General features: G+C 66.6%; 99 protein-coding genes, 2 tRNA genes, 1 other RNA gene and 2 pseudogenes (1 of these 104 only partly in view). 46 read left to right on the plus strand and 58 right to left on the minus strand.

Features of this window, described 5'->3' with window-relative positions; translation table 11 throughout:
* On the minus strand, positions 1 to 772 hold a 772-nt coding region (locus WAQ08_RS05955; protein WP_422189957.1), incomplete at its 3' end, for a DNA gyrase subunit A.
* A 283-nt stretch (positions 773 to 1,055) separates the two neighbouring features.
* On the opposite strand from WAQ08_RS05955, the gene ompA reads away from it, so the two are divergent.
* A complete protein-coding gene (gene ompA / locus WAQ08_RS05960) occupies positions 1,056 to 1,694 on the plus strand; it encodes an outer membrane protein OmpA (protein WP_422189959.1) in 639 nt (212 codons plus the stop codon).
* 227 nt (positions 1,695 to 1,921) lie between these two features.
* Positions 1,922 to 2,827, plus strand: a complete 906-nt coding sequence (locus WAQ08_RS05965; RefSeq protein ID WP_422189961.1) for a hypothetical protein — start codon at positions 1,922 to 1,924, stop codon at positions 2,825 to 2,827.
* On the opposite strand, the gene WAQ08_RS05970 is transcribed toward WAQ08_RS05965, so the two are convergent.
* On the minus strand, positions 2,782 to 4,395 hold the full coding sequence (locus tag WAQ08_RS05970; RefSeq protein WP_422189963.1) for a GMC family oxidoreductase N-terminal domain-containing protein: 1,614 nt from the start codon (positions 4,393 to 4,395) through the stop codon (positions 2,782 to 2,784). The genes WAQ08_RS05965 and WAQ08_RS05970 overlap by 46 nt on opposite strands.
* Positions 4,392 to 4,934, minus strand: coding sequence for a hypothetical protein (locus tag WAQ08_RS05975; RefSeq protein WP_422189965.1), 543 nt, complete (start codon positions 4,932 to 4,934; stop codon positions 4,392 to 4,394). The genes WAQ08_RS05970 and WAQ08_RS05975 overlap by 4 nt, the downstream gene beginning before the upstream one ends.
* Before the next feature lie 241 nt (positions 4,935 to 5,175).
* On the opposite strand from WAQ08_RS05975, the gene WAQ08_RS05980 reads away from it, so the two are divergent.
* A complete protein-coding gene (locus tag WAQ08_RS05980; protein WP_422189967.1) occupies positions 5,176 to 6,879 on the plus strand; it encodes a long-chain-fatty-acid--CoA ligase in 1,704 nt (567 codons plus the stop codon).
* A gap of 220 nt (positions 6,880 to 7,099) precedes the next feature.
* Here the strand turns inward: WAQ08_RS05980 and WAQ08_RS05985 are convergent.
* The 14 genes and pseudogenes from WAQ08_RS05985 to WAQ08_RS06050 form a co-directional block, all read right to left on the minus strand.
* A pseudogene (locus tag WAQ08_RS05985) lies at positions 7,100 to 7,330 on the minus strand (transposase); the annotation flags it as partial.
* A gap of 184 nt (positions 7,331 to 7,514) precedes the next feature.
* Positions 7,515 to 7,682 (minus strand): DUF6538 domain-containing protein, encoded by a 168-nt coding sequence (locus WAQ08_RS05990; protein WP_422189969.1) that lies wholly within the window; start codon positions 7,680 to 7,682, stop codon positions 7,515 to 7,517.
* 86 nt (positions 7,683 to 7,768) lie between these two features.
* Positions 7,769 to 7,845: transfer RNA gene (locus WAQ08_RS05995), tRNA-Arg, on the minus strand.
* A gap of 87 nt (positions 7,846 to 7,932) precedes the next feature.
* Positions 7,933 to 9,186: a heme biosynthesis HemY N-terminal domain-containing protein gene (locus tag WAQ08_RS06000; RefSeq protein WP_422189971.1), complete on the minus strand. Its 1,254-nt coding sequence runs from the start codon at positions 9,184 to 9,186 to the stop codon at positions 7,933 to 7,935.
* A gap of 27 nt (positions 9,187 to 9,213) precedes the next feature.
* Complete coding sequence (locus WAQ08_RS06005) at positions 9,214 to 10,353, minus strand: uroporphyrinogen-III C-methyltransferase (RefSeq protein WP_422189973.1); 1,140 nt, start codon at positions 10,351 to 10,353, stop codon at positions 9,214 to 9,216.
* A 48-nt stretch (positions 10,354 to 10,401) separates the two neighbouring features.
* A complete protein-coding gene (locus tag WAQ08_RS06010; RefSeq protein ID WP_422189975.1) occupies positions 10,402 to 11,202 on the minus strand; it encodes a uroporphyrinogen-III synthase in 801 nt (266 codons plus the stop codon).
* The gene (gene hemC / locus WAQ08_RS06015) at positions 11,199 to 12,137 is read right to left on the minus strand and encodes a hydroxymethylbilane synthase (RefSeq protein WP_422189977.1); all 939 of its coding nucleotides are present in this window, start codon (positions 12,135 to 12,137) and stop codon (positions 11,199 to 11,201) included. The genes WAQ08_RS06010 and hemC overlap by 4 nt, the downstream gene beginning before the upstream one ends.
* 45 nt (positions 12,138 to 12,182) lie before the next feature.
* Positions 12,183 to 12,932 carry a flagellar brake protein gene (locus WAQ08_RS06020; protein WP_422189979.1) on the minus strand — a complete coding sequence of 250 codons (750 nt, stop codon included), beginning with the start codon at positions 12,930 to 12,932 and terminating at the stop codon, positions 12,183 to 12,185.
* Between the two features lie 33 nt (positions 12,933 to 12,965).
* Positions 12,966 to 13,313, minus strand: a complete 348-nt coding sequence (locus tag WAQ08_RS06025) for a flagellar protein FliT (RefSeq protein WP_422189981.1) — start codon at positions 13,311 to 13,313, stop codon at positions 12,966 to 12,968.
* Entirely contained in the window at positions 13,310 to 13,795 is a 486-nt protein-coding gene (gene fliS, locus WAQ08_RS06030; protein WP_422189983.1) for a flagellar export chaperone FliS, read from the minus strand. The genes WAQ08_RS06025 and fliS overlap by 4 nt, the downstream gene beginning before the upstream one ends.
* Positions 13,796 to 13,893: 98 nt before the next feature.
* Positions 13,894 to 15,363, minus strand: coding sequence for a flagellar filament capping protein FliD (gene fliD / locus WAQ08_RS06035; protein WP_422189985.1), 1,470 nt, complete (start codon positions 15,361 to 15,363; stop codon positions 13,894 to 13,896).
* 129 nt (positions 15,364 to 15,492) lie between these two features.
* Positions 15,493 to 16,461 carry a flagellin gene (locus WAQ08_RS06040; protein ID WP_422189987.1) on the minus strand — a complete coding sequence of 323 codons (969 nt, stop codon included), beginning with the start codon at positions 16,459 to 16,461 and terminating at the stop codon, positions 15,493 to 15,495.
* Positions 16,462 to 16,750: 289 nt separating this feature from the next.
* The gene (locus WAQ08_RS06045; protein WP_422189989.1) at positions 16,751 to 17,752 is read right to left on the minus strand and encodes a flagellin; all 1,002 of its coding nucleotides are present in this window, start codon (positions 17,750 to 17,752) and stop codon (positions 16,751 to 16,753) included.
* 324 nt (positions 17,753 to 18,076) lie between these two features.
* Complete coding sequence (locus WAQ08_RS06050) at positions 18,077 to 19,165, minus strand: glycosyltransferase (RefSeq protein WP_422189991.1); 1,089 nt, start codon at positions 19,163 to 19,165, stop codon at positions 18,077 to 18,079.
* 111 nt (positions 19,166 to 19,276) lie between these two features.
* Between WAQ08_RS06050 and WAQ08_RS06055 the strand changes: the two genes are divergently transcribed.
* On the plus strand, positions 19,277 to 20,773 hold the full coding sequence (locus WAQ08_RS06055) for a glycosyltransferase (RefSeq protein WP_422189994.1): 1,497 nt from the start codon (positions 19,277 to 19,279) through the stop codon (positions 20,771 to 20,773).
* 4 nt (positions 20,774 to 20,777) lie between these two features.
* Here the strand turns inward: WAQ08_RS06055 and WAQ08_RS06060 are convergent, their stop codons facing one another.
* The 6 genes from WAQ08_RS06060 to WAQ08_RS06085 form a co-directional block, all read right to left on the minus strand.
* Complete coding sequence (locus tag WAQ08_RS06060) at positions 20,778 to 21,905, minus strand: deoxyguanosinetriphosphate triphosphohydrolase (RefSeq protein WP_422189996.1); 1,128 nt, start codon at positions 21,903 to 21,905, stop codon at positions 20,778 to 20,780.
* A gap of 19 nt (positions 21,906 to 21,924) precedes the next feature.
* Positions 21,925 to 23,046: a 3-dehydroquinate synthase gene (gene aroB, locus WAQ08_RS06065; protein WP_422189998.1), complete on the minus strand. Its 1,122-nt coding sequence runs from the start codon at positions 23,044 to 23,046 to the stop codon at positions 21,925 to 21,927.
* A gap of 111 nt (positions 23,047 to 23,157) precedes the next feature.
* Positions 23,158 to 23,256: signal recognition particle sRNA small type (gene ffs / locus WAQ08_RS06070), an RNA gene on the minus strand.
* 131 nt (positions 23,257 to 23,387) lie between these two features.
* A complete protein-coding gene (locus WAQ08_RS06075; RefSeq protein WP_422190000.1) occupies positions 23,388 to 23,972 on the minus strand; it encodes a chalcone isomerase family protein in 585 nt (194 codons plus the stop codon).
* Positions 23,973 to 24,160: 188 nt separating this feature from the next.
* The gene (locus WAQ08_RS06080; protein ID WP_422190002.1) at positions 24,161 to 25,780 is read right to left on the minus strand and encodes a methyl-accepting chemotaxis protein; all 1,620 of its coding nucleotides are present in this window, start codon (positions 25,778 to 25,780) and stop codon (positions 24,161 to 24,163) included.
* 265 nt (positions 25,781 to 26,045) lie between these two features.
* Complete coding sequence (locus tag WAQ08_RS06085; protein WP_422190004.1) at positions 26,046 to 27,170, minus strand: AIR synthase related protein; 1,125 nt, start codon at positions 27,168 to 27,170, stop codon at positions 26,046 to 26,048.
* A gap of 111 nt (positions 27,171 to 27,281) precedes the next feature.
* Between WAQ08_RS06085 and WAQ08_RS06090 the strand changes: the two genes are divergently transcribed.
* Positions 27,282 to 27,647, plus strand: a complete 366-nt coding sequence (locus tag WAQ08_RS06090) for a DMT family protein (protein WP_422190006.1) — start codon at positions 27,282 to 27,284, stop codon at positions 27,645 to 27,647.
* Positions 27,648 to 27,681: 34 nt separating this feature from the next.
* On the opposite strand, the gene WAQ08_RS06095 is transcribed toward WAQ08_RS06090, so the two are convergent.
* Positions 27,682 to 28,200 (minus strand): hypothetical protein, encoded by a 519-nt coding sequence (locus WAQ08_RS06095; protein ID WP_422190008.1) that lies wholly within the window; start codon positions 28,198 to 28,200, stop codon positions 27,682 to 27,684.
* Between the two features lie 251 nt (positions 28,201 to 28,451).
* On the opposite strand from WAQ08_RS06095, the gene rpsP reads away from it, so the two are divergent.
* From rpsP to WAQ08_RS06125, 6 genes are all read left to right on the plus strand, one after another.
* Positions 28,452 to 28,718 (plus strand): 30S ribosomal protein S16, encoded by a 267-nt coding sequence (gene rpsP / locus WAQ08_RS06100; protein WP_422190010.1) that lies wholly within the window; start codon positions 28,452 to 28,454, stop codon positions 28,716 to 28,718.
* Positions 28,719 to 28,734: 16 nt separating this feature from the next.
* Positions 28,735 to 29,448 carry a ribosome maturation factor RimM gene (gene rimM, locus WAQ08_RS06105; RefSeq protein WP_422190012.1) on the plus strand — a complete coding sequence of 238 codons (714 nt, stop codon included), beginning with the start codon at positions 28,735 to 28,737 and terminating at the stop codon, positions 29,446 to 29,448.
* Positions 29,449 to 29,464: 16 nt separating this feature from the next.
* The gene (trmD, locus tag WAQ08_RS06110) at positions 29,465 to 30,244 is read left to right on the plus strand and encodes a tRNA (guanosine(37)-N1)-methyltransferase TrmD (RefSeq protein WP_422190014.1); all 780 of its coding nucleotides are present in this window, start codon (positions 29,465 to 29,467) and stop codon (positions 30,242 to 30,244) included.
* A gap of 75 nt (positions 30,245 to 30,319) precedes the next feature.
* Positions 30,320 to 30,673, plus strand: a complete 354-nt coding sequence (gene rplS / locus WAQ08_RS06115) for a 50S ribosomal protein L19 (RefSeq protein ID WP_422190016.1) — start codon at positions 30,320 to 30,322, stop codon at positions 30,671 to 30,673.
* A gap of 173 nt (positions 30,674 to 30,846) precedes the next feature.
* On the plus strand, positions 30,847 to 31,566 hold the full coding sequence (locus WAQ08_RS06120) for a CoA pyrophosphatase (protein WP_422190018.1): 720 nt from the start codon (positions 30,847 to 30,849) through the stop codon (positions 31,564 to 31,566).
* A gap of 34 nt (positions 31,567 to 31,600) precedes the next feature.
* A complete protein-coding gene (locus WAQ08_RS06125; RefSeq protein ID WP_422190020.1) occupies positions 31,601 to 32,590 on the plus strand; it encodes a CobD/CbiB family protein in 990 nt (329 codons plus the stop codon).
* Between the two features lie 10 nt (positions 32,591 to 32,600).
* On the opposite strand, the pseudogene WAQ08_RS06130 reads toward WAQ08_RS06125, so the two are convergent.
* Together WAQ08_RS06130 and WAQ08_RS06135 are read right to left on the minus strand one after the other, a co-directional pair.
* Positions 32,601 to 33,014: pseudogene (locus tag WAQ08_RS06130) on the minus strand (PaaI family thioesterase).
* Between the two features lie 38 nt (positions 33,015 to 33,052).
* Positions 33,053 to 33,493, minus strand: coding sequence for a hotdog fold domain-containing protein (locus tag WAQ08_RS06135; RefSeq protein ID WP_422190022.1), 441 nt, complete (start codon positions 33,491 to 33,493; stop codon positions 33,053 to 33,055).
* Positions 33,494 to 33,613: 120 nt separating this feature from the next.
* On the opposite strand from WAQ08_RS06135, the gene WAQ08_RS06140 reads away from it, so the two are divergent.
* Positions 33,614 to 34,243 (plus strand): TetR/AcrR family transcriptional regulator, encoded by a 630-nt coding sequence (locus WAQ08_RS06140; protein WP_422190287.1) that lies wholly within the window; start codon positions 33,614 to 33,616, stop codon positions 34,241 to 34,243.
* Positions 34,244 to 34,247: 4 nt separating this feature from the next.
* Here WAQ08_RS06140 and WAQ08_RS06145 read toward each other — a convergent pair whose 3' ends face one another.
* From WAQ08_RS06145 to WAQ08_RS06160, 4 genes are read right to left on the minus strand one after another with little or no spacing between them, the layout of a single operon-like run.
* On the minus strand, positions 34,248 to 34,520 hold the full coding sequence (locus tag WAQ08_RS06145; protein ID WP_422190024.1) for a hypothetical protein: 273 nt from the start codon (positions 34,518 to 34,520) through the stop codon (positions 34,248 to 34,250).
* A gap of 49 nt (positions 34,521 to 34,569) precedes the next feature.
* On the minus strand, positions 34,570 to 35,535 hold the full coding sequence (gene rsgA / locus WAQ08_RS06150; protein WP_422190026.1) for a ribosome small subunit-dependent GTPase A: 966 nt from the start codon (positions 35,533 to 35,535) through the stop codon (positions 34,570 to 34,572).
* Positions 35,532 to 35,855, minus strand: coding sequence for a 4a-hydroxytetrahydrobiopterin dehydratase (locus tag WAQ08_RS06155; RefSeq protein ID WP_422190028.1), 324 nt, complete (start codon positions 35,853 to 35,855; stop codon positions 35,532 to 35,534). The genes rsgA and WAQ08_RS06155 overlap by 4 nt, the downstream gene beginning before the upstream one ends.
* Before the next feature lie 46 nt (positions 35,856 to 35,901).
* The gene (locus WAQ08_RS06160; protein ID WP_422190030.1) at positions 35,902 to 37,197 is read right to left on the minus strand and encodes a M48 family metallopeptidase; all 1,296 of its coding nucleotides are present in this window, start codon (positions 37,195 to 37,197) and stop codon (positions 35,902 to 35,904) included.
* A 74-nt stretch (positions 37,198 to 37,271) separates the two neighbouring features.
* Here WAQ08_RS06160 and orn point away from each other — a divergent pair, with 74 nt between their 5' ends.
* A complete protein-coding gene (gene orn, locus WAQ08_RS06165; protein ID WP_422190032.1) occupies positions 37,272 to 37,844 on the plus strand; it encodes an oligoribonuclease in 573 nt (190 codons plus the stop codon).
* 50 nt (positions 37,845 to 37,894) lie between these two features.
* Here the strand turns inward: orn and WAQ08_RS06170 are convergent, their stop codons facing one another.
* Both WAQ08_RS06170 and WAQ08_RS06175 read right to left on the minus strand, forming a co-directional pair.
* Positions 37,895 to 39,295 carry a HAMP domain-containing sensor histidine kinase gene (locus tag WAQ08_RS06170; protein ID WP_422190034.1) on the minus strand — a complete coding sequence of 467 codons (1,401 nt, stop codon included), beginning with the start codon at positions 39,293 to 39,295 and terminating at the stop codon, positions 37,895 to 37,897.
* On the minus strand, positions 39,267 to 40,016 hold the full coding sequence (locus WAQ08_RS06175; protein WP_422190036.1) for a response regulator transcription factor: 750 nt from the start codon (positions 40,014 to 40,016) through the stop codon (positions 39,267 to 39,269). The genes WAQ08_RS06170 and WAQ08_RS06175 overlap by 29 nt, the downstream gene beginning before the upstream one ends.
* Before the next feature lie 117 nt (positions 40,017 to 40,133).
* Between WAQ08_RS06175 and WAQ08_RS06180 the strand changes: the two genes are divergently transcribed.
* Entirely contained in the window at positions 40,134 to 40,559 is a 426-nt protein-coding gene (locus WAQ08_RS06180; protein WP_422190038.1) for a cupin domain-containing protein, read from the plus strand.
* Positions 40,560 to 40,640: 81 nt separating this feature from the next.
* Here WAQ08_RS06180 and gluQRS read toward each other — a convergent pair whose 3' ends face one another.
* Together gluQRS and WAQ08_RS06190 are read right to left on the minus strand one after the other, a co-directional pair.
* Positions 40,641 to 41,615, minus strand: a complete 975-nt coding sequence (gluQRS, locus tag WAQ08_RS06185; protein WP_422190040.1) for a tRNA glutamyl-Q(34) synthetase GluQRS — start codon at positions 41,613 to 41,615, stop codon at positions 40,641 to 40,643.
* Positions 41,616 to 41,626: 11 nt separating this feature from the next.
* Positions 41,627 to 42,565 carry a LysR family transcriptional regulator gene (locus WAQ08_RS06190; protein WP_422190042.1) on the minus strand — a complete coding sequence of 313 codons (939 nt, stop codon included), beginning with the start codon at positions 42,563 to 42,565 and terminating at the stop codon, positions 41,627 to 41,629.
* Positions 42,566 to 42,705: 140 nt separating this feature from the next.
* Here WAQ08_RS06190 and WAQ08_RS06195 point away from each other — a divergent pair, with 140 nt between their 5' ends.
* Entirely contained in the window at positions 42,706 to 43,431 is a 726-nt protein-coding gene (locus WAQ08_RS06195) for a pirin family protein (protein WP_422190044.1), read from the plus strand.
* Positions 43,432 to 43,440: 9 nt separating this feature from the next.
* Here WAQ08_RS06195 and WAQ08_RS06200 read toward each other — a convergent pair whose 3' ends face one another.
* The gene (locus tag WAQ08_RS06200) at positions 43,441 to 44,295 is read right to left on the minus strand and encodes a 23S rRNA (adenine(2030)-N(6))-methyltransferase RlmJ (RefSeq protein ID WP_422190046.1); all 855 of its coding nucleotides are present in this window, start codon (positions 44,293 to 44,295) and stop codon (positions 43,441 to 43,443) included.
* Between the two features lie 115 nt (positions 44,296 to 44,410).
* Here WAQ08_RS06200 and WAQ08_RS06205 point away from each other — a divergent pair, with 115 nt between their 5' ends.
* Positions 44,411 to 45,022 (plus strand): NADPH-dependent FMN reductase, encoded by a 612-nt coding sequence (locus tag WAQ08_RS06205; protein WP_422190048.1) that lies wholly within the window; start codon positions 44,411 to 44,413, stop codon positions 45,020 to 45,022.
* Positions 45,023 to 45,065: 43 nt separating this feature from the next.
* Here the strand turns inward: WAQ08_RS06205 and WAQ08_RS06210 are convergent, their stop codons facing one another.
* The 5 genes from WAQ08_RS06210 to WAQ08_RS06230 are packed head-to-tail and all read right to left on the minus strand — an operon-like array spanning position 45,066 to position 50,249.
* Entirely contained in the window at positions 45,066 to 45,878 is an 813-nt protein-coding gene (locus WAQ08_RS06210; protein ID WP_422190050.1) for a 4'-phosphopantetheinyl transferase family protein, read from the minus strand.
* Positions 45,875 to 46,822: an alpha/beta fold hydrolase gene (locus tag WAQ08_RS06215; RefSeq protein WP_422190052.1), complete on the minus strand. Its 948-nt coding sequence runs from the start codon at positions 46,820 to 46,822 to the stop codon at positions 45,875 to 45,877. The genes WAQ08_RS06210 and WAQ08_RS06215 overlap by 4 nt, the downstream gene beginning before the upstream one ends.
* A gap of 56 nt (positions 46,823 to 46,878) precedes the next feature.
* On the minus strand, positions 46,879 to 47,754 hold the full coding sequence (locus WAQ08_RS06220; RefSeq protein ID WP_422190054.1) for an SDR family NAD(P)-dependent oxidoreductase: 876 nt from the start codon (positions 47,752 to 47,754) through the stop codon (positions 46,879 to 46,881).
* Between the two features lie 60 nt (positions 47,755 to 47,814).
* A complete protein-coding gene (locus WAQ08_RS06225; RefSeq protein ID WP_422190056.1) occupies positions 47,815 to 48,741 on the minus strand; it encodes an alpha/beta hydrolase in 927 nt (308 codons plus the stop codon).
* Positions 48,738 to 50,249: a flavin-containing monooxygenase gene (locus WAQ08_RS06230; RefSeq protein WP_422190058.1), complete on the minus strand. Its 1,512-nt coding sequence runs from the start codon at positions 50,247 to 50,249 to the stop codon at positions 48,738 to 48,740. Before WAQ08_RS06230 ends, WAQ08_RS06225 begins: the two co-directional genes overlap by 4 nt.
* A 103-nt stretch (positions 50,250 to 50,352) precedes the next feature.
* Here WAQ08_RS06230 and WAQ08_RS06235 point away from each other — a divergent pair, with 103 nt between their 5' ends.
* Positions 50,353 to 51,009 (plus strand): TetR/AcrR family transcriptional regulator, encoded by a 657-nt coding sequence (locus tag WAQ08_RS06235; RefSeq protein ID WP_422190060.1) that lies wholly within the window; start codon positions 50,353 to 50,355, stop codon positions 51,007 to 51,009.
* Positions 51,010 to 51,030: 21 nt separating this feature from the next.
* Here the strand turns inward: WAQ08_RS06235 and WAQ08_RS06240 are convergent, their stop codons facing one another.
* Complete coding sequence (locus WAQ08_RS06240) at positions 51,031 to 51,795, minus strand: sulfurtransferase (RefSeq protein WP_422190062.1); 765 nt, start codon at positions 51,793 to 51,795, stop codon at positions 51,031 to 51,033.
* Between the two features lie 185 nt (positions 51,796 to 51,980).
* Between WAQ08_RS06240 and WAQ08_RS06245 the strand changes: the two genes are divergently transcribed.
* Genes WAQ08_RS06245 through dnaE form a run of 3 tightly spaced genes read left to right on the plus strand, consistent with a single transcriptional unit; the run spans position 51,981 to position 58,949 of the window.
* On the plus strand, positions 51,981 to 53,987 hold the full coding sequence (locus WAQ08_RS06245) for a DUF1800 domain-containing protein (RefSeq protein WP_422190064.1): 2,007 nt from the start codon (positions 51,981 to 51,983) through the stop codon (positions 53,985 to 53,987).
* A gap of 11 nt (positions 53,988 to 53,998) precedes the next feature.
* Positions 53,999 to 55,354 (plus strand): DUF1501 domain-containing protein, encoded by a 1,356-nt coding sequence (locus WAQ08_RS06250; protein WP_422190066.1) that lies wholly within the window; start codon positions 53,999 to 54,001, stop codon positions 55,352 to 55,354.
* Positions 55,355 to 55,406: 52 nt separating this feature from the next.
* The gene (gene dnaE / locus WAQ08_RS06255; protein ID WP_422190068.1) at positions 55,407 to 58,949 is read left to right on the plus strand and encodes a DNA polymerase III subunit alpha; all 3,543 of its coding nucleotides are present in this window, start codon (positions 55,407 to 55,409) and stop codon (positions 58,947 to 58,949) included.
* Between the two features lie 273 nt (positions 58,950 to 59,222).
* On the opposite strand, the gene WAQ08_RS06260 is transcribed toward dnaE, so the two are convergent.
* Both WAQ08_RS06260 and WAQ08_RS06265 read right to left on the minus strand, forming a co-directional pair.
* Positions 59,223 to 67,988 (minus strand): cadherin domain-containing protein, encoded by an 8,766-nt coding sequence (locus WAQ08_RS06260; protein ID WP_422190070.1) that lies wholly within the window; start codon positions 67,986 to 67,988, stop codon positions 59,223 to 59,225.
* A gap of 228 nt (positions 67,989 to 68,216) precedes the next feature.
* Positions 68,217 to 68,927, minus strand: coding sequence for a glycine zipper 2TM domain-containing protein (locus WAQ08_RS06265; RefSeq protein WP_422190072.1), 711 nt, complete (start codon positions 68,925 to 68,927; stop codon positions 68,217 to 68,219).
* Positions 68,928 to 69,114: 187 nt separating this feature from the next.
* Between WAQ08_RS06265 and WAQ08_RS06270 the strand changes: the two genes are divergently transcribed.
* Together WAQ08_RS06270 and WAQ08_RS06275 are read left to right on the plus strand one after the other, a co-directional pair.
* Positions 69,115 to 70,599, plus strand: a complete 1,485-nt coding sequence (locus WAQ08_RS06270; protein ID WP_422190074.1) for an argininosuccinate synthase — start codon at positions 69,115 to 69,117, stop codon at positions 70,597 to 70,599.
* Positions 70,600 to 70,648: 49 nt separating this feature from the next.
* On the plus strand, positions 70,649 to 70,975 hold the full coding sequence (locus WAQ08_RS06275; protein ID WP_422190076.1) for a pyrimidine/purine nucleoside phosphorylase: 327 nt from the start codon (positions 70,649 to 70,651) through the stop codon (positions 70,973 to 70,975).
* A 225-nt stretch (positions 70,976 to 71,200) separates the two neighbouring features.
* Here WAQ08_RS06275 and WAQ08_RS06280 read toward each other — a convergent pair whose 3' ends face one another.
* Both WAQ08_RS06280 and murB read right to left on the minus strand, forming a co-directional pair.
* Positions 71,201 to 71,344: a hypothetical protein gene (locus WAQ08_RS06280; RefSeq protein ID WP_422190078.1), complete on the minus strand. Its 144-nt coding sequence runs from the start codon at positions 71,342 to 71,344 to the stop codon at positions 71,201 to 71,203.
* Positions 71,345 to 71,498: 154 nt separating this feature from the next.
* Positions 71,499 to 72,527, minus strand: a complete 1,029-nt coding sequence (murB, locus tag WAQ08_RS06285; RefSeq protein ID WP_422190080.1) for a UDP-N-acetylmuramate dehydrogenase — start codon at positions 72,525 to 72,527, stop codon at positions 71,499 to 71,501.
* 32 nt (positions 72,528 to 72,559) lie between these two features.
* Here murB and WAQ08_RS06290 point away from each other — a divergent pair, with 32 nt between their 5' ends.
* From WAQ08_RS06290 to WAQ08_RS06315, 6 genes are all read left to right on the plus strand, one after another.
* Positions 72,560 to 73,051, plus strand: coding sequence for a YajQ family cyclic di-GMP-binding protein (locus WAQ08_RS06290; RefSeq protein WP_422190082.1), 492 nt, complete (start codon positions 72,560 to 72,562; stop codon positions 73,049 to 73,051).
* Between the two features lie 77 nt (positions 73,052 to 73,128).
* The gene (locus tag WAQ08_RS06295; protein ID WP_422190084.1) at positions 73,129 to 73,851 is read left to right on the plus strand and encodes a retropepsin-like aspartic protease family protein; all 723 of its coding nucleotides are present in this window, start codon (positions 73,129 to 73,131) and stop codon (positions 73,849 to 73,851) included.
* Between the two features lie 217 nt (positions 73,852 to 74,068).
* Complete coding sequence (locus WAQ08_RS06300; RefSeq protein ID WP_422190086.1) at positions 74,069 to 75,271, plus strand: 3-oxoadipyl-CoA thiolase; 1,203 nt, start codon at positions 74,069 to 74,071, stop codon at positions 75,269 to 75,271.
* Between the two features lie 68 nt (positions 75,272 to 75,339).
* Complete coding sequence (locus WAQ08_RS06305; RefSeq protein WP_422190088.1) at positions 75,340 to 76,527, plus strand: acyl-CoA dehydrogenase; 1,188 nt, start codon at positions 75,340 to 75,342, stop codon at positions 76,525 to 76,527.
* Between the two features lie 52 nt (positions 76,528 to 76,579).
* Positions 76,580 to 77,776, plus strand: a complete 1,197-nt coding sequence (locus WAQ08_RS06310; RefSeq protein WP_422190090.1) for an acyl-CoA dehydrogenase family protein — start codon at positions 76,580 to 76,582, stop codon at positions 77,774 to 77,776.
* Positions 77,777 to 77,789: 13 nt separating this feature from the next.
* Complete coding sequence (locus WAQ08_RS06315) at positions 77,790 to 78,950, plus strand: acyl-CoA dehydrogenase family protein (protein ID WP_422190092.1); 1,161 nt, start codon at positions 77,790 to 77,792, stop codon at positions 78,948 to 78,950.
* A 107-nt stretch (positions 78,951 to 79,057) separates the two neighbouring features.
* On the opposite strand, the gene WAQ08_RS06320 is transcribed toward WAQ08_RS06315, so the two are convergent.
* On the minus strand, positions 79,058 to 79,903 hold the full coding sequence (locus WAQ08_RS06320; RefSeq protein ID WP_422190094.1) for an MBL fold metallo-hydrolase: 846 nt from the start codon (positions 79,901 to 79,903) through the stop codon (positions 79,058 to 79,060).
* A 78-nt stretch (positions 79,904 to 79,981) separates the two neighbouring features.
* Between WAQ08_RS06320 and WAQ08_RS06325 the strand changes: the two genes are divergently transcribed.
* Both WAQ08_RS06325 and WAQ08_RS06330 read left to right on the plus strand, forming a co-directional pair.
* On the plus strand, positions 79,982 to 80,719 hold the full coding sequence (locus WAQ08_RS06325) for a pseudouridine synthase (protein WP_422190096.1): 738 nt from the start codon (positions 79,982 to 79,984) through the stop codon (positions 80,717 to 80,719).
* Between the two features lie 179 nt (positions 80,720 to 80,898).
* Positions 80,899 to 82,518: a carboxylesterase/lipase family protein gene (locus WAQ08_RS06330; RefSeq protein WP_422190098.1), complete on the plus strand. Its 1,620-nt coding sequence runs from the start codon at positions 80,899 to 80,901 to the stop codon at positions 82,516 to 82,518.
* A 65-nt stretch (positions 82,519 to 82,583) separates the two neighbouring features.
* Here the strand turns inward: WAQ08_RS06330 and WAQ08_RS06335 are convergent, their stop codons facing one another.
* The 6 genes from WAQ08_RS06335 to WAQ08_RS06360 all read right to left on the minus strand — a co-directional run bounded on the left by WAQ08_RS06335 (position 82,584) and on the right by WAQ08_RS06360 (position 88,829).
* A complete protein-coding gene (locus WAQ08_RS06335) occupies positions 82,584 to 83,873 on the minus strand; it encodes a diguanylate cyclase domain-containing protein (protein ID WP_422190100.1) in 1,290 nt (429 codons plus the stop codon).
* The gene (locus WAQ08_RS06340) at positions 83,870 to 85,102 is read right to left on the minus strand and encodes a GGDEF domain-containing protein (RefSeq protein ID WP_422190102.1); all 1,233 of its coding nucleotides are present in this window, start codon (positions 85,100 to 85,102) and stop codon (positions 83,870 to 83,872) included. Before WAQ08_RS06340 ends, WAQ08_RS06335 begins: the two co-directional genes overlap by 4 nt.
* 190 nt (positions 85,103 to 85,292) lie before the next feature.
* Positions 85,293 to 86,357, minus strand: a complete 1,065-nt coding sequence (locus tag WAQ08_RS06345) for a lysylphosphatidylglycerol synthase transmembrane domain-containing protein (RefSeq protein WP_422190104.1) — start codon at positions 86,355 to 86,357, stop codon at positions 85,293 to 85,295.
* Positions 86,354 to 87,643, minus strand: coding sequence for a cardiolipin synthase ClsB (clsB, locus tag WAQ08_RS06350; protein WP_422190106.1), 1,290 nt, complete (start codon positions 87,641 to 87,643; stop codon positions 86,354 to 86,356). The genes WAQ08_RS06345 and clsB overlap by 4 nt, the downstream gene beginning before the upstream one ends.
* A 29-nt stretch (positions 87,644 to 87,672) precedes the next feature.
* On the minus strand, positions 87,673 to 88,413 hold the full coding sequence (locus WAQ08_RS06355; RefSeq protein WP_422190108.1) for an endonuclease/exonuclease/phosphatase family protein: 741 nt from the start codon (positions 88,411 to 88,413) through the stop codon (positions 87,673 to 87,675).
* A 71-nt stretch (positions 88,414 to 88,484) separates the two neighbouring features.
* On the minus strand, positions 88,485 to 88,829 hold the full coding sequence (locus WAQ08_RS06360; protein ID WP_422190109.1) for a hypothetical protein: 345 nt from the start codon (positions 88,827 to 88,829) through the stop codon (positions 88,485 to 88,487).
* 58 nt (positions 88,830 to 88,887) lie between these two features.
* On the opposite strand from WAQ08_RS06360, the gene WAQ08_RS06365 reads away from it, so the two are divergent.
* The 3 genes from WAQ08_RS06365 to WAQ08_RS06375 all read left to right on the plus strand — a co-directional run bounded on the left by WAQ08_RS06365 (position 88,888) and on the right by WAQ08_RS06375 (position 90,123).
* Positions 88,888 to 89,223, plus strand: coding sequence for an SMR family transporter (locus tag WAQ08_RS06365; protein WP_422190110.1), 336 nt, complete (start codon positions 88,888 to 88,890; stop codon positions 89,221 to 89,223).
* Between the two features lie 138 nt (positions 89,224 to 89,361).
* Positions 89,362 to 89,838 carry a hypothetical protein gene (locus WAQ08_RS06370; protein ID WP_422190111.1) on the plus strand — a complete coding sequence of 159 codons (477 nt, stop codon included), beginning with the start codon at positions 89,362 to 89,364 and terminating at the stop codon, positions 89,836 to 89,838.
* A 72-nt stretch (positions 89,839 to 89,910) separates the two neighbouring features.
* Complete coding sequence (locus WAQ08_RS06375; RefSeq protein WP_422190113.1) at positions 89,911 to 90,123, plus strand: hypothetical protein; 213 nt, start codon at positions 89,911 to 89,913, stop codon at positions 90,121 to 90,123.
* 138 nt (positions 90,124 to 90,261) lie between these two features.
* On the opposite strand, the gene WAQ08_RS06380 is transcribed toward WAQ08_RS06375, so the two are convergent.
* The 4 genes from WAQ08_RS06380 to WAQ08_RS06395 are packed head-to-tail and all read right to left on the minus strand — an operon-like array spanning position 90,262 to position 93,362.
* A complete protein-coding gene (locus WAQ08_RS06380; RefSeq protein WP_422190115.1) occupies positions 90,262 to 90,990 on the minus strand; it encodes an amino acid ABC transporter ATP-binding protein in 729 nt (242 codons plus the stop codon).
* 23 nt (positions 90,991 to 91,013) lie between these two features.
* Complete coding sequence (gltK, locus tag WAQ08_RS06385) at positions 91,014 to 91,694, minus strand: glutamate/aspartate ABC transporter permease GltK (protein ID WP_422190117.1); 681 nt, start codon at positions 91,692 to 91,694, stop codon at positions 91,014 to 91,016.
* Between the two features lie 9 nt (positions 91,695 to 91,703).
* Positions 91,704 to 92,438 (minus strand): amino acid ABC transporter permease, encoded by a 735-nt coding sequence (locus tag WAQ08_RS06390; protein ID WP_422190119.1) that lies wholly within the window; start codon positions 92,436 to 92,438, stop codon positions 91,704 to 91,706.
* A 24-nt stretch (positions 92,439 to 92,462) separates the two neighbouring features.
* Positions 92,463 to 93,362, minus strand: a complete 900-nt coding sequence (locus WAQ08_RS06395; RefSeq protein WP_422190289.1) for a glutamate/aspartate ABC transporter substrate-binding protein — start codon at positions 93,360 to 93,362, stop codon at positions 92,463 to 92,465.
* A 96-nt stretch (positions 93,363 to 93,458) separates the two neighbouring features.
* Here WAQ08_RS06395 and WAQ08_RS06400 point away from each other — a divergent pair, with 96 nt between their 5' ends.
* The 6 genes from WAQ08_RS06400 (at position 93,459) to WAQ08_RS06425 (ending at position 103,455) form a co-directional block, all read left to right on the plus strand.
* Positions 93,459 to 94,445, plus strand: coding sequence for a bifunctional riboflavin kinase/FAD synthetase (locus WAQ08_RS06400; RefSeq protein WP_422190121.1), 987 nt, complete (start codon positions 93,459 to 93,461; stop codon positions 94,443 to 94,445).
* Between the two features lie 158 nt (positions 94,446 to 94,603).
* Complete coding sequence (gene ileS, locus WAQ08_RS06405) at positions 94,604 to 97,483, plus strand: isoleucine--tRNA ligase (RefSeq protein WP_422190123.1); 2,880 nt, start codon at positions 94,604 to 94,606, stop codon at positions 97,481 to 97,483.
* Entirely contained in the window at positions 97,483 to 98,004 is a 522-nt protein-coding gene (gene lspA, locus WAQ08_RS06410; RefSeq protein ID WP_422190125.1) for a signal peptidase II, read from the plus strand. Before ileS ends, lspA begins: the two co-directional genes overlap by 1 nt.
* Before the next feature lie 114 nt (positions 98,005 to 98,118).
* Positions 98,119 to 99,252, plus strand: coding sequence for an efflux RND transporter periplasmic adaptor subunit (locus WAQ08_RS06415; RefSeq protein WP_422190127.1), 1,134 nt, complete (start codon positions 98,119 to 98,121; stop codon positions 99,250 to 99,252).
* A 9-nt stretch (positions 99,253 to 99,261) separates the two neighbouring features.
* Positions 99,262 to 102,396: a multidrug efflux RND transporter permease subunit gene (locus WAQ08_RS06420; protein ID WP_422190129.1), complete on the plus strand. Its 3,135-nt coding sequence runs from the start codon at positions 99,262 to 99,264 to the stop codon at positions 102,394 to 102,396.
* Between the two features lie 105 nt (positions 102,397 to 102,501).
* On the plus strand, positions 102,502 to 103,455 hold the full coding sequence (locus WAQ08_RS06425) for a DMT family transporter (RefSeq protein WP_422190131.1): 954 nt from the start codon (positions 102,502 to 102,504) through the stop codon (positions 103,453 to 103,455).
* Here WAQ08_RS06425 and WAQ08_RS06430 read toward each other — a convergent pair.
* Positions 103,438 to 104,055 (minus strand): rhomboid family intramembrane serine protease, encoded by a 618-nt coding sequence (locus tag WAQ08_RS06430; protein WP_422190133.1) that lies wholly within the window; start codon positions 104,053 to 104,055, stop codon positions 103,438 to 103,440. The genes WAQ08_RS06425 and WAQ08_RS06430 overlap by 18 nt on opposite strands.
* Positions 104,056 to 104,215: 160 nt before the next feature.
* On the opposite strand from WAQ08_RS06430, the gene upp reads away from it, so the two are divergent.
* From upp to WAQ08_RS06460, 6 genes are all read left to right on the plus strand, one after another.
* Positions 104,216 to 104,857 carry a uracil phosphoribosyltransferase gene (gene upp, locus WAQ08_RS06435; RefSeq protein WP_422190135.1) on the plus strand — a complete coding sequence of 214 codons (642 nt, stop codon included), beginning with the start codon at positions 104,216 to 104,218 and terminating at the stop codon, positions 104,855 to 104,857.
* 150 nt (positions 104,858 to 105,007) lie between these two features.
* Positions 105,008 to 106,792: a methyl-accepting chemotaxis protein gene (locus WAQ08_RS06440; protein WP_422190137.1), complete on the plus strand. Its 1,785-nt coding sequence runs from the start codon at positions 105,008 to 105,010 to the stop codon at positions 106,790 to 106,792.
* Positions 106,793 to 106,864: 72 nt separating this feature from the next.
* Positions 106,865 to 108,139: an amidohydrolase family protein gene (locus WAQ08_RS06445; protein WP_422190139.1), complete on the plus strand. Its 1,275-nt coding sequence runs from the start codon at positions 106,865 to 106,867 to the stop codon at positions 108,137 to 108,139.
* Between the two features lie 62 nt (positions 108,140 to 108,201).
* Positions 108,202 to 108,286 (plus strand) — tRNA-Leu (locus WAQ08_RS06450).
* Positions 108,287 to 108,434: 148 nt separating this feature from the next.
* A complete protein-coding gene (gene cysM / locus WAQ08_RS06455) occupies positions 108,435 to 109,340 on the plus strand; it encodes a cysteine synthase CysM (RefSeq protein ID WP_422190141.1) in 906 nt (301 codons plus the stop codon).
* A 50-nt stretch (positions 109,341 to 109,390) separates the two neighbouring features.
* Positions 109,391 to 109,630: a sulfurtransferase TusA family protein gene (locus WAQ08_RS06460; RefSeq protein WP_422190143.1), complete on the plus strand. Its 240-nt coding sequence runs from the start codon at positions 109,391 to 109,393 to the stop codon at positions 109,628 to 109,630.
* Between the two features lie 85 nt (positions 109,631 to 109,715).
* Here WAQ08_RS06460 and ruvB read toward each other — a convergent pair whose 3' ends face one another.
* The gene (gene ruvB, locus WAQ08_RS06465; protein WP_422190145.1) at positions 109,716 to 110,801 is read right to left on the minus strand and encodes a Holliday junction branch migration DNA helicase RuvB; all 1,086 of its coding nucleotides are present in this window, start codon (positions 110,799 to 110,801) and stop codon (positions 109,716 to 109,718) included.
* 289 nt (positions 110,802 to 111,090) lie between these two features.
* On the opposite strand from ruvB, the gene WAQ08_RS06470 reads away from it, so the two are divergent.
* Positions 111,091 to 111,873, plus strand: the 5' portion of a protein-coding gene (locus WAQ08_RS06470; protein WP_422190147.1) for a porin. Its footprint extends 273 nt past the window's final position; 783 of the gene's 1,056 nt are visible here — the first part of the coding sequence; it begins with the start codon at positions 111,091 to 111,093; its stop codon lies beyond the right edge, outside the window.

The raw sequence follows: 111,873 nt of genomic DNA on the forward strand, positions 1-111,873 counted from the left end.
CCTGGCGGTCGCCCTTGCCGATGTCTTCGAAGTGCACGCGGGCGCGCATGACCACGCGGCCACGGCCGGTGCGGTAGCCCTCGCGCACACCGCTCAGGCCGTAGATGATGCCGGCGGTGGGGAAGTCGGGCGCCGGGATGATCTCCATGAGTTCATCGACCGAGCAATCCGGGTTCTTCAGCGCGTGCAGGCAGGCATCCACCACCTCGTTGAGGTTGTGCGGCGGGATGTTGGTGGCCATGCCCACCGCGATACCGGCCGAGCCGTTGACCAGCAGGTTGGGCAGGCGCGTCGGCAGCACGTGCGGCTCTTTGTGGCTGCCGTCGTAGTTGGGCCCGAAGTCGACCGTGTCCTTGTCGATGTCGGCCAGCAGCTCGTGCGCGATCTTGTCCAGGCGGATTTCGGTGTACCGCATGGCGGCGGCGTTGTCGCCGTCGATCGAGCCGAAGTTGCCCTGGCCATCGATCAGCATGTGGCGCAGGCTGAAGGGCTGCGCCATGCGGACGATGGTGTCGTAGATGGCCGAGTCACCGTGTGGGTGGTACTTACCCATCGTTTCACCCACGGCCTGCGCGCTCTTGCGGTACTTGGCGTTGTAGGTGTTGCCCATCTCGTTCATCGCGTAGAGCACGCGACGATGGACGGGCTTGAGGCCGTCACGGGCATCGGGCAGGGCCCGGCCGACGATCACGCTCATCGCGTAATCGAGGTACGAACGCCGCATCTCCTCTTCGAGGCTGATGGGCAGGGTTTCCTTGGCGAATTGCGTCATGCGTGATGGTGGGATGCGCTGGGCAACCCCCGATTGTAGATCGCGCGCGCAGGGCGCTTTCCACTCGCTTTTCCAGACAGCCGGGCCTGCGCCTTGTCGCAACACAGCAACAAGTGAGGGCTGTAAGGACCTGTCTGAGGGACTTGACTTGAGCCTTCGTCCGCGTATGGCAGAATGGGTTGTGCGTTATTCGCTAGGGTATACCCCCGTTGGTTGCCCCGGCCAAAAGGGACCCCAGGCAGTTCGGCTGCCGTCAAACGTCGACCAACGTAAGGATTCACACATGAAAAAACTGAACAACATTGCCGCCCTGTTCGCTGTTGCTGCCCTGACCGCTGGCGCGGCCCAAGCCCAGGCGATCGACAACTGGCGCGGCTCCGACGGCACCGTGTGGAAGAACGGCACCAATGAACTGTGCTGGCGCGATGCCTTCTGGACCCCGGCCACCGGCGTTCAAGGTTGCGATGGCGTGCCCGCCCCGGCCGCTGCTCCCGTCCCGGCTGCTGCCCCCGCTCCGGCACCTGCTGCTGCCCCCGCCCCCGTGGTGGTGCCGCCCGCTCCTGCCAGCGAAAAGGTGAGCTTCGCCGCTGACGCCTTCTTCGACTTCGACAAGGCTGTGCTCAAGCCCGAGGGCAAGGCCAAGCTGGACGACCTGGCCGACAAGGTCAAGGACCTGAACCTGGAAGTCATCATCGCTGTGGGTCACACTGACTCCGTCGGCTCCGAGGCCTACAACCAGAAGCTGTCGGTGCGCCGCTCCGAAGCCGTCAAGTCTTACCTGACCGGCAAGGGCATCGAAGCCAACCGCGTCTACACCGAAGGCAAGGGCGAACTGCAACCCGTGGCTGACAACAAGTCTGCTGACGGCCGCGCCAAGAACCGCCGCGTCGAAATCGAAGTGGTCGGCACCCGCGCCAAGTAAGCTGCCTTCGCTGTTCCCCGCAGGCCTGTTAGGGCCTGCCCGGAAAGCAAGCAACGAGAACCCCGCCCCGGCGGGGTTTTTTCATGCCTGGACGGCACTGAGCAGCCCCTGGGCGCCAGCTGTAACGGCACTTGTTGCTTTGTTTCTAGGGGGTTAGCATTGAACGCTTCCCCGATCCTGCGGGAGGATCGCGCTGTCTGCCATGCCTGTCAGACCTGCCGTTCACCATGCCCCAACCTCCATCCATTGAACCTGCCCAGGTGTCTTCCGTGCTGTCACGGCGTTCCACCGTGGCGCTGGTGTTCGCGATGGCGCTGGCGGGAGCGGCCGGGCTGGTGGCCTGGGGGCCGGTGAGCCTGGTGCCACACATGCACCAGTTCGCTGATCAGCGCTCGCTGTGGAGCATGCCGTATGCCGTCAATGTGTGGTCGCACCTGCCGCTGTTGCCCATCGGGGTGTGGGGCATGTGGCGGGTCAGCCGCCTGCCCGGTGATGAGCCCTTGCGCTGGGTGTGGGGCTGGTTCTTTTGCTGCCAGATGCTGGCTACGGTGGGGGGCATGGTCTACCACTGGAAGCCCAGTGACGTGTCCTTCATCTGGGATCAGGTGCCGCGCTCGGCGGCCTGCTCACTGTTCGCGGCGGCCTTCCTGGCCGAACGCATCGACCGGCGCTTTGGTCTGGGCCCGGCCATAGCCACCGCGCTGATCGCCACCTTGCTGGGAGGCATCTGGTGGCTCTACAGCCTGCACGTGTGGGGCGTGGGTGATCTGCGCCCTCTGATCTGGCTGGAGTTGAGCCCCATCGCGCTGGTGGCCACGGGCGCCTGGACGCTGCACGGCCACCTGCTCTCACGCCAGGACTGGATGCGATCACAACTGAGCTTCGTGGTGGCGCAGACGGTGGACTGGGCTGACCGGCCCTTCTTCGATTGGACGGGCCAAGTCATCAGCGGCCACTCCATGCGCCACCTGGCGCTGGCGACCTGCGTGGGCTGGGTGGCCTGGCGGCTGGGCTCGGGCAGTGCGCGGCGTGTGCCGCACAACCAGCCCTTGCCTGCGGGCGTGATCCTGGGTGAGTCGGTGGTGGCTCAGACCAGCGCCACATCCTTCCCGGACAGCCGCTTGGCCAGCTGAGTGGCCAGGCGGTTGGTGGTGCCATAGATCGACAGCTGCGGATTGGCGCCCACGCTGGTCGGGAAGACCGAGCCATCGTGCACCGACAGGTTGGACACATGCCAGTGCACGCCATCGGGCTGCAGCACGCCACGTTGCTCGTCGCCGGCCATGGCGCAGCCGCCCATCACGTGCGCGCTGCCGGCACCGGTCAGGAAGGGGCGCATGTCGAACGCGTTGATGGCCTTCTGGGCCTCGGCCCAACTGGTGTAGTACTTGCCCTGCTGGTGGTAGGGCAGCACCTTCTGTGCGCCAGCGGCGAACTGGATCTCAGCCATGCTCAGCAGCGAGCGGCGGAAGCCGTCGAGCACATAGGGCGTGAGCTGGTAGTGCAGCAGCGGTGAGCCGTCCACGTTCAGGAACACGCTGCCGCCTTCGGATTCCGGGTGGAAGCCGTCGCGCATCAGCGAGAGCAGCATCTGCGTGTGCGGGTAGTGCTTGAGCCGCTCGGCCAGGTCACCGGCGATGCCGCCCAGCAGCACGGCCACCAGGCCCGGGTGGATGGGCGCGGCTTCGATCTTGTAGCCGATGGGGCCGTCGACCGGGCCGGTGTGCAGGAAGTGATCGGAGTAGATGGACTGCGGGGCGCCCGTCCAGCCCTCGATCTTGTCGGCGTAGACGGCCGACGAGAAGGACACCGGGTGCAGGAAGGTGCGCTTGCCGATCAGGCCGTGCGGATCGGGCGTGTCGGAGCGCTTGAGCAGGGCGGGCGAGTTGATGGCGCCACCGGCCACCACATAGTGCTTGGCCGTGATGGTCAGAACCTTGTCCGACACCTTGTCGCCGTTCTGGCGGATGCCCACGCACTTGAGCTGCTGGACCTGGCCATCCTTGATGGTGAAGGACTCGGCGCGGGTCTGGTAGTACAGGCGCGCGCCAGCCGTGAGGGCCGCCGGGATGGTGGTGACCAGCATCGACTGCTTGGCATTGGTCGGGCAGCCCATGCCGCACGAGCCGATGTTCCAGCAGCCGCGCACATTGCGCGGGATCACGTGCGAGGGCAGGTTCAGCTTGGTCGAGCCCGTGCGCAGCAACTCGTTGTTCGGGTTGGGCGGCACTTCCCAGGGGGCCACGCCCAGGCGGGTCTCGGCCTGCTGGAACCAGGGGGCCATGGACTCGACGGTGTAGTCCTTCAGGCCGAAGCGGTCCTGCCAGTACTTGAGGGTGTCGGGCGGCGTGCGGAAGGAACTCGTCCAGTTGATGACGGTGGTGCCGCCCACGCAGCGGCCCTGCAGGATGGCGACGCTGTTGTCGACGTTGGCCCGCGCGGCGCTCTCTTGATAAAGCGTGGTGTAGGCCTCGGTTTCCTTCTGGTTGAAGTCGCTGCTGGTCTTGAGCGGGCCTTCTTCCAGCAGGATCACATCCAGGCCGGCGCGGGTGAGCACCTCGGCCGTGATGCCGGCGCCAGCGCCGGTGCCGACGATCACGACATCGCAGCTCAGCTTCTCGGGCAGGCCTTGTTCACCATTGAAGATCTTCCAGCCATGCTGCTGCATGCCGTCGCGAAAAACATCGGGCTGTTTGCTCATATCGCCATCGGGCCGGGGTAGCCCACATGAGACCAGTAGTCGGGGATCGTGAAGTAGGCCATGCACGTCAGGGCGCGCGCGGCCGCGTAGGAAATGTTGGGCACCAGGGAGTCGGATGACTGCAACTCGCGCAGGGCATGGATCACCTGCTCGTCGCTGGCGTCGGCCCAGGAGGTCCACATGCCGGAGAGCATCCAGCGCGTGGGTGCGTTGGCCAGCATGCCGGCCAGCAGGGCGATCTCGTTGCGCTTGGCCTGGGGCAGGCTATTGATCAGGGCCTCGAGGTTGCCCAGATAGCGCTCCAGCATGGCCTTGCGCTCAGGCGTTTCTGCCGCGGGCAGCATCGGCCCCAGCACGCCACGGGCCACGGCCTTGAAGACCTCGCGGCCGTGCGGCGTGAGCGCCGTGCCTTCAAACCCCTGGCGGAACCAGATGCCGCCGCCAACGGCAGCACCGACGGCCACCACGGCCAGGGTCGTTTTGAGAAACCAGCGTCGCTTTGGCGATGCCGGTGCGGGGGAAGCGGGAGCAGTACTCATGGGCGGGCTCAGGGGGCTGCATGTGAGGCGTGTGACGTTTTTTGGGGACTCCACGCCAGCCGGGGGATCTTAAATGGAAACGTTTGATTTCAGATTGCTCTAAAGTACGGGAAGACCCCAGGGCTCCCCGCGTCTGAATGGCGCCTTAGGTGTGTGGAACTGTTGCAGAATGGCTGTAATTGTTTTGCGGACGCCCCCTGGGCGCTTTTTTTCGTTTCCATAGAGATAGAGGATGACAAGCATGGCAAGCGCGAAGCCCTGGCTGGCCCACTACCAACCTGGTGTGCCCGCCGAGATCGACCCGAGCATCTACAACTCGCTGGCGGACCTTCTGGATGAATCATTCAAGAAGTTCGCGCGGCGTGATTCGGCGGCTTTCATGGGCGGCCGCTGGACGTTCGAGCAGTTCGACGAGGCCTCGAAGGTGATGGCCGCGTGGCTGCAGTCGAAGGGCCTGAAGCAGGGTGCCCGCGTGGCGTTGATGATGCCCAACGTGCCCCAGTACATGGTCGCGATCGCGGCCGTGCTGCGTGCCGGCTATGTGGTCGTCAACGTGAACCCGCTGTACACCCCGCGCGAGCTGGAGCACCAGCTCAAGGATTCGGGCGCCGAAGCCATCGTCATCCTGGAGAACTTCGTTGTCACGCTGCAGGAAGTGATCGACCGCACGCCGGTCAAGCACGTGGTGCTGGCCGCCATGGGCGACATGCTGCCGTGGTTCAAGGGCAAGCTGGTGAACTTCGTGGTGCGCCACGTCAAGAAGATGGTGCCCGAGTTCTCGCTGCCCAACGGCAACGGCCGCCAGGTGATCCGCTTCAACGACATGATGGCGCAGGGCGCGAACGCCAAGTTCACGCGCCCGACAATCAAGTCGAGCGACGTGGCCTTCCTGCAGTACACGGGCGGCACCACCGGCGTGTCCAAGGGCGCGACGCTGCTGCACAGCAACATCGTGGCCAACATCCTGCAGGTCGAAGCCTGGTTCAAGCCCGAACTGGACAAGAATGGCAACGAGCAGTTGGTGGGCGTATGCGCACTGCCGCTGTACCACATCTTCGCGCTGACGGCCTGCTACATGGTGGGCGCGCGCATGGGCACGCTCAACATCCTGATCGCCAACCCGCGTGACATCCCCGGCTTTATCAAGACGCTGCAGAGCTTCAAGGTGAACCAGTTCCCGGCCGTGAACACGTTGTACAACGGCTTGGTCAACCACCCGGATTTCAGCAAGCTGGACTTCTCCGGCCTGCGCGTGTGCAACGGCGGCGGCATGGCAGTTCAGCAGGCCACGGCTGACAAGTGGAAGCAGGTCACGGGTTGCCCGATCGTGGAAGGCTATGGTCTGTCGGAGACCTCGCCGGTGGCCACCATCAACCGCCTGGACAACACCGCGTTCAACGCGGCCATCGGCCTGCCGGTGCCTTCGACCGAGATCGCCATTCTGGACGATGCTGGCAATGAGCTGGCCATCGGCGAGGCGGGTGAGATCGCGGTGCGTGGCCCGCAGGTGATGGCCGGCTACTGGAACCGCCCGGACGAGACCGCCAAGGTCATGACGGCCGACGGCTACTTCCGCACCGGCGACGTGGGCGTGATGGACGCCACCGGCCTGTGCAAGATCGTGGACCGCAAGAAGGACATGATCCTGGTATCGGGCTTCAACGTGTACCCCAACGAGGTGGAGCAGGTGGTGAACATGCACCCCGGCGTGGTCGAGTGTGCTGCTGTGGGCGTGCCGGATGCGAAGTCGGGCGAGGCAGTGAAGCTGTACGTGGTCAAGAAGGACCCGACGCTGGCCGAGGAAGACCTGGCGCGCTTCTGCAAGGAGCAGCTGACAGGCTACAAATGCCCGAAGTACATCGAGTTCCGTGATGACCTGCCCAAGACGAACGTGGGCAAGATTCTGCGGCGCGAGCTGCGTGATGAGCAGAAGAAGGCGGCTTGATCGCTTGCTGGCTTCTTGCTGATGAAAGGCCGCTGTTTTTGCAGCGGCTTTTTTCTTTGGGTCTTTGCTTTGCGTGCAGAGGGGGCGCTTTGTCGGGGTAGCGCGGGCGCGGGATGCGGGGGCTGGCCGGGCTTCAGTGTTGGCAGTCACGCCTTCGGCGTGACTGCTCTTCGGTGCTCGTGGATGTGTCAGATTTTTTGTGTTCGGGGCGGGAAGCTGCTCACGCAGCGGATTTGATAAAGCGCTCTTCGTAGAGGAGCGCAAATTGGTTCATCGCGCTCTTCCAGTCATGCGAGGCATGCCCCCAATCGGCGGTGATGTTGCGCAGCGCCAGCCAGATCAGCTTGGTGGCCGCATCATCGTTGGGGAAGTGGCCCCGGGTGTTGATGATCTTGCGCAACTGGGCGTTGATGCTCTCGATGGCGTTGGTCGTGTAGATCACCTTGCGGATGTCGCAGCTCGATCATCTCGGCCAGCGGCTGGCGGAAGAAGTCGGCGCTGTCGGGCTGGGGCATCGGCAAAACTCCCAGAAATCAAATCGTGATGCAACCGATTCTCGGGGGATCACGCACCCAGCGGTACCGGCGCAAACCCAGTGTTCATGCGGGTTGGCGGGGTTTTGCAGGGCCGACCAGCTAGCGTCGCCAGTTGGCTAAAAGTGCTGATGCTATGACACGCGCGACACTTTTGTCGGAGGTGCGTGTGGACTGAACAAACTCACGGCGACCTGCTGTGCCACGCAATCGCGCCGGCACCGCCAATCGAGCCCACCAGACGCTCCCGCGCTGGAAGAAACCATCCATGTCTTTCGCACTTTGTAGCAGTGCGATGTAGCAGGACGCCCAAAAGGTTAAAGCCCTGAGTCCTTTCGGACTCAGGGCTTACCTGTTGGTGCGGCTGGCAGGATTCGAACCCACGACCCCTTGGTTCGTAGCCAAGTACTCTATCCAACTGAGCTACAGCCGCTGAGAAGTGAAACTATAGCATGGTTTCAATGCATTCGTCCAGCCACCCAATTTTTTATGAATTTTCTTCGGGGCCGTTGCCAGCAGATTAGCGTTCACCGGCCATGGCGGCTGAGCGCCAGTAGCGGGCGGCTTCTTCGGTGCGCTGTTCCTGCTCGGCCAGACGTGCCAGGGTGATCCAGGCCTGACGGCGACGCGGGCCATCCAGGCGCGTGTCATTGGCCGCCGACAGCAGCAGCGTACGGGCCTTGCCCCACAGTTGGCGCTCGGCCAGGGCCAGCCCCACGGCCAGGGCCAGTGATGGTGTACGCAGCGCGGTGGTCGAGACCTTGTCCAGGCGCGGCAGCCATTCGGCCTCCAGGCCTGCCACGCTGTGGCTCAAGGCGTTGGCCATTGCATCGCAGGCTTCGGGTGTGCAGCGCGCGATGTCGTCCCACAGCGGGGCCAGCCAGCGGCGGGCCTCTTCAGGCGCACCCAGTTCGGCCATGCGGATGGAGGCGCGGCTGGCCACCAGCGGATCGGCGCGGTCCTGGGTGTCGAGCTGGCTCCACTGCTGGCGCAGTTGGTCCGCATCGCGGCTGGTGGACAAGGCTTCAGAGGCCAGGGTGCGCAGCAGGCCCTGTGCGGCCACGGGCGTGAAGCCCTGGTGCTTGGCCAGCAGGCGTGCTGTGCGCAGCGCTTCCATGGGCTGGCGGGCCAGGCGCGCGGCGTTGAGCTTGAGGCGCAATGCCTGCACGCGACGGGCCACGCCCGGGGGCAGCTCGGCCAGGTCCTTGAGGGCGCGTGGCGCATCGTGGTCGTCGATGGCGCACTCGGCGGCCAGCAGGCGGGCGCCTTCTTCGGTGGCGCGGGGCTTGCGGGTCAGGCGGCCGATGTCCAGGGCGCGCTGCAGGTGCTCATCGCGGCGGCTGCGGTCTTGCAGGCGGTGCAGGCTGCCGGCCGACAGCAGGTGGGCCAGCGCGGTGAACTCGGCATCGGGCTGCAGATCGGGCGTGTCGGCCTGGATGACCACGGCGCGCTGCGCGGCCTTGTGCGCGCGAGTGAAGCGGCCAGCCAGGTACAGGGCCAGGGCTTCACGCAGGGCCGATTGCGCGGCGCGGTCACGCTGGGTGGTGCGCCACAGGCGGGCACGCTCGGGCAGGTCCAGCAGGCCATCGAGGCCGCGGATCAGTGAGTACACGGCCAAGCAGATCACCACCATGGCCAGCAGGAACAGGTTGAGCGACAGATCGGTGCGCCAACCCAGCCAGTAGATGGTGACGACACCATCGTTGTTGCCCAGGCCGGTGGCAGTGACCACGGCCACCACGGCCAGCACCAGCATCCAGACGATCGTGCGCATCAGGACAGCCTTTCCCGGGAGCCGCGCTCAGCGGCCTCCGGACAGTGTGGCCAGCGCCGCGAGCGTGTCGTCGGGGCGGGGCAGTTGGGTCTGCGGGCTTTGCGCGGCGATGTCGGCCAGCAGGCTCTGCAGGCCCTGGGTGCGGCGCGATTGCACATCGAAGTAGCGCTTGATGGCTTGCTGGGCCGACTGGATGTCGGCGTTGGCCGTGGCCGTCTGGCGGCTGAGCAGGCCCAGGCGCGCATTGAGCAGGCGCAACTTGAGGTTCTCGCGCAGGAAGAAGGCCTGCTCCGGGGCGATGAGCATGCCCTCGGGCTGGGTGATGCGGGTCAGGCGCACCAGCGAGCGGGCTTCCTGCCACACGGTCTGGCCGGCCTTCTGGCTCCAGTCCAGCACGCGGTCGGACCATACGGGGTCGGCATCAGGCGACGACGCTGCCTGGCTGGCTGCGTGGGCGGCTTTGGCGGCCTTGCGTGCGTTCGCACGGGCGGGCGCCGACGCTGCGGCTGCCGCATCTGCCCTGTCGGATTGCTTGCCGGGCTCGCTCAGCAAGGGCAGGGCATCGACCATGCGCACGGCTTCATCCATGCGTACCGCCAGGATGGACAGGTCGGCCACGCGTGTGGACTTGAGGCGGTCCAGATCCTTGGCAATGGCGCGGCGCACGGGCTCCAACCTGGGCTGCTGGGCGCGCAGCAGGCGTTCATCAGCGTTCTGCAGGGCGGACACCAGGGGCTCGGCGCTGCCGGTGAGCGTGGCTTGGCGTACGGCCACGCGCAGGTTGGCCTCGACATCGACCAGCAAGGTCTCGTCGCGCGAACGGCTCATGGTCTTGACCAGGTCGTCGAGCTGGCCGCGCTGCAGTGTGACTTCGGCCAGGCGGGTTTCGAGCAGGGCCGACTTGGCCACGGCGTCGCGGGCGTTGTCCAGGGCCTGCTTGGCCAGCAGGCGGGCCTCCTTGGCCTCGTCCTGGCTCTGCTCCTGGCGCTTGACCAGTTCGGATTCGAGTTGTTGCAGGCGCTGCTGTGCGCTCCAGCCCAGCCAGGCGCCGCCTGCGGCCAGCAAGGCCACGGCGGCCACGATCCAGCGGGTCGCGGAGGAGCGCGCCGGCGGTGGTGCGGCGGGAGGCACAGCGGTGGTGGCAGGTACGGTCAGGGTATCGGTCACGAATCGATTGTATCGACCGGGGGCGCCCTGTGCCGGCAGGGGGGCGCTTCAGGCGGTCTCGGCGGCCCAGGTTCGTCGTGCTTGCGCCACTGCCTCAAGGGTAGGGCGGGTGTCGCGCACATGGGTGAAACCGGCCAGCTTGGCATTCTCGGCCACGCGCGGATGGGTGGCCAGGGCACGGGCGCCGGGGGGCAAGCCGCCTTGATCGGCCCAGGCCTGCCGCAGGTGGTCGATGGCTTCGGAGCTGCTGAGCAGCCAGACATGGCGCTCGGGTTGAGCGTGGGCCTGTGTGGCCAGTTGTTGCTGCGCGGTGCTCCAGCGGGCGGCCTGCCGCTGGTAGACCAGCGTGGCCGATACCTGGGCGCCTTGGGCCTGCAATTGCTGGGTGAGCCATTGGCGGCCCCGGGCCTCGCCCTGGTCGCCGCCGCTGGCGATCAGCACATGCTCATGCTGCCAGGGCAGGGGGGCCAGCAGGGGCCACAGGTGCTCGGAATCGAACTGATCGCTGTCCGGCGCGGGGCTGATGATCTGCGCGTCTTGCAGGCCGGCGTTGTGCAGGCACTGCCGCACGGTGTCGGCGGTGCCGGTGCCAGGCGCGGCGGCCAGCGTGGTGGCGGGCCAGGTGATGCCGGCAGGGCGCTGGCGGGCAAACCACAGCGCCGCATTGGGGCTGACGAACATCACCAGCCGGGTATGGGGCAGTTGGGCCCAGGCCGCGTGCACGGCCGTCGCATCGGGCGGCGGGCCGATCTCGATCAGGGGCAGGGCATCGGCGGGTTCACCGGCGGCCCGCAGTTGCTCAGCCCACTGAGAGGCCTGCGGCTCGGGCCGGGTGACCAGGATCTTCATGCCGGCATGCTGTCCAGCCAATCGCGTGCACCGGCCTCGATCAGCCGGTCGGTGGCCAGCAGGCCCAGCGCTTCGGCGCCTTCGGCCGTGGTGGGTTGGCCTTGCGTTTCAGCGCGCAGCAGGCCGGGACGCTCGGGGTGGCCCAGCAGCACATCCACGGTGAGGGTGTCGCCCGACCAGGTACCGTGCGCCGCCAGGGGCATGGAGCAACTGCCGCCCAGCGTGCGCGAGACGGCCCGCTCGGCCAGCGTGGCCCACAGCGTGGGCGCGTGGTTCAGCGCTTGCAGGGCCTGGTGCAGCTCGGTTTGGTCGGCGCGGATCTCCAGGCCCAGGGCGCCTTGCCCGGCGGCGGGCAGAATCTGCGTGGGTTCGATGACCTGGCGGATGCGGTCGGCCAGGCCCAGGCGCTTGAGGCCGGCGGCCGCCAGCACGATGGCGTCGTACTGGCCGTCGTCGAGCTTGCGCAGGCGGGTGTCGAGGTTGCCGCGCAGCGGCTCTATCCGCAGGTCGGGGCGCAGGGCGCGCAGTTGCACCAGGCGGCGCAGGCTGGAGGTGCCGACCACGGCCCCCTGCGGCAGGGCATCGAGCGTGGCGTGGTGGTTGGAGACCAGCGCATCGCGCGGGTCTTCGCGTTCCATCACGGCGGCCAGTACGAAGCCTTCGGGCAGTTCCATGGGCACATCCTTGAGCGAATGCACGGCCAGGTGGGCGCGGCCCTCTTCGAGCGCTACTTCGAGTTCCTTGACGAACAGGCCCTTGCCGCCGACCTTGGAGAGCGCGCGGTCCAGGATCTGGTCACCGCGGGTGGTCATGCCCAGCAGGTCGACCGAACGGCCGCTCAGCGGGCCCAGCAGGGCGCGCACGTGTTCGGCCTGCCACAGGGCGAGGCGGCTTTCGCGAGTGGCGATGATCCAGGAGGGGGCAGAGGCTTGCATGCGCTGAATGCTACCAGCGCCACCGACCCGGGCGGTCGGCGTGGATCAACCCACGGCCATCGCGTTGCGGCGCTTCTGGGTCTGGTTGATGTAGTTCTGCAGGGCCCGCTCCTCACTGCCGTGCAGGCCTTCGATCTCGCAGCCCAGGCGGGCGCCTTGCGATTCGTTGAGCACGGTCACGTGGTGGATGGACAGGCCGACATCGAGCTGCGTGTCGGCATCGAGCTCGAGCATGCAGCGCCGGATGTGTGTGCCGGCGCCTATGCTGGGGACGTCCTTGGGCACGGCCAGGGCCACGCCGCCGAGGCTCACGTCCAGGATGCGCAGCGACAGCTGCATGTCGGGCATGGCCGGATGGCGGAAGTGCGCGGTGGGCGTGTGGCTCAGCAGCGGCTTGACGCGAAAGCTCGAGCGCCGCTGGAAGCGGTACAGCTCACGCGGGAAATTGGCGTTCAGGGCGGTGTCACCGCCGCGTACCTGCACGGCGCCTTCCAGGTCGAACTGCACCTTGATGCTGTCCAGGTAGGCCACCGCCACGATCTCGTCGGATTCCAGCAGTTGCTGAAGGCGCGGATCGCCCGACTCGGCGCTGAAGCAGATGACGCCGCGGGACGTGTCCACGGCCCACAGCAGGGTGGTGTAGCTGGCGCCGCCCGGGCTGCTGAGGGTGACCATGGTGTGGGTCTCCAGCAACTGGCGCAGGATGGCCTGGATCTCCACGGCTGACACGATGCGGAAGTCGTCCAGGCTGTCATCCTCTCGCATCAGGCCCAGGGGGGCGGGTCGGGTTTCCATAGCGGGGACTGCGGCGTCAGCGTGGCTGGCGGTTCAGTGCAGACGTTCGCCGTCGGGGTGGCCGGTCATGCGGCTGAGCTCGTTGATCCAGGGCTCGGCCAGGTTGCGGATCTCTGCGTCGTTGCGCAGGATGCGCTGCATGATGCGGCCCTTGAGCGCGATCTCTTCGGCGGGCAGCGGGCTCACGCTGGCGGCGTGCTTGAGCTGGGCGATCAACACGGCGCAGGCGCCTTCAAGGCGGACCACGGTGTCCCAGTCGCCGGTGCGGGCGGCTTCCAGCATGTCCTGGCTGGCCTGCTCGATGGCTTCGTAGTAGCCCAGCAGGCTGTGGGTGCGCAGGTCGTCTTCCGCGCTGGCGGTGATGAGTTCGGGGGCGTTCATGCCACCACCTCCTTGTTGATCGGGGTCGTGTTGGCCTCGGAGGCGATGCCCTGCCAGGCGTCGCGGATCGGCGTCATCAGCTGCACGCACTCGTCGATGGCAGCCGTGTCGTTCTTCAGGTTCGCTTGCGTCAGGCGCAGCGAGATGTAGCCGTACAGCATGTTCAGGTTCTGCGCGACCTCGCCACCCATGGCGGTGTCCAGGCTGCACTTGAGGCCTTCTTCCACGATGCGGATGGCGCGGCTCAGGGCGCGTCCCTTGAGCTCGATGTTGCAGGCCGCCAGGGCGCCCTTGGCTTCGGTCAGGGCGTCGAAGTAACCGTTGATCAGGAGCCTGACCAGTTCATGGGGCGAGGCGCCCGAGACGCTGGTCTCGACGCCGACCTGGCGGTACACGCCGGAGAGTGAGCGCGAACCGGCAGAGGGAATGGGGCGGGAGAAGGGGCTGGCTGGTGCGTACATCTCGGATCTCGGCTTGGGCATGTTGGATATACCTGTTATCGGCCGTGGATGCAGGGGCTTGACCCATGGAGAGCGGAAAAAAGCCGCCCTGATTCAGCCAGTTGTGTCAACCCGTGTCTTCAGCTGTTGGTGAGCACGCTCAACTGCTGCGCGACGTAGGCCGACAGGCTGTTGAGCTTGGTCATGTTGTTGTCCAGCGCGGTGTACTGCGCGCGCAGGCGGGCTTCGACCAGCGTCAGGCGGTTGTCGATGTCGTCGATCTTCTTCTCGTTGCGCTTGATGGTGCTCTTGATGCCATCCTGGCGCGCGGCGATGCTGCCGTCGCTGCCCGCGATCTGGTTGGCCATCTTGTAGAAGCGCTGGCCCATGCCGGCGGCATTGGGGTCGGCGTCATTGGAGGTCGAGAAGAACTTGCGCACTTCGTCCAGGTTGTCCTTCAGCGCCTTGTCGAGCTTGGTGCCGTTGGTGGTGAAGGTGCCTTCCTTGCCCATCTGCAGGCCGATGTCCGACAGGCGGCTGTACATGGTGGACGCGGTGGTGCCGGTGCCGGCCATGGAACGCAGCTGGTTGAGCAGGCCCACGGCGGTGGAGTCGCCCTGCAGCGGGCCACCCGTCTTGCTCTCGGCGTCGTACATGGTCTGCGTGCGGATCAAGCCGATGGCGTCGTTGTAGGCCTTGGCGAAGGCATCGATGCCGGTACGGATGGCGGTCAGGTCCTGGTCGACGGTCAGCTCGATCGGCTTGCTCTCGGTGGCGGTGTCCGTCACCTTCTTGAGCGTGATGGTCAGGCCGTCGACCACGTCCTTGAGCGTGTTGGTGTTGGAGTTGACCTCGATGCCGTTGATGGTGGCCTTGGCATTGGCCGCCTTCTGCGACCGGTTCATGCTGGTGATGTCGGCCGACGGGTCGTAGGCCAGGGCGGACAGGCCGGTGCCGTCGCCATTGCCACCGTCGGCATCGGCCACGCTGATGCGAAAACCGTTTTCCTCACCCGAGCTCGAACCGCGCACGACCAGGCGTGCGCCGGAGGCGTCGGTGATCAGGGAGGCGGTCACGCCGGCGTTGGCGGCGTTGATCTTGTCGCGGATCTTCTCCAGCGTGTTGTCGCCAGGGCCGATCGAGATGTTGACGGCGCTGGCGGCGGCCTTGGCCGCGAAGGTGGCGGCGGGCGGTGCGGAGGGGTTGTCCGTGAAGGTGCCCAGTTCGATCGTGAGGGTGCCTTCACCCACGACGTCGGTCTTGGCGCTGTAGGCCTTGCTGGCGATGTACTGCGATTGGGCTAGCGATTGCACGGCCACGCTGTAGTTACCGGCGGTGGAACTGGTGCTGGAGGTGACGGACACGGCGGTGTCGTCGGCCGACTTGGCGGTCGTGGCCTTCCAGAAGTCGTCCTTGTTCAGGGCGTTGGCGGTGTCCCGTACGGAGGCGAAGGCGCTCTGGATCCGGCCCCAGGTGGACAGGTTCGTGCTGAGCGTGCTGTTTTCGGTCTGGACCTTGGTCTTCGGGGCACTCTCGACCGTGAGCAACTGCTTGATGATGGCTTCACCATCGATACCGGAGGCAGAGCCCAATGAACTAATAGCGGCCATGATGGAGTCCCTTCACAAATGCGCAACGGTCCAGGGGGTGTATTTACCCACCTGGACAATCTGTGAATCGGCGCATCGTCGTCAAACTTTAGCCAAATGATTCGTAAGGAAGTGCGTCTGATCCACTGATCAACGTTGGAGCAAACTGAGTACCTGCTGCGGCAACTGGTTGGCCTGGGCCACCATCGCCGTGCCGGCCTGCTGCAGGATCTGGGAACGCGACAGGTTGGCCGTTTCAGACGCGAAGTCGGCGTCCATGATCCGGCCGCGGGCGGCGGCCTGGTTCTCGACGTTGGTCTGCAGGTTCGAGATCACGGCTTCGAAGCGGTTCTGGGCGGCGCCGAAGGTGGCGCGCGTGTCGTTCACCCGGTTCAGGGCTTCGTCGATCACGTTGATGGCCGCGTCGATGTCGGTGCCGTCGATCGCGGTCACGCCGTCTTCCCGGAAACCGCCGATGGCGATGCCGTTGGCGCCGTTGGTCTGGTCGGCGAAGTTCAGGATCACGGTCTGCATCACGACGCTGTCGGCCAGCGCGGCACGCACGGTCGGGTCGGTGTCGGCGACGCTGGCCTTGTTGGCATCAGCCGCGCCGGTGCCGAACAGATCCACTTCCGTGATGGTGATCCGATCGTCGGTGGTGGTGCCGGCGCCCACCTGGAAGTCCAGGTCGCTGCCAGTGCCATTGAACAGTTTCTGGCCGTTGAAGGAGGTGCCATTGATCGTGCGGCTGATTTCAGACTGCACGGCCAGGAATTCCTTCTGCAGGTTGGCTCGGTCGCCTTCGCTGTTCGTGGCGTTGCGGGACTGAACCGCCAACTCACGCATGCGCTGCAGGTTGTCGCCGATCTTGCCCAGAGCACCTTCCGCCGTCTGCGACAGCGAGATCGCATCATTGGCGTTGCGGATGGCGACATTCATGCCGCGTACCTGGGAGTTCATCCGCTCGGCAATGGCCAGGCCGGCGGCGTCGTCTTTGGCGGAGTTCACCCGCAACCCGGAGGACAGGCGCTGCATGGACACCGCCAGCGACCCCTGCGAGGTGTTGAGATTTCTCTGCGCGTTCAACGACACGATGTTGGTGTTGATCGTCTGGGGCATGTTGCACTCCTAACCAAAAGAATCCAAGGATCTCGGCCCGTAAGCCGGCCTGCTGTGATTGCAGGCTAAGGATCCATTTCCAATCCTTTGACCTGTTGGACGGATTGTGGAAAGAACTTGAGTGCGTCAAACCCCGGATGTGCGCCACCGAAAGCGCCCAATTCAAAAGAACAAAGCCGCCCCCGGCCCGAAGGCTGGAGGCGGCTTGAAGACTCGGTTTTCGAAAGGGCGGGAACCTTCGCAATGCGGGATTCCCGGGGCGCGGCCCTTGCGGGGCCGCTGGGGTCGATCAGCGCAGCAGCGACAGCACTTGCTGGGGCAGCTGGTTGGCCTGGGCCACCATCGCGGTACCAGCCTGTTGCAGGATCTGCGAGCGGGACAGGTTGGCCGTTTCGGTGGCGAAGTCGGCGTCCATGATCCGGCCGCGGGCTGCGGACTGGTTCTCGATGCCGGTGTTCAGGTTGGCGATCACGGCTTCGAAGCGGTTCTGGGCGGCACCGAAGGAGGCGCGCTTGTCGTTGACGATGTCCAGGGCCTTGTCGATCACGTCGATGGCGGCGTCGATGCTGTCGCCGACGGCGGTCACATCCGTACCAGCGGAGTCGGTAGCGGCGATACCGACACCAGCAGCGGCAGTCCATTCGCCAGCCGTGGCACCCGTGCCCGAAGTGATCGTGGCCAGGATGTTGGTGGCGGCCGTGGTGCGGGCAGCGTCGTCAGCGGCGGTGTCGTAGGTGTCGGTCAGGGTCTTGGCCGTGGCCTTGTCGGTGGCGGCGGCGGCGGTACCACCGGTCAGCTCGGCGCCAGCCACGGTGATGCGGTCATCGGCGGAGGTGCCGGCGCCCACTTGGAACTCCAGGTCGCCACCGGCGCTGGTGAACAGGGCCTTGCCGTTGAACTTGGTGCTGGTCAGCGTGCGGTCGATTTCCTTCTGCAGCTCGACGAATTCCTTCTGCAGGTTGGCACGGTCGCCGGTGCTGTTGGTGGCGTTGCGGGACTGGACAGCCAGTTCACGCATACGTTGCAGGTTGTCACCCATCTTGCCCAGGGCGCCTTCGGCCGTCTGAGCCAGCGAGATGCCGTCGTTGGCGTTACGCACAGCGACGTTCATGCCGCGCATCTGGGCGCTCATGCGTTCGGCGATGGCCAGACCGGCGGCATCGTCCTTGGCAGAGTTCACACGCAGACCCGACGACAGACGCTGCATCGAGGTGGACAGGGTGCTCTGCGACGAGTTCAGATTGCGCTGAGCGTTCAGGGAAATGATGTTGGTGTTGACAGACTGCGACATGGTGCGCTCCTAATGGTCAAAATTAACTACCCGGCGAATAGCGCCGGCGAACACGTTGAAGTGGTTGCCCACTGCGGCGTTTGCCTGCCCGACGCTAGTCAACCGTGTTTGCCCAGGAGGGTTGTCCCACTTGAACAAGCTGGCCGGCTAACCGGACCCCGGCACCTTTGTCAAGTGCCGTTGCTCAGGTTATCGACCAAGCTGTGGGTCACTTGAGTGACTTTTTTGGCTTGACAGCGGGTTTCTGAAGTTTTCTGAAATCCGCTGACACCTGAGTGCAGTCCCAGTTATCGACGCCACCTGCAGCGACTTGAGGCCCCTGGATCAGTGTGATGAACCGGGTGTGTGAGCAGGTGTGACGACAGGGGGCTGTGTCGAGCGCGACCTGTAGGCATCGGCCTTCTCAGCCTGTCCCAGGCTGTCATAGAAGACCACGAGGTTGTGGGCCGCCAGGTGGCTGCCACGGCCATCCACGGCGCCTTCGAGATCAGGCGTGTCGCCCAGCTCAAGGCAACGCAGCCAGCATGATTCGATCAGCGGCAGCAGGGCTTCGGCCTCTGCTGGCTTGGCCAGGGCCTGGCTCAGCAGCACATCGCCCACGGTGAAGAAGAAGTCGGCTGAATGCGTCCAGTGGGGCAGCTCCGCCTCGGCCAGGGCCACGGCTTCATCGAGATGATCAGTCTGCTTGAGCACGAACAGCCAGCGGATCAGCAGGTCGTGGCGCCAGCCAGCATCCATGGGGCAATGCGGCCAGGCCTGGGCGTAGGCTTGGCAGGCCTCGTCGAAGCGGTCGTGCACCTCGTGGTCCTTGCCCCATTGGTAGCGCAGGTAGGCGTCGTCGGGCTGGGCCTGCAGCGCGGCCTGCAGCAGGCGGGCGTTGCGATCACCCTTGTCCTGCAGAGCCTGGGGGGCATAGCCGTCATGGCCGATCACCACGGGCAGGCGGTGCACAGGCAGCTTGTGGCGGGGCTGTTCGTGGATCAGGCCGGTGTAGTGCACACCGTGGGGCAGCACGCGTGAGATCCAGCTGGTGGCGTGTTGTGGTGCGTCGCTTGCTGAAAGATCGCTACCGAATTCGCTGCACACGGCCAGCGCCCCTACATGATCGGGCTGGCGTTCGCGCAGATCTGCCAGGGCCTGCCCGCCGGACTGCACCCATTCGTCCGCGTCCAGCACGATGTGCCAGTCGGCGTGGCTGTGAGCCAGGGCTGCATTGCGCGCGGCAGAGAAGTCATCGCACCAGGTGAAGTGGTGCACTTGCGCGCCCAGGCTGCGCGCGATCGCCACGGTGTCGTCGGTCGAGCCGGTGTCCAGCACGATCATCTCGTCCACCCAGGGCCTGGCGCTGGCCAGGCAGCGTCCGATGCGCCGCGCCTCGTTGCGCGCGATCATGACCAGGGCGGTGCGGTACATGCGGTGTATGCGGTACTGGCGGTGAAGTGCGGGCTCTGGGCGGGGCTTATCGGCATTTGCGTGCCGGGCTTCCCGCATTATGGTGGGCGGACTTTCCTGGAGTGATCCGAAATGGTGGACAAATCACTGGCTGTCCGAGGGCTGGTCTTCGTGTGCGCGCGCAATGCCGAGCCCTATGTCGCGCGCTGCCTGCAGAGCCTGGCCGCGCAGCGCAGCACGCAGTTCGACGTGCTCTTCATCGACGATGCCTCGACGGACCGCACAGCCAGCGTGGCGCGTGAACTGCTGCAGACGCACTTCCCGGATCGCCACACCCTGGTCGCCAGTGCCGAGCGCAAGGGCAAGGCCCGTCATGCCTTCGAGCAACTGCCAGGCCGCATGCAGGCCGATTTCATCGCCGTGCTCGATGGTGACGACGAACTGGTGGACCCGGACATCCTGGGCGAGCTGGCCCGCGCCTATGGCGATGGCTTCGATGTGGTCTGGACCAACTTCGTGACGGACACGGGGCTGGACGGCGGCAATGGCCCGCTGGACCCCTTCGATTCGCCGCGCGCGCAGGGCTGGCAGAGCAGCCACTTCTTCAGTTGTCGGCAAAGCCTGCTGGCGCGTGTGCCGGCCACCTATTACCAAGACGATCAAGGCCAGTGGTTCGATTGCGCCTGTGATTTCGCTATCGCCTACCCGGTGCTGGACCAGACGCGGCGCTACCTCTACCTGCCGCGCACCAGCTACCGCTACACCACGCTCAACCCCCAATCGCACCATCTGCAAGGCGCAGAGCCCTCGGGCGGCTTGAGTTCGCCACGCCAGCGTGCGGCGGCGGCCACGGTGCTGGCCAAGCCGCCCTTGCCGTGCTGGCGCCCTGCCCATGAGCACCAGCCGGCGATGAACCACGGCCTGGCCGTGAAGCTGCAGCAGGTGCATGTGGACGTGGCGCAGTGCTTCGCACGTGTCGAGTCGCTGGAAAAGCAATTGCACGAGGCACCCTTCGTGCAACTGGCCATGGAGCGGCTGGTGCGCCAGGAGGGCATCCTGCTGGGATGGCTGCGTGAGGCGGGGGCCTGGGCCCTGGATGTGGGCTTGCTGGACCACCTGGCCGACACCTTGAACGCCTACCAGCAACCCCGCGTGCTGGAGTTCGGCTCGGGCAGGGGCTCCAAGATGCTGGCGCGCCTGGTGGGCAACCGCGGTGGCCGGCTGGTTTGCGTCGAGCACGATCCGGCCTGGGCCGCACGCACGCAGGGCGAGTTCGACAGGCATGGCCTGAGCACGAATGCGCAGGTGGTCGCCAGGCCGCTGGTCGAGACCGAGTTCATGGGCCAGCCCGGCCTGTTCTACGACATGTCCTTCCTGACGGAGGCCGATGTGTTCGACGTGGTCATCGTCGATGGCCCGCCCGCGCGCACCTGCCACTTGGCCCGCCTGCCGGCCTTGCCGGCCGTGGCGGCGCACCTGTCGCCTACGGGCTTCCATGTCTACATGGATGACCACGAGCGCGATGAAGAGCAGGAGATCGTGCGCCGCTGGCTGGCAGCCGCGCCCGAGCTTCAGGCCCAGGCCCTGAGCTTTGGCAAGGGTGTCTGCGAGATCACGCCGAGGGCGTGAGCCCTCAGAACAGACGTTGCCCGGTCAGCCGTTCGTGCTCACGCAGCGCGAAGCGGTCGGTCATGCCGGCGATGTAGTCGGCCACGGCCTTGTGCAGGTCCTCGCGCTCGGCGAAGCCGGCCTGCATCTCGCGCGGCTGCGCCACATAGGCCGCGAACAGCTGGCTGATCACCTGCTTGGCACGCACCGTGGTTTCGTTGACCTGAGGATGCCGGTACAGCTCGCGGAACAGGAAGCGTTTGAGCTGGGTGCTGGCTTCGCGCATGCCAGGGCTGAAGCGCACCAGCGGTGGGCAGCGCCGGGCCTGGTCGGCATTGACGGGCATGTGCTCGGCGATGGCGGCGCGTGTGGCGTCGATCACGTCGTACACCTGCTGCGACAGCATCCGGCGGATCGTGTCGAACAGCAGACGCCGGCCGCGCACCTCGGGGTACTCGCGCAGGGTCTCGTCCCGGAAATGCACGAAAAGGGGCACCGCCTCGAACTGCTCCAGCGTGACCAGGCCCGATCGCACGCCATCGTCGATGTCATGCGCGTTGTAGGCGATCTCGTCGGCCAGATTGCACAGTTGGGCTTCCAGGCTGGGCTGCGTGCCTTCGATGAAGCGCCGGCCCACGCCGCCGGGCTCCTGCGCCTCCAGCAGCTCGGCGTTGCGGCGCGAGCAGTGCTTGAGCACGCCTTCGCGGGTTTCGAAGGTCAGGTTCAGGCCGTCGTAGGCGGGGTAGCGCTCTTCCAGGGCGTCGATCACGCGCAGCGACTGCAGGTTGTGCTCGAAGCCGCCGTGCCCGGCCATGCATTCGTTGAGCGTGTCCTGGCCCGCGTGGCCGAAAGGCGTGTGGCCCAGGTCATGCGCCAGCGCGATGGCCTCGACCAGGTCTTCGTTCAGGCCCAGCGAGCGCGCGATGGAGCGGCCCAACTGCGCCACCTCCAGCGAGTGCGTGAGGCGTGTGCGGAAGAGGTCACCCTCATGATTCAAGAAAACTTGGGTTTTGTACACAAGCCGGCGGAAGGCCGTGCTGTGCACGATGCGATCTCGATCACGCTGGAAATCGCTGCGCGTGGGCGCGGCCGGCTCAGGGTGGCGGCGGCCCCGCGTCCTGTCCGGATGACTGGCGTAGGGGGCGAGCCACATGGCGCTTGTCTGCCTCTGCTCAGGTGTGGGCGGCGATCACGTCGCGCACCACGCTGTCCGGCGCAGGCCGCATGCTGGCCTGGCCCAACGGGCCGATCACCACGAATCGGATCTCGCCGGCCTCGGCCTTCTTGTCGACCTGCATCAGTTCGATGTAGCGGTCGGCGCCCAGGGCCGGGCCGCGCACGGGCAGGCCGGTACGTTCGATCAGTACACGGATGCGCTGCGAGGTGGCTTCGTCGATCAGGCCCAGGCGGGCGGACAAGTCAGCCGCCATCACCATGCCGCAACCCACGGCCTCGCCATGCAGCCAGGCGCCGTAGCCCATGCCGGCCTCGATCGCGTGGCCGAAGGTGTGGCCGTAGTTCAGGATGGCGCGCAGGTTCGATTCCTTTTCGTCCTGGCCCACCACCCAGGCCTTGATCTCGCACGAGCGGCGAATGGCGTGGCGCAGGGCGGTGCGGTCGCGCGCCAGCAGCGCGTCCATGTTGGCTTCCAGCCAGGTCAGGAACTCGGCATCGGCGATGGGGCCGTACTTGATCACCTCGGCCAGGCCGGCCAGCAGTTCGGGCTGGGGCAGGGTGTCCAGCGTGACCAGGTCACAGACCACGCGCTGGGGCTGGTAGAAGGCCCCGATCATGTTCTTGCCGGCCGGGTGGTTGATGGCCGTCTTGCCGCCCACGCTGGAATCGACCTGGGCCAGCAAGGTGGTCGGCACCTGCACGAAGGGCACGCCGCGCATGTAGCAGGCGGCCGCGAAGCCGGTCATGTCGCCCACCACACCGCCGCCCAGGGCGTACAGCACGGTCTTGCGGTCAGCCGCTTGTTCGAGCAGTTCGGTGAAGATCTGGTTGAGTGCGGGCCAGTCCTTGTACTGCTCGCCATCGGGCAGCTCGGTGATCAGCACCTTCTTGTGGTGGCCGGCCAGGGCTTTTTGCAAGCGCGCAGCGTAGAGCGGCCCCACCGTGGTGTTGGTGACGATCAGCGCGGTGGAGGACTTGGGCAGGCCGGCGTAGGTGGCGGGCTCATCGAGCAGGCCCTCGCCGATCAGGATGTCGTAGCTGCGATCGCCCAGGTCGATGGGCACGGTGAGTGTGCCGGATCCGGAGGTGGGCGAAAGCTGCGCGGGGGTCGATGCCATGGAAACCTTGTGTGCCCGACCGCGCGCCTGGGGCGGTGCCCGGGCCGGTCAGACCCTGCGGTCCCTGGTGCCGCCACCCAGCGCGCGACGCGTGGGGCATCTGTTGAATAGGGTGACGAGCCTGAACCCCGGCACTGGTGGCTAACGGTTAGGGCTGCTTCGTTCCCGACCTGACCCGGTTGGCCGCGCCCCCATGCGGGGAGGCCCGTCACCCGTGATTGTAGGGCATGACGCAGGGCCCCGCAGAAAGCAGACGGCCCCGGCTGTCGTGAAACAGTCCGGGGCCGTGTGAAACCGCGCGCTGATGGCAGATGCAGGCAGCGCGCAGGCCTCAGGCGTGCTTACTTGGCTTCGCCCAGCAGTGCGGGCTTGAGCGTGGTGTCGGCGGGGCTGGCACCCAGCCAGATCTTCAGGATGGCGTTGTAGAAGGCCGGGTCGGGCAGGGCGCTGCCCACGGTCTTGCCGTTGACCTGGAACACGGTATTGCTGCCGTTCCAGTCGCCCAGGATGACGTCACCCTTCTTGAGGCCACCCACTTCCTGGAACAGATCGCCCAGCTTCACCAACTGGTTCACGAACTTGGCCTTCTCGTCCTTGTCCAGGTTCTTGTTGATGCCGGTCAGGAAGGCGTCGCCGAAGTCCTCGCCGCTCAGGTCGCGCAGCATCACGATCTTGAAGCGCTTGGGGCCTTGCAGCGCCAGGATGGCGTCGGTGGTGTTCTTCTTTTCGGGCAGGTACAGGCCCAGCACATAGACCTTGAAGATGGCCTTGACGCGGGTGCCGGCGCCGTTGAGCACCAGATTCTTGCCGGTGACCGTCATGCTGTCTTCCAGCTTGACGCCGTTGACCTCGACAGCCTGGGCGGGCAGGGCTGCGCCCAGGGCCAGGGCCGCAGCGGTCAGAACGGAAAGGGTGAAGTGCTTCATGGTTTGTCCTTGTCGTGTGTGGTCCGGGGAAACGGGCCATGCCTGGCCCGATGACGGGCGCCGATGTCGGGGCGCCCTGAGTGCATGCGTATTAAACGAGATACTTGCTGAATCGGAGGACAGCCCTGGGCATTTCCCCACCTGGGGTTTGCCCTGGTGAGCAGCCTTGGCTGCCCGCAGGCACCCCGTCAGGCCGGCAGGGCCGGCAGCCGGGGCTCCGCGTCGCTGTCGTACCCGCCGGCATCCTGCGGCGCTTCCAGGCTGGGCTCCAGCTTGAACACGCTCACCACCTGCGCGAGACCGGCGGCCTGGTTCTGCATGGATTCGGCGGCGGCGGCGGCCTGCTCCACCAGGGCGGCGTTCTGCTGCGTTACGCTGTCCATCTGCAGAATGCTGCGGTTCACGGCCTCGATGCCCTCGCTCTGCGAGCGGCTGGCCTCGGTGATCTCGCTGATGATGTTGCTCACGCGCTGAACGCTGGACACCACGTTTTGCATCGTGCTGCCGGCCTTGGTGACCAGTTGGCTGCCCAGTTCCACCTTCTCGACCGACTCGTTGATGAGGGTCTTGATCTCCTTGGCGGCCAGGGCCGAGCGCTGCGCCAGGGTGCGCACCTCGCCGGCCACCACGGCAAAGCCGCGGCCTTGTTCGCCGGCGCGGGCGGCTTCCACCGCGGCGTTCAGCGCCAGGATGTTGGTCTGGAAGGCGATGCCGTCGATCACGCCGATGATGTCGACGATCTTGCGCGACGAGGCATCGATCGACCCCATGGTGTCCACCACGCGCGAGACGACCTCGCCGCCTTGCGTAGCGATGGTGGAGGCTTCGCTCGCCAGATGGTTGGCCTGGCTGGCGTTGTCGGCGTTCTGGCGCACGATGCGGGTCAGCTCGGTCACCGCGCCTGAGGTCTGCTGCAGCGAGGCCGCCTGCTGCTCGGTGCGGATCGACAGGTCCGAGTTGCCCGAGGCGATCTCGGTGGAGGCCGAGGCAATCATCTCCGTGCCCTGGCGCACATTGCCCACGATGCCCTGCAGGCTGCGGTTCATGTGGTCCAGCGCCTGCATCAGCTGGCCGGTTTCGTCCTGGCTGCGCGTGACGATGGTGCTGGTCAGATCGCCCTTGGCCACCTGCTGCGCGATCTTCACTGCGCGGTTCAGCGGCAGGGTGATGCTGCGGGTGGCCAGCAGGGCCACGACCACGCTGATCAGCGCGGCGGCCACGGCCAGCCCCAAGATGAAGGCCATGGTGGCGCGGGCCTGCGTGGTCGATTGCTCGCCGGCCTGCTCCATGCTGCGGTTCTGCTGCTCGATCAGCGTGTCCAGCGATTCGAAGTACTTGGTCTGGGCCGATCGCACCGAGAACAGGAACTTCGTCATCGCGTCTTCCTTGAGGTTCTCGTTGATCAGCTTGACGAAGGAGGTCTGGCCCTTGAGCGCCCTGGCCCGCAGGTCTTCCATCTTCTTGAGCAACTCCTGGCCTTCGGCGTCCGTGATCAACTGCCGCAGCTTGGCCACGTTGGCTTCGTGGATCTTGTTGTACTTCTCGATGTTGGCCAGCTCGCCCTTGATCTGTCCCTCGTCGCTCATCACGAGGATGCTCAGCATGCTGCGCGACATCTCATTGAGGTCGGCCTTCATGTTGTTGGCGACCACGGTGCGCGGATAGGTGTTCTGCGTGAGCGACCCTACTTCGCTGCTGAGGCTCTGGATGCGCATCAAGGCCAGGCCGGCCAGCAGAATGAGCAGGGCGATGACCAAGCCGAAGCCGATGGTCAGTCGTTGTCCGATGCGGATGTTGCGGATGTTCATGCTTCAGTCTGTCGTGGGCACCCTGGGCACGGTCCTGGGGCGCGGTCGAACGAATGGAGAACCAACCGCGGTCGGGGCGAAGCCCTAACGGCGGTATTCGAAGTTATTTCGACGGCGAAATGACAAAACTGAATGCGGGAGGATCCCTTATCGGGTTTCAGGACACTTCGTGAAGTGGCTCACGATGTCATGCAAAAAGGGCCTCGAGCGGGCCCTTTTTGTTTCTATTCCGATCAACGATATCCGTTGACCGTATTTGAGATGTTTACCGAAGCTGCAGCTCGTCGCCTTCGAAGGCCACGCCCAGCGGCTCGATCACCACGCGCTTGGGGCCTTCTTCCACACGGCCGGCCACCCAGGCGTCGATGCCCAGGCCGCGCGAGATCTCGACCCCGCGCTCGGCCTGGTCGGCGGCCAGGTACAGCGCGAAGCCCGCGCCCATGTTCAGCGTGCCGTAGGCCTCGTGGTCGTCGAGCTGGCATTCGCGCTGCATGAAGTCCAGCACGGCGGTCTTGGGCGGCACCTGGGTGATGCGGTAGGTCAGGGTCTTGGCGTGGCGCATCAGCTTGCGCCAGCCGTGGCCCGTCACGTTGGCGCAGTAGTGCGGGGTGATGCCGGCCTGGGCCAGCGCTTCGGTCACGGGCGAGTACAGCACCGTGGGGGCCAGCAGGGCCTCGCCATAGGTCTGGCCATTGCCGATGTCCGTCAGGTAACCCTTGGGCAGACGCTCGGCCAGCTTGCGTGCCAGCGACAGGCCGTTGGCGTGGATGCCGCTGGCCGCCAGGAACACGATGGCGTCGCCCGCGCCCAGCTTGTCGCCCACCGACAGGCGGGTCTTGGGGCTGATGATGCCGGTGCACGATGCCGCCAGGTCCACGCGGCCATCGGCCACGATGCCGGCCAGCGCGGGGGTTTCGCCGCCACCCCAGGCCACCTGGCAGGTGTCGCAGGCCTTCTTCCAGCCGGCCACCAGGGCCTGGGAGCGCTGCGCGTCGTTGAACCAGTCGGAACCGCCAGCGGCCCAGTAAGCCTGCACCACCAGGGGCGTGGCGCCCACGGTGATCAGGTCGTTCACCGCCATGGCGATGGTGTCCTGCGCGATGCCGTCGTAGTAGCTCTTGCCCGTCAGCTTGGCCATCTCGTCGGCCACCAGGGTCTTGGTGCCCAGGCATTCCACGATGGAGGCCAGGTACATCGGGCCCACATCGACCACGTAGGCCGATTCACCGCGCGAGGCGCCCACTTCGCTGAAGCCGTGGCCACCCAGGTGCGCGCCCGTGGCGGCCGCCGCGCGCTGCGCCGCGATCTTCAGCGGGTCGATCAGGTCGTAGTTGACGCCGGCCTGGTCGTAGGTCAGCGGGGTGTTGGTCGGGGGCGTTGAAGAGCTCATGGGCGGGCGTTGGCGTGGGCGGCAGAAAATGGCCGGGTGCGCGGCAAAAGCGAGATTATCCGTTAGCTCGCCCGCCGTGGCATCTGTTCACACCCTCATCCGCCCTGCGTCATGAACATCCCATTGCTGTCCTCCCTGCCGATCCCCATGCAGACCGCCTTGCTGCTGGTGCTCTCCAACGTGTTCATGACCTTCGCCTGGTACGGGCACCTCAAGAACCTGGCCAGCAAGCCCTGGATCGTGGCGGCGCTGATCAGCTGGGGCATCGCGCTGTTCGAGTACCTGCTGCAGGTGCCGGCCAACCGCATCGGTGTTCAGCAGATGAGCGTGGGGCAACTCAAGATCATGCAGGAGGTGATCAGCCTGAGCGTGTTCGTGCCCTTCGCAGTGTTCTACCTGGGGCAGCCCTTCAAGCTGGATTACATCTGGGCGGCGCTGTGCCTGGTGGGGGCGGCGTATTTCATGTTCCGGACCTGAGGTTCTGAACTTGGCGGTGGCGGTGCCAGGAGGGTCATTGGCTGATCTTCAGCGCCTCTTCCACCTGGTACTCGAAGTAGCGCTGGCCCGAGAAGGCGATGGTGGCCATCAGCACGCCGGCGCCCAGGATCAGGGCCAGGATCACCGGGATCACGGCCCCCCAGCCGGCGGCAGGGGCATCGGCGCGGCCCGCCAGCGCCGGGTTGTGGCGGGCGTGCCAGCGTTCGTCGGGTGTCAGGCCGATCAGGATGGTCTGCAGCATGGCAGTGGCGAAGCTCAGGCCCAGCAGGGGCAGCAGCAGCCAGGCCAGGCGGTCGTCCTGGCCGAGCTGGTCCATGCGGTGCAGGCCCCACAGACCCAGCAGCGTGGGCAGCGGGTGCAGCCAGCCCCATACATCGCCCAGGCCGCCCAGGTAGAAGCGGTGCAGGCCCAGGGGGCCGCCCAGCAGGCCCAGCCAGGTGGCCAGCGTCTTGGAGCGGTAGGGGCGAGGTGCCGTGGCGGGCGCGGCGCCGAGGGCGGTGCTGGGGGCGGGGGAAGTGGGCGCGCTGTGCATGGTGGGTGCTGACAGGATTCTGATGATTCTGGGCAGACGTTTGCCACGGATGGCCTTGCCCGCTATAATGCGCGATTTCCCGGCTTGGGCATTCCTTTGAGGATGCACGTATCTAGTCAGGCCGGGAGGCTGGCGTTCAAGTTGAGGGCATTGTCATTCAGGGCATTGTTTTTGGCTTGGCGCCTCATGACGGTCCGTGCGCGAGTGTCTCCCCGTGTTGGCCGTCGCATCATCATCCTGAAGGACACATCATGGTCGTGATTCGACTGGCTCGTGGCGGTTCCAAGAAGCGCCCGTTTTTCAACATCGTCGCTGCTGACTCCCGTAACAGCCGTGATGGCCGTTTCCTGGAGCGCGTGGGCTTCTACAACCCCGTGGCTTCCGGCAAGGCTGAAGGCCTGCGCGTGGCGTTCGACCGCCTGGATCACTGGGTGAGCAACGGCGCTCAGGTGTCGCCCACCGTGGTTCGCCTGGTCAAGGAAGCCAAGGCCAAGGCTGCTGCCGCTCCCGCGGCCTAAAAGCCAAGCCTGATCGATGACCGAGCGCGCGGTGGCGTCCACGCAGGGACTGGTGCTGGCTGACGGCACCCCCTGGCCCGAAGATGCCATCGAGGTGGCCCGTGTCATCGACGCCTGGGGCGTGAAGGGCGGCATCAAGCTGCATCCCTTCTCGTCCGATCCCCAGGCCTTGTTCTGCACCAAGAAGTGGTTCGTGCAACCGGCGCTGCCTCAGGCAGGCGCCGTGCGCAAGCCTGGCGCGCCTGCGGGCGCTGCCGCTGGCGCCTCCTCGGCCGTTCCGGCTCGGAAAACTGCTCCTGCTACTGATGCCCGTACGCCGGCTCGCCTGAGCCAGCCGGCATTGCTGCGCGTCAAATCCGCCAAGGAGCAGGGCGATGTCATCGTGGCCACCATCGATGGCCTGGACGATCGCAATGGCGCTGAGGCCCTCAAGGGCGCGCGCGTGTTCGTGTCGCGTTCCGCCTTCCCGACGCCCGACAGCGACGACGAGTTCTACTGGATCGACCTGATCGGCCTGAACGTCGTCAACCGTGAAGGCCAGGCCCTGGGCACCGTGACCGATCTGCTCGACACCGGCCCGCACTGTGTGCTGCGTTGCGCGCTGCCGGCTGGCGAGGCGCCCAAGCCCGGTGATGCGGCCGAGCGCCTGATCCCCTTCGTGTCCGCCTACATCGACCGGGTCAGCCTGGCCGAGCGCCTGATCGTGGCCGACTGGGGCCTGGACTACTGAGTTCGGGCCGGGCGCCATGCGCTTCGACGTCATCACCCTGTTCCCGGAGATCTTCGAGCCTTTCGCCCGTGTGGGCGTGACGCGCCGTGCCTTCGAGAGCAAGGCCGTGGACGTGCGCCTGTGGCCGCTGCGCGATTTCACCGAAGACACCTACCGTCGCGTGGACGACCGCCCTTTTGGCGGTGGCCCGGGCATGGTGATGCTGGTCGAACCACTGGCGCGTGCCTTGTCGGCCATCCGCGCTGATCAAGATACCGCTGCCGGCCCGCGTCTGCCCGTGATCCTGTTCAGCCCGGCCGGCAAGCCGCTGACGCAGCCGCGTGTGGAGGCGCTGGCCGCTTCACCAGGCGCCGTGCTGTTGTGCGGCCGCTATGAGGGCGTCGACCAGCGTTTCATCGATGCGCATGTCGATGAAGAGATCAGCCTGGGTGACTACGTGCTGTCTGGCGGCGAGCTGCCCGCGCTCACGCTGATCGACGCGGTGGCCCGCCTGCAGCCCGGCGTGCTGCGCGATGCCGCCTCGCACCAGCAGGACAGCTTCTCCGATGGCTTGCTGGATTGCCCCCACTACAGCCGCCCCGAGGTGCTGGACGAAGCCTTGAGCGCGCAACTGCCCGGGGCGGATGCGGCCGTGCCGCCGGTGCTGATGTCGGGGCACCACGCGCAGATTGCTGCCTGGCGCCGCCAGCAGCAACTGTCCATCACCTGGCAACGCCGCCCTGAATTGATCGCGGCGGCACGCAGGGAAGGCCGTCTGTCAAAAGCAGATGAGCAATTCCTGAAGACTCTGCTATAATCTTCGGTTTCGCGATCCTCTGCCTGGCCAGGTTCTAACATTTTAGGCGCAAGCATGATCGTTTTAGGAGCATCCATGGACCTGATCCGTCAGCTCGAGCAAGAAGAAATTGCTCGCCTGAACAAAACCATCCCCGCGTTCGCCCCTGGCGACACCGTGATCGTCAACGTCAACGTGGTTGAAGGCACCCGCAAGCGAGTGCAGGCCTACGAAGGCGTCGTGATTGCCAAGCGCAACCGCGGCCTGAACTCCAGCTTCATCGTCCGCAAGATCTCCAGCGGCGAAGGCGTGGAGCGTACGTTCCAGCTGTACAGCCCCCTGATCGCCTCCATCGACGTCAAGCGTCGTGGTGACGTGCGTCGTGCCAAGCTGTACTACCTGCGTCAGCGCAGCGGCAAGTCGGCACGGATCAAAGAGAAGCTGGCCTAAGCCGTTCTCTCGTGCCTGGCAGCCCTTGCAGCCGCCACACGCAAAAACCGCCTCGGCATCCGCCCAGGCGGTTTTTTCATGCCCGGATTCCCGTGGCGCCAGGCCCCTACCGGGTGCTTTCACCGAGCCCTGCTGCCCATGCGGGATGGCGCCTTTGGCTACCATGGGAGCTTATGGCCTTGCCCCTGCCTTTCGACCCCCGCACTGCGGCCTTGCTGCCCCCGACGGAAGACCTGCCCCTGCTCGATCCGGCCCGCCTCACGCCCGAGGCGCTGCGTGAGCGCTTTGCCAACCCGCCCGAGTGGGAGGCCGACACCGAGGTCGAACGTTTCTGGCGAGCCGCGCAACCGGTGCCGGCTGCCGTGCTGGTGCCGCTGGTGATCCGCCAGGCGGCGGACGGCGGTGCGGCGGTCCTGTCAGTGCTGCTGACGCAGCGCACAGCCCACCTCAAGGCGCACGCCGGCCAGGTGAGCTTTCCTGGCGGGCGCAAGGATGAAGACGATGTCGATGCCCGCGCCACGGCCTTGCGCGAGGCGCAAGAAGAAGTGGGCCTGGCGCCTGAGCGGGTGGAGGTGATCGGCGAGTTGCCGCCCTACATCACCGGCACGGGCTTTGTCGTCACGCCGGTGGTGGGCCTGGTGCAGGCCCATGCTGACGAGGCCGTGGCCCTGGCGCTCACGCCCGAACCCTGTGAAGTGGCCGAGATCTTCGAGGTGCCGCTGGCCTTCCTGATGAACCCGGCCAACCACCAGCAGCGTTTGGCGCAGGCCGCTGGCCTGGACATGCGCTACTTCTCGATGCCCTGGCGCGCGCCGGGGCGTGACGAAGATCATTTCATCTGGGGCGCCACCGCTGCGATGTTGCGAAATCTGTACCGTTTCCTGGCGGCTTGAGGCGAGCGCCGGGCCACCCCGCTATGATCCGGGCATGAGTTTCTTCGCCGTGCTGTTCGCCCTGCTGATCGAACAGCTCAAGCCGCTGCCGAACAACAACCCCGTCCACCAGGGCCTGACGGCCTGGGTGCGCTGGGTGGGCCGCAATTTCGATGCGGGTGCGGCTGTGCACGCCCGCGTGGTGTGGGCCATCACCGTGGTGGCGCCGGCCCTGCTGATCGGCGTGGGCTACGTGGCCGTGAACCGCTACAGCACCGTGCTGGCGCTGGTGTGGGATGTGGTCGTGCTGTACCTCACGCTGGGTTTCCGCCAGTTCAGCCACCACTTCACCGCGATCCGCGATGCGCTGGACGAAGCCAAGGAAGACCGTGCGCGTGAACTGTTGGCCCAGTGGCGCCACGTGGACGCGAGCGACCTGCCGCGCCGCGAGCTGCTGCGCCATGTGATCGAGTATTCGCTGCTGGCCGCGCACCGCCACGTGTTCGGCGTGTTCTTCTGGTTCGTGGCGCTGTCCACCGTGGGCCTGGGCCCGATGGGCGCGGTGATGTACCGCATGGCCGAGTTCACCAGCCGCTATTGGGCCTACCGCAGCCATGTCACTGGCGCGGCCACGCATGATCAACTGCGCATCCTGTCCGGCAAGCTCTTCGACCTGATCGATTTTGTGCCTTCGCGCCTCACCGCCTTCGGCTTTGCCGTGGTGGGCAACTTCGAAGAGGCGATCGAATCCTGGCGGCGTTACGCCAACCTGTGGGCCCAGCCCAATGAAGGCGTCATCCTGTCGGCTGCGGCTGGCGCGGTGGGGGTTCAGTTGGGTGGCCTGTCGGCGCCTGCTGCGGGCCAGGACGTGTCCCGTACCCTCAGCGAGGGTGACAGCGCCGAGGCTGCTGCGGCTGTGGGCAGCACCGCTGGTGTACTGCCGCAGATGGACCACCTGCGCAACGTGGTGGCCCTGATCTGGCGTTCGGTGGTGCTGTGGATGCTGCTGCTGGCGCTGCTGTCGCTGGCCAACCTGATCGGTTGATCCAGGCGGCTCAGCCACCCACCTTGGCGATGGTGCCCTGCGCAGTGGCGCAGAGTTTCTCGGTGCCATCTTCCAGCACGCTGAAGACATCGCAACGGCAGGTGGCCAGGCTCTTGCCCGCCTAGAGCACTTCGGCCCGCGCCACCAGGGTGCTGCCCACGCCAGGGCGCACATAGTTGATCTTGTACTCTGCCGTGAGCACACCGATGCCCATGGCGGCACCGCCTGCGTAGGTCAAGGCGTTGTCGGCCAGGTAGCTGACAACGCCGCCGTGCGCGAAACCGTTCTGCTGCAGCAGTTCAGGGCGCAGGGGCAGGCGCAGCTCGACCCCGTCGGGGCCGTAGGCCGTCATCTCGGTGCCGAGCAGGCGGCTGAAGCCTTGGGTGGCCAAGATCTCCCGGCCGATGGCGAGCATGTCGGACATGGTGTGGTCTCCAGTGCCGGTGGGCCGCTCAAGAAGGCTCAGGCCGCCTTGATGTTCATCGTGATGCGGGCGTGGAAGACCTTGGTGCCCTGCTCGTCGAAGATGTCCACGGGCACTTCGTGGTCGCCAGGCTCGGTCCAGGGCACGTTGCTGCCATCGGCCACGGCGCGCACGCCGGTCTTGGCCTTGGCCAGGTACTGCATCGTCATGCCCTTGGGGATCCAGCGGTGGCCGGCGGGGATGGAGGCGTCTGTCATGGTGCCGGCGACCAGTTCGGCCGCGTTGCACAGCGCGATGGCGTGCACGGTGCCCAGGTGGTTGGTGATCTCTCGGCGGAAGGGCACGGTGGCCTCGGCGCGACCGGCGCGCAACTCGGTGAAGCTGGGCGTGATGGTGCTGAAGTAGGGCGCGAACTGGCAGACGGCGGCGGTGAACTGTTCGGCGCCGGCGCTGTTGTACAGGGCGAGAAGCTGGCTCATGGGAAGGCTTTCAAGATCCAGGGATCTGCTGGACCTCGATTGGTTAAAAGAATAATATTCTGGAATATTATTCGGCATCAAATACAGATCCATGAACCAGTCGTGCGTGAGGTGTGGTCGATGAACGCGGGCGTGTCCGCAGTGCTGGAGCGTGCCTACCCGGGCGCGCGGGCGCAGCTCAAGCGCCGCATCCTGGGCGGGGCGCTGGCCTGTTTCAACGAGCACGGCATCGAGCCCACCACCATCGAGATGCTCAAGGAGCGCTGCGATGCCAGCGTGGGCAACCTGTACCACCACTTCGGCAGCAAGGAAGGGTTGGTGGCGGCGCTGTTCTTCGCGGCGATGGACGACCAGGCGGCGCTGCGCGAGCAGGGGCTGTCCAAGGCCGAGAGCCTGAAGGACGGCGTGGCCACGCTGGTCTACAGCTATGTGGACTGGGTGGTGGCGCAGCCGGAACTGGCGCGCTATGTGTTCCAGGCGCGCTCGGCTGTGGCCAAGGGGCCGCACGGGGCGGAGTTGCAGCAGCGCAATCGCCAGGTGGGCAAGGCGCTGATGGCCTGGTTCATGCAGCCGGAGCGGGTGGCGCAGCTGCGCGAGTGGCCAGCAGAGCTGTTCCCGTCGCTGATCATCGGGCAGGCGGAGAACTACTGCCGCGCCTGGCTGTCAGGGCGGGTGAAATCGTCGCCGATGCAGTACCGGGAGATGCTGGCAGAGGCGGCCTGGAGTTCGGTGGCGCGGCCCGAAGTTTGACGGCTCAGTGCGCGCCCAAGGCCCGTGCCTTGTGCAGCCAATCGCGCAGGGCGCTCAGCATGTCCGCCTGGCTGAAGGAGCAGCTTTCTTCCGTGAACAGAGCGCTCGATTCCAACTGGCTCAGCACGCGGTCCAGCACGTCCAGGTAGCGCGCGGGCAAGGTGGGTTGATGCTGCCGTGCGGCTTCGCGCCACTGTGTGGCCAGTTCGTGCAGCCCCAGCCGGCCCTGGCTGAAGGCATCGAGCGAAGGTTCCAGGGCAGAGAGATGGTCGCTCATGACGTCGGTCCTGATGGGGCTTGGGGGGCTTTCGGAGGTGCTTTGGAGCTTACCAGCGCGGCTGGCTCAGTTCGTCGAACAGGGCGGTGTACAGGCTCAGGCGCATGGGGCTGATCTGGCCCTGCGCCACGGCGGCCTGTACGGCGCAGCCCGGCTCCTGCCGGTGCGTGCAGTTGTGGAAGCGGCAGTCGTTCATGTGCGCGGCGATGTCGGGCATCAGCCGCTGCAGCTCGGTCGGCTCGATGTGGTGCAGGCCGAACTCCTGGAAGCCCGGCGAATCGATCACGGCGCTGCTGCGCGCCTCGTCCAGCCAGTACCAGAGGCTGGAGGTGGTGGTGTGCCGCCCTGAGTTCAGCGCTTGCGAGATCTCGCCCACCTCGGCGCGGGCGTTGGGCAGCAGGGTGTTGATCAGCGTGCTCTTGCCGGCGCCCGAGGGGCCCAGCACCAGCGTGGCCTTGCCGTCCAGCAACGGGGCCATCTGGGTGCGTGCGGCATCGGTTTCCTGCTTGAGCGATAGCTCGACCACCGGGTAGCCCATGGCCTTGTACGGTGCCAGTCGCTCGCGCGCGGTGGGGGTGCCCGGCAGGTCGATCTTGTTGAGCACGATGGTGGCCGGGATGTCGGCCGATCGGGCGGCGATCAGGGCGCGCGTGAGCTGCGCTTCGCTGAACACGGGCTCCACGGCGATCCACATCAGCAACTGGTCCAGGTTGGCCGCGAAGGACTTGCTGCGCCATTCGTCCTGGCGGTAAAGCAGGTTGCGGCGCTCGGCCACGGCGACGATCACGCCTTCGTCGCCACCCTCCAGCGTGTGCTGCCAGCGCACGCGGTCACCGACCACGGCCTCGCTCTTCTTGCCGCGCGGGTGGCAGATCAGACGGCTGCCGTCAGCGACTTCAACCACGACATGGCGGCCGTGGGTGGCCACGACCAGACCTTCTTCACCGACCTCGGCGCCGGCGCCCTTGGCGCCTTTGGCCCGGCCGCCACGGCCTGCTGCGCTCGCGCGCTTCATGAGGCGAGGGTGTCCACGCGGGCGGCGCAGATGAAATCGTTGATCGACAGGCCGTTCACGGAGTGTGTGTTCCAGCGCAGGGTGCACTGGTTGTAGCTCACGGCCATGTCGGGGTGGTGGTCCTGCTCGTTGGCGATCCAGGCCACGGCGTTGACGAAGGCCATGGTGTGGCGGAAATCCGCGAACTTGAAACGCTGCTGCAGCGCGCCGTCGATCACAGCCCAGCCCTGGACCTGCTGCAGCAGGGCGGCCAGTTCGGCCGGGCTCAGGGGCTGGCCGGCCTGGTGCTGGCAGCGCTGGAGGTGCAGGGGCGTGCTCATGGCTTGAACGACAGCAGGAACGGCGTGGGCAGCGACATCAGAGGCATCAAGGGATCAAGGCTGGCTGGGTGCGCAGTGCCGCCAGGCGCTCGGAGGCCGGCGGGTGCGAGTAGTAGAAGCGCACGTACAGCGGATCGGGGGTCAGCGTGGAGGCATTGTCGTCGTAAAGCTTGACGAGCGCACGGGCCAGGTCGCTGCCCTGGGCGTGGGCGCAGGCGTAGGCGTCGGCCTGGAACTCGTCGCGGCGCGAGAAGGTGGCCATCAGCGGCGCGGCGAAGAAGCCCACCAGCGGCACGACCATCATGAAGAGCAGCAGGGCCAGGGCGTCGTTGGGCGCATCCAGGTTGGGGCGCACGCCCAGGCCGACGTAGAAGCCCAGTTGCTGCGACAGCCAGCCCAGCAGCGCGAAGGCGCCCAGGCTGATGGCGAACAGACTGATCATGCGCTTGAGCACGTGCTTGTGCTTGAAGTGGCCCAGCTCGTGCGCCAGCACGGCCTCGACCTCGCCGGGGTTCAGGCGCGCCAGCAGCGTGTCGAAGAAGACCACGCGCTTGGCCGCGCCCAGGCCGGTGAAGTAGGCGTTGCCGTGGGCAGAGCGGCGGCTGCCGTCCATCACGAACAGGCCTTTGGAGGCGAAGCCGCAGCGCTGCATCAGGCCTTCCACGCGGGATTTCAGGGCCTCGTCCTGCAGGGGCTGGAACTTGTTGAACAGTGGCGCGATGAGGGTGGGGAAGATCACCATCATCAGGAGGGAAAAGCCCGTCCAGGCGCACCAGGCCCACAGCCACCACAGGCTGCCGGCCGCGCCCATCAGCCACAGGATCAGGGCGGCGATGGGGCCGCCGATGGCCACGCCCAGCAGCGTGCCCTTGACCTGGTCGCCCAGCCAGAGCTTGAGCGTCATGCGGTTGAAGCCATGGCGCTGCTCCAGGCGGAAGGTGTTCCACAGCTCCAGCGGCAGCTCGATCACGGCGCTGATGACGGAAAACGCGGCCAGCAGGGCCAACTGGTAACCCAGCGGGCCCAGGCTCGGCAGCCAGGCCTCGACCAGCCAGGCGTTCAGGGCATCCAGCCCGCCCAGCAGCGTCCAGCCCAGCAGCACGGCCGAGCTCACGGCGGTGGCCACCATGCCGAAGCGCAGCTTGGCGATGGTGTAGTCGGCGGCGCGCTGGTGGCTTTCCAGCGTGATGGTGTCCGCGAAGGGGGCGGGCACCTGGGCGCGGTGCTGCGCCACATGGCGCACCTGGCGGCTGGCCAGCCAGAACTTGACCAGCAAAGAGGCCACCAGCAACAGGGCCAATGCCAGGGTGACGGCGTCTGCGGGAACAATAGGGGTGTTCATAGGGCGCAAGTGTACGGTCCGCCCCAGCCCGCCTGCGCCACAATCGGGGGTAGGCTAGTCACTATCGAGGTTTCATGAGCACCCCCCAATCCACCACCACCCTGGCCCCCAGCGAGCACAACCTGATCTGGATCGATCTGGAGATGACGGGGCTCAAGCCGGAAAGCGACCGCATCATCGAGATCGCCGTGGTGGTGACCGATCCGCACCTGAACGTGCGCGTGGAAGGCCCCGTGCTGGCCGTGCACCAGTCCAACGAGACGCTGGACAAGATGGACGCCTGGAACAAGGGCACGCACGGCAAGAGCGGCCTGATCGACCGGGTCAAGGCCTCTACCGTCGGTGAGGCGGAGGCCGAGCAGCAGGTGATCGAGTTCCTCAAGAAGTACGTAGGCGCCAATAAGTCGCCCATGTGCGGCAACTCCATCTGCCAGGACCGCCGCTTCCTGGCCAACTACATGCCCAAGCTGGAAGCCTTCTTCCACTACCGCAACCTGGATGTCAGCACGCTCAAGGAGCTGGCACGCCGCTGGAAGCCGGGCCTGAGCGAAGGCTTCAAGAAGGCGCAGAAGCACACTGCGCTGGCCGACATCCACGAGTCGATCGAAGAGCTGGTGTACTACCGCGAGCACTTCCTCGTGAAATGACGCGGGTGAGGTGAGCCGCCGCCTGCGTCGGCAGGCGGGGTGATCAGGCCTCAGGCCGGGCGCAGCAGCAGCTTGGCGTGCAGGCCGTGGCCGTTGGCCGCCGGGCTGACCAGATCCAGCGTGCCGCCCATCTGCCGCGCGATGGCGCTGACGATGGCCAGGCCCAGGCCGTGGCCGGGCGAGGGGCTTTCGCCGCGCTCGAAGGGTTGGCGCACGGTGTCCAGCCTGTCCGGCGGGATGCCGGGGCCTTCATCAAGCACTTCGATGGAGGGCAGCGGCGTGATGCGCACGGTGACCTGCTGCGTCTCGCCGCTGTGCAGCAAGGCGTTCTCGATCAGGTTGCGCAGGGCGATGCCCAGGGCGTCCAGGTCGCCCTGCACCATCACGCTTTCGTTGGCGATGGTGTCGCCCGTCTGTTCATCAGATGCGGCCGTGGGCAGCTCCAGGTGCAGGCGGGCCTGCTGCTCGGGCTGATTGAACTCTTCCAGCACCAGTTGGGCCACGTCGATCAGGTCGACCGGTTCGGTGTGCTGGCCCACGCCGGCATCCGCGCGTGAGAGCTGCAGCAGCTTGACGCACAGGTGGTGCAGGCGGGTGAGTTGGCGCCCCAGGGTGTCGATGCGCTGCAGCATGGCGGTGCGCTCGTCGCCCTGCATGGTGACGCTGTGGGTGAACTCGTGCACCAGGCGCTGCAGCTGGGCCTGGGCGGCGGCGATGGGGGTGCGCAGCTCGTGCGCGCTGTTGGCCGCGAAGGCGCGTTCGGCCTGGCGCACCTGCATCAGGCGCTCGAACAGCTGGTTCAGGCCTTCGGCCAAGGGGGTCAGCTCGCGCGGCAGGCCGGTCACGGCCACGGGGTCGAGCTCACCGCGGTCGCGGGCGCGCAGATCCTGGTTGAGGTCATCCAGGCGGCGGAACACCCGGCGCAGCATCCACGTGAGCGTGAGCGCAGTCAGGGGCAGCAGGGCCAGCAGCGGCAGCAGCAGGGCCTGGGCACCGCTGAGCAGGGCCTCGAGCCGGTCATGCATGGGCGCGGCCACCACGGCGATGCGGTCCAGGTGCGGGGCGGGGAGCACCACGATGTGCCAGTCACCTTCGCTGATTGACAGGTGTTTGGCCAGGGGCGCCAGGGGCTTGTCAGGGGCCTGCTGGGTGCGCCAGACCAGGCGGCCATCCTTGGCGTAGACCTGCATCAGCATGGCCTGGTTGTGCGAGATGGCCGGGTGCGGCAGCACGATGGTGCTGTCGGTGGAAGGCGGCGTGGGCAGCAGCAGCAGCGTGGTGGCGATCTCTTCCTGCGCCGTGTCCAGCACGCGGTTGGTCTCCTTCCACTGGGCGTACAGCGCCAGGCCGGAGCCCAGCAGCCACAGCCCGGTCATCGCGGCGAGCAGGCGGTTGCGAAGCCGCCGCTCGAGGCTCCAGCCTTCAGAGGTCCAGTCGGTAGCCCAGGCCACGGTGCGTGCTGATCAGTTCGGTTCCCAGTTTGCGGCGCAGGCGGCTGATGATGACTTCCATGGAGTTGCTCTCGGCCTCGATGCGGCCGGGCTGGAACAGCGCCGTGCGGATCTGCTGGCGCGACAGCGTGTGGCCGGGGCGCGCGGCCAGGCAGGACAGCAGCGACCACTCCATCGCGGTGAGCGTGACCTGCTGGCCATCGAGGCGGGCCACCTTGTTCTCGAAATCGAGCGCGACGCGGTTGGTGCGCAGCACGGGCGCCTGGCTCAGGCCGACACGGCGGCTGACGGCCTCCATGCGGGCGACCATCTCGTCCAGATCGAAAGGCTTGACGAGGTAGTCGTCGGCGCCGGCTTGCAGGCCCTTGATGCGGTCGCTGATCTGGTCACGGGCGGTGAGCATCAGCACGGGGCGGCGATCACCACGGGCGCGCCAGTTCTTGAGCAGCTCGATGCCATCGCCATCGGGCAGGCGCAGGTCCAGCAGGGCCAACTCGATGTCGGGCTGGGTCATGGCGCGGTCGGCCTGTTCGCAGGTCTTGAGCCAGCTCACGGTGTGGCCCTGGGCTTCCAGGTGTTCGGCCACGGCCTGGCCAAGGTCGATGTCGTCTTCGAGCAGGAGCAGGTGCATGGGGGTGACTTGCGTGCGGGCCAGCGGCTGAGGGGCGCTGGCGAGGCCCGTGGTTGGGATTGTCATCACTTCGAAGGGGTGTTGGTTCATGCCCCGTTCATGCCAGGGTGTTGCGCCATCGGGCAGTGCGGTGCTGCTAGAGTGCGCGGTTTCGCGCCGTGGCGGGCCTGGATCGGGCTCATGGCGTTTGGTGTGGACGGGTGTGAAATGAGTTCCCTCTCGACAACAACGCCGCAGGACGGCGATCGGCTGACACAGCCCCCGCAGGCGCGGGAAGCGTCGCGCATCGTGAGATTCGATGTGCCCTTGTCGGCCCCCGCCATCGACCAGCCGCGCGAGGATCGGCGTGAGGTGGGATGCCCCACGCGCGAGACCTGGACGCTGTATGAATCCGGCCCGGATGGGGTGGCTGCCGGCATCTGGATCTGCGAGGTCGGACGCTGGCGAATCGCCTTTGCGCCCCGTAAACACGAGTATTTCTTCGTGCTGGAGGGGCGTTTGCGCTTGCATGACCAGGCGGGCGGCGTGACCGAGGTGGTGGCCGGCCAGGGCGCCGTGATCCCGGGTGGATTCGAGGGCGCGTTCGAAGTGCTGGAGCCTGTGCGCAAGCACTTCGTGGTGGTCGAGCGCTGAGGTTTTTGAGGTCGGGCTTTGGCTGAACGAAGCTGAATGATCCGGGGCGATCTGAGTGGGTCCGTCAGGCCGTGTTCATGTTCAAGGCTGCCATGGCCAGGCCTTGATGGCTTGGGCGAGCCATTCGGCCGGCGTTGGCGCATCGAGCGGCGGCAGGCCCAGTGCACCACCCGCGTCACGCAGGGCTTGTAGCACCAGGGCGGGGGTGGATGTGTCGAGCGCTGGCGCACCGTGCTGCTTGGACAGCTTCTCGCCACGCGCATCCAGCACCAGGGGCGTGTGCAGGTAGCTGGGCGTGGGGGCGCCCAGCAGGCGCTGCAGCCATTGCTGGCGCGGCGTGTTGTCGGCCAGATCCTCTCCGCGCACGATGTCCGTGATGCCTTGTTCGGCGTCATCTACCACCACGGCCAGTTGGTAGGCCCACAGGCCGTCGGCGCGACGCACGACGAAATCGCCGACTTCGGTGTCCAGGGCCTGTTGCTGATCGCCCAGGCGGCGGTCATGCCAGGGCCAAAGCGCTTGTGGGCCTTGCGGCACGGCGACACGCCAGGCGCGGGCGGGCCGGCCTTTCAGCCCATCCAGCCCTGGCGCGGCGGGGCGGCAGGTGCCGGGGTAGACCAGTTCGCCATGGCGTGGCTTGATCCAGCCCAGGCGGGTATGTTCGGCGGCGATCTCGGCACGGGTGCAGGCACAGGGGTAGGCGTGGCCAGCGGCGGCCAACCAGTCCAGCGCGTGCTGGTAGGCCGCGTTGCGCTGGCTCTGGTAGATCACCTCGCCCTCCGCATGCAGGCCGCAATCGGCCAGTTGCTGCAGGATGATCCGGTCGGCACCGGGCTGGCAGCGGGGCGGGTCGATGTCTTCGATGCGCACCAGCCACTGGCCGCCATGGGCGCGGGCATCCAGCCAGCTGGCCAGTGCGGCCACCAGCGAGCCGGCGTGCAGCGGGCCGGTGGGCGAGGGCGCGAAGCGGCCGATGTAGCGCGCGCTGGTCTGTGGCAGGTCTGTGGCAGCTTGCGCGGGGGCGGTCATGAGGGCCATGTCGGGGGTGTCTGGCATGCCCTGTGCGCTCAACTCAGGCAGGGCACGCTCAGCAGGGCGGCGCGCGTGGTCGGGCTGCCCAACTGGCTCAGCCACCAGGCCAGGGCCTTGCCCGGCTGCTGGCTGGCCTGGCGCCAGGCGTAGTGCGCCCGGATCACGCGCGGCGGCTGGGCCACTTCCTTGCGCTGCAGGCGGCCGGCCTCCGCATCGGGCAGCACCATGTAATCGGGCAGGAAGCCGCAGCCCAGGCCGCGCCGCAGGGCTTCGAGCTTGTCGCCCATGGTCGAGACGGTCAGCACATCTTGCCCCGGCAGGATGCCGACGGTGACGGTTTCCGAATGGCGGGTGGTGTCGGCCACGGCGATCACGCGGTGCGCGGTGAGCTCGGCCGCGCTGATCGGCTCGCTCTGCCGGGCCAGCGGGTGGAAGGGGGCCACTACGAAGACGAACTCGACATCGCCCAGCGTGTCCATGTGGATGTCGCTGATGCCGGGGCGGCCGGCTGTGACGCCCAGGGCCAGATCGGCGTGGCCGGAGGCCAGGGCCTCCCAGGTGCCGGTCAGCACTTCGTCGCGGATCTTCAGGCGGGTGGGCGGCGAGGTCTCATGGAAGGCCTGCACCAGGTCGAACAAGGGGCCGTGGCTCACGATGCCATCGACGGCGATGGTGAGCTGCGTCTCCCAGCCGGAGGCCACGCGCTGCACGCGGTTGGCCACGGCGTCCATCTGGGCCAGCAGGCGGCGGCCTTCGTTGAGCAGTTCCTCGCCGGCGGCGGTGAACTGGGCCTGGCGCGAGCGGCGGTCGAAGAGCAGCACGTCCAGCGCGTCTTCCAGCTGGCGCACGCTGTAGGTCAGGGCGGAGGGCACCTTGCCCAACTCGCGCGCGGCGGCGGCGAAGCTGCCCGTGCGCTCGATGGTGTCCATCATCTCCAGGGCTTCCGGGGTCAGCACGTGGCGGCGGTGGCTCATGGGAGCCGGCGTCCTTCCGAAGGGTTCATGCGGGATTCAAATTAATCGAATGATGCCATCAGCGGTGTGCGATGGTGGGCCGCGCTGCGGCTCCTACAGTGAATCCATCGAGATTGACCGCACACGATGAGGAGCCGCGCATGAAAACCCTGCGACGCAGCGAGGACCGGGGCCAGGCCGACCACGGCTGGCTGTTCGCCCAGCACAGCTTTTCGTTCGCCGAGTACCGTGACCCCAAGCACATGGGCTTCGGGCCCCTGCGCGTGATCAACGAGGACCGCTTCGCGCCCGGCCGGGGCTTCGGCATGCACGGCCACCGCGACATGGAGATCCTGACCTACGTGCTGGAAGGGCAGCTGGCGCACAAGGACAGCCTGGGCCATGGCACCACCATCCGCCCGGGCGACGTGCAGCGCATGAGCGCGGGCACGGGCATCCAGCACAGCGAGATCAACCCCAGCCTGTACGACGAGCTGCACCTGCTGCAGATCTGGATCCTGCCCAGTGCATTGGGTGTGAAGCCCGGCTACGCGCAGCAGCACTTCAGTGCCGAGGACAAGCGCGGGCGCCTGCGCCTGGTGGCATCACCCGATAGCGCCGAGGGCTCGGTGAGCCTGCACGCCGATGCACGCCTGTACGCGGGCCTGTTCGATGGCGACGAGACCGCGAAGCTGGCGCTGGCGCCGGGCCGCAAGGCCTATGTGCAGATCGCCCGGGGCCGCATCACCGCCAATGGCGAGGTGCTGGACCAGGGCGATGCGCTGATGCTGGAGGATGAAGGCCTGCTGACCCTGTCCGAAGGGCAGAGGGCTGAGGTGCTGGTGTTTGACCTTGGTGAGGCCGACCCGTCAGCCCGCGAGATCTGAAGACGCCGCTTACTTGACGTCCGACTCCAGCACGTACGCCGAATGGTCATCGATGCCGATGTTCTCCACCATCCAGGGCAGGGCCTCGGCCAGCGTCTCGTACAGCGTCCATGGCGGGTTGACGATGAACATGCCGCTGCCGTTGAGGCCCAGGCCGTCGCGGCTGTTGGCCTTGACGCGCAGGCTGGCGTGCAGCCATTTGCCGGGTGCCAGGCGTTTGAGCTGGTCGGGCAGCAGATCGGATTCACGCCGTGCCACGATGGGGTACCACACTGCGTATACGCCGGTCGGGAAGCGCGCCAGCGCCTCCTTCAGGGTGCTGATGACGCGCCGGTAGTCGTCCTTCATCTCATAGGGCGGGTCGATGTGCACCAGCCCGCGCTTGGGCGGCGGCGGCAGAATGCCCTTGAGGCCCGCGAAGCCATCGGCCACCTCGATGCTGACGCCGCGCTTCACGTCCGCGAAGTGCGCCTTGAGGGCGCGGCTCTCGGTGGGGTGCAGCTCGTACATGCGCAGGTGGTCGCGGGGGCGCAGCATCTGCGCGGCCAGTTGCGGCGAGCCGGGGTACCAGCGCAGGTCGTCGCCTTCGTTGCAGACCTCGATCTGCTCGATCAGGTCCTGCAGGGCGCGTGGCAGGGCTGGGTCCGAGCGGGAGGCCCAGACCTTGTGGATGCCGCCCTTGGCCTCGCCGCTCTTGGCCGCGTAGCCGGCGGCCAGGTCGTACAGGCCTCCGCCCGCGTGGGTGTCGACGACCCAGAAGGGCGTGTCTTTCTGCGTGAGGTGCTCCAGGAGCTGCACCAGCACCGTGTGTTTGAGCACGTCGGCGTGGTTGCCGGCGTGAAAGCCGTGTCGATAACTGAACATGCCGCAAGGGTAACCGCGAATCGGGAACGGCGGCGTTTTACGCCGCGCTCGCGGGACAATTCACCCCAACCGGATCCGGCAGGGTCCATCTTTTGACCAACGAGGTACCTCAGAGATGTCTTCCCAAGCTCCTGTCAAGCTGCTGGCGATCGCCGGCAGCGCCCGTGATGGCTCCCACAACACGCAACTGCTGGCGCTGGCCGCGCGCAAGGCTCAGGCGCTGGGCGCGCAGGTCACCCACGTGAACCTGCGAGACCTGGCGCTGCCCGTGTTCGATGCGGACCACGTGGCCGCCCACGGCCACCCGACGGGTGCGTTCGAGCTGCGCAAGCTGTTCGCCGAGCACGACGGCCTGCTGCTGGCCAGCCCCGAGTACAACGCGCTGCCCACGCCGCTGTTCATCAATGCCTTCGACTGGCTGTCCACGGTGCCGGCGGCTGATGGCCTGGCCGGCGGCACGGGCACCACGGCCGGCAAGCCGGTGGGCCTGCTGGCGGCATCGCCCGGGGCGCTGGGTGGCATGCGCGCGCTGCCCATCGTGCGCACCTACCTGAGCACCAACTTCGCGATGGTGGTGGTGCCCGAGCAACTGGGCCTGCCGGGCGCCGACAAGGCCTTCGATGCCGAGGGCGCGCTGACCAAGCCGGAACTCGATGCCGTGCTGGACAAGGTGGTGGCCTCGGTGGTGCGGCAGGCCGGCTGGCTGCGCGAGGTGCGCAAGGCCTGACGGCGGTTCAGCGCCTGGGCGCTGTGCAGGCTGTGGCGGCGGCTCAGGCTGCCGTGAAGGCCAGCTCGGGCCGCTCGGCGTGGTGGCGCAGTGGCACCGTGTCGAACACCCGGCACCTCAAGGGCTGGCCCTGGGTGTCGGCGCCCGCCGCCACGGCAAACCGATCCTGCAGCAGGGCCTGGATGAAGCGCCAATGCATGCCCTGCTCGGCGCTGTCGCCATGGAAGGTGGCCGGCACGGCCGCAGGCCCGGCAACGGGCGGCGTAGGCAGGGCAAAGGTGCACTGACTCAGCTCGGCGCTCAGGCCTTCGCCTGTGGCCTTGATCCAGGCTTCCTTGAGCGTCCACACCTGCATGAAGGCCTGGTGCAACTGCTCGGGGGGAATGCCCCGCAGCCAGGCGCATTCGGCGGGGCTGAATTGGCTGTCGGCGATGTCCAGCGCAGCGGTGCGGCGGTCGATCGATTCCACATCCACGCCCAGGCGTGAGTGCGCCGTGCTGACTGCACACACCACCAGGCCGTGGGTGTGGGCCAGGTTGAAGTGCAGCGGCGTTGGCGCCGCGGGGCCTTCGATGAAGGGCTTGCCCCGGGCGGTAGCGCCAAAGCGCCAATCGGCCGGTGGGGTGTTGGCCTGCAATGAGAGCACGGTGCGCACCAGCGCCCTGGCGGCCAGGTACTGGCGCTGGTCCTTCTCGAAGCGAAAGGCCAGCATGCGCTGGCGCTCGCTCGGGGTGATGAGGGCGTCGTAATCGGTGGCTATCAGGGCATCCTGCGCCCAGGCGTCTTCATAGAAGAAGCGCCACAGCTGCACCTCGTCGCCCCTCAGCTGATGCGGGCCGTGATCCTGCAGGCTCATGGCGCCGACAGGAAGTGCAGCACCGGCACCAGCGTCTGGGTGGGCGATTCTTCCTGGGGGATGTGCCCCAGGTCGGGGAAGACCACCTTCTGGCAGACGGTGATGTCGCCGCAGAAGCGGTCGGCGAAGGCCACGGGCGCCATGCCATCCTTGGCGCCCCACAGCACCAGCACGGGTTGCTTGATCAGGCGAATCTGCTGCTCCTTGGCGCCGGAGTCCGCCTGGTCCATGCGCTGGAACAGCGCGCGCCGGTTGCCCACGCGCAGTGCCAGCTCGAAGTAGCGGTCCACCCGGTCCTGCGTGACCTTGTCGGGGTGGCCGAACACGTTGCGCACGCTGGATTCGATCACGCTGCGCGGCAGGATGCGCTCGGATACCCAGCGCAGGCTGCGCGCCCCGGCGATCTGGAACGCGATGGGCTGGGACAGCGGCGAGAGCTGGTAGCCGTCTGAATCGATCAGGATCAGCTTGCGCACGCGGTCAGGCGCCAGCAGGGCCGTCTGCCACGCGATCTCGCCACCCAGGGCATTGCCGGCCAGCACCACGCGCCGCACGCCCAGGTTGTCCAGCAGGCGCAGCACGAAGCGGGTGTAGCCCTCGATGTGGTATTCGCCCTGGGGGCTGGGGCCGGTCAGCCCGAAGCCGGGCAGATCGACCGAGATGACGCGGCGGTTCTTCTCGAGCGCCAGGCGCCAGCCTTCCCAGGTGTGCAGGCTGGAGGCCATGCCGTGCAGCAGCACGATGGGTTGCGGGTCGTCGCGCGGGCCGGTGTCGCGCACGTGCACCTGCATGCCGTCGAGTTCGATGAACATCGACGGCTGCGGCGCCCAGCGGGCCACCAGGTCACCGAGCTGGCGGTCGGGCTCCCACGTGGCCCACACGGCCAGCGCCAGGCCCACCACCATCAGAACGGCGCTCCACCACAGGCGCTTGAGCCACTTCATTTGCCAGAGGGTTCCAGTAAGTAGGAAAGGATCTGGCCGGATTCTCCACTACCTGCTCAGGCGCGGGCGGTGCTGTTGTCGCTCTGGCGCGACTTGGCGTTCATGCGCTTGAGCTGGCGCATTACCAGCGGCTGGTACCACGAGCCCAGCAGGCGCACCATCTTGTCGAGCATGCGGGCGTCGGGGCCGACCAGCACGCGGCGGGCGTTCTTCTCGACGGCGGCCAGGATCTGCAGCGCGGCCGATTCGGCCGTGGTCACGTTGATCAGCTTGTTGGCGCGGCGGCGTTGGGTGTCGGCGCTGACGCCGGTGGCTTTTTCCAGGGCCGGGTCGATCTTGCCGGCCAGCGCGATGTTGGTGGCGATGCCGCCCGGGTGCACGCAGGTGGCGCTGACGGGCGCGCCTTCGAGATCAAGCTCCATGCGCAGGGCCTCGGTGTAGCCGCGCACCGCGAACTTGCTGGCGTTGTAGGTGCCCTGCGTGGGCACGGACATCAGGCCGAACAGGCTGGAGGTGTTGATGATGTGGCCGTCGCCAGAGGCCTTGAGGTGTGGCAGGAAGGCCTGGGTGCCGTAGACCACGCCCCAGAAGTTGATGCCCATGATCCACTCGAAATCGGCGATGGACACGGTGCCGGCATTGGCGCTCAGGGCCACGCCCGCGTTGTTGAAGATCAGGTTGACCTTGCCATGATCCTTGGCCACCTGGTCGGCCCAGGCGAAGACGGCGGCGCGGTCGGCCACGTCCAGGCGCGTGATGGTGACGCGCACGCCGTGGCGGCCGGCCAGCTCGGCCGTCTTGGCCAGCTCCAGCTCGTTGACGTCGCTGAGCGCCAGATGGCAGCCGCGCTTGGCCAGTTCAACGGCCAACGTGCGGCCCATGCCGGAGGCAGCGCCAGTGATGGCGGCGACTTGGTTCTTGAAGTTCTTCATGGTGATTCAGTCCGTGAGCGGTGCGTGAGCCGTTGGGCGTGTGGGCTGCGGGGCGGCGCTTCAGGCGGCGCGGGCTTGCGGCGCGGCGCTGGTGACGCGGGTGACGAAGTCGCCAGACAGCTTCAGGTCCTGGCGGGCCTCGGGCAGCATCAGCATGGTGGGCCACACGTGCGGCAGGCGCTGGCGCAGGGTCAGCGTGCTCTTGACGCCCTGCTGGCGGGCCTTGTCGTGCACGCGCAGCGAATCAGACAGCAGGATCTCGTGCTCGCTGGCGAAGATGAAGATCTCGGGCAGGCCGGTCAGGTCACCGAACACGGGCGAGACCAGAGGGTCTTTGTCCGAGTGGCCCTTGAGGTACAGCGCCGCGGCTTCGGGCAGCAGGTGCGGGTTGAACATCACGTCGTCCTTGGCCTTGGTCTTCATGGTCTCGCCGCTGCACGACAAATCCGCCCAGGGCGAGAACAGCAGGGCACCGGCCGGCAGGGGCAGGCCCCGCTGACGCGAGGCGAGCAGGCAGGCCAGGGCCAGGCCGCCACCGGCCGAATCACCGGCGAACACCACTTCAGCCGGGTCGGTGCCCTGGGCCAGCAGTTCCTTCCACCAGGCCACGGCGTCGTCCACGGCGGCGGGGAAGGGGTTCTCGGGCGCCATGCGGTAATCGACCGACAGCACGCGGGCCTGGGCCGTGCGGGCCAGGTAGGCGCAGGTGGGGCGGTGTGTTTTCAGGCTGCAGAAGAAGTAGCCGCCGCCGTGGAAATACACCACCGTGCGCTTGGGTTGGTCCACGCTCAGCCATTCGGCCGGGCACAGGTCCTTGGCCGCGTTGGCCGGCACGGGGGTGTGCTTGATCTCCTTGGGCGGGGGCGGGTAGCGGTCGGCCAGCTTGTCCACCTTGTGGCGGGCGGCGCCGACGTTCAGCGGGCCCTTGCTGCCGTTCTTGAACTGCCAACGCAGCACGAGGTTGGTGATGATGGACTGGACGCTCATGCTTGCTCCGCGTTGTACTGGCCGATGTCGAAGGATCGCGTGCGCAGGCGGTACGCGAAGGTGAAGCTGGGCCACAGCGAGACGTTGCGGCCCTTGTCGTTGAGGTACCAGCTCTTGCAGCCGGAGTTCCACACGGTGGCCTTCAGGTCTTCCTGGATCTTGTCGATGAAGCGCTGCTGGGCCTGGGGCTTGACGTCCAGGGCCTGGATGCGGCGCTCCTTCATGGTCTTGAGGGCCTCGGTCACGTAGCGCACCTGGGACTCGATCATGAACACCATCGAATTGTGGCCCAGGCCGGTGTTGGGGCCCATCAGGATGAAGAAGTTGGGGAAGCCCGCCACAGTGATGCCCTTGTAGGCCTCGGGCCCTTCCTTCCACAGCTCGGCCAGGTCCTGCCCGCCACGGCCGAACACCGTGCGCGGCGGGATCGGGTCCTGCACCTTGAAGCCGGTGCCGAACACGATGGCATCGGCCGGGCGCTCCACGCCGTCCTTGGTGATGACGCCGCGCGCCGTGACGGCCTGGATGCCCTCGGTGATCACGTCGACGTTGGTGCGGCCCAGGGCCGGGTAGTAATCGTTGGAGATCAGCAGGCGCTTGCAGCCGGGGGTGTAGTCGGGCGTGATCTTGGCGCGCACGGCCGGGTCATTGATGGCGCGGGCGATCTTGTGCTTGGCCACCTTGGCCACCAGCTTCATCCACTCAGGCTTGAACTTGAAGGCCAGGAAGCGTGCTTCCATCAGCCAGTATTGCTTGATGCGCTGCAGGCGCTGACGATAGGGGTGGGCCTTGAACTCGGCCTTTTCCCTCTCGGTGAGCGGGCGGTCGTCCTTGGGCACGACCCAGGCGGGCGTGCGCTGGTAGTAGTCGAGCTTGTCCACCAAGGGCGCAATCTGCGGCACGAACTGGATGGCGCTGGCGCCGCTGCCGATCACGGCCACGCGCTTGCCGGTGAAGTCGTAGCCGTGGTTCCAGGTGGCGGAGTGGAAGATGGTGCCTTCAAACGTTTCCAGCCCCGGGATGTTGGGGATCATGGGGTTGCTCAGGCCGCCCATGCCGGACACCAGCACGTCGCACTCGAAGTGGCGGCCGTCTTCGGCCTGAACCACCCACTTGGCGCGGGCTTCGTCATAGCGGGCGCCGACCAGGTTGGTGTTGAAGCGCACGTGGCGCAGCAGCTCGTACTTCTTGGCGCAGTTGCGCAGGTAGGCGTAGATCTCGGGCTGGGGCGCGTACATGCGCGACCACTCAGGGTTGGCCTCGAACGAGAAGCTGTACAGGTGCGAGGGCACGTCGCAGGCGCAGCCGGGGTAGGTGTTGTCGCGCCAGGTGCCGCCGACGTCGCCCGCGCGTTCGAGCATGAGGAAGTCGTCCTCACCCGCTTCGCGCAGCTTGACGCCCATGCACAGGCCCGAAAAGCCCGTGCCCACCACGATGACACGCGCACGCTCGATGCCCGAGCCGCCGGGCTGGCCGGTGCGGGGCTGGCTGAATTCCTGGGGTTTCATGGCGCTGATGCTCCTGGACGTGACGGCTGGATGCAATTGATTTGTGACAAGAACTCATGTCAGAATATCTTTGACAATGGTTCATGTCAATATAGAGATCCCTATGGACAGCACCAACTCCACCGCCCCCCCCCCGAACCGGCGCCGCTATGGCGGCGTGCTGCCGGAGGAGCGCCAGCGCGCGCGCCGCGAAAAGTTGATCGAGGGCGGCGTCGAAGTCTTCGGGAGCAAGGGCTTTCACGGCACCACGGTGCGCGAGGTCTGCGTGGCCGCGCACCTCACGGAGCGCTACTTCTACGAATCCTTCAAAGGGCTGCCCGAGTTGTTCATCGCGGTGTACACGCACCTGCGCGAGCAACTGATGGCCAAGACGCTGCTGGCGCTGCGCCAGGCCACGCCGACCCCGCTGGAGCTTTTAGACCCGGCTTTGCGCGTGTTCCTGGAGTTCATCCGCGACGACCCGCGCCGCGGCCGCATCATGCTGGTCGATTCACTGGGCGTGGACAGCGAGATGGCGCGCATCAGCGGCGAGACCGCGCGCGACTACTCCGGCCTGCTGCGCGCCCACCTGATCACCTTGGTGCCGCCGCACATGCAGGAAGCCATCGACATCGACCTGCTGGCCGAGGGCATGATCGGCCTGAACATCCTGCTGGCCTCGCGCTGGATGCAGGAGGGCTTCAACACCCCGATCGACAAGGTGGTGCGCACGAACCTGCTGCCCTACCAGGGCATGATCGCGCTGGTGCAGGCGTCCTGATCTGTCTGGGCGCCGTGTGCTTCAGGCGCGGCGGCTCGGGCCCTGGCCCGGCTCCAGGGCTGCATCCACCGATTCACGCCCGTCGAACACGAAGCACTCGCCTTGCCAGTGCGTGCCGTCGGTGAGTTCCAGGTACTTGAGGATGCCGCCGTCGAGCTGGTAGACGTGGTCGATGCCAGCCTCGCTCATCACCAGCGCGGCTTTCTCGCAGCGGATGCCACCGGTGCAGAAGCTCACCACGGTCTTGCCCTCGAACTCGGCTTTGTGGGCCAGCACCTGCTCGGGGAACTCGCTGAACTTGTCGATGCGCCAGTCGATGGCGTTCTCGAAGGTGCCGTAGTCCACCTCGAAGGCGTTGCGCGTGTCCAGCGTGACCACGGGGCGGCCTTCATCATCATGGCCCTGCGTGAGCCAGCGCTTGAGTGTGTCGGGTGACACGGCGGGTGCGCGGCCATCGTCGCCCAGCGCATCAGGGCGGATGGCGGGGTGGTTCATGCGGATGATCTCGCCTTTGACCTTGACCAGCAGCTTCTTGAAGGGCACGCCTTCCGACCAGCTCTCCTTGGGCTCGATGGGCGCGAAGCGCGGATCCTTGTGCAGCTCGGCCACCCAGGCGCGCACGGCCTCGGCGGGGCCGGCCAAAAACAAATTGATGCCTTCTTGCGCCAACAGCACGGTGCCCTTGAGGCCGAGTGCTTGCGCGTGGGCATGCAGGCGCTCGCGCAGTGCTTGCGCATCCTGCAATGTCACAAAACGGTAGGCGGAAATGTTGAGTACGTCACGCATGGCGACATTGTAGAAAACAGGCGCTGCGGGGTTCTTACCTTTGCTTGCGCCTGCGCAAGGGTGGTGCTTTCTAAGATCCGCAGCACATCACGACGGGCCGACACGAGCCCGCGACAAGCTGAGGTTCCGACACACACCCAAGCCGCCTGTGTGAGCCCGATCCCCGGGCAATGAAGGTGGTATCCATGACGACAGAAGACACCGTGCGGGCTGCGCGCCTGGGCGGTACGCACACGAGCGGCACCCCCCGCGAGAACACCCCCGATGCACCCCTCCCGACTTCACGCACCCCTGACGTGCTTGGCGCTGTGCACGGGGCCTTGAGTCGCGAGACGGTTGGCGATGGGACGGCGCCCAGGCACCGAGCGTCACTGCTGGCTTCGCTGGCTGCACCGTTGGCCTTGGCCGCTTGTGGGGGCGGAGGCAGCGGCGCTGATGGCAACGGTTCGGAGGCATCGGCCTCCAGCCGCGCCACTGCCGCCGAAGCGGGCACGGCGCAGGCCTTGGATGCGGGCGGCTCGACCGTATCGGTGCCCAAGGCCGCCGGCCTGACTGTGGCCCTGGGCGTGCTGGCTTCGACTCCGGCTGAGCCCGCGCGCACGTCCATGAGCCGCCGTGATGCCACACGCTTGCTCACGCAGGCCAGTTTCGGCATCCGCACGCCCGACGAGGTCGATGCCCTGGCGGCCGAAGGTGCCGAGCACTGGCTATGGCGCCAGTTCAACATGCCGTACGCGCTGCACACGTCCTATTTGGATGTGCAACGCCAGCGCGATTACTACAAGCGCGCTTTCGACATCATGAGCTTCGAGGCCGTGTGGCGCCAGTGGCTGTTCGAAGATGGCCAGTTGCGTGCCCGCGTGGCCTTCGCGCTGTCGCAGATCATGGTGATCTCCAACGTGTCGGGGGCCTTGCCGGCCTATGCGCTGTCGTCCTACATGGACATGCTCAACCGCCAGGCCTTCGGCACCTACCGCGATCTGCTGGGCGCGGTCACGCTGCACCCGGCCATGGGCTACTACCTCAACATGCTGCGCAGCCGCAAGGCCAACGAGGCCACCGGCACGCACCCCAACGAGAACTACGCCCGCGAGGTGCTGCAGCTGTTCTCCATCGGCCTGGCGCAACTCAATGCGGACGGCAGCACGCGCCTGGGGGGCAACGGCCAGCCTGTACCCACCTACAACGAGGCCGTGGTCAAGGGTTTCGCACGCGCTTTCACGGGCTGGAGCTTCGGTGGGCAGGGCAATGGCAGTGCGGGCCTGTTCGACAGCGCACGCATCGACCTGGAGGCCAACTGGACGACGCCCATGCTGCCCTTCGCGGCCATGCATGAAGCCGGCACCAAGCAGTTGCTCGATGGCAAGGTGCTGCCTGCGGGCCAGTCCATCGACAAGGACTTGAACGACGCGCTCGACCAGATCGCCGCGCATCCCAATGTGGGGCCCTTCATCGGCCGGCAATTGATCCAGCGCCTGGTGACCAGCAACCCCAGCGCGGCCTACATCGCGCGCATCACGGCCGTGTTCAACGACAACGGTGCGGGCGTGCGCGGTGACCTGCGCGCCGTGGTGCAGGCCATCCTGCTGGATCCAGAGGCGCGCGGAGACGACGCTGCCACGCGCGAACGCTTCGGCAAGCAGCGCGAGCCTGTGATCCGTTTCGCCAACCTGCTGCGCGCACTGGGCGCCACCACGGCCAGCACCTCGGGCCGCACCGACCTGCAACGCATGGACCAGGGCGGCGACACGCTGGGCCAGAGCCCGCTGATGGCGCCCTCTGTGTTCAACTTCTTCTCACCCAACTACCGCCACAGCGGCGTGCTGGCACAGGCGGGGCTGGTGGCGCCTGAGTTCCAGGCCACCACCGAGGCCACCGTGGTGGGCCTGTTCAACGCCTTCACGCACCTGATCAACTGGAGCGGCTACGGCTGGGACGAAGGCACGGGCGATGGCGGTGGCCGCGTCAACCTGGACATCAGGAGCTGGGAAACATTGGCCTTGTCCAGCCCGGCGGCCTGCGTCGACAAGCTCAACGTGCAGCTCTTCAACACGCAGATGAGCGATGCCACCCGCGCCACCCTGATCGACCTGATCGCCCCTGGCCCCCGCAACGACTGGGGCGTGGCCGTGCGCATCCGCAAGGCCCTGATCTTCGCGGCCATCGCCCCTGACTTCGTCATCCAGAAATGAGCACCGCTGCCATGAACCCCTCTCGACGCCTCTTCCTGAAATCGGCCGCTGCGGCTGGTGTGGCCGGTGCCGCCTTCAACCCCTGGCTGCAGCTCAACGCCCTGGCCGATGCCTCCAGCGGCTCGGGCGGCTACAAGGCCCTGGTCTGCGTGTTCCTGCACGGCGGCAACGACGGCAACAATCTGCTGCTGCCCTACGAGGCCGATGACTACGCGCTGTATACCCAGGCGCGCGGCATCCTGGGCCTGGCACGTGACCGCGTGCTGTCGATCGCGCCCACCAACACGCAAGGCCGGCGCTTCGCGCTGCACCCGTCGTTCACGCGGCTGCAAGGTCTGTTCGATGGCGGGCAGGTGGCGGCGCTGGCCAATGTCGGCCCGCTGGTCGTGCCCACCACCAAGACGGATTACCAACGCGGCCTGGTGGCCCTGCCGCCCAACCTGTTCTCGCACGCCGACCAGCAGGCCGCCTGGCAGACCGACAGCTTCAGCGCCTCGCTCAAAGGGGGTTGGGGTGGACGCATGCTGGAGCGTCTGGTCGATGGCGGCGCGGCGTACCGGGGCTATGCCTGCGTGTCGCTGGGCGGTGGCGGGCAATGGGGCGCGGGCGATGTCAGCCTGCAGCCCTACCGCGTGCCGGTGTCGGGATCCTTCGGCTTCGAGGGCTACATGCCGGACACGCAGGATGCGCTGTCCTACGCGCTCGACGGCCTGGTGCGCCAGACCCGCAGCGATCCCTTCGAGGCCGCCTGGCTGCAATCGCTCAGCCGTTCGATGGACAACCAGCGCGTGCTGACCCAGGCCCTGGGCGGCAACGTCGCGCCCGCCGGCATCCCTACCAACACCGAGCTGGGCCAACAGCTGTCGATGGCGGCCCGGCTGATCCAGGCGCAGGGCACGCTGGGCCTGTCGCGCCAGTGCTTCTTCTGCTCGGTCGGTGGGTTCGACACGCATGGTGATGACCAGCTCACGACCCAGCGGACCAAGTTCGCCGAGATCGACGAGGCCATTGCCGGCTTCTATGCTGTGCTGCAGGGCCTGGGTCTGCAGGACAGCGTCACCTTGTTCACCGCCTCGGATTTCGGGCGCACGCTGGTGTCCAACGGCCACGGTTCGGACCACGGCTGGGGCAACCACCACCTGGTGGTGGGCGGCGCGGTGAAGGGCGGGCGCGTGCTGGGCACCTTCCCTAACCACACCCTCGGCGGGCCGGACGACATCGGCGGCGGCAACTGGGTGCCGACCATGGCGCTGGACCAGTTCGGCGCGGATCTGGGCCGCTGGTTCGGTGCCGGCCCCAGCGCGCTGGACGAGATCTTCCCGCGCCGCGCGCAGTTCGATGCCTCGCTGGACCTGATGAAGGTGTAAGCAGGGCAGGGGAAGCGCAGACCGCCCGACCCGCTGGCGGGATAATCCCGGGATGGCTTTCGTACACCTGCGTTCCCACACCGAGTTCTCCGTCGTCGATGGCACCGTGCGCATCGACGACCTGGTCAAGGCTGCCGCCAAGGACAACCAGCCTGCCGTGGCCGTCACCGACCTGAGCAACCTGTTCGGGGCGATCAAACTGTATTCATCGGCACGCAAAAAAGGTGTTCAGCCCCTCATCGGCGCCGATGTCTGGCTGGAGCCGGACGAGCCCGGCCGCCCGGTCTCGCGCCTGCTGCTGCTGATCCAGAACCGCAAGGGCTACCTGCATCTGTCCGAATTGCTGGGCGAGGCCTGGACGGCCCCCGGCACGCGCACCCACGCCTCGGTGTTCTGGGAATCGCTGGCGCAGCGCTCCGAAGGCCTGATCGCGTTGGCGGGTGCCGAGATGGGCTGCGTGGGCCAGGCCTTGATGAACGGCGACGCGGGCCGTGCCGAGGCTCTGGCCCGGCGCCTGTCCGCCATCTTCCCAGGCCGCTTCTACATTGAGCTGCAACGCGCCGGCCTGCCCACCAACGAGGTGCACATCCGCGCCGCCGTGCCGCTGGCCGCCAAGGTGGGCCTGCCGGTGGTGGCCACGCACCCCATCCAGTTCTCCACGCCCGATGACTTCGAGGCGCACGAGGCCCGCACCTGCATCGCCGAGGGCGAAACCCTGGGCAACCCCCGCCGCATCAAGCGCTTCACGCGCGAGCAGTACTTCAAGACGCAGGCGCAGATGGAGGCGCTGTTTGCCGACCTGCCATCGGCCGTGGCCAACACCATGGCCATCGCCCGCCGCTGCGCGCTCACGCTGGTGCTGGGCAAGCCGCAGTTGCCTGACTTCCCCACGCCGCTGCTGACAGACGGGCCCGACGCGGGCAAGCCCATGCCCATGGCCGACTACTTCCGCCAGCTCTCCTTCGAGGGCCTGGAAGAGCGCCTGGTGCACCTGTTCCCCGATGTGGCCGTGCGCGACGCCAAGCGACCGGAGTACGTCACGCGCCTGGAGTTCGAGATCAACACGATCCTGAAGATGGGCTTCCCCGGCTACTTCTTGATCGTGGCGGACTTCATCAACTGGGCCAAGAACAACGGCTGCCCCGTGGGCCCGGGCCGGGGTTCGGGTGCCGGCTCGCTGGTGGCCTATGCGCTGAAGATCACCGACCTGGACCCGCTGGAATACAACCTGCTGTTCGAGCGCTTCCTGAACCCCGAGCGGGTCTCGATGCCCGACTTCGACATCGACTTCTGCCAGGGCAACCGCGACCGCGTCATCGACTACGTGAAGGACAAGTACGGCCGCCCCGCCGTGAGCCAGATCGCCACCTTCGGCACCATGGCCGCCAAGGCCGCGCTGCGCGACGTGGGCCGCGTGCTGGGCATGGGCTACGGCCACGTGGACAGCATCGCCAAGCTGATCCCCGCGCCCCCGGGCAAGACGGTGACGCTGGCCAAGGTGCCCGAGAATCCCGATTCCGGCGTGATCTACGCCCGCAAGGAAGCGCCCGAGCTGGAGCAGCGCGAAGCCGCCGAAGAAGAAGTGGCCTCGCTGCTGGCCCTGGCCGAGCGCGTCGAAGGCATGGTGCGCAACATCGGCATGCACGCCGGGGGCGTGCTGATCGCGCCGGGCAAGATCACCGACTTCTGCCCGCTGTACATGCAGCCTGGCAGCGACAGCGCCGTCAGCCAGTACGACAAGGACGACGTCGAAGCCATCGGCCTGGTGAAGTTCGACTTCCTGGGCCTGGCCACGCTGACCATCCTGGAGACGGCCAAGGAGTTCATCATGGCCCGGCACCCGGACCAGAAGGACTTCGACTTCGCCAAGATCAAGCTGGACGATGCGGCCACCTACCGGCTGCTGTCGGAGGGCAAGACGGTGGCCGTGTTCCAGCTTGAATCCCGCGGCATGCAGGGCATGCTGAAGGACGCCAAGCCCAGCGTCTTCGAGGACATCATCGCGCTGGTGTCGCTGTACCGCCCGGGCCCGATGGACCTGATCCCCAGCTTCTGCGCGCGCAAGCACGGCAAGGAAGAGGTGGAGTACCTGCACCCGCTGATGGCCGAGGTGCTGGAAGAGACCTACGGGATCATGGTCTACCAGGAGCAGGTGATGCAGGTCGCCCAGCGCGTGGGCGGCTACTCGCTCGGCGGCGCCGACATGCTGCGCCGCGCGATGGGCAAGAAGAAGCTCGAGGAGATGGTGGCCCACCGCGCCACCTTCGCCGAAGGCGCGGCCAAGAACGACATCAAGCCCGACCTGGCCAACGAGATCTTCGACCTGATGGAGAAGTTCGCGGGCTACGGCTTCAACAAGTCGCACGCCGCCGCGTACGCCCTGCTGGCCTATCACACGGCCTGGCTGAAGGTGCACTACACGGCCGAATTCTTCGCAGGGAACATGACCGTGTCGAGCGACGACACGGACAAGCTCAAGATATTCCACGACGATGCCACGCAGAACTTCGGCATCACCTTCACGCCGCCCGATGTGAACCGCGGCGCCTGGCGTTTCGAGCCGGTGGACGACAAGACCGTGTGCTACGCGCTGGGTGCGATCAAGGGCACGGGGCAGGGCGCCATCGAGGCCATCGTGCGCGAGCGCACCGAGAACGGCCCGTTCACGAGCTTCTTCGATTTCTGCGCGCGGGTGGACCGCAAGTCGGTCAACAAGCGCGTGGTGGAGGCGCTGATCAAGGCCGGCGCCTTCGATGCATTGGAACCGCACCGCGCGGGCCTGCTGGCCAGCGTGCCCCTGGCGTTCGACTATGCCGACAGCCTGGCGGCCAATGCCGATCAGGGCGGCCTGTTCGACTTCGGCGACAGCCATGCGGCCTCGACCAACGAGCCGGACATGGTGCATTCCGAGCCCTGGTCGCTGAAAGAGCAGTTGGGGCTGGAGAAAACCGCGATCGGCTTCTACCTGTCGGGCCACTTGTTCGACGAGGCCGAGAAGGAAGTGCGCCGCTTCGCCAAGCGAGTGGACGATCTGCAGGAAGCGCGTGAGCCGCAGATGACGGCGGGCATCGTGACCGAGCTGCGCGTGATCAACGGGCAGCGGGGGCGCGTGGCGCTCTTCAAGCTCGACGACAGAAGCGGTGTGATCGAGGCCGTGGCCAACGCGGAGCTGCTCGATGCCAACCGGGATCTGCTGAAAGACGATGAGCTGATCGTGGTACAGGGCAAGGTGCAAACGGACCGCTTTGCGGGCGGGCTGCGCCTGAACGTGCAGCAGATCTGGAGCCTGGGCGCGGCGCGCTGCCGCTTCGCGCGCTTCCTGCGCGTGAAGGCCAAGGGCCAGGACTGCCCGGTGGCCGATGTGCTGCGCGAGTTCCCGGCGCGCCGGGTGCCCGCGCCGCAGCCGGATTTGCCGGAGACCGTGCAGGGATTGCCCATCCGCGTGGTGGTCGAGCGCGTCACGGCCGAGGTGTCGGCGCGGGCGGAACTGGAACTGGGTGACGGCGCGCGCTTCTTCCCGAGCGATCAGGCGCTGATCCGCATCAAGGAGTTGATGCCGGGTGGCGTGCCCGAGGTGGTCTACGGCGAGGGCTGAAGCCTCCGAGAAGACGCGATGAAGGGCACGGCCTTGTCATCGGCCGGCCCTTGTCACACACCTACACGCTGATCAGCGCGCCACGATGGCGAATGGTCATCCTGACGCAGGCGCGCCCAAAACGCCGAACGCCGATGGGGCGGCAAACAGCCCCGCAACGGAGAAATCGCGATCTTCCCATTGTCCCAGGGGGTGATCTTGTCACGTTCAATAAGGCGTGTGAAAGTCCCGTTTGTTTACATCGAACGGTTGTTTAAGTCGGGTGTCGTCACTTCATGCGATGTCCGGGTAAATCAGTTCCGCCACGCGAGGCTCCTCGAAGATGAGTTCCGCTTCGGCATGGGCTGCGGCATCCATGGTGTCGTCGTCCTCACCATCCTGGGTATCGGGGTCTGCCCCGGTGGACAGCACGGGCAGCGGATCCATGTTGCGCCACACGGGGGTGGTCACCAGCAGGCTGGTCAGCAAGGTGGCACCGCGTGCGGCCCACCACACCGCGCCCACCGAGAGCACCGTGCCGGTGGTCTGCAGGGTGGTGGGCGCGAGGTCCAGCAGGGCAGGCAGGTCCGTGGTGGCGGTGGCCGCCAGGCGGCCCAGGGCCGAGGCGATGTGCACCGGGGTGTCGCCGCTCAGGGCAATGTTGACCGGGGCCAGCAGGAGGTTGCCGCCCTGCAGCGGGGCGGCTGTGGTCAAGCCCGGCACCATGGCATGGACCGACTGGAAGGCGGCATCCTGCCAGCCTTGCGCAGCGTTCGGCCCGGCCAGCCCCATGCTGAAGAAGCGAGCAGGGCCGTAGGGCGTGTGATCGCGGGACAGCTCGGGGCCGATGTCCATGCCGGGGCGGCCGCCCGGGCCGGGCGAGGGCCGGGTGGGATCGCCCGGCGTTTCCGGGCCGGCCGTGGACGTGTCCTGCTGGCCGCCACCGCCACCAGGGGTGGTGGGTGTGGTGGTGGACGGGCCTCCGTTGTCGCCGCCGCCTTCGCTGCCGGTGCCGCCCTGGCCGGGGGTGCCTGTGGTCGGGGGCGTGACGATGGGCAGGGTGGGCGTGGTCGGGCCGGTAGCCGGGCCCGTGGGCAGCGTGGGGCCCAGGCCACTGCCTGCCGGGGCCTGAACGGTCAGGCGCACGGTGGCGATGTTGCTTTGCCCCATCCCGTCATCGGCCAGGTAGGTGAAGCTGTCGCTGCCGCTGAAGCCGGCGCGTGGGGTGTAGAGCCAGCTGCCGTCGGCCTGCAGGCTCAGCGTGCCCTGGCTGGGGCCCTGCACCAGTTGCGGGGTCAGCGGGCGCAGCTCAGGCGCCTGTGCATTCTGCAGCAACTGTGCCGAGGCCATGCGCAGCGGCGTGCCGAAGGGCATGCTCCAGCCATGATCGACCACGGTGGGCGCGTCGTAGCCATCGGTGATCGCGATGCTGGTGGAGGCCGTGGCGGTGAGCGCGCCGCCTGGCCCCGAGTGGCCCTGGTCGTTCACGACCAGGGTGAGCGTGTCCGAGGGCGGCGGCAGGTCCGTGTCGATCAGATAGCCCAGCGTGGCGCCCTGCAGACCATCGAACAGGGCATTGATCTGCGCGATGGTGCCGGTGAGCGTCAGCGTGGTCGTGCCCGAGCCACTGACCAGCACGCCGGTGCTGCCCGCTGCGGCGTTCAATGCACCCGACACCACCGACAGTGTGACGCGCACCTGGCCCGTGCCGGCATCGACATCCGCCACCACCAGGCCCTGGCCCTGCAAGGCCAGCGGCACCTGCTCGACGGCGCTCAGCCCGATGGGCAACTGCGCCGTGGGCGCGTCGTTGCGGTCGGTGAGCGCGATGGTGAAGCTCTGGCTGCTGGTGGAGCCATCGCTGCTGGTGGCCACCACGGTGATGCTGTGTGAGCTGGCGGATTCGTAGTCCAGCAAGGCGCCGTTGGCCACGGTGACCACGCCGGTGCTGGCGTTGATGGTGAAGCGCCCGCCGGCGTTGTCGCTCAAGGTGTAGGTGATGGTGTTGTTCGTGCCGTCCGCGTCCACGGCCTGGGCGGTGATGTCCACCAGGCTGCCGTTGGCGGTGTTCTCGGCGACCTGGTTCGCGCTGGCGTTCGTGTCGCTCACCGGGCCCACGGCGTGCTCGTTCACGTCGGTGATGCCGATGGTGAAGCTTTGTGTGCTGGTGGCGCCATCGGTGCCGGTGGCCACCACGGTGATGGTGTGGCTGGTGGCGGATTCGAAATCGAGCAAGGTGCCGTTGGCCACGGTGACCACGCCGGTGGCGGCGTCGATGGCGAAGCGGCCGCCTGCGTTGTTGCTCAGCGTGTAGGTGACGGCGTTGTTCGTGGTATCGAGGTCCACGGCGTGGGCGGTGATGCCCACGGTAGTGCCATTGGCCGCGTTCTCCGCGACCTGGTTGGGCGTGGCGTCGCTGTCGCTCACCGCGCCCACGGAGAACTCGTCGACATCGAGCAGGTCGATGGTGAAGCTCTGCGTGCTGGTGGAACCGTCGCTGCTGGTGGCCAGCACCGTGATGGTGTGGCTGGCAGCAGCCTCGCGGTCCAGCAGGGCGCCGTTGAGCACACGCACCACGCCGGTGGACGCATCGATGGCGAAGCGCCCGCCAGCATCCTGGCTCAGGCTGTAGGTGACGGTGTTGTTCGTGCCGTCCGCATCGACCGCATGAGCGGTGATGCCCGCCAGGCTGCCGTTGGTGGCGTTCTCGGCCACCTGGTTGGCTGAGGCGTTGGTGTCGCTGATGGCGCCGACGGCGTGCTCGTTGACGTCGCTCACGTTGATCACGAAGCTCTGGCTGCTGATGGAGCCATCGCTGCTGGCGGCCACCACGGTGATGCTGTGCGAGGTGGCGGATTCGAAGTCGAGCAGCGTGCCGTTGGCCACGGTGACCACGCCGGTGCTGGCGTTGATGGTGAAGCGCCCGCCGGCGTTGTCGCTCAAGGTGTAGGTGACGGTGTTGTTGCTGGCGTCCGCATCCGTGGCCCGCGCGGTGATGCCCACCGTGGTGCCATTGGCCGCGTTCTCGGCCACCTGGTTGGCGGTGGCGTTGGTATCCGTCACGGCACCGACCGGGAACTCGTTGACATCGGTCACGTTGACCGTGAAGCTCTGGCTATTGGTGGAGCCATCACTGCTGGTGGCCAGCACGGTGATGGTGTGCGAGGTGGCGGTCTCGAAATCCAGCAGGCTGCCATCGGCCACGGTGACCACGCCGGTGGTGGCGTTGATCGTGAAGCGGCCGCCCGCATCGTCGTACAGGCTGTAGGTGATGGTGTTGTTGGTGCCGTCCGCATCCGCGGCCTGGGCGATGATGCCCACGGTGCTGCCGTTGGTGGCGTTCTCGGCTGCCTGGTTGGGGGCGGCGTTGACATCGTTCACCGCCCCAACGGCGTGTTCGTTGACGTCGGTGAGGTTGATGGTGAAGCTCTGGCTGCTGCTTGTGCCATCGCTGCTGGTGGCCACCACGGTGATGCTGTGGCTGGTGGCTGCTTCGAAGTCCAGCAGCGACCCATCGGCCACGGTGACCACGCCGGTCGTGCTGTCGATGGTGAAACGGCCGCCGGCGTTGTCGCTCAGCGTGTAGGTGGCGGTGTTGTTGCTGCCGTCTAGATCGACCGCATGGGCGGTGATGCCCACGGCAGTGCCATTGGCGGCGTTCTCGGCCACCTGGTTGGCCGTGGCGTTGGTGTCCGTCACGGCCCCGACGGCGAACTCGCTGACGTCGCTGATGTCGATGGTGAAGGTCTGGGTGCTGGTCGAGCCATCGCTGCTGGTGGCGACCACGGTGATGTCGTGCGAGTTGGCGGCCTCGAAGTCGAGCTTGCTGCCATCGAGCACGGTGACCACGCCCGTGGTGGCGTTGATGGTAAAGCGGCCGCCCGCATCGTCGCTGAGCGTGTAGGTGACGGTGTTGTTCGTGCCGTCGGCATCCACGGCACGGGCGGTGATGCCCACGGTGCTGCCGTTGGTGGCGTTCTCGGCCACCTGGTCGGGGGTGGCGTCGATGTCGGAGACGGCGCCCACGTCGTACTCGTTGACGTCGATCAGGTTGATCGTGAAGCTCTGGTTGCTGGTGGAGCCGTCGCTGCTGGTGGCCAGCACGGTGATGCTGTGCGAACTGGCCGATTCATAGTCCAGCAGGGCGCTGTCGGCCACGGTGACCACGCCGGTCGTCGTGTTGATGGTGAAGCGGCCGCCGGCGTTGTCGCTCAGCGTGTAGGTGACGGTATTGTTGGTGGCATCCGCATCGGTGGCGCGTGCCGTGATGCCCACCAGCGTGCCATCGCCCGCGTCCTCGGACACCTGATTTGCGGCGGGGTTGATGTCGGTGACCGTGCCCACGGCGAACTCGTTCTGGTCGATCAGGCTGATGGTGAAGGTGCGTGAGGTGCTGCTGCCATCGGTGCTGGTGGCCACCACGGTGATGTTGTGGCTGGCAGCGGCCTCGCGGTCGAGCAGGCTGCCATTGGCCACGGTGACCACGCCGGTGGTCGCATCGATGGTGAAGCGCCCGCCCGCGTTGTTGGACAGGCTGTAGCTCACGGTGTCGATCACGTCCGGGTCGATCGCCGAGGCGGTGATGCCCACCGTGGTGCCATTGGCGGCGCTCTCCATCACGGTGTTGGGGCTGGCATCCACATCGGACACCGGGCCTACGCCCGCCTCGCTGCCGTCGGTGGTGGCAATGGTGAAGACCTGGCTGCTGGTGGAGCCATCGCTGCTGGTGGCCAGCACGGTGATGCTGTGCGAGGTGGCGGCCTCGAAATCCAGCAGGGAGGCGTCCAGCACCGTGACCACACCCGTGGCGGCATCGATGGTGAAGCGCCCGCCCGCGTTGTCGCTCAGCGTGTAGGTGACGGTGTTGTTGGTGCCGTCGGCGTCGATAGCCCGTGCGGTGATGCCGACTTCATCGCCATTGGATGCGTTCTCGTTGACCTCGTCGGGCGAGGTGTCCACATCGCTGATGACGCCCACGGCGTGCTCGTTCACGTCCGAAACGGCGATGGTGAAACTCCGGCTGCTGCTGGAACCGTCGCTGCTGGTGGCCAGCACGGTGATGTTGTGCGCGGTGGCGGTCTCAAAATCCAGCAGGCTGCCGTCGGCCACGGTGACCACGCCGGTGCTGGCGTTGATGGTGAAGCGCCCGCCCGCGTTGTCGCTGAGCGTGTAGGTGATGGTGTTGTTGCTGCCGTCGGCGTCGGAAGCCTGGGCGGTGATGCCCACGGTGCTGCCATTGGTGGCGTTCTCGGCCACGGTGTTGGGGGCGGCATTGGCATCCGTCACCGGGCCGACGTTGAACTCGTCCACATCGGTGATGTTGATGGTGAAGTTCTGGCTGTTGGTCGAGCCATCGCTGCTGGTGGCCGCCACGGTGATGGTGTGCGAGGTGGCGGCCTCATAGTTCAGCAGCGTGCCGTTGGCCACGGTGACGACGCCGGTGGTGGCGTTGATGGTGAAGCGCCCGCCGGCGTTGTCGCTCAGGGTGTAGGTGACGGTGTTGTTGCTGGCGTCCGCATCCGTGGCCCGCGCGGTGATGCCCACCGTGGTGCCATTGGCCGCGTTCTCGGCCACCTGGTTGGCGGTGGCGTTGGTGTCTGTCACGGCACCGACCGGGAACTCGTTGACATCGGTCACGTTGACCGTGAAGCTCTGGCTGTTGGTGGAGCCATCACTGCTGGTGGCCAGCACGGTGATGCTGTGCGAGGTGGCGGTCTCGAAATCCAGCAGGCTGCCATCGGCCAAGGTGACCACGCCGGTGCTGGCGTTGATGGTGAAGCGCCCGCCCGCGTTGTCGCTCAGCGTGTAGGTGATGGTGTTGTTGCTGCCGTCGGCATCGACGGCGCGGGCCGTGATGCCCACGGTGCTGCCGTTGGCGGCGTTTTCGGCCACGGTGTTGGCCGCCGCGTTGACATCGCTCACGGGGCCGACCGCGAACTCATTGACATCGGTCAGGTTGATCGTGAAGCTCTGGCTGCTGGTGGAGCCGTCGCCGCTGGTGGCGACCACGGTGATGCTGTGCGAGGTGGCGGCCTCATAGTTCAGCAGCGTGCCATTGGCCACGGTGACCACCCCGGTGGTGGCGTTGATGGTGAAGCGCCCGCCTGCGTTGTCGCTCAACGTGTAGGTGACGGTGTTGTTGCTGCCGTCGGCATCGGAAGCCTGAGCCGTGATGCCCACGGTGCTGCCATTCGCGGCGTTCTCGGCCACGCTGTTGGCCGCGCCGTTGGCATCGCTCACGGGGCCCACGTTGAACTCGTTGACGTCGGTGACGGTCACGGCCAGGGCCTGCGTGTCGGTGAGCGCGCCATCGCTGACCTGCACGATCACGTCGTAGACGTTGTTGCCACCCGCGTCCAGCGGGGCTTCGAAATTGGGGGCGGTGACGAAGCGCAGCACGCCGGTGGTGCTGTCGATGGTGAAGCGGGAGGCGTCCGAGCCGCCCACGATGCTGTAGACCAGATTGCTGCTGTCCACGTCCGTGGCCGTGACGGTGGTGACGGCCGTGCTGTTCTCGCCGACGCTGATGCTGGCCGAGGCCCCGCCGCCATTGCTGGTGATCACCGGCGCATCGTTGACGGCGGTGACGCCCGCGGTGCGCGTGGCGGTGTTGCTGGCCGTGCTGCTGCTGTCCGTCACCGTGAAGCTCACGGTGCGCGCCGTGGTGCTGGGATTCTCGCTGCTGTTGCTGTAGGTGATGCTGCGCAATGCAGTCTGGTACTGCGCCAAGGTGGCCGTGCCGCTCAGCGTGAGCGTGCCGGTGCTGGCGTTCCAGCTGCCGCTGATGCCGTTCTGGTCGGTGAAGGACAGCAGGTCTTGCCCGTTGCTGTAGTTGCCGGTGATGCGGACGGTGGCGCCATTGAGGTTGGTGCTGTCCACGTCGCTCACCGTCAGGCCGCTGTCTACGGCGACGGCACTGCCGTTCTCCGTGAAGCTGCTGCTGCCGCCAGTGGTCGTGACCACCGGGGCATCGTTCACTGCGGTGATGGCGATGTTGCGCGTGGCGGCCGTGCTGGTCAATGCGCCATCGGTCACCGTGAAGCTCACGGTGCGTGCGGCGGTGGAGGGATTGTCGCTGTTGTTGGTATAGGTGATGCTGCGCAGCGCGGCCTGGTATTGCGCCACGGTGGCCGTGCCCGTGAGCGTGAGCGTGCCGGTGCTGGCATCCCACACGCCGGTGATGCCGTTCTGGGTCAGGAAGCTCAGCAGATCCTGCCCGTTGACGTAGTTGTTGGTGAAGCGCACCGTGGCACCGGTGAGGTTGGTGCCGTCCACGTCATTCACCACCACGCCGCTGTCGACCACCACCGCGCCGTCGTTCTCGGTGTAGCCCAGCGAGCTGCCGGTGGTGGAGGCGGTGGGCGCGTCGTTCACGGCCGTGACGGTGATGGTCGAGGTTGCTGACGCCGTCTGGTTGTAGGTGTCCGTGATGGTGACGGTGAGGGTGCGGGCCGTGGTGGAGGGGTTGTCGGAAGTGTTGTTGTAGGTGATGCTGCGCAGCACCTGCTGGTAGTTGCTCAAGGTGTCCGTGCCGCTGAGCGTGAGCACGCCGGTGCTGCTGTTGTAGCTGGCGGTGATGTTGGTGCCGGTGGTCGTGGCCGCCAGCAACTCGGAGGTGCCGTTGGGACGGTTGTTGAGCGTCACGCTCATGCCGTTCAGGTTGTTGGTGCTGCCAGCCGTGATGGTGGCGTTGCCGTTGGTGATGTTGACGGCCGTGCCTTCGGTGAAGGCTCCGCTGTGGCCGGTTCCGCCCGTGCTCGTGTTGAGGTCGATCGACGGCGGCGTGGGCATGGTGTATTCAACCGTCAGCTTGGGGCGGTAGGCCACCGTGCCGTGCTCGGACGAAGCAAAGCTGGCTTTCGATGAGTTGTCGTTGGCGAAGATGTACCAGCCCTGGTTGCTGGAGGGGTCATCGGCCCAGGCCTGCAGCGTCTGGATCATGGCCGAGTTGGCCGTGGTGAAGTTGTAGCTGTAGGGGCCTGTGCCGTTGTCCTTGATGGTCATGTCGGCCGTGCTCAGCGCCTCCGAGCCATCGACGCCGCTGCCCATCGATGTCCAGCTTGCGGTGTCCGACCAACTCGCCAGCATCCGGTACACACTGAATGTGGGGTTGGTGAACGTGGGGCTGGCGGTCATGTAGATCTCCAGCGTCACCCCGGTGATGATGGCGCCCTGCGGGATCTGACCGGCCCCATTGCCGAAGATGTTCTCAAACTTGAGCAGTGTCTGGAAGCCATTCTGGGTCGTGGCCCGGCCCGCCGACAGCGTGGTCGATGAGGCGTTGTTGGCCGTGGGGCTCAACAGGTCCAGGTAGGTGTCGGTGGTACCCGTGTAGCCATTGACACCGTCCTGAAAGGAGACGGTGGCCAGCGTGTGCTGCCAGTTCGTCAAGGTGTCCCCGGCGTTGGCGTTGAGGGTTTCGATGGACCCTGTCTGGTACTCCAGAACCCAGTCGCCGCCCAATGCGGCCCCGCCGGTGAGGTTGGTGCTGGCCGCCACGTCCGCGCCGGAGAGCAGGGCCAGGTCGTTCACCAGGGCCTGGCCTGCGCTGCTGCCGGCCAGGTTGCAGCCGTACAGCAGCAGGTCGCCATCGGTGGCCATGGCAGCCGACCATGAGGCGATGTCCTGCATGTGGGCGGGCAGGGTGGCGGCATCCAGCCTCGCGGTGCCGATGGTCAGGCCCTGGTCGTCACCGTGGCTGAACACGTGCACGGCCTGCACGTCCTGGTAGCGCGCCAGGGTTTCGGTGATGACGCGCAGGCCGTCTTCGCCCGCCTGGATCTGGATGATCTCGATGGTGCGGCCGGCGGATTGCTCGGCGCGCAGGCCGTCCACGATCTCCTGGGCACCGTCGACGCTCATGTCGACGAACGCCAGTTCCTGGCCAGAGGCCTGTCGGTCCTGTGTTGTGGTCGCTTCCTGAGGGGGGCTGGTCTGCGTGCCAGCCGGGGCTGGGGTCACCAGGGCGGCATTGATCGCGGAAGAGGGCGGGGCGCCGGGATCATTTTGCAGAGGCCCCAGCGGGGGCAGCACGCCTGCCGCATCCGACGAGAACAGCAACCGCGGCTCGATCTCTTCAAGGAAGAGCCGAGCGTATCGAGGCAGCGGCGCTGGGCGTCGGGGCTTGTGTTTCAAAAAGGGCCTACCTGACAGGTGACCTGACTATCTGGTCACCTTTGGCGTCAATTTTCCATTTGCGCTCCGTTATATGTTCTCAGAACAAGCCCCTTGAGGCGTGCGTTATTCACGCTTCAAGGGTTGGCCCTGCCCGATGGGCAAGGGCGGACCTCAGTCCCAACCCCTACTCCGCCAGCCGTGGCGGTGCCAGCCACCGTCGTGGCGCCCATCGTCAAAGCGGGTGTCGACCACCACGCCGGGGCGGTAGCCCACCACGGTCACCGGCGAGGGGGCCATGGTCACGGGGGCGTACACGGGTGCCTGCTGCACAGGGGCCGCGACGGCGGGCGTGACCGTCAACTGGACGGGGATGGTGCGGCCAGGCTCGCTGCCCATCTGGGCGGAATAGCGCTGGCCGTTGAGTTCGTAGACCACGTCGTAGGCCACGACCTGGTTCTGGTAGGCGGTCTGCTGGCTGCAGCGGCGCACGGTCTGCGTGCCACCGGGGCGGCCGTCGGTCTCGATGTGGTTGCCCAGCACCGCGCCGCCCATCAGGCCCACGCCGGTGGCGATGGCGTTGCCGGCCCCCTTGCCCACGGCATTGCCCAGGGCTGCCCCCGCGATGGCGCCGATGATGGCGCCTGCACCGGTGCTGCGCGGCGTCGTAGCCTGCAGTTCGTCATAGCAGGCCTGGGTGGGCACGGCCACCTGGGCCACCACCGGGGTGCTGGAGATCACGCGGGCGTTGACGGTGGCGACCGAGGACGACGGCGTGCCCGCGTAGCTGCCCACGGCCGGGCCGGCCCAGACCGAGGCGGTGGACAGGGCTGCCAGCGCAGCGATGGTGGTGCGCAGGGGGATGGGAAGAGGGCGGTAAGACATCTGTCTGCTCCAGTCGGGCTGTTCAGGCGCCCGTGATGCTTCAACGCTTTGATTGCAGCGCATGCCGACACGCCCCTGTGTGTCTGGCTGGTAAAGATGCGTGAAAGCAGGCTGAAAGGCCATGCTCGAAAATTCAGCGCCGGGGCCTTAAAATCCGTGGTTTCGTCCGACTGAACGTTCAACGACCATGTCCAAAACCGCCAAGCCTGCCAAGACCAGCGTCAAGGCCGCCGCCAAGCCCGCCGCGCCTGCGGCCCCCGTGAAGAAGGCTGCCGCCGCCGAGCCCCAGAAGATCAAGAAAGTCGTCTTGGCCTACTCCGGCGGTCTGGATACCTCCATCATCCTGAAGTGGCTGCAGGACGAGTACAACTGCGAAGTCGTCACTTTCACCGCCGACATCGGCCAGGGTGAAGAGATCGAACCCGCACGCGCCAAGGCCGTCAAGCTGGGCATCAAGCCCGAGAACATCCACATCGAAGACCTGCGCGAAGAGTTCGTGCGCGACTTCGTGTTCCCGATGTTCCGCGCCAACGCGCTGTACGAAGGCGAGTACCTGCTGGGCACGTCCATCGCCCGCCCGCTGATCGCCAAGCGCCTGGTCGAGATCGCCAGGAAGTCCAAGGCCGACGCTATCAGCCATGGCGCCACCGGCAAGGGCAACGACCAGGTCCGTTTCGAGCTGGGCGCCTACGCGCTGATGCCCGGCGTGAAGGTGATCGCCCCGTGGCGTGAGTGGGACCTGCTCTCGCGCGAGAAGCTGCTGGCCTACGCCGATGCGCACAAGATCCCCGTGGACTTCAAGAAGCGCAAGGGCGGCGCTCCTTACTCGATGGACGCCAACCTGCTGCACATCAGCTACGAAGGCGGCGTGCTGGAAGATCCGAACTTCGAACCCGAAGCCAACATGTGGCGCCTGACCGTGTCGCCCGAGAAGGCGCCCGCCAAGGCCCAGATCGTCGAGCTGACCTACGCCCAGGGTGACGTGGTCGCCATCGACGGCGTGAAGCTGTCGCCTGCGCAAGTGCTGACCAAGCTCAACGAAATCGGCGGCAAGCACGGCATCGGCCGCCTAGACAAGGTCGAGAACCGCTACGTGGGCATGAAGAGCCGCGGCTGCTACGAGACCCCTGGCGGCACCATCCTGCTGTCGGGCCACCGCGCCATCGAGTCGATCACGCTGGACCGCGAAGTGCTGGCCCTCAAGGACGACCTGATGCCTCGTTACGCCCGCCTGGTCTACAACGGCTACTGGTTCAGCCCCGAGCGTGAACTGCTGCAAGGCCTGATCGACGCCAGCCAGGCCACGGTCAATGGCAAGGTCAAGCTCAAGCTGTACAAGGGCACGATCATGTGCGTGGGCCGCGAATCGGCTTCCGACAGCCTGTTCGATCCGCTGATCTCCACCTTCGACGACGACGGCGGCGCCTACAACCAGGCCGATGCTGCCGGCTTCATCAAGCTCAACGCCCTGCGCCTGCGCATCGGTGCCAACGTGCAGGCCAAGCGCGCTGCCGCCGCCAAGGGTGCCAAGCCTGCCGCGAAGGGCAAGAAAGCCGCACCCAAGGCCAGCAAGCCTGCCGCCAAGCCGGCCGCGGCTTCGTTGCTGAAAGCCGTGCCCGCGCCCAAGAAGGCTACCGCTCCCCGCAAGCCAGCCGCCCGCAAGGCTGCCTGAGCTTGAGCCCGAGAACGTCCCTGAACACTGCATCGAGCATCCTCCAACCATGAGCATCACCTCTACCCTGGCCGGCACCGTCGGCACCCAGGCCAATGTGTACTTCGACGGCAAGTGCGTGTCGCACACCGTGACCCTGGCCGATGGCACCCGCAAGTCCGTCGGCGTGATCCTGCCCGCCACGCTGACCTTCAACACCGGCGCCCCTGAGGTCATGGAAACGGTCGCCGGCAAGGCCACCATCAAGCTGGCCGGCGCCAGCGAATGGCAGACCTACGGCCCGGGCGAAAGCTTCAACGTGCCTGGCAACTCCTCGTTCGAGATCAAGGTGGAAGGCGAGGCCTACCACTACATCTGCCATTTCGGCGGGGAGTGACGCCATGCCCTAAAGGTCTCGGCCATGGCCAGGGCCCCACCCAAGGGCTCTGGTGCGGATGTCAGGAGGACAGCCCCTTCTGGCCCTTGTACACGTACACGCCCGAGCCGACGATCTGCCCGGCTCGTTGATCGAGGCGGTGCTGTTGAGTAGCCAGCCGATGCCCGTGTTGATCAGGCTGTTGAGGTTCACCATGCCGGTGGCCTCGTTGTAGAAATGGGCGTTTTAGACCGAGCCACCAGCGAGTATCGACGCGCCGACCACTTCGCCCTGCTCATTGATGCTGGTGCCGCTGCTCCAGTTGCCGCCCAGGTCCGTCGCGGTGTATCGGACGGTGTGGGCGTTGCAGGTGACCGTCAGCGACAGCAATGGCGAGCCTGATGGTTGCTTTCGATGTGTTGATGCCCGTGTGGTGTGTTCGGCGGCAACAGTATGGGGATGGCGTGACCGGACGTGTTCCCAACGGTTAGGGGGCGATTGCGCCTGTTCACAACGATGGCGTGATCTGTCTGTGCCCGGCAACTCACACCACTACCGGCTCCGGCTCCAACCTGATCCCGAAGCGTCCATAGACGCTCTCCTGGATGGCCCGCGCTAGCGTGACCACCTCGGCGCCACTGGCCCCGCCCCGATTCACCAGCACCAGGGCCTGTTTCTCATACACCCCCGCGCGGCCGATGGATTTGCCCTTCCAGCCGCAGGCATCGATCATCCAGCCGGCGGCCAGCTTGAAGCTGCCGTCGGGCATGGGGTAGTGCACGATCTCCGGGTCGCGGCTGATGATGTCGCGGCACTGCTCCGGCGTGACCACCGGGTTCTTGAAGAAACTGCCGGCGTTGCCGACCACGGCCGGGTCGGGCAGCTTGGCGCGGCGGATGGTGCAGATCCAGTCGAAGATCTGGCGGGCATCGGGGGCTGTGATGCCGGTCTCAAGCACCTTGCGTTCCAGTTCCAGGTAGCCCAGCACGGGCTGCCAGGGGCGCGGCAGGCGCAGGCGCACGCGTGTGATCACGCTCTTGCCGGCCAGGTGCTGCTTGAAGATGCTGTCGCGGTAGCCGAAGGCGCACTGATCGCCATGCAGTGTCACCGTTCGGCCCGTGATCAGGTCGACGGCGTCCAGCGATTCGAGGCGGTCTTTCAACTCGATGCCGTAGGCGCCGATGTTCTGCACGGGCGCCGCGCCCACGGTGCCGGGGATCAGCGCCATGTTTTCCAGGCCAGGCAGGCCGTTGTCCAGCGCCCATTCCACCGTGCCATGCCAGGATTCGCCCGCGCCCGCCTCGATGATCCAGGCGTCGTCACGCGTTTCCAGCAGGCGCCGGCCCATCACCTCCACCTTGAGCACGCAGGCCTGCACATCCTGTGTGAGCACCAGGTTGCTGCCGCCGCCCAGGATGAACTTGGGCGCGCGGCCCAGGGCGGGGTCATCGACCACGCGGCGCACGTCGGATTCGCTGGTGATGCGCACCAGCGCCTGGGCCGCCGAAGGCAAGCCAAAAGTGTTGTACTGCTTGAGATTGGCGCCGTGTTCCACGGCCACGGGCGTGTGCATGGCAGAATTTTCGCAGACAAAGGAGAACAACCATGCCCAGTTTCGACACCAAGCTCGACCCGAACCTCGAATCCGTCGGCAATGCCGTGGACACCACCGCCAAGGAAATCGGCACCCGATTCGACTTCAAGGGCACCAGTGCCGCCGTTGAATTCAAGAAGAAAGACAAGGAAGTCGTCGTCCTTGGCGACAGCGATTTTCAGATCGACCAGGTCCGCGACGTACTCTTCAACAAGCTGACCAAGCAGAAGGTCGACATCCGTTTCATGGACATCGGCAAGGTCGAGAAGATCGGTGGCGACAAGGTCAAGCAGGTGCTCAAGGTCAAGGCCGGCATCGAGAGCGAACTGGCCAAGAAGATCGTCAAGGTCATCAAGGACAGCAAGATGAAGGTCAACGCCAGCATCCAGGGTGAGGAAGTGCGCATCCAGGGCAACAAACGCGACGACCTGCAGGCGGCCATGGCGCTGCTGCGCAAGGAAATTGACGATGTGCCGCTGAGTTTCGACAATTTCCGCGATTGACCGGGCTGGGCCGGGCATGATCCCGGCATCACCGAGACCAGACAGCACAACGACAGACCCAGGGGAGCATCACGACCATGACCGAGGCCGTTACGCGTTCACGCCAGCCATCCACCCTTGCTGCGGCCACCGCCGCACGCGCGGTCGGGTGGGGCCTGGCAGGCCTGCTGGGGCTGGCATCTGCCGTAGCGCAGGCCCAGAGCGTGGCCATGACCGGCGGCATGGGCAGCCGGGCCTTGCTGGTCATCAATGGCGGGCAGCCCAAGGCCATGGCGGCGGGTGACAGCCACCAGGGCGTCAAGGTGCTGTCAGTCTCGTCCGAGCAGGCCGTGGTGGACATCGGCGGCAAACGCCAGACGGTCCACTTGGGCGAAGGGCCCGTGAGCGTCGGCGGTTCGGGCGGTGGCGGTGGTGGTGGTGGTGGTGGTGGTGGCAGCCAGATCGTGCTGACGGCAGGCCGCGGCGGGCATTTCCACTCGCTGGGTTCCATCAACGGGCGTTCGGTGAACTTCGTGGTCGACACGGGCGCCACGCTGGTGGCCATGAGCGTGGCCGAAGCCAAGCGCATCGGCCTGAAGTACGAGGATGGCCAGCCGGGCTACACCAGCACGGCCAACGGCGTCATCCGCGCCTACCGGATCAAACTCAACAGCGTGCGCATTGGCGATGTTGAACTCCATAACGTGGAGGGCTCCGTTTCCGAAGGCGCCATGCCCTATGTGCTGCTGGGCAACAGCTTCCTGGGCCGTTTTCAGATGAAGCGTGAAAACGATCAGCTCACCTTGACCAAACGCTATTGATGGGTTTGATGTTCTGCATTTCAGAACATTGTTCTGCCTAATGATGCTGTGTGGCCTGAAAAAGGATGCGTAGAACCGCTAGGTGATCCGATGTTCTGATGCTGCTATCATCCGCCGCGATGAATGGGCGTCCGTGGGCGTTGAAGTCTTTCGATGTTCTGCAATGCAGAACTTGATGCCGATTCTTAATTGTTTCTGCACGCGATGAGGACTTTGTATGCTGAATGCGTTTCTCTATGACGGTCTGCGCACCCCCTTCGGGCGCCACGCAGGCGCGCTGGCCCCGGTTCGTTCTGACGACCTGGTCGCCGAGGTGATCAAGGCCCTGGTGGCCCGTTCTCCCTGGAAGGCCGAGCAGATCGAGGACGTGATCCTGGGCTGTACCAACCAGGCCGGCGAGGACGCCCGCAACGTGGCCCGCAACGCCGCCCTGGCCGCCGGCCTGCCTGTGAGCGTGCCCGGCCAGACGGTCAACCGCCTGTGCGCCAGCGGCCTGGCCGCCGTGATCGACGCGGCCCGCGCCATCACCTGCGGCGAAGGCAGCCTGTACCTGGCGGGCGGCGTCGAGAGCATGAGCCGCGCACCCTTTGTGATGGCCAAGGCCGAATCGGCCTTCAGCCGTGACATCAAGGTCTACGACACCACCATCGGTTCGCGCTTCCCCAATCCGCGCGTCACCGCCGAGTACGGCAACCACTCCATGCCCGAAACGGGCGACAACGTGGCGCACGACCTGGGCATAACCCGTGTCGAGGCCGACACCTTTGCTGCGGCCTCGCAGGCCAAGTTCGCCAAGGCCCAGGCTGAGGGTTTCTTCAAGGGCGAGATCCACGCCATCGACGTGCCCACCGGCCGCAAGACGCCGCCGCTGCACGTGGACACCGACGAGCACCCGCGCGCTGAATCGACGCTGGAAACGCTGGCCAAGCTGCGCCCGCTGTTCGAGGGCGGCGTGGTCACCGCCGGCAATGCCTCGGGCATCAACGATGGCGCCGCCGCGGTGCTGATCGGCAGCCGCGAGATCGGCGAATCGGTCGGTGCCAAGCCGCTGGCGCGCCTGGTGTCGGCCGCTGCTGCGGGCGTGGCCCCGCGCGTGATGGGCCTGGGCCCGGTCGAGGCGATCCAGAAGGCCGTGGCCCGCGCTGGCCTCACGCTGGCCGACATGGACATCATCGAGATCAACGAAGCCTTCGCCAGCCAGGTGCTGGGTTGCCTGAAACAGCTGGGCGTGGCCTTCGACGATCCGCGTGTCAACCCCAACGGCGGTGCCATCGCCGTGGGCCACCCGCTGGGCGCCTCGGGCGCGCGGCTTGCCCTGACCGTGGCGCGGGAACTGCAGCGTCGCCAGGGCCGCTACGCCGTGGTCAGCCTGTGCATCGGCGTGGGCCAAGGGCTGGCGCTGGTGATCGAGCGCGTCTGAGCGCCATCCCGCACTGCCATTGCTGTATCCGCCCGCATCTTCAAGATTCCCTGAGAAAGACACACACCATGAGCTCGTCCGCCAAAGCCGCCTTCCACTGGGACGACCCCTTCATGCTCTCCGAGCAGCTCACCTCTGAAGAGCGCCAAGTGCAGCAGGCCGCATTCGACTACTCGCAAGGCTGCCTGTTGCCGCGCGTGCGTGACTCCTTCCGCAACGAACAAACCGATGTCGCCATCTTCCGTGAGATGGGCGAGTTGGGCCTGCTGGGCGCCACCATCCCCGCCCAGTACGGCGGTGCCGAGCTGAACTACGTGTGCTATGGCCTGGTGGCCCGCGAGGTGGAGCGCGTGGATTCGGGCTACCGCTCGATGATGAGCGTGCAGTCGTCGCTGGTGATGGTGCCCATCAACGAGTTCGGCACCGAGGCGCAGAAGCAGAAGTACCTGCCCAAGCTGGCCAGTGGCGAGTGGATCGGCTGCTTCGGCCTGACCGAGCCCGACCACGGCTCCGACCCCGGCGGCATGATCACCCGCGCACGCAGCGTGGCTGGTGGTTACGAGCTGACCGGCGCCAAGATGTGGATCACCAACTCGCCCATCGCCGACGTGTTCGTGGTCTGGGCCAAGAATGATGAAGGCAAGATCCGCGGCTTCATCCTGGAAAAGGGCTGGAAGGGCCTGAGCGCCCCGGCCATCCACGGCAAGGTGGGCTTGCGTACCTCGATCACGGGCGAAATCGTGATGGACAAGGTGTTCGTGCCGGCCGAAAACGAGCTGCAGGTCGAAGGCCTGAAGGGCCCCTTCACGTGCCTGAACAGCGCACGCTACGGCATTGCCTGGGGTGCCATGGGCGCGGCCGAGTTCTGCTGGCACGCGGCGCGCCAGTACACGCTGGACCGCAAGCAGTTCGGCCGCCAGTTGGCCGCCAACCAGCTGATCCAGAAAAAGCTGGCCGACATGCAGACCGAGATCTCGCTGGGCCTGCAAGGCGTGTTGCGCCTGGGCCAGATGAAGGACCAGGGTATCGCTGCCCCCGAGATCACCTCGCTGATGAAGCGCAACAACTGCGGCAAGGCCCTGGACATCGCCCGCGTGGCGCGCGACATGCACGGCGGCAACGGCATCAGCGATGAATATGGCGTGATCCGCCATGTCGTGAACCTGGAGGTGGTCAACACCTACGAAGGCACGCATGATGTGCATGCGCTGATCCTGGGCCGTGCCCAGACCGGCATCCAGGCCTTCAGCGCCTGAGTTGCGCCTGCTTCCGCCCCCGCTCACGTTCACACAGAGACAGGACCACCCGATGGATCTGCAATTCACCCCCGAACAAGAGGCCTTCCGCCAGGAGATGCGCACCTGGGTGCGCGCCAACCTGCCAGCCGACATCTCGCACAAGGTGCACAACGCCCTGCGCCTGAGCAAGGACGACATGCAGCGCTGGGCCAAGATCCTGGGCGCCAAGGGCCTGCACGGCTACGGCTGGCCCAAGGAGTTCGGTGGCCCGGGCTGGGACGCCATCCAGCGCCACATCTTCGAAGAAGAATGCGCCATGGCCGGCAGCCCGCGCATCGTGCCCTTCGGCCCGGTGATGGTGGCCCCCGTGATCATGGCCTTCGGCTCGCCCGAGCAGCACGAGCGCTTCCTGCCCGGCATCATGAGCGGCGAGGTGTGGTGGAGCCAGGGCTACAGCGAGCCGGGATCGGGCTCTGACTTGGCCTCCGTGAAGACCCGTGCCGAACGCCAGGGCAACAAGTACATCGTCAACGGCCAGAAGACCTGGACCACGCTGGGCCAGTACGGCGACTGGATCTTCTGCCTGGTGCGCACCAACAGTGAAGTCAAGCCGCAGGCCGGCATCTCCTTCCTGCTGATCGACATGACCTCGCCCGGCGTGACCGTGCGCCCCATCATCACGATGGACGGCGAGCACGAGGTCAACGAGGTGTTCTTTGACAACGTCGAAGTGCCGGCCGAGAACCTGGTCGGCCAGGAGAACCAGGGCTGGACCTACGCCAAGTACCTGCTGGCCCATGAGCGCACCAACATCGCCGATGTGAACCGCGCCAAGCGCGAGCTGGAGCGCGTCAAGCGCATCGCCCGTGCCGAAGGTGTCTATGACGACGCCCGCTTCCGTGACCAGATCGCACTGCTCGAAGTCGACGTGATCGCGCTGGAGATGATGGTGCTGCGCGTGCTCAGCGCGGAGCACGGCGGCAAGAAGGCGCTGGACGTGGCCGGCCTGCTGAAGGTGCGCGGCAGCGAGATACAGCAGCGCTACAGCGAGCTGATGATGCTGGCCGCCGGCCCCGCCTCGCAGGTGTTCCTGCAGGAGGCGATGGAAGCCGGTTGGCAGGGCGACCAGTTCGCCGGCGGTTTCCCGGGCGGCAACATCACCTCGGCCCCACTGGCGGCCACCTACCTGAACTACCGCAAGACCACCATCTACGGCGGCTCCAACGAAGTGCAGCGCAACATCGTGGCGCAGACCCTGCTGGGCTGAAAGGCAAGACACCATGGATTTCGATTTCACTTCTGATCAGGAGCAGCTGCGCGACGTGGTGCGCCGCTGGGTGGACAAGGACTACGACATCGAGCACCGCCGCGCGCTGGTCAAGGCCGGTGGGCATGCCGGTGCCGATTCAGGCTCCGCATGGCAATCGCTGGCCGAGCTGGGCCTGCTGGGCCTGGCCGTGACCGGCGAGCACGGCGGCATGGACATGGGCCCCGTGGAGGCGATGGTCGTGATGGAAGAGCTGGGCCGTGGCCTGGTGATCTCTCCGTATGCTGGTGCCGCGCTGATGGGCGCTGGCGTGCTGCGCGATCACGGACCTGCTGAGCTGCAAGCTGCCTGGCTGCCCCGCGTGGCCGAAGGCACGGCACGCATCATTCCCGCATTGCAGGAGCGCGCTGCGCGCTACCGCCTGAACCATGTCAGCGCGACCGCACAGCAAGGTGCTGACGGTGCCTGGCGCGTGAGTGGTGTCAAGAACCTGGTCGCCATCGGCGGTGACGACGGCGTGGCTGAAGCCTACGTGGTGCCGGCCCGTGTGAGTGGTGCCGTCGATGCGTCAGAAGGCATCGCCCTGTTCCTGGTGGAGCGCGGTGCTGCTGGCCTCAAGGCCCAGACCCACGCGCTGCTCGATGGCTCACGCGCGGCCGAGCTGACCTTCGACAATGCCCCCGCCGCATTGATCGCCAAGGACGGCTTCGCGCCGCTGGAGCACATGGTCGACATCGGCATCGCCGCGCTGTGCGCTGAGGGTGTGGGCGCGATGGAAAGCCTGCTGGCGCTGACGGTGGAATACCTCAACACCCGCAAGCAGTTCAACGTGCTGATCGGCAGCTTCCAGGCCCTGCGCCACCGCGTGGCCGACATGAAGATGCAGCTGGAGCTGGCCCGCTCGATGAGCTACTACGCCACGCTCAAGCTCACGGCCCCGGCCGCCGAGCGCCGCCGCGCGCTGTCGCAGGCCAAGGTGCAACTGGGCCAGTCGATGCGCTACGTGGCGCAGCAGGCCGTGCAACTGCATGGTGGCATCGGCGTGACGGAAGAGTACGCCGCCGGCCACTTCTTCAAGCGCCTGACGGTGATGGAGCTGAGCCTGGGCGATACGCTGCACCACCTGGGCGAGGTGTCCGACCGCATGCAGGACAGCGCGGGCGTGTTCGCCTGATGCTGTCTCGTCTGCACTGATGTCCATGTGACCAGCGCAGACGCCGGCCTGGATCCGGCTGATCCAGGCATGTAGCGCGGCCATAAGCACGCGCCAGGCGCCCGGGTTCAGGCCGCCGCCATCGCGGTGCTGAAAGGCTGCTCCAGCGCCTGCAATTCCACCGGGTCGTGCGCGCAGAACAGCGTTACCTCGCGCCCGTGGTCACGTTTGAGCTCACGCAGCCGGCGCTGGTTGTCCAGGCGCTGCGGGCCGTTCATCTGCACCAGTGACTGGAAGATGCGCAGGCCGACAGGGCAGTGCGGATCAGCCTCCAGCTCACCGCGGAAGAAATACGCATCTCCGCAGTGCAGCAGCCAGCCACTGCCGGTGCGCACCGCCACCCCGACATGGCCGCGCGTATGGCCAGCCAGCGGTACCAGCAGCACTTCTTCATCGGTGTCCGGCAGGGCGCGCACGGCGTCGAAGCCCAGCCACTTTTCACCCTGCACGCTGTGCGATGCCCACTGCGGCCCGTGCGCCCATTGCGCCGGGATGTAGCGGCTTTTCTCGTGCAGGGTGGGGCGCTCCAGCGCAGCCTTCAACTCGGGCGCATGCACGTGTACCTGCGCCTGTGGGAAATCGCCCAGGCCCCCCGCGTGATCCAGGTCCAGGTGGGTGGGCACAATGTGCTGCACGTCGTTCGGATCCAGCCCCAGCGCGCGGATCTGGTGCAGCGCGGTTTCGTCCATCAGCAAACGGGGCCGCACCACGGCGTTGAAGGCGGCGCCCAGCCGTGAGGGGTTTGCCACATCGGCCGTGCCCAGGCCGGTGTCCACCAGGATCAGGCTGTTGCGCCCCTCGATGAGCAGGCAGTGACAGCACATGTGGCCTGGCGCCAGCCAGCCGCCTTCACCGTTGATCAGGCGGCGCCCCAGGGGGCACATGGAGCCGCAATTGAGGTGGTGAACTTTCAACGTGCGGCTCCGCGCTGTCGTGGGGGGGCCATCATCGCAGCACAATGGCGTTTTTGCCAGAAAGCCTCAGGCCCCGCCATGCCGCCCCGTTCCAGATTGCCCGCCGGCCACGCGCCGCTCAGCCAGATCCTCTTCGCCCAGGGCTTCGGTGCCCGCCGCGAGTGCGACGGCCTCATCCTCAATGGCCTGGTCAAGGTGGATGGCACCGTGGTGGATGACCCCGATGCACCGTTCATGGAAGACCGCCTCTCGCTGGAGATCGAAGGTCAGCCCTGGGTGACGCATGTCAAGGCGCTGGTGATGCTGCACAAGCCGGCCGGCTATGAGTGCTCGCTCAAGCCCGGCGCCTGGCCCGGCGTGCACAACCTGTTGCCCGTGGCCCTGCGCCGCCGGGGCCTGCAACCGGTGGGCCGCCTGGACCAGGACACCACTGGCCTGCTCCTGATGACGGACGACGGCCCGCTGCTGCACAAGCTGACCTCGCCCAAGCACCACGTGCCCAAGGTGTACGAGGTGACGTGCAAGCACCCGGTGAGCGACAAGCAGCTGCAGCAGTTGCTGGCCGGTGTCGTGCTGGACGACGACCCGCTGCCCGTGAAGGCCGATGCCGCCGAGCGCGTCGACGCCATCGGCGAGACGCACCTGCGCCTGACCCTGCTGCAGGGCAAATACCACCAGGTCAAGCGCATGGTGGCCGCCGTGAGCAACCGCGTGGAAGCCCTGCACCGCAGCAGCATCGGCCGGCTGGTGCTGCCCGAAGACCTGGCGCCCGGCCAATGGCGCTGGGTGGAAGACCCCGCCATCGTGCTGCCCTGATTTCCCGAGATGTGAATCGGCAAACATGGCATAAATTGCAAGTTACAAGCTAAACCGTGACTTATTTCACGGTGGTGCGGCGAAACGATTTGTAGGGAGACATCAAGCCTGGTGGGGCCTTGTCGATGATCCGTTTGGCGTGGTTTCACACGTCACAAACAGATCACAAGGAGTCCATCTTGAACAGAGTCAGTTCTCGTGTCGTCAAGCCCTTGTTGGGGGCTCTCGTTTCGGTCAGCGCCCTGTGGCTCGGAACCGCGCAAGCGGTTCGGGCGCAGACCACGGTCCAGGTTGATCAAGGCTGGCTGGCGGGCCAGTCGGTGTCCGGAGTGCGGCAGTTCCTGGGCATCCCCTATGGGCAGGCGCCCGTGGGGCCCTTGAGATGGAAGGCGCCGCAGCCAGCACCGGCCTGGGTGGGCACCCGCAGTGCCACGCAGTTCGGTTCGGCCTGCCCGCAGTACCCCGGCCTGTTCGCGCAGGCCTCGGTGGATGAAGACTGCCTCAGCCTGAACGTGTACGCACCGCCGGCGCCTGCCCATGGCAAGCGCCCGGTGATCGTGTGGGTGCACGGCGGGGCCTTCCAGGTGGGCACGGGCAGCCAGTACGACGGCAGCATCATGGCCCTCAAGACCGATGCCATCGTCGTCACCATCAACTACCGCCTCGGGGCGTTCGGCTTCCTGACCACCTCCGGCATGGGCGGGGAAGGTCCGGGCGTGAACTTCGGCCTGCAGGACCAGTGGCTGGCGCTGCGTTGGGTCAAGCGCAACATCGAGGCCTTCGGTGGCGATGCGGGCAAGGTGACCATGGCGGGTCAGTCGTCCGGCGGCACGGCGGGTTGCCTGGCGCTGGCCTCGCCCAAGGCGCATGGCCTGTTCGAGCGCGTCATCATGCAGAGCGCCTCATGCGGGATCGCCTCCAAGCCTTTGGCCACAGCACGCGCCTATGGCGATGCGCTGGGTGATCGCCTGGGTTGCGCCGCCGGCAGCGGGCAGATGGCCTGCCTGCGCAGCAAGTCGGTGGAGGACATCCTGGCCGTGTCACCGGTCTATGAGGACTCGGTCACCAAGTTCGACATCTGGTCGGCCACGGAAGATGGCGTCACCCTGCCGATGGCCCCGCTCAAGGCCATGGCGCTGGGCCGCGTCAACCGTGTACCCGTGATGGTGGGCGCCAACCGCGATGAAGGCCGTGGCTTCATCCTGCCGCTGTTCCACCTGGGCTATGGCCGTGTGATGACGCAGGCCGACTACGACAGCGTCGCGGGCTACCTGCTGGGCAGTGCCGCGCCGGTCTACACCAGCCTGTACAGCGCGGCCAATCTGGGCAGCGTGGATGTGGCGGCCTCATCGCTGATCACCGACAAGGTGTTCAGCTGCGTGGCACACCGCATGGCGCGTTCCCTGTCGCGCGTGACGCCGACCTACGCCTTCGAGTTCGCCGATCGCACCGCGCCGCAGTTCGCGCCCGATCCCTTCATCGACTGGCTGGCGTTCCATGGGGGTGACCTGCAGTACGTGTTCCAGTCGACGGTGGCGGGCATCCCGCAGGATCCGCTCAATGCCCAGCAACAGGCCTTGGGTGATCAGATGCTGCGCTACTGGAAGGCCTTCATCACGACGGGCAACCCCAACCACACGGTGGGCCCGGCCCCGCTGCCCACCACGCCCTGGCCGGCCTTCAACGGGCTGACATCGCCTGTCCAGCGGCTGCAAGCCACCGGGGTGAGCACGCTGGGGATCGGCGCCTTCCAGGCGGAGCACCGCTGCCTGGCCTGGTCCCTCGAAGGGTTGTTCTGAGCGTTGTTGAAAGCACCTGGCTGAGCCCGGCCTGCGCCGTGGCTCAGCCCAGGTGCTGTAGTGACTCAGCCCAAGTGCTGTGTGGCCACGCGGTTGCGACCGCGGTGCTTGGCGTGGTACAGCGCCTGATCCGCGGCCTCGACGAGGGCCGCGCTGTCACGTGTGGGTGTGGCCTTCGACATGGCCACGCCCACGCTGACGGTCACCACCGGGGCGGTGTCTGACGCGCCATGGGCCAGGCCCAGTTGTTCAACGGCCTGGCGCATGCGCTCGGCGGCCTGGGTGGCCTGCGCCGCATCGGCCTGGGGCAGCAGCGCAATGAACTCTTCGCCGCCGTAGCGGGCCACCAGATCGGTCGGTCGACGCAGGCTCTGGCTCAACGCCTGGGCCACCTGCTGCAGGCACAAATCACCGGCCTGGTGCCCATGATGATCGTTGTACTTCTTGAAGTGGTCCACATCCACCAGGATCACGGCCATGGTGCTGCCATCGTGGGCGGCGCGCCGCCAGGCGTGTTCCAGTGTTTCCTGGGCATGGTGGCGGTTGAAGACGCCCGTGAGCCCATCCACCCGTGAGATGCGCTGCAGCTGCGCATGCACCCCGTCGAGCTCCTGCAGCAGATGGCGACGGCGCAGCGACAGCAGGAACTGCCGCCGCTCATCACGCTCCAGCGCGTAGTTGGCGACCAGGGTGAAGAAGGCCGTGGCCAGCAGCACCGTCATCAAGGGGGGCAGCAGGCGGGGCTCCGGTGCGGCGATGTAATGGGCGCACCACAGGTGCATGGCCATCACGGCCGCTGATGACGCCATCGCATACCAGAAGCGCTGGCGCTGCACCACATTGCTGTAGGCCAGCACCACCAGGAAGCCTGCGTGGTAGAAGACCCGCCCATCGCTCTGCGTGATCGACAGGATGTAGGCCACGGCCGCCGCAGCGCACAGGCTGCTCATCAGCACAATACCTTCGATGAACCACATGGGCAGTTGCCGGATCACCCACTGGAAGCACAAAGCGGCAAAGCCCAGCACCAGCAGGAAAAGCGGTGTGAACAGGCCCAGGCGTACCTTCACGGCCTCCTGCAGCACATCGGGGGCGACCAGCCAGTCTGCCACCAGAAAGCCATTGAAAACCAGCAGCGAGAGGGCGCCGCTGACCAGCAGGTGCCGAAGGCGCTGCGCCGCGCCATGCTGCTGGAAGGCACGCTCCATCCTGGCCGGGAAGCGCATCCACGGAAATCCCCGGGCCAGGAGCTGGGCGGCGAGCGCGGCATCCGGGTGCTCCGGTGAGGCGCTCGGATGGTGGGCGGGTGGTGGTGTGCCTGCGCCCAGGCCTTGATCCATCGGGACGGCGCTCATGGCATGGCCTCCAGCGGGGCTTCGGGCTCGGTGGCCACCACTCGGTTGCGGCCTTGCGATTTGGCCTGGTAGAGCGCCGAATCGGCCGCGGCGATCAAGGCTTCGGGTGACGCCACCTGTTGCGGCGCGCATGAGCTCACGCCCACGCTGAGCGTGACCTGGCGGCTGCCCACAGCCCCCTCGTGGGGCAAGGCCAGTTCCTGCACGCCCAGGCGCACCCGCTCTGCAGCGGCCATGGCCTCAGGCAGCGGGGCATCGTGCAGCACGGCCACGAACTCCTCGCCGCCGAAGCGGGCCACCAGGTCACCGGGGCGGCGTAACTGTCGGCGCAGCACGGCGCCAAGCTGCCTCAGGCAGGTATCGCCTTGCGGGTGGCCATAGTGGTCGTTGTAGGCCTTGAAGTGGTCCACATCCATCATCAACAGGGCGATGGCGCGCCCGCTCTGGCGGGCTCGCTGCCACAGCTGGGCCAGGAACTCGTCGAAGTGGCGGCGGTTGGCCAGGCCCGTCAGCGCGTCGGAGCGCGACAGGCGTTCAAGCTGGTGGTTGGCGCGGTTGAGCGCCTGCACCAGTTGGTGCTCCTGCCCCTGCATGAGCCAGTTGGTGCGGTCCTCATGCTCAAGCACGTAGCTGCTGTACAGCGTGAAGAAGGCGGTGGACACCAGGATCAGCGACAGCGCGAGCATCACGTTCCACTGCGGCGCCTCCAGCAGGAACAAGGAGCCGAAGAACATGCCGATCACCAGGGCATCGATCAGCAGCGCCTTCCAGAAGGGGGTGCGGACGATGCTGCCGTTGAAGAGCAGCACCATGACCAGGGCCATCAGGTAGGGCGGTGCCAGGTGGTCGGTGCTGTTGAGGCACAGCACGACGTTGATGCTGGCGGCCAGCACGCTCATGCCCACCACGGACCACTCACGCCAGCGGGGCGTGAAGTAATCGCTGAGCAGCAGGCCGACGATGTTGATGCCGGTGAAGAAGAACACCCGCAGCCCGATGGCCAGGCCCATCTGGTCGGGCACCATCATCCAGTCGGTGACCAGCAGCAGGTTGAACATCACCACCAGCCACAGGCCGCCACGCTCCAGCGTGCGGCGGCGCTCGGGGGCCTTGTCGCGCTGGTAGGCAGCCTCAAGCGAGGGTGAAAAACGCAGCCATGGATAGCCCTGCTTGAGGGCCTGGTCCAACTGGGCCTTGAAGGGGTCTGAAGGCTCGCCCGAGCCTTGCATGAACAGCGAATCACCCCCGTCCGAAGGTATCAGTCGGTCGGGGGGGGCTAAAGGGGCATGGTCCGTTGGGCGATGGGTGTGCACCCTCGGAGTATCGGCTGGCCCGCATCAAGATGTAGCGATGGCCCCGTTGCAACGGGACGCATGGCCGGTAAAGGCTGTCAAACAGGCCGATGGCGTGATGGATTGCTCAGTCGGCGCGTGGCTGCGCGGCGCCGGTCTGCGCGCGTGGCGCACGTGCCTCGATCAACAGATAACCGCCCGTGGCCAGCAGCAGCGGCAGCAGGTAGTACAGGGCCCGGTACACCAGCACGGCGGCCAGCACCGTGGCCTCCGGCAGGCGCGAGGCCAGCACAGTCACGAACACGGCCTCGACCACACCCAGGCCGGCGGGCAAGCGGGCCAGCACGCCGGCCACCGCGGCCACCAGCGAGGTGCCCAGGACCAGCCCGAAAGGCACTTTGCCTTGCAGCAGCAGGTACAGCATCGTGGCGATGGCCAGCCAGTTCAGGCTGGACAAGGCCAGCTGGACCAGGGCCATGCGCAGGCCGGGCAAGTGAACCTCATGCCCCCTGACGGTGAAGCTGCGCCGGCTGGACCAGCCGCACAGGGCCAGGTAGCCAGCCACCACCAGCCACAGCGCCGCACCCACCGCCTGCAGCACGGTGCCACTCACATGCCAGTCGGCCGGCGGGCTGATCTGGCGGAACAGGAACACGCCCCCTGCCAGCAGGCCATAGCCCAGCCAGTTGGTGGCCACGCTCATGCTCAGGATGCGGCCGATCTGGCCGCCGCGCAAACCCAGGCGCGAATAGAGCCGATAGCGGATGCCCAGGCCGCCGACCAGCATGCCCAGGTTGAGGTTGAAGGCATAGCTCACCGCCGTGACCGACAGCACACGCCACCAGGCCAGCTTGTGTCCGATCCAGGCGCGGCCGATCAGGTCATAGGCGCTGTAGAGCAGGTAGCTCAGCAGCGACACACCGGCGGCCATGGCCATCACATCCACCGGCATCGACTTCAGAGCCTGCAGCACGGCCTGCCAGTCCACCCGGCGGGCCGCCCAGGCCAGCATGCCCACCACGGCCAGCGCGAAGACGACGCCCAGCCAGCGGGTCCAGGGCTTGGTGGGGGAGGCGGCGGTTTGGCTGCCTTCTTCGGCCCCCGGCTCATCGGCCCGGGCTTTGTGCTGGGAGTGCTGTTGCGCGCGCGGCGAAGGGCTGCGCAGGGCCAGGGGCAGTGGGCGGGCCATCATTGGGAGGCCCCGCGAGGCATCAGGCGGCTGGGACTCAGCCGCCGCCAGGACCAGGCCTTGGCCGTCTCATCGGCCGGTGCACTGGCCACCACCGAAGTCTCGGCCATGGGCAGCACCTTGGGGCGGTGATCAGGCAGCTGCGCCATCCATTGCGGGAAGTGGCGCACCACGTGGTAGACCAGCGCACCCACACCCAGGCGCCACCACCATCGGCGGGCCACGGTGTGTTCCATGCGCACGTGCACACAGCTCTCCTGGATCAGGCGCATCAGCTTGTCGCGCAGGCTGGCGTTGAAGGCCGTGTCGCGGATGACCAGGTTGGCCTCCAGGTTCAGCGACAGGCTCAAGGGATCGAGGTTGCTCGAGCCGATGGTGGCCCAGTCGTCATCGACGAGTGCCACCTTGCCGTGCATCGGGCGGTCGCAGTATTCGTGGATGCGCACGCCGGCTTCGATCAGGCGGTCATAGACCATGCGGGCTGCCCAGGTGGCTGCGGCGATGTCGGGCTGCCCCTGCAGGATCAGGTGCACACGCACGCCCCGCTGCGCCGCGCGCTGCAGGCTCTTGAGCAGGCGGTAGCCGGGAAAGAAGTAGGCGTTGGCGATGATCACCTCGTGCTTGGCCGCCTGCAGGGCCAGGCGGTACTGGCGCTCGATGTCGTCGCGGTGCTTGTGGTTGTCTCGGGTCACCAGGCGGGCCTGGGCCTCGCCTTGCGGCGGGCAGGCTTTGGGGGCCAGGGCCGGCAGGGGCTGGTGCGGCCAGCGCTGGCCGACGGCGCTGGCCACCGTGCGCTGGGCCTCCAGCCGCAACTGCTCCACGATGGGGCCGCGTGCCCGCACGGCGTAATCCTGCTTGGCCTCGGGGCCGAAGTCGGCCAGGTGGTCGGCAGAGTAGTTGATGCCGCCAATGAAGCCCACTTGTCCATCGACCACCACGATCTTGCGGTGCAGCCGCCGGAACAGCTTGAGGCGGCGGGAGATCTTGGGTGCGGGGTCGAACACGTGCAGCCGCACGCCTGCCTCGATCAGCGGCTCGACAAACTGCGTTGACAGCGACGGTGAGCCGAAGCCATCCACCGTGACGTCGATGCGCACGCCGCGCTTGGCTGCGCGCAGCAGCACCTCGTGCAGGGCCAGGCCCACCTTGTCCTCGAACAGGATGAAGGTTTCGATCAGCACTTCATGCTGTGCGCCTTCGATGGCCTCGAACACGGCGGGGAAGAATTCCTCGCCGTTTTCCAGCAGTTGCAGGTCGTTGCCGCGCGTCCAGTCGGCGGGGCGTTGCATAGGGGCGGTGGGGGAGAAGGGTGGTGGATTCACAGCGATACCTCCGCAGCCAAAGGGGCGTGATCAGACAGATGGGACCAGGGCCGACGCGGCAGCGTCATCGGCTGGTGGATGCGGGCGCCGCGCACATAGATGCGGTCCAGCCGCAGCAGCGGCCAGCGGGCCGGGAAGGTGCGGGCAGCGCGGCCCTGGGCGTGCACGAACACCTCGCGCAGGCCGGCGCAGCGGCCCAGTTGTTCATGGGCCTTCTGTTCCCAGTCGTTGAAGTCGCCCGCCACCACCACGGGCTCCTGGGGCGACAGGCCGTTGACCAGCCGGCACAGTCCGTCGACCTGCTGGCGCCTTTGAGAGGCGCGCAGGCCCAGGTGCACGCAGATGGCGTGCATGGCCCGCCCACCCGGCAGGCTCAGCACGCAATGCAGCAGGCCGCGCTTCTCCTCGGGGCCGCTGGTAGACACGTCATGGTTGTGGTGCTGGGCGATGATGAACTTGGACAGCAGCGCGTTGCCGTGGTGCCCCTGCGGGTAGACGGCGTTGCGGCCATAGGCGTAGTCACTCCACAGCGTATCGGCCAGGAATTCGTAGTGCGGCGTCTGGGGCCAGTTGGGCACGTGGGCGGCATGCAGTTCATGCTCGCCCATCACCTCCTGCAGGAACACCACATCGGCCGAGACGCTGCGCACCGCCTCGCGCAGTTCAGGCAGCACGAAGCGCCGGTTGAAGGCGCCGAAGCCTTTGTGCAGGTTGATGGTCAGGACAGTGAGGTTCATACCCCAATACGGCAATCGGTGTGCCGTATGGGCGGGGCGGAACGTGGCTGTCGGCGCCGGCCGACAAGGGGTCAGCGTTGGCTGGCGTCAGGCAGCAGGTTGTCGAGCAGCGGGCCCAAGGTACGCCCCAGATGTGTGCGTACGCTGTCTGCCGCGGCCTTGGCCTGTTCAGGGCCCATCGCCTGGGCCATGTGGTGCGTTTCCAGGTAGTGCATCACCAGCAGCCCGCGCAAGGTCTTGAAGGCCACCGGGTTGTCCTGTCCGCACACGATGGTGTCGTCCTGCAGCACGCGTTCGACCACGCCCGGGGCCAGCAGGCGCACCCGGCACGCCAGGGCATGCCGCACGATTTCCCGGTCGATGCCCTCGAGCTGGGTTTCCCATTCATCAGTCGTGAAACGGTTGGCTTCGCTCATGGCCGGGGCTCCAGCAGGTCGATGTCTTAGTATAGGGACGGATATTCGAACCAGCGACATGGCACTCACCTACCTGTACCTTTTCATGGCCATCGTGGCCGAAGTCATCGCCACGTCATTGCTCAAGGGTGCCGAGAACTTCACCCGCCTGTGGCCCAGCGTGTTCACGGTGGTGTTCTACGCGATCGCGTTCTTCTTCCTGTCGCTCACCTTGCGTACCATGCCGACGGGCATCGCCTATGCGATCTGGTCGGGCGTGGGCATCGTGCTGATCTCGGTGGTCAGCTGGCTGTGGTTCGGGCAGCACCTGGACGCGGCCGCCCTGATCGGCATGGGGTTGATCATCGCGGGCGTGCTGGTCATCAACCTTTTTTCACGGTCGGTGGGGCATTGAAGTCGCACGGCGGGCAGGGGCTGGCGTTTTTGGCCGGAGCGCGTTACAAATAACGCATGCGGGCAGTTCCGCGAGGTTCGTGCCGCATCCGCTCGTCCTGGGCAGGTGTCAGGACGCCATTCACCATGGTTGTTCGACATGTCCGAAATGATGAAGCTGCAACTTCTGCGCGTCAGTTGTGCCCATTGCGGGCAGGATTCGACCGTGTCGGTCATGCCCGATGGGGTCCATGGTCAGTTCGTGCTGCGCAGTGAGACCTCGCTGGACGAGGCTTTCCTGGATGCCGTGCACGACCCCACCTTCGACGAGGTCGACACCCTGCTGAACCAGAGCCAGCGCATGCTTGGCAAGGACAACTGGTTCCGTGCCCATGCGCTGCAGCGCACCTATGGCGAGATCGCCTGCGATCCGGACAGCACCGGGCATGCTTTCCGCATCGGCAAACTGCCCAACTGCCCCCATTGCGGGCGGGCCGTGCTGAACTGGCAGGCGATCAGCCCGCCGCAGTTTGTCGACCGCGAGATCCCGCCTGCCACCCACAAGGTGTGGGAGCACCTGTCCACCCTGCAGAAAGAGTTCCGGGTGGACGATGTGCTGGAGCGGCAGGGGTTCTGAGGCAGGAACGTCGATTGCCCGTTGAAAGCATCGGCAAACCCGCCGATGCTTTCAACGAACAGGAGAAAGACCATGACCCAACAGAACCAAAACCAAAATCCGAGCAAGCAGAACCAGCAGCAACAGGATGCCGGTCAGCAGCAGCAACCCAATGCGGGGCAGCAGAACCGTCAGTCTGGTCAGCAGGAGCAGGCTGGTCGTCAGAGCGGTCAGCAAGGCAGCAACCAGAGCAACCAGCAGCCTGGTGGGCAGCAATCCAACAAGTCGCAGCAGCAACAGCGCTGATGCCTTGACTTGAAGGCGCCTTGATCACGGCGAGGCTGAGTTGCCATAGTGATCACTCCGGCGGGCCGGTTCGAGAGAGCCGGCCCGCTGGCGTTTGAGCAATCCACCAGCCCTGGCGCCAGGCCAAGTGTGCTGGGCTCAGTGCTGCAGGATGCGCGCGAGGAACTGCTGCGCCCGCTCGGAGCGTGGGTTGTCGAAGAAATCCGCCGTGGGGCGGTCTTCCACGATGCGCCCGGCGTCCATGAACACCACGCGGTCGGCCACGCGGCGGGCGAAGCCCATCTCGTGCGTCACGCACATCATGGTCATGCCTTCCTTGGCCAGTTCGCTCATCACATCCAGCACCTCGCCGACCATCTCGGGGTCGAGCGCGGAGGTCGGCTCGTCGAACAGCATCACGATCGGGTCCATGCACAGCGCGCGTGCGATGGCCACGCGCTGCTGTTGACCGCCCGAAAGTTGCCCGGGCGATTTGGCGGCATGCGCCCTCAGCCCTACGCGGTCGAGCAGGGCCATCGCCTTGGCCGTGGCGGCTTCCTTGTCGCGGCCCAGCACATGCCGCTGGGCCAGGGTGAGGTTGTCGATCACGCTCAGATGCGGGAACAGCTCGAAATGCTGGAACACCATGCCCACACGGCTGCGCAGCCGGGGCAGATGCGTGGCCGGATCGCCCACCGAGGTGCCATCGACCAGGATGCGGCCCTGCTGGAAGGGCTCCAGCCCATTGACGCACTTGATCAGGGTGGATTTGCCCGAGCCCGAGGGGCCGCAGACCACGACCACCTCGCCCTTGGTGACGGTGGTGCTGCAGTCGGTCAGCACCTGGAAGGTGCCGTAGTGCTTGGAGACGTTGTCGATCTGGATCATGGCTCTGGGTTGGGATCAGAGGATCAGGCGGTCAGCTTGCGCTGCAGGCGCTGCACCAGGCGCGAGAGCGCGAAGCACAGCACGAAGTAGACGGCACCGGCGAAGAGCAGCAACTCCACCAGCCGGCCGTCGCGGTCACCGACCTTGTAGGCCGTGCCGAAGAAGTCGGCCAGGGCCGACACGTACACCAGCGAGGTGTCCTGCAGCAGCACGATGGCCTGGGTCAGCAGCAGCGGCACCATGTTGCGCAGGGCCTGCGGCAGGATCACCAGGCGCATCGCCTGGGCCTTGCTCAGGCCCAGGGCCGTGGCGGCCGACAGTTGCCCCTTGGGCACGCTCTGGATGCCGGCGCGGATGATCTCGGCGTAGTAGGCCGATTCGAACAGCGCGAAGCCCACCAGGGCCGAGGTCATGCGCACATCAGTGCCCGGCGGCAGGTTGAACAGGGCGGTGAGCAACTGCGGGATCACCAGGAAGAACCACAGCAGCACCATCACCAGGGGCACGGCGCGGAACAGGTTGATGTAGCCCGCGGCGAACCAGCGCAGCGGCGCCACGGCTGAGAGCCGCATCAGGGCCAACAGCGTGCCCCACACCAGGCCCACCACCAGGGCGACGAGGGTGATCTCCAGCGTGACCAGCAGGCCCTGCGCCAGGAAGGGCAGGGCGCTGGGAATGGACGACCAGTCGAAATCGTGTGCCATGGCTGCCCCTTATCCCAGGTAGCCCTGGACCTTCACCTTGCGTTCGAGCAGGTGCATCAGGCCCATGACGACGACGTTGATCAGCAGGTACATCAGGGTCACCGCGATGAAGGCCTCATAAGGCTGCGCGGTGTAGTCCACCAGTTGGCGGCCCTGGGCGGCCAGCTCCAGCAGGCCGATGGTCGAGCACACGGCGGAGTTCTTGAACACGTTGAGGAACTCCGAGGTGAGCGGCGGCACCACCAGCCGGAAGGCCATGGGCAGCAGCACCAGCCGGTAGGCCTGCGGCAGGCTCAGCCCCAGCGCCAGGGCCGCGCGAGTCTGGCCCACGGGCAGGCTCTGGATGCCGGCGCGCACCTGCTCGGCCACCCGGGCGCTGGTGAACAGGCCCAGGCAGATGATGGCGGCGCCCAGTTGCTGCCATTCAGGTGGCCATTGCTTGATCGTGTCGCCCCAGGCCGTGGGCAACAGTTCGGGCACGATGAAATACCAGATGAACAGCTGCACCAGCAGCGGGATGTTGCGCAGCACTTCCACGTAGGCCGTGGCCACGCGCTGCAATCCACGCGAGGGCACGGTGCGCAGCACGCCCACCACCGTGCCCAGCGCCAGGGCCAGTACCCAGGCGCTCAGCGAGATGGTCAGCGTCATCTTGAGGCCAGCCAGCATCCAGCCCCAGTAGGTGCTGCCGTCGCCCATGGCCGTCTCCTGCGAGAAGATGGCCCAGTTCCATTGGTAGTCCATCGCGCGGGCGCCTTGGCTGGGGGGTTACTGGAAGGGCTTGTCGTTGGGGGCCTTGAACAGCGCCTGCACGTCGTCGGACATGGGCCAGTTCAGGTTCAGGCCCTTGGGCGGAATGGGCTGCTGGAACCACTTGGCGTAGATCTTGGCGGCCTCGCCCGAGGTCATCGCCTTGCTGATGGCGCCATCGACCAGCTTCTTGAAGGCCGCATCACCCTTGCGCATCATGCAGCCATAGGCCTCTTCTGACATCGGCTTGCCCACCACCACCCAGTCGTCCGGGCGCTTGGACTTGGCCCGTTCGCCGTAGAGCAGGGCGTCGTCCATCATGAAGGCGGCGGCGCGGCCGGTTTCCAGCATCAGGAAGGATTCGCCGTGGTCCTTGGCCGAGATGATGCGCATGCCCAGCTTGTTGTCTGTGTTGTAGCGGCGCAGCAGGCGCTCGGAGGTGGTGCCGGCCGTCACGGCCACGTTCTTGCCCTTGAGATCGGGGAAATCGTTGATGCCGGCGCCCTTGCGGGTCATCAGGCGGGTGCCGACCACGAAGATGTTGGTGGAGAACGCCACCTGGCGGGCCCGCTCGGTGTTGTTGGTGGTCGAGCCGCATTCGATGTCCACCGTGCCGTTGAGCACCAGGGGGATGCGGTTCTGGGAGGTGACGGGCACCAGCTTGACGGCCAGGTTGGGCTTCTTGAGCTCGGCCTTGATGGCTTCGACGGCCTTGAGCATCATCTCCTGGGAGTAGCCCACCACCTGCTGCTTGTCGTCGTAGTACGAGAAGGGGATGGACGATTCGCGGTGTCCCAGGGTGATCGAGCCGGCGGCCGAGATCTTCTGGAGGGTGGGAGAGGCTGCCTGGGCGTGTGCTTGAGTCTGGGCGAGGGCCCCGATCAGGGCCAGGCACAGGGCGACGGGGCGAATCGACATCATTTTGTTCATCTCGTGCGTTCCTTCTTGGGGCTTCTTGAGGCAATGGGCGGATCCTAAACGCAGGAGTCGTGCCGCGGGGGATAATCCCCCGTCATGCAAGTCTTCCGAGGCGTCCACCACGCCGCCCTGGCCCCCGCCTGCGCCCTGACCATCGGCAATTTCGACGGCGTCCACCGCGGACACCAGGCCATGCTCGCCCTGCTGCGCAGCGAGGCCCAGCACCGTGGCCTGCCCAGCACCGTGCTCACCTTCGAGCCGCACCCGCGCGACTACTTCGCGGCCCTGGCCGGCAAGCCCGAGATGGCCCCGCCCCGCATCGCCACCCTGCGCGACAAGCTGTTCGAGTTGGAGCGCTGCGGCATCGACCAGGTGGTGGTGCTGCCCTTTGACCAGGCCCTGGCGTCCCTGAGCCCCCAGGATTTCGTGGACCAGGTGCTGGTGCAGGGGCTGCATGCCCGCTACGTGCTGGTGGGCGATGACTTCCGCTTCGGCGCCAGGCGCGCGGGGGATTACGCCCTGCTGGACGCCCTGGCCGCCGACCGCGGCTTCGACGTGGCCCGCATGCTCAGCTACGAGGTGCACGGGGTGCGGGTCTCGTCTTCCGTGGTGCGCGATGCGCTGGCCGCTGGCGACATGGACATGGTGGCCCGCCTGCTGGGACGCCCCTACAGCATCAGCGGCCACGTGGTGCATGGCCGCAAACTGGGCCGCACGCTTGATTGCCCGACCATGAACGTGCGCTTCGGCCATGAAAAACCGGCCACCCAGGGCATCTTCGCGGTGCGCACCCACGGCCTGAGCCCGGAGCCGCTGGAAGGGGTCGCCAGCCTGGGCGTGCGCCCCACGATCGAAGAGTCCGGCCGGGTGCTGCTGGAAGTCTATTGCCTCGATTGGCCCTCCGAGTTGGGCAGCGAAGGGGGCTACGGTAAAATCGTGCGCGTGGAACTCCTGCACAAACTTCGCGATGAAGCCCGTTTCGACGGGCTGGAGGCTTTGCAGGCCGCCATCCACCAGGACATTGCCGACGCCAAGGCCTTCTTCCAGGCCCAGGGCCGCCAGACCACCCGCGACCGAATTTGACGCGGGCTGACCGATCCGCGGGCCTTGCGCCAGCGGACAGCCCGCACCCCGTCGCCCCTGCACACGCCGAGTCGGTCGGCGATGCCCCCCCAGATGCCCGCAGACCCACGGCACCCGCACATGCAACGCCGGATGGGTCTGGTTTGACCGAGATCGACATGAGCCAAGACAAGCCCGCCAAGCAAGACGGCCAGAACCAGAGCGCCTACCGCGCGACGCTGAACATGCCCGACACGCCCTTCCCGATGCGGGGCGACCTGCCCAAGCGCGAGCCGGGCTGGGCCAAGGCCTGGGAAGACCAGGGCATCTACAAGAAGCTGCGCGATGCCCGCTGCGGCGCGCCCAAGTTCGTGCTGCACGACGGCCCGCCCTACGCCAACGGCCAGATCCACATGGGGCACGCCGTCAACAAGATCCTCAAGGACATGATCGTCAAGGCGCGCCAGCTCAAGGGCATGGACGCCATCTACGTGCCCGGCTGGGATTGCCACGGCCTGCCCATCGAGAACCAGATCGAGAAGACCTTCGGCCGCAACCTGAGCCGTGACGACGTGCAGGCCAAGGCCCGCGCCTACGCCGGCGAGCAGGTCGATCTGCAGCGCACCGACTTCAAGCGCCTGGGCGTGCTGGCCGACTGGGACAAGCCTTACCGCACAATGGACTTCGGCAACGAGGCCGGCGAGATCCGCGCGCTCAAGCAGATCATCGAGCGCGGCTTCGTCTACCGCGGCCTCAAGCCCGTGTACTGGTGCTTCGACTGCGGCTCGTCCCTGGCCGAGTTCGAGATCGAGTACGCCGACAAGAAATCGCAGACGCTGGACGTGGCCTTCCTGAGCGCGGAGCCCGCCAAGCTGGCCGCCGCCTTCGGCTTGAGCAGCCTGGACAAGGACGCCTTCGCGGTGATCTGGACGACCACCGCCTGGACCATTCCCGCCAACCAGGCCCTGAACGTGCACCCCGAGCTGAGCTACGCCCTGGTGGACACGCCCAAGGGCGTGCTGCTGCTGGCCGAGGCCCTGGTCGAGAAGGCCACCGCCCGCTACGGCTTCACGCCGGATCAGGTCAAAGTGCTGGCCACCACCACGGGCGCCAAGCTCGAAGGCCTGACCTTCAAGCACCCGCTGGCCCATGTCGACAAGGGCTATGACCGCATCGCGCCTGTCTATGTGGCCGACTACGTCAGCGCCGAAGACGGCACCGGCATCGTGCACTCGGCCCCCGCCTACGGCGTGGACGACTTCAACAGCTGCGTGAGCAACGGTCTGAAGTTCGACGACATCCTCAACCCCGTGCAGGGCCATGGCGTCTACGAGGCCGAGCTGCCCCTGTTCGGCGGCCAGCACATCTGGAAGGCCGCCCCGGTGGTGCTGGAGACGCTGCGCGAGCATGGCCGCGTGCTGGCCTCCAGCGAGATCACCCACAGCTACCCGCACTGCTGGCGTCACAAGAAGCCGGTGATCTTCCGTGCCGCCGCGCAGTGGTTCGTGCGCATGGACGAAGGGCAGGGCGTGTTCACCACGAACAAGGCCGACAAGACCCTGCGCCAGCTGGCCCTGGACGCCATCGACCAGACCAGCTTCTACCCCGAGAATGGCCGCGCCCGCCTGCGCGACATGATCGCCAACCGGCCTGACTGGTGCATCAGCCGCCAGCGCAACTGGGGCGTGCCGCTGCCGTTCTTCCTGCACAAGATCACGGGCGAGCTGCACCCCGACACGCTGGCCTTCATCGACCGCGCGGCCGATCTGGTGCAACAGGGCGGTGTCGAAGCCTGGTCCAAGCTGGACGTGGCCGAGTGGCTTGGCGCCGAGGCCGAGGAGTACAGCAAGTCCACCGACATCCTCGATGTGTGGTTCGACTCCGGCTCCACCTTCTTCCACGTGCTCAACCCCGAGCAGGGCAGCCACCCCACGGCTGGCCACGCGCAAGGCCCCGAGGCCGACCTGTACCTGGAAGGGCACGATCAACACCGCGGCTGGTTCCACAGCTCGCTGCTGGTGGCCTGCGCCATCTACGGCCGTGCGCCCTACAAGGGCCTGCTGACCCACGGCTTCACGGTGGACAGCCAGGGCCGCAAGATGAGCAAGTCGCTGGGCAACGGCGTCGATCCGCAAGAGACCAGCAAGAAGCTGGGCGCCGAGATCATCCGCCTGTGGGTGGCCTCCAGCGATTACTCGGGCGACATCGCCGGAGACGACAAGATCCTGGCCCGCGTGGTTGATGGCTACCGCCGCATCCGCAACACGCTGCGCTTCCTGCTGGCCAACACGGTCGATTTCGACCCGGCCGTGGACACGGTGCCCGCTGCCGAGCTGCTGGAGATCGACCGCCACGCCCTGGCCCGCGCCGCCGAGCTGCAGGCCGACATCCTGGCCCACTACGAGCGCTACGAGTTCCACCCCGTGGTCGGCAAGCTGCAGGTGTACTGTTCCGAAGACCTGGGCGCCTTCTACCTGGACGTGCTCAAGGACCGCCTCTACACCACCGGTGCCAAGAGCCTGGCGCGCCGCAGCGCCCAGACCGCGCTGTGGCAGATCACCCAGGCCATGCTGCGCTGGATGGCGCCCTTCCTGAGCTTCACGGCCGAAGAGGCCTGGCAGGTGCTGGGCCTGGGCGAGACCATCTTTACCGAGACCTACAGCGATTTCGCGGGCGCCGAGCAGCAGACCGAGCTGCTGGCCAAGTGGGCCCGCATCCGCGAGATCCGCGAGCTGGTCAACAAGGAGATCGAGGCCGTGCGCACCACCGGCCAGGTCGGTGCCTCGCTGCAGGCCGAGATCGAGCTGACGGCGTCCAGCCAGGACCATGCCCTGCTGGCCTCGCTGGGCGATGACCTCAAGTTCGTGCTGATCGTCTCAAAGGTGACGCTGCGTGAGGGCGAGGCCCTGGCCGTCAAGGTCACGCCGTCCGAATCGGCCAAGTGCGAGCGCTGCTGGCATTATCGCGACGACGTCGGCAGCGACCCGCGCTACGTGGGCGTGTGCGGCCGTTGTGCCCTCAACCTGGGCGGCGCGGGTGAAACCCGCGTGGTGGCGTGATGGCGGCGCGCGGTAAAGCGGGCACCTCCGCCAGCCTCTGGCCCTGGCTGGGCTTGGCGGCCATCGTCATCTTGCTGGATCAGATCACCAAGGTCGTCACGATACGGGTCTTCGAACTCGGTGATTCACGCTACGTGACCAGCTTCTTCAACCTGGTGCGCGTGCACAACGAAGGGGCGGCGTTCTCCTTCCTGGCGCAGGCGGGGGGCTGGCAGCGCTGGTTCTTCGTGGGGCTGGGGGTGGTGGCCGTGGGCTTCATGACCTACATGCTCAAGCAGCATGGCGGCCAGCGCATGTTCTCGCTGGCGCTGGCGCTGATCATGGGCGGCGCTGTCGGCAATGTGGTCGACCGGCTGATCCACGGCTACGTGGTCGATTTCCTGGATTTCCACTGGCGTTTTCTTGAGCCGGTGTTCCACGGCGGGCATTTCCCGGCCTTCAACATCGCCGATTGCGCCATCAGCGTGGGCGCCGTGCTGCTGATCCTCGACGAGATCCGGCGCGTGCGTCGCGGCAGCTGAGCAGGGAACTTCGCACAACATCCAGACACAGAACGCGTCTGTTTTACGATGCGGGGGCCTTCGCTCGGGTGTCCTGCCCGGTGTGGTCAGGGCATGCAGCGAGAGGTGGTCGTGATGGTTTCGAGACGATGGGTGTGGAGTGGCCTGGCTTTGTCGGCTGGCCTGCTGGCCTGGCTGAGCACGGCCTTGTCGCCGAAGGTGCAGGCCTCCAGCCCGCCCAAGGCTCCGCCTGCGGTGCCGGTGCACGTGGCCCGGGCCAGCCTCCAGAACCTGCCGACCTCGCTCACCGCCGTGGGCCAGGTGCAGGCGTTGCAGCAGGTGCTGGTGCGCCCCCAGATCGAGGGCGTGCTCACCGAGGTGCTCTTCAAGGAAGGGCAACCCGTCACGCGGGGCCAGGTGGTGGCCCGGCTGGATGACCGCGCCCTGCGTGCCCAGGTGGACCAGGCCCAGGCCGAGGTGCAGCGCCTCAAGGCTCAGTTGCAGATCGCCCAGCTTGACCTGAAGCGCTACGAAGGCCTGGCCTCGCAGGCGGCCGTGCCCGTGCAGCAGCGCGACCAGCAGGTGGCCCTGGTGGCCCAGCTGCAGGCCCAGGTCCAGTCGCAGCAGGCCTCGCTGGAGGCGGCCAGGGTGCAGCTGTCCTATGCCACGATCACCTCGCCCGTGGCTGGCCGTGCCGGCCTGCGCCAGGTCGATGTCGGCAACCTGGTGCGACCCAGTGACACCAATGGCCTGGTCACAGTGGTGCAGACCCAGCCGGTGGCGGTGCTGTTCTCGGTGCCCCAGGGGCGCTTGAGTGAGGTGCGGCAGGCCCTGAAGCAGCAGGGCCCGGCCCTGGTGCAGGTGGCCGATCAGGAGCAGGGCACGTCCCTGGCCGAAGGCCGCCTGGCCACGGTGGACAACCGCGTCGACCCGGCCAGCGGTTCGCTCAAGCTCAAAGCCGAGGTGCCCAACGCCAAGGAAGCGCTCTGGCCCGGCCAGTTCGTGGCCGTGACCCTGCGCACTGGCGCCATGGACCAGGCGCTGGTCGTGCCCACGCAGGCGCTGCAGCGCGGGCAGAAGAACGCGATCCATGTCTGGCGCGTGCGTGACAACGCTGCCGAGATGGTGCCCGTGACCGTGCGCTGGCAGGATGACCAGCGTGCCGTGATCGCTTCGGGCCTGCAGGCGGGCGACGCCGTCGTCGTGGACGGCCAGTCCCGCCTCAAGCCCAAGGCCGCCGTGAAGGTGCTGCCGGCCAGCGGGGGCTGAGCCATGAGCATGCCGCCCCCCGTTCCCGCGAGCGCGCCGGCCGAATCCTCGCGCCGCAACCTGTCCGCCTGGTTCATCGCCCACCCGGTGGCGACCACGCTGCTCACGCTGGCGCTGGTGCTGCTGGGCCTGCTGGCCTTCCCGCGCCTGCCGGTGGCGCCCCTGCCGCAGGCCGAGTTTCCCACCATCCGCATCTCCGCACGCCTGCCCGGCGCCAGCCCGGACACCATGGCCGCCGCCGTGGCCACGCCGCTGGAGGTCGAGCTCAGCAGCATCGCCGGCATCACCGAGATGACTTCGGCCAGCGCCCTGGGCTCCACCAGCATCACGCTGCAGTTCACGCTCGACAAGGAGATCAACACCGCCGCGCAGGAGGTGCAGGCCGCCATCAATGCCGTCTCGGGGCGGCTGCCGTCGGACATGCCCTCGCTGCCCACCTGGCGCAAAGTCAATCCGGCCGACGGCCCGATCATGGTGCTGTCGATGCAGTCGGACACCATGCCCATCACCGAGCTGAGCGACCTGGCCGAAACCGTGCTGGCGCGCCAGATCAGCCAGGTCGATGGCGTCTCGGAGGTGGATATCACCGGCCAGCGCCGGCCCGCCATCCGCATCCAGGCCTCGCCGGCCAAGCTGGCCGCGCATGGCCTGACCCTGGCCGACATCCGCGCCGCCGTGCAGCGCGCCAGCGTCAACCAGCCCAAGGGGGCGCTGGTCGGGCCGGACCGTAACGCCACGCTGGCCACCAACGACCAGCTCTTCAAGCCCAGCGAGTACGCCGAACTGGTGATCACCGACGTCGGTGGCGTGCCCGTGCGCGTGGGCGATGTCGCCCGCATCACCGAAGGGGCCGAGAACGATTACGTCACGGCCTGGCAGAACGGGCGCGAGGGCCTGAACATCATCATCCGCCGCCAGCCTGATGCCAACATCGTCGCCACGGTGGACCGCGTCATGGCCGCCATGCCCCGCCTGACCGAGCGCCTGCCGGCCAGTGTGGAGGTCAGTGTGCTCAACGACCGCACGCGCACCATCCGCTCATCGCTGCACGAGGTCGAGATCACGCTGGGCCTGACAGTGGCATTGGTGGTGGCCGTGATGGGCTTCTTCCTGCGTCAGGTGTCGGCCACGGTGATCGTCACAGCCGTGCTGGGCGTGGCCATGATCGCCACCATCGCGGCCATGGACGTGCTGGGCTTCAGCCTCAACAACCTCACCCTGGTGGCCTTGATCATCGCGGTGGGCTTCGTGGTCGACGACGCCATCGTGGTGGTGGAGAACATCCACCGGCATCTGGAGCACGGTGAGTCCATGCGCGTGGCCGCGCTCAGGGGCTCGGCCGAGATCGGCTTCACGGTCGTGTCCATCAGCCTGTCGCTGATCGCGGCCTTCATCCCGCTGCTGTTCATGGATGGCGTGGTGGGCCGCCTGTTCCGCGAGTTCGCCGTCACCGTCACGGTGGCCATCCTGATCTCGGTGGTGGCCTCGCTCACGCTGGCGCCCATGATGGCCTCGCGCTTCATGAAATCCGCGCCCAAGCACCAGGAGGGCGGCATGGTGCAGCGCCTGATCGATGGCTACGGCCGCAGCCTGGACTGGGCCCTGAAGCACCAGGGCCGCATGCTGCTGGTGTTCTTCGTGACGCTGGGTGTGGCCGTGGCCGGGTATGTGTTCGTGCCCAAGGGCTTCTTCCCGCTGCAGGACACGGCCTTCGTGCTGGGCACATCCCAGGGCCCGCAGGACGCCTCCTACGAGCAGATGGCGGCCAAGCACAAGGCGCTGGAAGCCATCGTGGCCAAGGACCCGGCCGTGCAGAGCTATGCGCATTCGGTGGGGCCCACCGGCGGCAGCCAGAACATGTCCAGCGGCCGCTTCTGGATCGTGCTGAAGGACCGCGGTGACCGCGACGTGTCCGCCGAGGGCTTCATCGACCGCCTGCGCCCGCAGCTGGCCCAGGTCCCCGGTGTGATGCTCTACCTGCGTTCGGCCCAGGACATCAACCTGGGCACCGGCCCCTCGCGCACGCAGTACCAGTACGCGCTGCAGGGCAGCGACAGCACCGAGCTGGCCGAGTGGGCCGACAAGCTCACCGCGCGCCTGTCGTCGCAGGCGCAGTTCCGCGATGTCTCCAACGACCTGCAGATGGGCGCGGGCGTGGCCCGCCTCACCATCGACCGCACCGCGGCCGCACGCTACGGCCTGAGCGTGGACGACATCAACCAGCTGCTCTACAACGCCTACGGCCAGCGCCAGATCAGCCGGATGCAGACCGAGGTCAACCAGTACCAGGTGGTGCTGGAGATCGACCCCGCCCTGCGCGGCCGCACCGACAGCCTGGACTGGCTCTACCTGCGTTCGACCAAGACGCAGCAGATGGTGCCGCTGTCCGCCGTGGCCCGCCTGGAGGCGCCGCAGACCGGCCCCCTGGCCATCAACCACTACGGCATGTCGCCGGCGGTGAACCTGTCGTTCAACCTGGCGCCCGGCGTGGCGCTGGGCGATGCCGTCAAGCTGCTGGACCAGGCCCGCGCCGACATCCAGATGCCCGAGAACCTGGCCGGGCGTTTCCAGGGCGCGGCCCAGGCCTTCCAGCAGTCGCTGGCCTCGCAGCCGCTCTTGATTCTGGCGGCGGTGCTGGCGGTCTACATCATCCTGGGCATGCTGTACGAGAGCTTCGTGCACCCGCTCACCATCTTGTCCACCTTGCCGTCGGCTGGCGTGGGGGCGGTGGCGCTGCTGTGGCTGGGCGGGTTCGACTTCTCGGTGATGGCGCTGATTGGCGTGGTGCTGCTCATCGGCATCGTCAAGAAGAACGGCATCCTGCTGGTGGACTTCGCCATCCAGGCCCAGCGCGATCAGGGCATGAGCCCGCACGACGCCATCCGCGAAGCCTGCCTGGCGCGTTTCCGCCCAATCATGATGACGACGATCGCGGCGCTGCTGGCCGCCATCCCGCTGATGCTGGGCTTCGGCACCGGCGCGGAGCTGCGCCAGCCGCTGGGCTTTGCGGTGGTGGGCGGGCTGCTGGTCAGCCAGGTGCTCACGCTGTATTCCACGCCCGTGGTCTACCTGGGGCTGGACCGGCTCTTCCATCGTCGCAAGGGTGAGGCGCCGCAGCCCGCCTCGCCTGTGGCATCGTCCTGAGCGGATACAGGTCTCGGGCCACACGCCCGTCCTGAAACCCGCGGGCGGGCTGTCCGGTTTTCGCTCTGCTTTAATGGCGGCTTTCCCGACTGGTTCGGCCCCGCCTTGAAGCACCTCGACGCCCGCACCCTGTTCTTCCTGACCCTGCCGCCGCTGATGTGGGCGGGCAACGCCGTGGTCGGCCGCCTGATGGTGGGCCACATGCCGCCAGTGCTCACCAACGCGCTGCGCTGGATGCTCGTGGCCGTGCTGCTGGCGCCTTGGGCCTGGCACGTGCTGCGCCAGCGCGAGGCCTTGAGCCGCCGCGCGTGGTACCTGGCCATCATTGGTGCGCTGGGCGTGGGCAACTACAACGCGCTGCAGTACCTGGCGCTGCAGACCTCCTCGCCGCTCAATGTCACGCTGATCGGCGCCAGCATGCCGGTGTGGATGATGCTGGTGGGGGTGATCGGCTTCGGGCAGCGTGTCACGGGCCGCCAGGTGGGTGGCGCGGTGCTGTCCTGCGCGGGCGTGGTGCTGGTGATGTCGCAGGGCAGTTGGGTGATGCTGCGAGAGGTGCGCCTGGTGCCGGGCGATCTGCTGATTTTGCTGGCAGCCCTGTCATGGTCGATCTACAGCTGGCTGCTGGTGCGCAAGCCCGCCGCCATGGAGGGTGAACCGGATTGGAACTGGGTGGAGTTTCTGTGGCTGCAGGTGCTGTTCGGTGCGCTGTGGGCCATGGCCTGCTCCGGGGTCGAATCAGCCATCGTTGGCACCGACCATGCCTGGCCGGCGGATGCGCAGGCGTGGGGCTTCGTCGCAGCAGGCCTGCTCTTCATCGCCATCGGGCCATCGATCCTGGCCTACTGGGGCTGGGGGCAGGGCGTGCGTGCGGCCGGGCCCACGGTGGCGGCCTTCTTCAGCAACCTCACGCCGGTGTTTGCCGCGGTGTGGGCCTGGGCCCTGTTGGGCACCGCGCCGCAGTGGTATCACCCTTGTGCGCTGGTGCTGATCGGCGCAGGCATTGCCCTGTCGTCGGTGCGGCCTGCCAACGCCCCTGGCTCAAAAACGTCCACGTGAGCCGCGCGTGCGCGGCGGGAAGGGCGGCTTGCCCGCCCAGTAGCGCAGCATCAGCCAGCCGCCCACCAAGCCACCCAGGTGGGCAAAATGCGCGACGCCTGATACGGTTCCGGTGACGCCGGTGAACAGTTCGAATGCGCCAAACACCAGCACCAGATACTTGGCCTTGATCGGCATCGGAGGAATCAGCAGTACGATGGTTCTGTCCGGGAATGTCATGCCGTAGGCCAGCAGGAAGCCGACCAATGCGCCCGACGCACCGACCATGGGATTGCCCCAGCCAAACACCATCGACATGATCAGTTGGAAGGCGGCGCCCGCGAGCACGCCTGCGGCGTAGAACTGCAGATAGCGTCGCGGCCCCCACAGCCGTTCCAACTCTCCACTGAACATCCACAGGCCTAGCATGTTGAGCAGCAGGTGGGTGGCCGAGCCGTGCATGAAGGCGTAGGTCACGATCTGCCAAGGCAGGAAGAACTGGCTGCCCAGCGGCCACAGGGCCATCCATTGCGCCAGAGCTCCGCCCATGGAAAAGTCAATGCAGTACAGCGCGACGTTGAGCAGGATGATGGCCTGGGTGATCGGTGGCAGCGGTGGCATCTTCTCGGCAAGGGAAGGTCGTGACAATGGACATCATCATAGAGCCCTTGACGCTGCCCCCGCCCCATGGTGTCATCAAAGCCCGTGGCGCGCCTTGGTACGGTCCTCGCTTGATGCTGCCCGATTGTTTTTTGATTGTTGATTCCCGGAGTACCCGCTGATGCCGCTTGAATTTCCCAACCTGACCGTCGTGACCCATCCGCTGATCCAGCACAAGCTGACCTGGATCCGCGCGGAGGAGACGAACACCGACAGCTTTCGCCAGCTGCTGCGTGAGGTCAGCCAGTTGCTCGCCTACGAGGCCACCCGTGCCCTGCCCACCGAGCGCATCACCATCAAGACACCGCTGACCGAGATGGAATCGGCCGTCATCAGCGGCAAGAAGCTTTGCCTGGTGTCCATCCTGCGTGCCGGCAACGGCATGCTCGAGGGCTTTCTGGACATCCTGCCGCTGGCCCGCGTGGGCCACATCGGTCTGTACCGTGATCCGGCCACGCTGGAGCCGGTGGAGTACTACTTCAAGGTGCCCTCCGACATCGCCGACCGCCAGGTGCTGGTGGTCGACCCCATGCTGGCCACAGGCCACTCGGCGGCTGCCGGCATCGCACGCCTGAAGGCCGCCGGCTGCACCCAGATCACGCTGATTTCGCTGTTGTGCTCGCCCGAAGGCGTGCGCCATCTGTCCGAATCGCACCCCGACGTGCCCATCTTCACGGCCGCGCTCGACAGCCACCTCAACGACCATGGCTACATCGTGCCGGGTCTGGGGGATGCTGGCGATCGCCTGTACGGAACGCGCTGAGCGGGCCTGCCCGCAAGGCATCTGAAAAATCTGAAAATTGCGGGCAGATTCCGCTGTTCACCTCGTTTTTGCGCCAAGCGGAACCTTGCACACTCCTTTGTCGGCGGCATGCTGTGCACTCGCCTGCCTCATCTTCCCAGGAGAACAACAATGCAATGGTTCGCCAACCTTCGGCTCAAGCCCAAGCTGATCCTGTCCTTCGCCATCGTCATGGCCTTGGCGGCCATCATGGGCCTGCTGGCCGAGCGCCGCCTGACCGGCCTGAACACGGCGACGCACGACATCGCCGACAACTGGATGCCCAGCGCCCGGGCTGTGTCCGACATCAGCGCCCGCATGGGCCAGTTCCGGGTGTCCGAACTGCAGCACGTGCTGTCCACGGACCAGGCCTTCATGCAGCGCTACGAAGGCGCCATGGCCGATTCGCTCAAGGCGATCGACGAGCGCAAGGCCCAGTACGCCAAGCTGATCAGCAGCCCAGAAGAGAAGGCCCTGTGGGATACCTTCAGGCAGCAGTGGGATGCCTTCTTGGTCGAACACAACAAGGTGATCGACCTGTCCAAGCAGAATCTCAACGAGGAGGCCCGCAACCTGGCCAGCCGCGAGGCGCAGGACCGTTTCGTGCAGGCCAGTACAGCGCTTGACAGCATCGTCAAGCTCAATGTGAAGGGCGGCGACGCCTCGCGTGACAGCGCCCAGGCCACCTACGAGAACGCCCGCTGGGCCATCCTGGCGTCGGTGCTGATCATCGTGGGCCTGGGCATGGCCGTGGCGCTCTATGTCAGCCGCATCATCGCGGCGCCGGTGCAGGACACGGTGGGCGTGCTCAAGGCCGTGGCCGGCGGTGACCTGACCCAGTCCGTTCGCCAGGACCGCAAGGACGAGATCGGCGAGATGCAGCAGGCGCTGGCGCAGATGATCGACAGCCTGTCGACCATGGTGCAGCAGGTGCGCATGGGCGCTGATTCGGTGGCCACGGCTTCCACGCAGATCGCCCAGGGCAACACCGATCTGAGCGGCCGCACCGAGGAGCAGGCCTCCAGCCTGGAAGAGACTGCCGCGTCCGTCGAGGAAATGGCCGGCACCGTGCGTACCAACGCCGACAACGCCCAGCAGGCCAACCAACTGGCCAGCGCCGCCTCCAGCGTGGCGGCACGCGGTGGCGAGGTTGTCAACCAGGTCGTGCAGACCATGAACGGCATCCAGTCGTCCAGCCAGAAGATCGCCGACATCATCGGCGTGATCGATGGCATTGCCTTCCAGACCAACATCCTGGCGTTGAACGCGGCCGTCGAGGCGGCCCGAGCCGGGGAGCAGGGCCGCGGTTTTGCCGTGGTGGCCGGTGAGGTGCGTTCGCTGGCCCAGCGCAGTGCCGAGGCTGCCAAGGAGATCAAGACCCTGATCAACGACAGCGTCGAGAAGGTCAACTCCGGCAGCGATCTGGTCGGCACCGCCGGCGTCACGATGAACGACGTGGTCATGCAGGTGCGCAAGGTGACGGATCTGGTCGGCGAGATCGCCCATGCCAGCACCGAGCAGAGCCAGGGCATCGGGCAGATCAACCAGGCCGTGACGCAGCTTGACCAGATGACGCAGCAGAACGCCGCGCTGGTGGAAGAGAGCATGGCCGCCGCTGAGAGCCTGCGCCAGCAGGCCCAACGCCTGACCGAAGCTGTGGGCGTGTTCAAGACGCGCCATGTGCACGAACAGGCTGCGGCACATACCCATCAGGCCATCAAGCAGGCCAAGACGGCTGCCTCTGTGCGCCTTGAGCCTCGGCCCGTCAGTTCCGCGCCCAAGGTGACTGCCACGCCGGCCCGCCCGGCCGTGACGGCAGCCGCCAAACCGGCCGCGCCGCAAGCCTCACCCCAGTTGCCTTCGCCGCCGCCGGCCCGCGCCAAGGCGGGTGCCGACGATGATTGGGAAACCTTCTGATCACCGGCTGATCAAGCCCCTCTGGCCTGATCCCTGCTAGGCTCCTGGCACCCCTTGCCAGGAGCCTTTTTCGTGTTTGAACTGATCCTTCGCCATTGCACCTTGCCCGACGGGCGTCAGGACCAGGACATCGCCATCGCGCAAGGCCGCATCGCTGCCATCGAGCCGCGTCTTCAGGGCAGCGCTGCGCAGGACATCGACGCCGCAGGGCAACTGGTCACCGCGCCTTTCGTCGATGCGCACTTCCACATGGATTCGACGCTGAGCTACGGCCAGCCGCGCGTCAACCAGTCTGGCACCCTGCTCGAAGGCATCGCGTTGTGGGGCGAGCTCAAGCCCCTGCTCACGCAGGAGGCCCTGGTCGAGAGGGCCCTGGCCTATTGCGACTGGGCCGTGGCGCGCGGCCTGCTGGCCATCCGCTCGCACGTCGATGTGTGCGACCCGCGCCTGCTGGCCGTCGAGGCGCTGCTGCACGTCAAGCAGAAGGTCAAGCCCTACATCGATCTGCAACTGGTGGCCTTTCCGCAGGACGGCGTGCTGCGTGCCCCCGGCGCGCTGGACAACCTGCGTCGCGCGCTCGACATGGGCGTGGATGTGGTCGGCGGCATCCCGCACTTCGAGCGCACCATGGCCGATGGCGCCGAGTCCGTGCGCCTGCTGTGCGAACTGGCGGCCGAACGCGGCCTGCGCGTCGACATGCACTGCGACGAGACCGACGATCCGATGTCACGCCACATCGAGACGCTCGCCTTTCACGCCCAGCACCTGGGTCTGCAGGGCAGGGTGGCTGGCTCGCACCTCACGTCCATGCACAGCATGGACAACTACTACGTCAGCAAGCTGCTGCCCCTGATCAAGGAAGCCGGCGTGGCCGCCATCGCCAACCCGCTGATCAACATCACCCTGCAGGGCCGGCACGACACCTATCCCAGGCGCCGCGGCATGACCCGCGTGCCGGAGATGCTGGCCCAGGGCATCGACGTGGCCTTCGGGCACGACTGCGTGATGGATCCCTGGTACGGCCTGGGCAGCGGCGACATGCTGGAGGTGGCCCACATGGGCCTGCACGTGGCGCAGATGACGGGCCAGCAGGCCATGCGCCAGTGCTTCGAGGCTGTTACCACCACGCCGGCCCGCATCCTGGGACTCGAAGGGTATGGGGTGGCCGTGGGCTGCAAGGCCGATCTGGTGCTGCTGCAGGCGCGCGATCCGGTCGATGCCTTGCGCTTGCGGTCCACGCGCCTGGCCGTGATCCGGGGTGGGCAGGTCATTGCGACCGCGCCGCCGCAGACCAGCCAGCTGAGCCTGCCGGACCGTCCGGCCTCCGTGTCGTTCTGCTTGAACTGAACCGTGTCTGCAGCCAGGGCATGGCGGGCCCCTGTGCTAACATTTCGGTCTTCCCGACCAGTGCCCTGGTGGTGAAATTGGTAGACGCGCCGGATTCAAAATCCGGTTCCGCAAGGAGTGCCGGTTCGAGTCCGGCCCGGGGCACCAGCGCTGACTGCGCTGTCACGGGCGCCGCCCGCCGTGGCCAGCGCCTCCGCCATGGCGGACAACGCCACCACCCCCGCCCCCTGAACGCCGCCGCCCGCCGGGTGGCCGCAACCCTGCTCAGGCATCCAACGCCTGACACAATAGCGGGATGATGAATTACCCAACGCTCGAAGACGTCATCGGCAAGACGCCCCTGGTGCGCCTGCAGCGCCTGCCCGGGCAGGACAACGCGGACCGCGGCAACGTGATCCTGGCCAAGCTGGAAGGCAACAACCCCGCCGGCTCCGTCAAGGACCGCCCGGCGGCCAGCATGATCCGGCGCGCCGAAGAGCGGGGCGACATCAAGCCCGGTGACACCCTCATCGAAGCCACCTCCGGCAACACCGGCATCGCCCTGGCCATGGCCGCCGCCATCCGTGGCTACCGCATGGTGCTGATCATGCCGGAGGACCTCAGCATCGAGCGCGCCCAGACCATGAAGGCCTTTGGTGCAGAGCTCATCCTCACGCCCAAGAGCGGCGGCATGGAATACGCCCGCGACCTGGCTGACCAGATGGTGCGCGAAGGCAAGGGCGTGGTGCTCGACCAGTTCGCCAATGCCGACAACCCGCGCATCCATTACGAGACCACCGGTCCCGAGATCTGGACGGACACCAGCGGGCAGGTCACGCACTTCGTCAGCGCCATGGGCACCACCGGCACCATCACCGGCACCTCGCGCTACCTGAAGGAGCGCAATCCCTCGGTGCGCATCATCGGCGCCCAGCCCTCGGAAGGCTCGCGCATCCCGGGTATCCGCAAGTGGCCCGAGGCCTACCTGCCCAAGATCTACGATCCGAGCACGGTCGATGAGCTGATCCTCGTCAGCCAGGCCGATGCCGAGGACATGGCCCGCCGTCTGGCGCGGGAAGAAGGCTTGTTTGCCGGCATTTCCGCTGCGGGCGCCTGCTGGGCGGCCCTGCAACTGGCCCGCAACGTGAGCAACGCCACCATCGTCTTCGTGGTGTGCGATCGCGGTGACCGTTACCTGTCTACCGGCGTGTTTCCCGCCTGAGCATCCAACGCACCGCCTACAATCCTGCGCAAGAACCTGGGGACACACACATGGAAGCTCAAACGGAACTCGACACCCGCGGCCTGACCTGCCCGCTGCCCATCCTCAAGGCCAAGAAGGCCTTGTCCGGCATGCAAAGCGGTGAGCTCTTGCGCGTGGTCGCCACCGACCCGGGCTCCGTGCGTGATTTCCAGGCCTTCGCCCGCCAGACGGGCAACGACCTGGTCGACCAGCAGGCCAGCCAGATCGGCGGGCAGGACGAGTTCGTCCACGTGCTGCGCCGACGTTGACCCAGGCAAGCGCGTCAGCCAGCCAGAAAAAGAGGCCCCTCGGGGCCTCTTTGCATATCTATATAGACAAGGCCTGATTCAGGCTTCAGATCAGGCCACCCTGAGTATCGTCGCCAGGAGGCGTGAGCCCCACATGGCGGAACGCCTGGGCCGTGGCGATGCGTCCGCGCGGCGTGCGCTGCAGGAAGCCTTGCTGGATCAGGTAGGGCTCGATCACGTCCTCGATCGTGTCCCGTTCTTCACCGATGGCCGCGGCCACGTTGTCCAACCCCACCGGGCCGCCGTCGAAGCGGTGGATGATGGCGTCCAGCAGCTTGCGGTCCATCACGTCGAAGCCCAGCGGATCGACGTCCAGCATGGCCAGGGCCTTGTCGGCCATCTCCCGGGTGATGCGGCCGGAGCCCTTTACCTCGGCGTAGTCCCGAACGCGGCGCAGCAAACGGTTGGCGATGCGAGGCGTGCCACGCGAACGCTTGGCCACTTCCAGGGCGCCATCGGCGTCGATCGGGGCGCCCAGCAGCCCGGCCGAGCGGGTGACGATGCGCGTGAGTTCCTCGGCCGTGTAGAACTCCAGCCGTGCCACGATGCCGAAGCGGTCGCGCAGCGGGTTGGTCAGCATGCCGGCGCGGGTGGTGGCACCTACCAGCGTGAAGGGCTGCAGGTCCAGCTTGATCGAGCGGGCGGCCGGGCCCTCGCCGATCATGATGTCGATCTGGTAATCCTCCAGCGCGGGGTAGAGGATTTCCTCGACCACGGGGCTGAGCCGGTGGATCTCGTCGATGAAGAGCACATCGTTGCGCTCCAGGTTGGTCAGGATGGCGGCCAGGTCCTTGGGCTTTTCCAGCACGGGGCCGGAGGTCTGCCGCAGGTTCACGCCCAGTTCATTGGCGATGATGTGGCTCAGCGTGGTTTTGCCCAGCCCGGGCGGGCCAAACAGGAGCACGTGATCCAGCGCCTCGGCCCGCTTCTTGGCCGCGCCGATGAAGATTTCCAACTGCTCGCGCGCCTTGCCCTGACCGACATAAGTGTCCAGATCCTTGGGGCGCAGGGCCCTTTCCAGGGCATCTTCCTGGGGAGACGCCACTGCGCCACCCACCACGCGTTCGCTGTCGGCGGCAGGGCGGACGGGGGCTGACCGGCGCGGCGACAGGTCATCGGTCTGGATACTCATACAGTGATTATCACAGGTCCGAGCTTGTTGTCAGGGCGCAACAACAATCCAAGAGGATCAGGGTATGCGACAGGGTTGTCACACAGCCGCTCGCAAAAACCTGTTGCAATCCCTCCCTGTCAGCAGCATGTCAATCATGGTTCGACGGACAGGTTTGTGATTTTTCCGGACTATGGATAGTCATAAATCTTCTTTGGACACCCCCGGTTGGCTTGCTGATACTCGCGTCAGACATCGAGGGCTCGCGGCCCGAAGTGCACTGAACTTGCAATGATTTTGGAGAAATTCAATGAAAAAGACCGTTCTGGCTCTGGCTGCTTTGGCTGCCGTGTCGACTTCCGCCCTGGCTCAATCGTCCGTTTCGTTGTATGGCGTGCTGGACGCATCGCTGGAAAACCTCAAGGGTGACGATTCGGTTACCCGTGTTTCGTCCGACAACCTGGCGATTTCTCGCTTCGGTGTGCGCGGTCTTGAGGACCTGGGTGGTGGCCTGAAAGCCAAGTTCAATCTTGAAGCTGGCGTGAAAGTGGATACTGGAGCGTCGGACAGCAGCGCTTTTTGGGGACGTTCCGCTTGGGTGGGCATCGAGGGTGGCTTTGGTGAACTGCGCTTAGGCCGTCAGGAATCTTCGATTGGTCTGTTGGCTGGCGACACCAGCATCCTGGGTGCTCAGCCTTACGACGACCTCAAGATTGCCGACACCTTCTCCGGTGAAACCTATCGTCGCGTTAACAACGGCATTACCTACATCTTGCCGACCTTCGTCAATGGCCTGTCCATTCAGGCCCAGTATTCGACCCGCACCAGCGGTGAGGAAATTGCCAATGACGACACGGGGCAGGCGTATGGGTTCAATGTCCAGTACTTCGCAGGTCCCTTCGGTGCAGGTTTGGGCTATATCAACGCCAAGCAGAACGCATCTGGCAGCAACAAGGCTCAAGGTTGGCTGGCTTTCGCTGCTTACGACTTCGGTCTTGCCAAGTTGACGGGCTATTACGAATCGGATGACAGCGATGCTGCTTCCGTAGCAGCTACCTACGACAAGCGTGAAGTTATCGGTGTCCGCGTGGGG

The organism is Aquabacterium sp. (assembly GCF_049274795.1).
Taxonomy (GTDB): Bacteria; Pseudomonadota; Gammaproteobacteria; order Burkholderiales; family Burkholderiaceae_C; genus Aquabacterium.

Bases quoted from the DNA above. Each gene is read 5' to 3' on its own strand.
- WAQ08_RS06335 (WP_422190100.1), bottom strand. From the start codon at position 83,873: ATGAGCGCCGTCCCGATGGATCAAGGCCTGGGCGCAGGCACACCACCA.
- WAQ08_RS06205 (WP_422190048.1), top strand. From the start codon at position 44,411: ATGTCTTCCCAAGCTCCTGTCAAGCTGCTGGCGATCGCCGGCAGCGCC.
- WAQ08_RS06360 (WP_422190109.1), bottom strand. From the start codon at position 88,829: ATGAGCGAAGCCAACCGTTTCACGACTGATGAATGGGAAACCCAGCTC.
- WAQ08_RS06175 (WP_422190036.1), bottom strand. From the start codon at position 40,016: ATGAACCAACACCCCTTCGAAGTGATGACAATCCCAACCACGGGCCTC.
- WAQ08_RS05965 (WP_422189961.1), top strand. From the start codon at position 1,922: ATGCCCCAACCTCCATCCATTGAACCTGCCCAGGTGTCTTCCGTGCTG.
- WAQ08_RS06275 (WP_422190076.1), top strand. From the start codon at position 70,649: ATGAGCATCACCTCTACCCTGGCCGGCACCGTCGGCACCCAGGCCAAT.
- WAQ08_RS06325 (WP_422190096.1), top strand. From the start codon at position 79,982: ATGCCGCCCCGTTCCAGATTGCCCGCCGGCCACGCGCCGCTCAGCCAG.
- WAQ08_RS06415 (WP_422190127.1), top strand. From the start codon at position 98,119: ATGGTTTCGAGACGATGGGTGTGGAGTGGCCTGGCTTTGTCGGCTGGC.
- WAQ08_RS06365 (WP_422190110.1), top strand. From the start codon at position 88,888: ATGGCACTCACCTACCTGTACCTTTTCATGGCCATCGTGGCCGAAGTC.
- WAQ08_RS06215 (WP_422190052.1), bottom strand. From the start codon at position 46,822: ATGAAGTGGCTCAAGCGCCTGTGGTGGAGCGCCGTTCTGATGGTGGTG.
- upp (WP_422190135.1), top strand. From the start codon at position 104,216: ATGCCGCTTGAATTTCCCAACCTGACCGTCGTGACCCATCCGCTGATC.
- WAQ08_RS06160 (WP_422190030.1), bottom strand. From the start codon at position 37,197: ATGAACACCCCTATTGTTCCCGCAGACGCCGTCACCCTGGCATTGGCC.
- ileS (WP_422190123.1), top strand. From the start codon at position 94,604: ATGAGCCAAGACAAGCCCGCCAAGCAAGACGGCCAGAACCAGAGCGCC.
- WAQ08_RS06380 (WP_422190115.1), bottom strand. From the start codon at position 90,990: ATGATCCAGATCGACAACGTCTCCAAGCACTACGGCACCTTCCAGGTG.
- rpsP (WP_422190010.1), top strand. From the start codon at position 28,452: ATGGTCGTGATTCGACTGGCTCGTGGCGGTTCCAAGAAGCGCCCGTTT.
- WAQ08_RS06195 (WP_422190044.1), top strand. From the start codon at position 42,706: ATGAAAACCCTGCGACGCAGCGAGGACCGGGGCCAGGCCGACCACGGC.
- cysM (WP_422190141.1), top strand. From the start codon at position 108,435: ATGATGAATTACCCAACGCTCGAAGACGTCATCGGCAAGACGCCCCTG.
- WAQ08_RS05970 (WP_422189963.1), bottom strand. From the start codon at position 4,395: ATGAGCAAACAGCCCGATGTTTTTCGCGACGGCATGCAGCAGCATGGC.
- WAQ08_RS06025 (WP_422189981.1), bottom strand. From the start codon at position 13,313: ATGAACGCCCCCGAACTCATCACCGCCAGCGCGGAAGACGACCTGCGC.
- WAQ08_RS06055 (WP_422189994.1), top strand. From the start codon at position 19,277: ATGGTGGACAAATCACTGGCTGTCCGAGGGCTGGTCTTCGTGTGCGCG.
- WAQ08_RS06060 (WP_422189996.1), bottom strand. From the start codon at position 21,905: ATGTGGCTCGCCCCCTACGCCAGTCATCCGGACAGGACGCGGGGCCGC.
- WAQ08_RS06340 (WP_422190102.1), bottom strand. From the start codon at position 85,102: ATGCAAGGCTCGGGCGAGCCTTCAGACCCCTTCAAGGCCCAGTTGGAC.
- WAQ08_RS06345 (WP_422190104.1), bottom strand. From the start codon at position 86,357: ATGATGGCCCGCCCACTGCCCCTGGCCCTGCGCAGCCCTTCGCCGCGC.
- lspA (WP_422190125.1), top strand. From the start codon at position 97,483: ATGGCGGCGCGCGGTAAAGCGGGCACCTCCGCCAGCCTCTGGCCCTGG.
- WAQ08_RS06370 (WP_422190111.1), top strand. From the start codon at position 89,362: ATGTCCGAAATGATGAAGCTGCAACTTCTGCGCGTCAGTTGTGCCCAT.
- WAQ08_RS06125 (WP_422190020.1), top strand. From the start codon at position 31,601: ATGAGTTTCTTCGCCGTGCTGTTCGCCCTGCTGATCGAACAGCTCAAG.
- WAQ08_RS06265 (WP_422190072.1), bottom strand. From the start codon at position 68,927: ATGTCTTACCGCCCTCTTCCCATCCCCCTGCGCACCACCATCGCTGCG.
- gluQRS (WP_422190040.1), bottom strand. From the start codon at position 41,615: ATGCCAGACACCCCCGACATGGCCCTCATGACCGCCCCCGCGCAAGCT.
- gltK (WP_422190117.1), bottom strand. From the start codon at position 91,694: ATGGCACACGATTTCGACTGGTCGTCCATTCCCAGCGCCCTGCCCTTC.
- WAQ08_RS06085 (WP_422190004.1), bottom strand. From the start codon at position 27,170: ATGAGCTCTTCAACGCCCCCGACCAACACCCCGCTGACCTACGACCAG.
- rplS (WP_422190016.1), top strand. From the start codon at position 30,320: ATGGACCTGATCCGTCAGCTCGAGCAAGAAGAAATTGCTCGCCTGAAC.
- WAQ08_RS06155 (WP_422190028.1), bottom strand. From the start codon at position 35,855: ATGAGCACGCCCCTGCACCTCCAGCGCTGCCAGCACCAGGCCGGCCAG.
- WAQ08_RS06400 (WP_422190121.1), top strand. From the start codon at position 93,459: ATGCAAGTCTTCCGAGGCGTCCACCACGCCGCCCTGGCCCCCGCCTGC.
- WAQ08_RS05980 (WP_422189967.1), top strand. From the start codon at position 5,176: ATGGCAAGCGCGAAGCCCTGGCTGGCCCACTACCAACCTGGTGTGCCC.
- WAQ08_RS06095 (WP_422190008.1), bottom strand. From the start codon at position 28,200: ATGCACAGCGCGCCCACTTCCCCCGCCCCCAGCACCGCCCTCGGCGCC.
- WAQ08_RS06300 (WP_422190086.1), top strand. From the start codon at position 74,069: ATGCTGAATGCGTTTCTCTATGACGGTCTGCGCACCCCCTTCGGGCGC.
- WAQ08_RS06225 (WP_422190056.1), bottom strand. From the start codon at position 48,741: ATGAGCGTCCAGTCCATCATCACCAACCTCGTGCTGCGTTGGCAGTTC.
- aroB (WP_422189998.1), bottom strand. From the start codon at position 23,046: ATGGCATCGACCCCCGCGCAGCTTTCGCCCACCTCCGGATCCGGCACA.
- WAQ08_RS06040 (WP_422189987.1), bottom strand. From the start codon at position 16,461: ATGCCCCAGACGATCAACACCAACATCGTGTCGTTGAACGCGCAGAGA.
- rimM (WP_422190012.1), top strand. From the start codon at position 28,735: ATGACCGAGCGCGCGGTGGCGTCCACGCAGGGACTGGTGCTGGCTGAC.
- WAQ08_RS06305 (WP_422190088.1), top strand. From the start codon at position 75,340: ATGAGCTCGTCCGCCAAAGCCGCCTTCCACTGGGACGACCCCTTCATG.
- WAQ08_RS06250 (WP_422190066.1), top strand. From the start codon at position 53,999: ATGAACCCCTCTCGACGCCTCTTCCTGAAATCGGCCGCTGCGGCTGGT.
- WAQ08_RS06200 (WP_422190046.1), bottom strand. From the start codon at position 44,295: ATGTTCAGTTATCGACACGGCTTTCACGCCGGCAACCACGCCGACGTG.
- WAQ08_RS06075 (WP_422190000.1), bottom strand. From the start codon at position 23,972: ATGAAGCACTTCACCCTTTCCGTTCTGACCGCTGCGGCCCTGGCCCTG.
- trmD (WP_422190014.1), top strand. From the start codon at position 29,465: ATGCGCTTCGACGTCATCACCCTGTTCCCGGAGATCTTCGAGCCTTTC.
- fliD (WP_422189985.1), bottom strand. From the start codon at position 15,363: ATGGCCGCTATTAGTTCATTGGGCTCTGCCTCCGGTATCGATGGTGAA.
- WAQ08_RS06045 (WP_422189989.1), bottom strand. From the start codon at position 17,752: ATGTCGCAGTCTGTCAACACCAACATCATTTCCCTGAACGCTCAGCGC.
- WAQ08_RS06420 (WP_422190129.1), top strand. From the start codon at position 99,262: ATGCCGCCCCCCGTTCCCGCGAGCGCGCCGGCCGAATCCTCGCGCCGC.
- WAQ08_RS06220 (WP_422190054.1), bottom strand. From the start codon at position 47,754: ATGAAGAACTTCAAGAACCAAGTCGCCGCCATCACTGGCGCTGCCTCC.
- WAQ08_RS06145 (WP_422190024.1), bottom strand. From the start codon at position 34,520: ATGAGCGACCATCTCTCTGCCCTGGAACCTTCGCTCGATGCCTTCAGC.
- orn (WP_422190032.1), top strand. From the start codon at position 37,272: ATGAGCACCCCCCAATCCACCACCACCCTGGCCCCCAGCGAGCACAAC.
- hemC (WP_422189977.1), bottom strand. From the start codon at position 12,137: ATGCAAGCCTCTGCCCCCTCCTGGATCATCGCCACTCGCGAAAGCCGC.
- WAQ08_RS06020 (WP_422189979.1), bottom strand. From the start codon at position 12,932: ATGGAAACCCGACCCGCCCCCCTGGGCCTGATGCGAGAGGATGACAGC.
- WAQ08_RS06210 (WP_422190050.1), bottom strand. From the start codon at position 45,878: ATGAGCCTGCAGGATCACGGCCCGCATCAGCTGAGGGGCGACGAGGTG.
- dnaE (WP_422190068.1), top strand. From the start codon at position 55,407: ATGGCTTTCGTACACCTGCGTTCCCACACCGAGTTCTCCGTCGTCGAT.
- WAQ08_RS06440 (WP_422190137.1), top strand. From the start codon at position 105,008: ATGCAATGGTTCGCCAACCTTCGGCTCAAGCCCAAGCTGATCCTGTCC.
- WAQ08_RS06315 (WP_422190092.1), top strand. From the start codon at position 77,790: ATGGATTTCGATTTCACTTCTGATCAGGAGCAGCTGCGCGACGTGGTG.
- WAQ08_RS06050 (WP_422189991.1), bottom strand. From the start codon at position 19,165: ATGTACCGCACCGCCCTGGTCATGATCGCGCGCAACGAGGCGCGGCGC.
- WAQ08_RS06235 (WP_422190060.1), top strand. From the start codon at position 50,353: ATGGACAGCACCAACTCCACCGCCCCCCCCCCGAACCGGCGCCGCTAT.
- WAQ08_RS06135 (WP_422190022.1), bottom strand. From the start codon at position 33,493: ATGAGCCAGCTTCTCGCCCTGTACAACAGCGCCGGCGCCGAACAGTTC.
- WAQ08_RS06010 (WP_422189975.1), bottom strand. From the start codon at position 11,202: ATGAAGATCCTGGTCACCCGGCCCGAGCCGCAGGCCTCTCAGTGGGCT.
- WAQ08_RS06460 (WP_422190143.1), top strand. From the start codon at position 109,391: ATGGAAGCTCAAACGGAACTCGACACCCGCGGCCTGACCTGCCCGCTG.
- WAQ08_RS06295 (WP_422190084.1), top strand. From the start codon at position 73,129: ATGACCGAGGCCGTTACGCGTTCACGCCAGCCATCCACCCTTGCTGCG.
- murB (WP_422190080.1), bottom strand. From the start codon at position 72,527: ATGCACACGCCCGTGGCCGTGGAACACGGCGCCAATCTCAAGCAGTAC.
- WAQ08_RS06120 (WP_422190018.1), top strand. From the start codon at position 30,847: ATGGCCTTGCCCCTGCCTTTCGACCCCCGCACTGCGGCCTTGCTGCCC.
- WAQ08_RS06080 (WP_422190002.1), bottom strand. From the start codon at position 25,780: ATGAACATCCGCAACATCCGCATCGGACAACGACTGACCATCGGCTTC.
- WAQ08_RS06390 (WP_422190119.1), bottom strand. From the start codon at position 92,438: ATGGACTACCAATGGAACTGGGCCATCTTCTCGCAGGAGACGGCCATG.
- WAQ08_RS06245 (WP_422190064.1), top strand. From the start codon at position 51,981: ATGACGACAGAAGACACCGTGCGGGCTGCGCGCCTGGGCGGTACGCAC.
- WAQ08_RS06240 (WP_422190062.1), bottom strand. From the start codon at position 51,795: ATGCGTGACGTACTCAACATTTCCGCCTACCGTTTTGTGACATTGCAG.
- WAQ08_RS05990 (WP_422189969.1), bottom strand. From the start codon at position 7,682: ATGGATGGTTTCTTCCAGCGCGGGAGCGTCTGGTGGGCTCGATTGGCG.
- WAQ08_RS06270 (WP_422190074.1), top strand. From the start codon at position 69,115: ATGTCCAAAACCGCCAAGCCTGCCAAGACCAGCGTCAAGGCCGCCGCC.
- fliS (WP_422189983.1), bottom strand. From the start codon at position 13,795: ATGCCCAAGCCGAGATCCGAGATGTACGCACCAGCCAGCCCCTTCTCC.
- WAQ08_RS06090 (WP_422190006.1), top strand. From the start codon at position 27,282: ATGAACATCCCATTGCTGTCCTCCCTGCCGATCCCCATGCAGACCGCC.
- WAQ08_RS06180 (WP_422190038.1), top strand. From the start codon at position 40,134: ATGAGTTCCCTCTCGACAACAACGCCGCAGGACGGCGATCGGCTGACA.
- WAQ08_RS06395 (WP_422190289.1), bottom strand. From the start codon at position 93,362: ATGTCGATTCGCCCCGTCGCCCTGTGCCTGGCCCTGATCGGGGCCCTC.
- ompA (WP_422189959.1), top strand. From the start codon at position 1,056: ATGAAAAAACTGAACAACATTGCCGCCCTGTTCGCTGTTGCTGCCCTG.
- ruvB (WP_422190145.1), bottom strand. From the start codon at position 110,801: ATGAGTATCCAGACCGATGACCTGTCGCCGCGCCGGTCAGCCCCCGTC.
- WAQ08_RS06430 (WP_422190133.1), bottom strand. From the start codon at position 104,055: ATGCCACCGCTGCCACCGATCACCCAGGCCATCATCCTGCTCAACGTC.
- clsB (WP_422190106.1), bottom strand. From the start codon at position 87,643: ATGCAACGCCCCGCCGACTGGACGCGCGGCAACGACCTGCAACTGCTG.
- WAQ08_RS06230 (WP_422190058.1), bottom strand. From the start codon at position 50,249: ATGAAACCCCAGGAATTCAGCCAGCCCCGCACCGGCCAGCCCGGCGGC.
- WAQ08_RS06190 (WP_422190042.1), bottom strand. From the start codon at position 42,565: ATGAGCCACCGCCGCCACGTGCTGACCCCGGAAGCCCTGGAGATGATG.
- WAQ08_RS06000 (WP_422189971.1), bottom strand. From the start codon at position 9,186: ATGCGCACGATCGTCTGGATGCTGGTGCTGGCCGTGGTGGCCGTGGTC.
- WAQ08_RS06290 (WP_422190082.1), top strand. From the start codon at position 72,560: ATGCCCAGTTTCGACACCAAGCTCGACCCGAACCTCGAATCCGTCGGC.
- WAQ08_RS06375 (WP_422190113.1), top strand. From the start codon at position 89,911: ATGACCCAACAGAACCAAAACCAAAATCCGAGCAAGCAGAACCAGCAG.
- WAQ08_RS06310 (WP_422190090.1), top strand. From the start codon at position 76,580: ATGGATCTGCAATTCACCCCCGAACAAGAGGCCTTCCGCCAGGAGATG.
- rsgA (WP_422190026.1), bottom strand. From the start codon at position 35,535: ATGAAGCGCGCGAGCGCAGCAGGCCGTGGCGGCCGGGCCAAAGGCGCC.
- WAQ08_RS05975 (WP_422189965.1), bottom strand. From the start codon at position 4,934: ATGAGTACTGCTCCCGCTTCCCCCGCACCGGCATCGCCAAAGCGACGC.
- WAQ08_RS06140 (WP_422190287.1), top strand. From the start codon at position 33,614: ATGAACGCGGGCGTGTCCGCAGTGCTGGAGCGTGCCTACCCGGGCGCG.
- WAQ08_RS06355 (WP_422190108.1), bottom strand. From the start codon at position 88,413: ATGAACCTCACTGTCCTGACCATCAACCTGCACAAAGGCTTCGGCGCC.